Origin of the sequence: Actinoplanes sp. HUAS TT8, assembly GCF_051380535.1 — a bacterium.
Lineage (GTDB): Bacteria > Actinomycetota > Actinomycetes > Mycobacteriales > Micromonosporaceae > Actinoplanes.
On the sequence record NZ_CP195646.1, the window covers coordinates 11250050 to 11362428 of the forward strand.

At 71.5% G+C, this 112379-nt stretch carries 105 protein-coding genes and 3 pseudogenes (1 of these 108 cut by a window edge); 68 read left to right on the forward strand and 40 right to left on the reverse strand.

Annotation, left to right across the window (positions count from 1 at the left end; translation table 11 throughout):
* Together ACSHV8_RS50200 and ACSHV8_RS50205 are read left to right on the forward strand one after the other, a co-directional pair.
* Positions 1–326, forward strand: the 3' portion of a protein-coding gene (locus ACSHV8_RS50200; protein WP_436527568.1) for a hypothetical protein. The gene continues 370 nt to the left of window position 1, outside the view; 326 of the gene's 696 nt are visible here — the last part of the coding sequence; the start codon falls outside the window, past its left edge; the stop codon is at positions 324–326.
* A gap of 100 nt (positions 327–426) precedes the next feature.
* Positions 427–1476 (forward strand): App1 family protein, encoded by a 1050-nt coding sequence (locus ACSHV8_RS50205; protein WP_436527569.1) that lies wholly within the window; start codon positions 427–429, stop codon positions 1474–1476.
* Between the two features lie 4 nt (positions 1477–1480).
* On the opposite strand, the gene ACSHV8_RS50210 is transcribed toward ACSHV8_RS50205, so the two are convergent.
* Positions 1481–1642: a hypothetical protein gene (locus tag ACSHV8_RS50210; RefSeq protein ID WP_436527570.1), complete on the reverse strand. Its 162-nt coding sequence runs from the start codon at positions 1640–1642 to the stop codon at positions 1481–1483.
* A gap of 17 nt (positions 1643–1659) precedes the next feature.
* Here ACSHV8_RS50210 and ACSHV8_RS50215 point away from each other — a divergent pair, with 17 nt between their 5' ends.
* Positions 1660–2331, forward strand: a complete 672-nt coding sequence (locus ACSHV8_RS50215; protein ID WP_436527571.1) for a hypothetical protein — start codon at positions 1660–1662, stop codon at positions 2329–2331.
* Between the two features lie 289 nt (positions 2332–2620).
* On the opposite strand, the gene ACSHV8_RS50220 is transcribed toward ACSHV8_RS50215, so the two are convergent.
* The gene (locus tag ACSHV8_RS50220; protein ID WP_436527572.1) at positions 2621–4246 is read right to left on the reverse strand and encodes a DEAD/DEAH box helicase; all 1626 of its coding nucleotides are present in this window, start codon (positions 4244–4246) and stop codon (positions 2621–2623) included.
* Between the two features lie 158 nt (positions 4247–4404).
* On the opposite strand from ACSHV8_RS50220, the gene ACSHV8_RS50225 reads away from it, so the two are divergent.
* Positions 4405–5256, forward strand: coding sequence for a sigma-70 family RNA polymerase sigma factor (locus tag ACSHV8_RS50225; protein ID WP_436527573.1), 852 nt, complete (start codon positions 4405–4407; stop codon positions 5254–5256).
* Positions 5257–5345: 89 nt separating this feature from the next.
* On the opposite strand, the gene ACSHV8_RS50230 is transcribed toward ACSHV8_RS50225, so the two are convergent.
* The gene (locus ACSHV8_RS50230; protein ID WP_436527574.1) at positions 5346–5861 is read right to left on the reverse strand and encodes a hypothetical protein; all 516 of its coding nucleotides are present in this window, start codon (positions 5859–5861) and stop codon (positions 5346–5348) included.
* A 330-nt stretch (positions 5862–6191) separates the two neighbouring features.
* Here ACSHV8_RS50230 and ACSHV8_RS50235 point away from each other — a divergent pair, with 330 nt between their 5' ends.
* Entirely contained in the window at positions 6192–8492 is a 2301-nt protein-coding gene (locus ACSHV8_RS50235) for a HelD family protein (protein ID WP_436527575.1), read from the forward strand.
* Between the two features lie 34 nt (positions 8493–8526).
* Here ACSHV8_RS50235 and ACSHV8_RS50240 read toward each other — a convergent pair whose 3' ends face one another.
* From ACSHV8_RS50240 to ACSHV8_RS50250, 3 genes are all read right to left on the reverse strand, one after another.
* Entirely contained in the window at positions 8527–9234 is a 708-nt protein-coding gene (locus tag ACSHV8_RS50240) for a class I SAM-dependent DNA methyltransferase (RefSeq protein WP_436527576.1), read from the reverse strand.
* A gap of 13 nt (positions 9235–9247) precedes the next feature.
* Positions 9248–10102, reverse strand: coding sequence for a GNAT family N-acetyltransferase (locus tag ACSHV8_RS50245; RefSeq protein ID WP_436527577.1), 855 nt, complete (start codon positions 10100–10102; stop codon positions 9248–9250).
* Between the two features lie 77 nt (positions 10103–10179).
* The gene (locus tag ACSHV8_RS50250) at positions 10180–11097 is read right to left on the reverse strand and encodes a sigma-70 family RNA polymerase sigma factor (RefSeq protein ID WP_436527578.1); all 918 of its coding nucleotides are present in this window, start codon (positions 11095–11097) and stop codon (positions 10180–10182) included.
* Between the two features lie 205 nt (positions 11098–11302).
* Between ACSHV8_RS50250 and ACSHV8_RS50255 the strand changes: the two genes are divergently transcribed.
* Complete coding sequence (locus ACSHV8_RS50255; RefSeq protein ID WP_436527579.1) at positions 11303–11803, forward strand: DUF456 domain-containing protein; 501 nt, start codon at positions 11303–11305, stop codon at positions 11801–11803.
* A gap of 626 nt (positions 11804–12429) precedes the next feature.
* Here the strand turns inward: ACSHV8_RS50255 and ACSHV8_RS50260 are convergent.
* Together ACSHV8_RS50260 and ACSHV8_RS50265 are read right to left on the reverse strand one after the other, a co-directional pair.
* Positions 12430–13614: a D-alanyl-D-alanine carboxypeptidase family protein gene (locus ACSHV8_RS50260; RefSeq protein WP_436537334.1), complete on the reverse strand. Its 1185-nt coding sequence runs from the start codon at positions 13612–13614 to the stop codon at positions 12430–12432.
* A gap of 149 nt (positions 13615–13763) precedes the next feature.
* A complete protein-coding gene (locus ACSHV8_RS50265; protein ID WP_436527580.1) occupies positions 13764–14195 on the reverse strand; it encodes a hypothetical protein in 432 nt (143 codons plus the stop codon).
* Between the two features lie 200 nt (positions 14196–14395).
* Here ACSHV8_RS50265 and ACSHV8_RS50270 point away from each other — a divergent pair, with 200 nt between their 5' ends.
* Positions 14396–14746 (forward strand): histone-like nucleoid-structuring protein Lsr2, encoded by a 351-nt coding sequence (locus tag ACSHV8_RS50270; protein ID WP_436527581.1) that lies wholly within the window; start codon positions 14396–14398, stop codon positions 14744–14746.
* A gap of 66 nt (positions 14747–14812) precedes the next feature.
* Here the strand turns inward: ACSHV8_RS50270 and ACSHV8_RS50275 are convergent, their stop codons facing one another.
* From ACSHV8_RS50275 to ACSHV8_RS50290, 4 genes are all read right to left on the reverse strand, one after another.
* Positions 14813–15694, reverse strand: a complete 882-nt coding sequence (locus ACSHV8_RS50275) for an LLM class flavin-dependent oxidoreductase (protein WP_436527582.1) — start codon at positions 15692–15694, stop codon at positions 14813–14815.
* Between the two features lie 9 nt (positions 15695–15703).
* Positions 15704–16171: a MarR family transcriptional regulator gene (locus tag ACSHV8_RS50280; protein ID WP_436527583.1), complete on the reverse strand. Its 468-nt coding sequence runs from the start codon at positions 16169–16171 to the stop codon at positions 15704–15706.
* Positions 16172–16248: 77 nt separating this feature from the next.
* Complete coding sequence (locus ACSHV8_RS50285; protein ID WP_436527584.1) at positions 16249–17391, reverse strand: PP2C family protein-serine/threonine phosphatase; 1143 nt, start codon at positions 17389–17391, stop codon at positions 16249–16251.
* Positions 17392–17477: 86 nt separating this feature from the next.
* The gene (locus tag ACSHV8_RS50290) at positions 17478–17870 is read right to left on the reverse strand and encodes an ATP-binding protein (RefSeq protein ID WP_436527585.1); all 393 of its coding nucleotides are present in this window, start codon (positions 17868–17870) and stop codon (positions 17478–17480) included.
* Between the two features lie 130 nt (positions 17871–18000).
* On the opposite strand from ACSHV8_RS50290, the gene ACSHV8_RS50295 reads away from it, so the two are divergent.
* Both ACSHV8_RS50295 and fgd read left to right on the forward strand, forming a co-directional pair.
* Positions 18001–19821, forward strand: a complete 1821-nt coding sequence (locus tag ACSHV8_RS50295) for a sigma-70 family RNA polymerase sigma factor (protein WP_436527587.1) — start codon at positions 18001–18003, stop codon at positions 19819–19821.
* A 10-nt stretch (positions 19822–19831) separates the two neighbouring features.
* Positions 19832–20824, forward strand: coding sequence for a glucose-6-phosphate dehydrogenase (coenzyme-F420) (fgd, locus tag ACSHV8_RS50300; protein WP_436527589.1), 993 nt, complete (start codon positions 19832–19834; stop codon positions 20822–20824).
* 29 nt (positions 20825–20853) lie between these two features.
* Here fgd and ACSHV8_RS50305 read toward each other — a convergent pair whose 3' ends face one another.
* A complete protein-coding gene (locus ACSHV8_RS50305) occupies positions 20854–21900 on the reverse strand; it encodes a glycosyltransferase family 2 protein (RefSeq protein WP_436527591.1) in 1047 nt (348 codons plus the stop codon).
* A gap of 200 nt (positions 21901–22100) precedes the next feature.
* Between ACSHV8_RS50305 and ACSHV8_RS50310 the strand changes: the two genes are divergently transcribed.
* The 4 genes from ACSHV8_RS50310 (at position 22101) to ACSHV8_RS50325 (ending at position 24304) form a co-directional block, all read left to right on the forward strand.
* Positions 22101–22973, forward strand: a complete 873-nt coding sequence (locus ACSHV8_RS50310; protein WP_436537336.1) for an LLM class F420-dependent oxidoreductase — start codon at positions 22101–22103, stop codon at positions 22971–22973.
* Entirely contained in the window at positions 22970–23626 is a 657-nt protein-coding gene (locus ACSHV8_RS50315; RefSeq protein WP_436527593.1) for an HAD family hydrolase, read from the forward strand. Before ACSHV8_RS50310 ends, ACSHV8_RS50315 begins: the two co-directional genes overlap by 4 nt.
* 82 nt (positions 23627–23708) lie before the next feature.
* Positions 23709–23984, forward strand: coding sequence for a hypothetical protein (locus ACSHV8_RS50320; protein WP_436527595.1), 276 nt, complete (start codon positions 23709–23711; stop codon positions 23982–23984).
* The gene (locus ACSHV8_RS50325; protein WP_436527597.1) at positions 23981–24304 is read left to right on the forward strand and encodes a hypothetical protein; all 324 of its coding nucleotides are present in this window, start codon (positions 23981–23983) and stop codon (positions 24302–24304) included. Before ACSHV8_RS50320 ends, ACSHV8_RS50325 begins: the two co-directional genes overlap by 4 nt.
* Positions 24305–24388: 84 nt before the next feature.
* On the opposite strand, the gene ACSHV8_RS50330 is transcribed toward ACSHV8_RS50325, so the two are convergent.
* On the reverse strand, positions 24389–25426 hold the full coding sequence (locus tag ACSHV8_RS50330) for a class E sortase (protein ID WP_436527599.1): 1038 nt from the start codon (positions 25424–25426) through the stop codon (positions 24389–24391).
* Between the two features lie 271 nt (positions 25427–25697).
* The gene (locus ACSHV8_RS50335; protein ID WP_436527601.1) at positions 25698–26861 is read right to left on the reverse strand and encodes an FAD-dependent monooxygenase; all 1164 of its coding nucleotides are present in this window, start codon (positions 26859–26861) and stop codon (positions 25698–25700) included.
* A gap of 81 nt (positions 26862–26942) precedes the next feature.
* Here ACSHV8_RS50335 and ACSHV8_RS50340 point away from each other — a divergent pair, with 81 nt between their 5' ends.
* From ACSHV8_RS50340 to ACSHV8_RS50355, 4 genes are all read left to right on the forward strand, one after another.
* Positions 26943–27587: a TetR/AcrR family transcriptional regulator gene (locus ACSHV8_RS50340; RefSeq protein WP_436527603.1), complete on the forward strand. Its 645-nt coding sequence runs from the start codon at positions 26943–26945 to the stop codon at positions 27585–27587.
* Between the two features lie 48 nt (positions 27588–27635).
* Positions 27636–29291, forward strand: a complete 1656-nt coding sequence (locus ACSHV8_RS50345; protein WP_436527605.1) for a sodium:solute symporter family protein — start codon at positions 27636–27638, stop codon at positions 29289–29291.
* Positions 29292–29308: 17 nt separating this feature from the next.
* Positions 29309–29554 carry a hypothetical protein gene (locus ACSHV8_RS50350; RefSeq protein WP_436527607.1) on the forward strand — a complete coding sequence of 82 codons (246 nt, stop codon included), beginning with the start codon at positions 29309–29311 and terminating at the stop codon, positions 29552–29554.
* Positions 29555–29643: 89 nt separating this feature from the next.
* Positions 29644–29901: a hypothetical protein gene (locus ACSHV8_RS50355; protein ID WP_436527609.1), complete on the forward strand. Its 258-nt coding sequence runs from the start codon at positions 29644–29646 to the stop codon at positions 29899–29901.
* A 3-nt stretch (positions 29902–29904) separates the two neighbouring features.
* Here ACSHV8_RS50355 and ACSHV8_RS50360 read toward each other — a convergent pair whose 3' ends face one another.
* Entirely contained in the window at positions 29905–31005 is a 1101-nt protein-coding gene (locus tag ACSHV8_RS50360; RefSeq protein WP_436527611.1) for a PQQ-dependent sugar dehydrogenase, read from the reverse strand.
* A gap of 141 nt (positions 31006–31146) precedes the next feature.
* On the opposite strand from ACSHV8_RS50360, the gene ACSHV8_RS50365 reads away from it, so the two are divergent.
* The 5 genes from ACSHV8_RS50365 to ACSHV8_RS50385 all read left to right on the forward strand — a co-directional run bounded on the left by ACSHV8_RS50365 (position 31147) and on the right by ACSHV8_RS50385 (position 38856).
* A complete protein-coding gene (locus ACSHV8_RS50365) occupies positions 31147–32601 on the forward strand; it encodes an alpha/beta hydrolase (protein WP_436527613.1) in 1455 nt (484 codons plus the stop codon).
* 78 nt (positions 32602–32679) lie between these two features.
* Complete coding sequence (gene ggt / locus ACSHV8_RS50370) at positions 32680–34452, forward strand: gamma-glutamyltransferase (RefSeq protein WP_436527615.1); 1773 nt, start codon at positions 32680–32682, stop codon at positions 34450–34452.
* A 79-nt stretch (positions 34453–34531) separates the two neighbouring features.
* Positions 34532–35452 carry a hypothetical protein gene (locus tag ACSHV8_RS50375; protein ID WP_436527617.1) on the forward strand — a complete coding sequence of 307 codons (921 nt, stop codon included), beginning with the start codon at positions 34532–34534 and terminating at the stop codon, positions 35450–35452.
* Between the two features lie 42 nt (positions 35453–35494).
* The gene (trmB, locus tag ACSHV8_RS50380; RefSeq protein ID WP_436527619.1) at positions 35495–36190 is read left to right on the forward strand and encodes a tRNA (guanosine(46)-N7)-methyltransferase TrmB; all 696 of its coding nucleotides are present in this window, start codon (positions 35495–35497) and stop codon (positions 36188–36190) included.
* 332 nt (positions 36191–36522) lie between these two features.
* Positions 36523–38856 (forward strand): ATP-binding protein, encoded by a 2334-nt coding sequence (locus ACSHV8_RS50385; RefSeq protein WP_436527621.1) that lies wholly within the window; start codon positions 36523–36525, stop codon positions 38854–38856.
* On the opposite strand, the gene ACSHV8_RS50390 is transcribed toward ACSHV8_RS50385, so the two are convergent.
* Positions 38842–39780, reverse strand: a complete 939-nt coding sequence (locus ACSHV8_RS50390; RefSeq protein ID WP_436527623.1) for a DMT family transporter — start codon at positions 39778–39780, stop codon at positions 38842–38844. The genes ACSHV8_RS50385 and ACSHV8_RS50390 overlap by 15 nt on opposite strands.
* Before the next feature lie 356 nt (positions 39781–40136).
* A complete protein-coding gene (locus ACSHV8_RS50395; protein WP_436537338.1) occupies positions 40137–40742 on the reverse strand; it encodes a hypothetical protein in 606 nt (201 codons plus the stop codon).
* A gap of 377 nt (positions 40743–41119) precedes the next feature.
* Between ACSHV8_RS50395 and ACSHV8_RS50400 the strand changes: the two genes are divergently transcribed.
* Together ACSHV8_RS50400 and ACSHV8_RS50405 are read left to right on the forward strand one after the other, a co-directional pair.
* Complete coding sequence (locus ACSHV8_RS50400) at positions 41120–41665, forward strand: pyridoxamine 5'-phosphate oxidase family protein (RefSeq protein WP_436527625.1); 546 nt, start codon at positions 41120–41122, stop codon at positions 41663–41665.
* 167 nt (positions 41666–41832) lie between these two features.
* A complete protein-coding gene (locus tag ACSHV8_RS50405) occupies positions 41833–42579 on the forward strand; it encodes an alpha/beta hydrolase (RefSeq protein ID WP_436527627.1) in 747 nt (248 codons plus the stop codon).
* Here the strand turns inward: ACSHV8_RS50405 and ACSHV8_RS50410 are convergent.
* Positions 42576–43481 carry a proteasome assembly chaperone family protein gene (locus ACSHV8_RS50410; protein ID WP_436527629.1) on the reverse strand — a complete coding sequence of 302 codons (906 nt, stop codon included), beginning with the start codon at positions 43479–43481 and terminating at the stop codon, positions 42576–42578. The genes ACSHV8_RS50405 and ACSHV8_RS50410 overlap by 4 nt on opposite strands.
* Before the next feature lie 217 nt (positions 43482–43698).
* On the opposite strand from ACSHV8_RS50410, the gene ACSHV8_RS50415 reads away from it, so the two are divergent.
* Genes ACSHV8_RS50415 through ACSHV8_RS50435 form a run of 5 tightly spaced genes read left to right on the forward strand, consistent with a single transcriptional unit; the run spans position 43699 to position 47683 of the window.
* A complete protein-coding gene (locus ACSHV8_RS50415) occupies positions 43699–44292 on the forward strand; it encodes an EcsC family protein (protein ID WP_436537340.1) in 594 nt (197 codons plus the stop codon).
* 32 nt (positions 44293–44324) lie between these two features.
* Entirely contained in the window at positions 44325–44915 is a 591-nt protein-coding gene (locus ACSHV8_RS50420) for a fibronectin type III domain-containing protein (RefSeq protein WP_436527631.1), read from the forward strand.
* A gap of 16 nt (positions 44916–44931) precedes the next feature.
* The gene (locus ACSHV8_RS50425; protein WP_436527633.1) at positions 44932–46506 is read left to right on the forward strand and encodes a Na+/H+ antiporter; all 1575 of its coding nucleotides are present in this window, start codon (positions 44932–44934) and stop codon (positions 46504–46506) included.
* The gene (locus ACSHV8_RS50430; RefSeq protein WP_436527635.1) at positions 46503–46766 is read left to right on the forward strand and encodes a UBP-type zinc finger domain-containing protein; all 264 of its coding nucleotides are present in this window, start codon (positions 46503–46505) and stop codon (positions 46764–46766) included. Before ACSHV8_RS50425 ends, ACSHV8_RS50430 begins: the two co-directional genes overlap by 4 nt.
* Positions 46763–47683, forward strand: a complete 921-nt coding sequence (locus ACSHV8_RS50435) for a ketopantoate reductase family protein (RefSeq protein ID WP_436527637.1) — start codon at positions 46763–46765, stop codon at positions 47681–47683. The genes ACSHV8_RS50430 and ACSHV8_RS50435 overlap by 4 nt, the downstream gene beginning before the upstream one ends.
* Positions 47684–47705: 22 nt before the next feature.
* On the opposite strand, the gene ACSHV8_RS50440 is transcribed toward ACSHV8_RS50435, so the two are convergent.
* Both ACSHV8_RS50440 and ACSHV8_RS50445 read right to left on the reverse strand, forming a co-directional pair.
* A complete protein-coding gene (locus ACSHV8_RS50440; protein ID WP_436537342.1) occupies positions 47706–48905 on the reverse strand; it encodes a glycosyltransferase family 4 protein in 1200 nt (399 codons plus the stop codon).
* An 11-nt stretch (positions 48906–48916) separates the two neighbouring features.
* A complete protein-coding gene (locus tag ACSHV8_RS50445; RefSeq protein ID WP_436527638.1) occupies positions 48917–50719 on the reverse strand; it encodes a glycogen debranching enzyme N-terminal domain-containing protein in 1803 nt (600 codons plus the stop codon).
* Between the two features lie 200 nt (positions 50720–50919).
* Between ACSHV8_RS50445 and glgX the strand changes: the two genes are divergently transcribed.
* From glgX to ACSHV8_RS50485, 8 genes are all read left to right on the forward strand, one after another.
* A complete protein-coding gene (gene glgX / locus ACSHV8_RS50450; RefSeq protein ID WP_436527640.1) occupies positions 50920–53031 on the forward strand; it encodes a glycogen debranching protein GlgX in 2112 nt (703 codons plus the stop codon).
* A complete protein-coding gene (treY, locus tag ACSHV8_RS50455) occupies positions 53031–55343 on the forward strand; it encodes a malto-oligosyltrehalose synthase (RefSeq protein ID WP_436527642.1) in 2313 nt (770 codons plus the stop codon). The genes glgX and treY overlap by 1 nt, the downstream gene beginning before the upstream one ends.
* Positions 55340–57073, forward strand: a complete 1734-nt coding sequence (gene treZ / locus ACSHV8_RS50460; protein WP_436527644.1) for a malto-oligosyltrehalose trehalohydrolase — start codon at positions 55340–55342, stop codon at positions 57071–57073. Before treY ends, treZ begins: the two co-directional genes overlap by 4 nt.
* Before the next feature lie 501 nt (positions 57074–57574).
* Positions 57575–57742, forward strand: coding sequence for a membrane protein insertion efficiency factor YidD (gene yidD / locus ACSHV8_RS50465; RefSeq protein WP_436537344.1), 168 nt, complete (start codon positions 57575–57577; stop codon positions 57740–57742).
* A 45-nt stretch (positions 57743–57787) separates the two neighbouring features.
* A complete protein-coding gene (locus ACSHV8_RS50470; RefSeq protein WP_436527646.1) occupies positions 57788–59026 on the forward strand; it encodes a transporter substrate-binding domain-containing protein in 1239 nt (412 codons plus the stop codon).
* Positions 59019–60047 carry a hypothetical protein gene (locus ACSHV8_RS50475; protein WP_436527648.1) on the forward strand — a complete coding sequence of 343 codons (1029 nt, stop codon included), beginning with the start codon at positions 59019–59021 and terminating at the stop codon, positions 60045–60047. The genes ACSHV8_RS50470 and ACSHV8_RS50475 overlap by 8 nt, the downstream gene beginning before the upstream one ends.
* Before the next feature lie 81 nt (positions 60048–60128).
* Positions 60129–60851 (forward strand): PP2C family protein-serine/threonine phosphatase, encoded by a 723-nt coding sequence (locus ACSHV8_RS50480; RefSeq protein WP_436527649.1) that lies wholly within the window; start codon positions 60129–60131, stop codon positions 60849–60851.
* 69 nt (positions 60852–60920) lie between these two features.
* Positions 60921–63569, forward strand: coding sequence for a putative bifunctional diguanylate cyclase/phosphodiesterase (locus ACSHV8_RS50485; RefSeq protein WP_436527651.1), 2649 nt, complete (start codon positions 60921–60923; stop codon positions 63567–63569).
* A gap of 130 nt (positions 63570–63699) precedes the next feature.
* Here the strand turns inward: ACSHV8_RS50485 and ACSHV8_RS50490 are convergent, their stop codons facing one another.
* Together ACSHV8_RS50490 and hrpB are read right to left on the reverse strand one after the other, a co-directional pair.
* Complete coding sequence (locus tag ACSHV8_RS50490) at positions 63700–64473, reverse strand: methyltransferase domain-containing protein (RefSeq protein WP_436527652.1); 774 nt, start codon at positions 64471–64473, stop codon at positions 63700–63702.
* An 11-nt stretch (positions 64474–64484) separates the two neighbouring features.
* The gene (hrpB, locus tag ACSHV8_RS50495) at positions 64485–67103 is read right to left on the reverse strand and encodes an ATP-dependent helicase HrpB (RefSeq protein WP_436527653.1); all 2619 of its coding nucleotides are present in this window, start codon (positions 67101–67103) and stop codon (positions 64485–64487) included.
* A 184-nt stretch (positions 67104–67287) separates the two neighbouring features.
* Here hrpB and uraD point away from each other — a divergent pair, with 184 nt between their 5' ends.
* The 6 genes and pseudogenes from uraD to ACSHV8_RS50525 all read left to right on the forward strand — a co-directional run bounded on the left by uraD (position 67288) and on the right by ACSHV8_RS50525 (position 73207).
* Positions 67288–67794, forward strand: coding sequence for a 2-oxo-4-hydroxy-4-carboxy-5-ureidoimidazoline decarboxylase (gene uraD, locus ACSHV8_RS50500; RefSeq protein WP_436527655.1), 507 nt, complete (start codon positions 67288–67290; stop codon positions 67792–67794).
* Positions 67784–68146: a hydroxyisourate hydrolase gene (gene uraH / locus ACSHV8_RS50505; RefSeq protein WP_436527657.1), complete on the forward strand. Its 363-nt coding sequence runs from the start codon at positions 67784–67786 to the stop codon at positions 68144–68146. The genes uraD and uraH overlap by 11 nt, the downstream gene beginning before the upstream one ends.
* Positions 68147–68161: 15 nt before the next feature.
* A complete protein-coding gene (gene pucL / locus ACSHV8_RS50510; protein WP_436537346.1) occupies positions 68162–69013 on the forward strand; it encodes a factor-independent urate hydroxylase in 852 nt (283 codons plus the stop codon).
* Entirely contained in the window at positions 69010–70356 is a 1347-nt protein-coding gene (locus tag ACSHV8_RS50515) for an 8-oxoguanine deaminase (protein ID WP_436527659.1), read from the forward strand. Before pucL ends, ACSHV8_RS50515 begins: the two co-directional genes overlap by 4 nt.
* Before the next feature lie 164 nt (positions 70357–70520).
* A pseudogene (gene aceB, locus ACSHV8_RS50520) lies at positions 70521–72059 on the forward strand (malate synthase A); the annotation flags it as partial.
* A gap of 11 nt (positions 72060–72070) precedes the next feature.
* Entirely contained in the window at positions 72071–73207 is a 1137-nt protein-coding gene (locus ACSHV8_RS50525; protein WP_436527661.1) for a DUF6986 family protein, read from the forward strand.
* Here ACSHV8_RS50525 and ACSHV8_RS50530 read toward each other — a convergent pair whose 3' ends face one another.
* Positions 73208–73621 carry a hypothetical protein gene (locus ACSHV8_RS50530; RefSeq protein ID WP_436527663.1) on the reverse strand — a complete coding sequence of 138 codons (414 nt, stop codon included), beginning with the start codon at positions 73619–73621 and terminating at the stop codon, positions 73208–73210.
* A gap of 87 nt (positions 73622–73708) precedes the next feature.
* Here ACSHV8_RS50530 and ACSHV8_RS50535 point away from each other — a divergent pair, with 87 nt between their 5' ends.
* Complete coding sequence (locus ACSHV8_RS50535; protein WP_436527665.1) at positions 73709–74137, forward strand: hypothetical protein; 429 nt, start codon at positions 73709–73711, stop codon at positions 74135–74137.
* A gap of 10 nt (positions 74138–74147) precedes the next feature.
* Here ACSHV8_RS50535 and ACSHV8_RS50540 read toward each other — a convergent pair whose 3' ends face one another.
* Positions 74148–74570, reverse strand: coding sequence for a glutaredoxin domain-containing protein (locus ACSHV8_RS50540; RefSeq protein ID WP_436527667.1), 423 nt, complete (start codon positions 74568–74570; stop codon positions 74148–74150).
* Positions 74571–74629: 59 nt separating this feature from the next.
* Between ACSHV8_RS50540 and allB the strand changes: the two genes are divergently transcribed.
* From allB to ACSHV8_RS50560, 4 genes are all read left to right on the forward strand, one after another.
* Entirely contained in the window at positions 74630–75940 is a 1311-nt protein-coding gene (gene allB, locus ACSHV8_RS50545; RefSeq protein ID WP_436527669.1) for an allantoinase AllB, read from the forward strand.
* A complete protein-coding gene (gene alc / locus ACSHV8_RS50550) occupies positions 75940–76926 on the forward strand; it encodes an allantoicase (RefSeq protein ID WP_436527671.1) in 987 nt (328 codons plus the stop codon). The genes allB and alc overlap by 1 nt, the downstream gene beginning before the upstream one ends.
* Positions 76911–78062, forward strand: a complete 1152-nt coding sequence (locus ACSHV8_RS50555) for a phosphotransferase family protein (protein ID WP_436527673.1) — start codon at positions 76911–76913, stop codon at positions 78060–78062. Before alc ends, ACSHV8_RS50555 begins: the two co-directional genes overlap by 16 nt.
* Before the next feature lie 164 nt (positions 78063–78226).
* Positions 78227–79471, forward strand: a complete 1245-nt coding sequence (locus ACSHV8_RS50560) for a protein-L-isoaspartate O-methyltransferase family protein (RefSeq protein WP_436527675.1) — start codon at positions 78227–78229, stop codon at positions 79469–79471.
* A 7-nt stretch (positions 79472–79478) separates the two neighbouring features.
* Here the strand turns inward: ACSHV8_RS50560 and ACSHV8_RS50565 are convergent, their stop codons facing one another.
* The 3 genes from ACSHV8_RS50565 to ACSHV8_RS50575 all read right to left on the reverse strand — a co-directional run bounded on the left by ACSHV8_RS50565 (position 79479) and on the right by ACSHV8_RS50575 (position 83045).
* On the reverse strand, positions 79479–80126 hold the full coding sequence (locus tag ACSHV8_RS50565; RefSeq protein ID WP_436527677.1) for a response regulator: 648 nt from the start codon (positions 80124–80126) through the stop codon (positions 79479–79481).
* Complete coding sequence (locus ACSHV8_RS50570; protein WP_436527679.1) at positions 80111–81391, reverse strand: sensor domain-containing protein; 1281 nt, start codon at positions 81389–81391, stop codon at positions 80111–80113. The genes ACSHV8_RS50565 and ACSHV8_RS50570 overlap by 16 nt, the downstream gene beginning before the upstream one ends.
* A 76-nt stretch (positions 81392–81467) precedes the next feature.
* Positions 81468–83045 carry a phospholipase D family protein gene (locus ACSHV8_RS50575; protein ID WP_436527680.1) on the reverse strand — a complete coding sequence of 526 codons (1578 nt, stop codon included), beginning with the start codon at positions 83043–83045 and terminating at the stop codon, positions 81468–81470.
* Positions 83046–83177: 132 nt separating this feature from the next.
* On the opposite strand from ACSHV8_RS50575, the gene ACSHV8_RS50580 reads away from it, so the two are divergent.
* On the forward strand, positions 83178–83303 hold the full coding sequence (locus tag ACSHV8_RS50580; protein ID WP_436527682.1) for a hypothetical protein: 126 nt from the start codon (positions 83178–83180) through the stop codon (positions 83301–83303).
* 48 nt (positions 83304–83351) lie between these two features.
* Here ACSHV8_RS50580 and ACSHV8_RS50585 read toward each other — a convergent pair whose 3' ends face one another.
* Positions 83352–84551, reverse strand: a complete 1200-nt coding sequence (locus tag ACSHV8_RS50585; RefSeq protein WP_436527684.1) for an aminopeptidase — start codon at positions 84549–84551, stop codon at positions 83352–83354.
* A gap of 70 nt (positions 84552–84621) precedes the next feature.
* On the opposite strand from ACSHV8_RS50585, the gene ACSHV8_RS50590 reads away from it, so the two are divergent.
* From ACSHV8_RS50590 to ACSHV8_RS50600, 3 genes and pseudogenes are all read left to right on the forward strand, one after another.
* The gene (locus ACSHV8_RS50590) at positions 84622–84858 is read left to right on the forward strand and encodes a helix-turn-helix domain-containing protein (protein WP_436527685.1); all 237 of its coding nucleotides are present in this window, start codon (positions 84622–84624) and stop codon (positions 84856–84858) included.
* Position 84859: 1 nt separating this feature from the next.
* Positions 84860–85036, forward strand: a pseudogene (locus ACSHV8_RS50595) (Clp protease N-terminal domain-containing protein); the annotation flags it as partial.
* A gap of 207 nt (positions 85037–85243) precedes the next feature.
* A pseudogene (locus ACSHV8_RS50600) lies at positions 85244–85465 on the forward strand (Clp protease N-terminal domain-containing protein); the annotation flags it as partial.
* A 200-nt stretch (positions 85466–85665) separates the two neighbouring features.
* Here the strand turns inward: ACSHV8_RS50600 and ACSHV8_RS50605 are convergent.
* A complete protein-coding gene (locus tag ACSHV8_RS50605) occupies positions 85666–86616 on the reverse strand; it encodes a pirin family protein (RefSeq protein ID WP_436527687.1) in 951 nt (316 codons plus the stop codon).
* Between the two features lie 454 nt (positions 86617–87070).
* Between ACSHV8_RS50605 and ACSHV8_RS50610 the strand changes: the two genes are divergently transcribed.
* Complete coding sequence (locus ACSHV8_RS50610; RefSeq protein ID WP_436527689.1) at positions 87071–87721, forward strand: calcium-binding protein; 651 nt, start codon at positions 87071–87073, stop codon at positions 87719–87721.
* A 9-nt stretch (positions 87722–87730) separates the two neighbouring features.
* Here the strand turns inward: ACSHV8_RS50610 and ACSHV8_RS50615 are convergent, their stop codons facing one another.
* From ACSHV8_RS50615 to ACSHV8_RS50625, 3 genes are all read right to left on the reverse strand, one after another.
* Positions 87731–88171, reverse strand: a complete 441-nt coding sequence (locus ACSHV8_RS50615; RefSeq protein WP_436527691.1) for a MarR family winged helix-turn-helix transcriptional regulator — start codon at positions 88169–88171, stop codon at positions 87731–87733.
* Between the two features lie 256 nt (positions 88172–88427).
* Positions 88428–89198, reverse strand: coding sequence for a VOC family protein (locus ACSHV8_RS50620; protein WP_436527693.1), 771 nt, complete (start codon positions 89196–89198; stop codon positions 88428–88430).
* Positions 89199–89417: 219 nt separating this feature from the next.
* Complete coding sequence (locus ACSHV8_RS50625; RefSeq protein WP_436527695.1) at positions 89418–91541, reverse strand: SpoIIE family protein phosphatase; 2124 nt, start codon at positions 91539–91541, stop codon at positions 89418–89420.
* 158 nt (positions 91542–91699) lie between these two features.
* On the opposite strand from ACSHV8_RS50625, the gene ACSHV8_RS50630 reads away from it, so the two are divergent.
* The gene (locus ACSHV8_RS50630) at positions 91700–92647 is read left to right on the forward strand and encodes a cellulose binding domain-containing protein (protein WP_436537348.1); all 948 of its coding nucleotides are present in this window, start codon (positions 91700–91702) and stop codon (positions 92645–92647) included.
* Positions 92648–92862: 215 nt separating this feature from the next.
* Positions 92863–94785, forward strand: coding sequence for a mechanosensitive ion channel family protein (locus ACSHV8_RS50635; protein WP_436527697.1), 1923 nt, complete (start codon positions 92863–92865; stop codon positions 94783–94785).
* A gap of 136 nt (positions 94786–94921) precedes the next feature.
* Here ACSHV8_RS50635 and ACSHV8_RS50640 read toward each other — a convergent pair whose 3' ends face one another.
* Both ACSHV8_RS50640 and ACSHV8_RS50645 read right to left on the reverse strand, forming a co-directional pair.
* Positions 94922–95278 (reverse strand): DUF6401 family natural product biosynthesis protein, encoded by a 357-nt coding sequence (locus tag ACSHV8_RS50640; RefSeq protein ID WP_436527699.1) that lies wholly within the window; start codon positions 95276–95278, stop codon positions 94922–94924.
* A gap of 284 nt (positions 95279–95562) precedes the next feature.
* Positions 95563–95724, reverse strand: coding sequence for a hypothetical protein (locus tag ACSHV8_RS50645; RefSeq protein WP_436527700.1), 162 nt, complete (start codon positions 95722–95724; stop codon positions 95563–95565).
* Positions 95725–95914: 190 nt separating this feature from the next.
* On the opposite strand from ACSHV8_RS50645, the gene ACSHV8_RS50650 reads away from it, so the two are divergent.
* Positions 95915–96655, forward strand: a complete 741-nt coding sequence (locus ACSHV8_RS50650; protein ID WP_436527702.1) for a hypothetical protein — start codon at positions 95915–95917, stop codon at positions 96653–96655.
* Positions 96656–96875: 220 nt separating this feature from the next.
* On the opposite strand, the gene ACSHV8_RS50655 is transcribed toward ACSHV8_RS50650, so the two are convergent.
* Positions 96876–97340 (reverse strand): SRPBCC family protein, encoded by a 465-nt coding sequence (locus ACSHV8_RS50655; protein WP_436527704.1) that lies wholly within the window; start codon positions 97338–97340, stop codon positions 96876–96878.
* A 98-nt stretch (positions 97341–97438) separates the two neighbouring features.
* Here ACSHV8_RS50655 and ACSHV8_RS50660 point away from each other — a divergent pair, with 98 nt between their 5' ends.
* A complete protein-coding gene (locus ACSHV8_RS50660; protein ID WP_436527706.1) occupies positions 97439–99028 on the forward strand; it encodes a phytoene desaturase family protein in 1590 nt (529 codons plus the stop codon).
* Positions 99029–99079: 51 nt separating this feature from the next.
* Here ACSHV8_RS50660 and ACSHV8_RS50665 read toward each other — a convergent pair whose 3' ends face one another.
* A complete protein-coding gene (locus tag ACSHV8_RS50665) occupies positions 99080–99505 on the reverse strand; it encodes an SRPBCC family protein (RefSeq protein ID WP_436527707.1) in 426 nt (141 codons plus the stop codon).
* Between the two features lie 170 nt (positions 99506–99675).
* Here ACSHV8_RS50665 and ACSHV8_RS50670 point away from each other — a divergent pair, with 170 nt between their 5' ends.
* The 7 genes from ACSHV8_RS50670 (at position 99676) to ACSHV8_RS50700 (ending at position 105839) form a co-directional block, all read left to right on the forward strand.
* A complete protein-coding gene (locus ACSHV8_RS50670) occupies positions 99676–100869 on the forward strand; it encodes a glycosyltransferase (protein WP_436527709.1) in 1194 nt (397 codons plus the stop codon).
* A gap of 85 nt (positions 100870–100954) precedes the next feature.
* Positions 100955–101857 carry an ABC transporter ATP-binding protein gene (locus tag ACSHV8_RS50675; protein ID WP_436527711.1) on the forward strand — a complete coding sequence of 301 codons (903 nt, stop codon included), beginning with the start codon at positions 100955–100957 and terminating at the stop codon, positions 101855–101857.
* A 2-nt stretch (positions 101858–101859) separates the two neighbouring features.
* Positions 101860–102600, forward strand: coding sequence for an ABC transporter permease (locus ACSHV8_RS50680; RefSeq protein WP_436527713.1), 741 nt, complete (start codon positions 101860–101862; stop codon positions 102598–102600).
* Between the two features lie 30 nt (positions 102601–102630).
* Positions 102631–103878, forward strand: a complete 1248-nt coding sequence (locus tag ACSHV8_RS50685) for a sensor histidine kinase (RefSeq protein ID WP_436527715.1) — start codon at positions 102631–102633, stop codon at positions 103876–103878.
* Positions 103875–104507 (forward strand): response regulator, encoded by a 633-nt coding sequence (locus ACSHV8_RS50690; RefSeq protein WP_436527717.1) that lies wholly within the window; start codon positions 103875–103877, stop codon positions 104505–104507. Before ACSHV8_RS50685 ends, ACSHV8_RS50690 begins: the two co-directional genes overlap by 4 nt.
* Positions 104508–104584: 77 nt before the next feature.
* Positions 104585–105436 (forward strand): helix-turn-helix domain-containing protein, encoded by an 852-nt coding sequence (locus ACSHV8_RS50695; protein WP_436527719.1) that lies wholly within the window; start codon positions 104585–104587, stop codon positions 105434–105436.
* Positions 105429–105839, forward strand: coding sequence for a VOC family protein (locus ACSHV8_RS50700; protein ID WP_436527721.1), 411 nt, complete (start codon positions 105429–105431; stop codon positions 105837–105839). The genes ACSHV8_RS50695 and ACSHV8_RS50700 overlap by 8 nt, the downstream gene beginning before the upstream one ends.
* Before the next feature lie 126 nt (positions 105840–105965).
* On the opposite strand, the gene ACSHV8_RS50705 is transcribed toward ACSHV8_RS50700, so the two are convergent.
* Positions 105966–106469: a hypothetical protein gene (locus ACSHV8_RS50705; RefSeq protein WP_436527723.1), complete on the reverse strand. Its 504-nt coding sequence runs from the start codon at positions 106467–106469 to the stop codon at positions 105966–105968.
* Between the two features lie 402 nt (positions 106470–106871).
* Between ACSHV8_RS50705 and ACSHV8_RS50710 the strand changes: the two genes are divergently transcribed.
* The 3 genes from ACSHV8_RS50710 to ACSHV8_RS50720 are packed head-to-tail and all read left to right on the forward strand — an operon-like array spanning position 106872 to position 108469.
* Complete coding sequence (locus tag ACSHV8_RS50710; protein ID WP_436527725.1) at positions 106872–107612, forward strand: ATP-binding protein; 741 nt, start codon at positions 106872–106874, stop codon at positions 107610–107612.
* Between the two features lie 56 nt (positions 107613–107668).
* The gene (locus ACSHV8_RS50715; RefSeq protein ID WP_436537350.1) at positions 107669–107788 is read left to right on the forward strand and encodes a LuxR C-terminal-related transcriptional regulator; all 120 of its coding nucleotides are present in this window, start codon (positions 107669–107671) and stop codon (positions 107786–107788) included.
* 12 nt (positions 107789–107800) lie between these two features.
* Positions 107801–108469: an MBL fold metallo-hydrolase gene (locus tag ACSHV8_RS50720; protein ID WP_436527727.1), complete on the forward strand. Its 669-nt coding sequence runs from the start codon at positions 107801–107803 to the stop codon at positions 108467–108469.
* Here the strand turns inward: ACSHV8_RS50720 and ACSHV8_RS50725 are convergent.
* Both ACSHV8_RS50725 and ACSHV8_RS50730 read right to left on the reverse strand, forming a co-directional pair.
* Positions 108456–110156, reverse strand: coding sequence for a RecQ family ATP-dependent DNA helicase (locus tag ACSHV8_RS50725; protein WP_436527728.1), 1701 nt, complete (start codon positions 110154–110156; stop codon positions 108456–108458). The two genes, ACSHV8_RS50720 and ACSHV8_RS50725, sit on opposite strands and share 14 nt — an antisense overlap.
* Before the next feature lie 18 nt (positions 110157–110174).
* Positions 110175–110303: a hypothetical protein gene (locus ACSHV8_RS50730; RefSeq protein ID WP_436527730.1), complete on the reverse strand. Its 129-nt coding sequence runs from the start codon at positions 110301–110303 to the stop codon at positions 110175–110177.
* Positions 110304–110444: 141 nt separating this feature from the next.
* Here ACSHV8_RS50730 and ACSHV8_RS50735 point away from each other — a divergent pair, with 141 nt between their 5' ends.
* Positions 110445–111974 (forward strand): glycoside hydrolase family 3 protein, encoded by a 1530-nt coding sequence (locus ACSHV8_RS50735; RefSeq protein WP_436527732.1) that lies wholly within the window; start codon positions 110445–110447, stop codon positions 111972–111974.
* Positions 111975–112379 lie beyond the last annotated feature (405 nt).

Consider the following 112379-nt stretch of genomic DNA (forward strand, 5'->3'; position numbering starts at 1 on the left):
CCAGCGAACTGTGCCGCTCCCAGGACCTCTCCATCGACATGCTCAACGACGTCTTCGCGCACCGCGGCTGGAATCCGCGGCTGCACCCGGTCCAGCAGGAGGCCGTGCTCGCCCAGGCCGCCCGCGCACACCGGATGGCCGTCTGGCGCGACGCCGTCGACCGGGAGCGGGCGGCCTGGCGCGGCATGGAGGCGGCCGGCGAGACCCTGGCCGGTCTGCGGGCCGAGGCGATGGCCGCGCCGCTGCGGGTGGACGTGCCCGAACAGGCCGACCAGCAGTGGTGGGCCGATCAATGGACGACGGCCGAATTCCCGGCTGCGGCGTGATGTCCATCCTGGACCCGGCTCACGTTCGTGAGCGGCTTGTCGTACCGGCCCGGTAACGTTTGGCGCGGCGGGGCGGCGGGACCGGAACGGCGAGGAGGAGATGGTGGCGGTAACACCGGCGGAGACGTCCAAGGCCATGACCCGGATGCATCGGGCGGCCCTGGTCGAGGACGCCGTTCACCAGGTCATCGAGCGCAACCTGCGCAACCGGGGCTGGAAGCCGTACATCACGGCCTATACCGGCTACGGCGCGCCCGGCTGGGCCCGGGTGATGGCCCGGGTGCTGCTCTCCCGTCCACGACTGGTCCGCCGCAAGCGGGAGAAACTGCGCGGCTGGCGCAGCTTCACCACCACCCCGGTCAGCAACGCGGTCGTGCGCATCGAGGTCGGCGGCAGCGTCACCGAGACGAGGACCGACCGCAGCGGGTACGTGGACTGTCGCGTCAAGGGCGATCTGGAGCCCGGCTGGGCCAGCGTCCGGCTGCACTGCGAGGGCGCCGCCCCGGTCGACGCGCCGATCCGGGTGATCGACCCGGCCGTCAAGTTCGGCCTGATCTCCGACATCGACGACACCGTGATGGTCACCGCGCTGCCCCGGCCGCTGCTCGCCGCGTGGAACACGTTCGTTCTCGACGAGCACGCGCGCATGGCCGTGCCCGGCATGGCGGTGCTCTACGAGCGGCTGATCAACGCCAACCCGGGCACCCCGGTGATCTATCTCTCCACCGGGGCGTGGAACGTCGCGCCCACCCTGACCCGGTTCCTCAGCCGGCACCTCTACCCGGCCGGCCCGATCCTGCTCACCGACTGGGGTCCCACGCCGGACCGGTGGTTCCGCAGCGGCCAGGAACACAAGCGCAACTCGCTGCGCCGCCTGGCCCAGGAGTTCCCGGAGATCAAATGGCTGCTGGTCGGCGACGACGGCCAGCACGACCAGGAGATCTACTCCGAGTTCGCCCGCGAGCACCCGGAGAACGTGGCCGCCGTCGCCATCCGCCGGCTCTCGCCCACCCAGGCGGTGCTGGCCGGCGCCGTGCCCGGCCCGACCGAGACACCCGAGGCCGTGCCGTCCGGCGGCAAGACGTGGTTCGCCGCGCCGGACGGCGCCGGCCTGTGGTCTCTCCTGCGAGACACGGATCTCGCCGAATGAGAGGCTATTCGGGCGGGTTGGCCGCCTCGGCCACCCGGTTGTGCAACCTGTCCCGGATCTCGTCCGGGGTGTATGCCCGGCGCTTGCGTTCGGCGCGCGCGATCACCACCCCGGTCGCCGCGACTCCCGCCAGCCCCGCCAGTCCCGCTACCTTCCACCACCGCATCTGCTGAGAATAGACACGTGGTTGCCGACATCAGCCTCGACGAGGCCATCGAACTGACCCGTACGGGTGACATCTGGATCTTCCGCGGTCGTTCCGGCCCGGACCGTGCCATTCAGACCCTCACCAACAGCCCGGTGAACCATGTCGGGATGTCCCTGGTGATCGAGGACATGCCACCCCTCATGTGGCACGCCGAACTGGGCCGGTCCCTGCCCGACATGTGGTCCGGCACGTTCCAGCGCGGCGTCCAGCTGCACGACCTGCGCGACGCGGTCACCGTCTGGGCCCGGCGCTACGGCCAGCGCGGCTGGCTGCGCCAGCTGGAACCGGGTGCGACCCGCGCCATGGAGGACAAAGCGCTCAAAACGGTCGCCCGTCTCGACGGCACCCCGTTCCCGTCCACCTCCCAGCTCGCGTGGCGCTGGGCCCGCGGCCGGGTCCCGCAGATCCGGCCGCCGTGGAAGCCGTCCGAGGCGTCCGACGTGACCCTGGAGAAGGCGTACTGCGCGGAGGTGGTCGCGGTCACGTATGAGGACATGGGGCTGCTGCCGCACAACCGGAAAGCCAACTGGTACGACCCGGGCCGCTTCTGGTCGGGCGACGAACTGGAGCTCAACGCCGGCTTCCTCCTGGGCGACGAGATCTCGGTCCGCGTCCCCGAGGCCGACACCGCCCGCCCCGCCCGCTGACCCCGCCCCGGCCGGCCCGTGGCTGACCCGCCGACCGCGGCCCGCCTCGCCGCCGGGCACGGTCGCCCGCCGGGTGCGGGTCCCGGCTGGTGCTGAGGGTTGTGTCGAGGGCCGTGAGACAGCCCTGAACGCCGGCTGACGTCCCGGCGTCATCTCGGGAGGGGCGTCAAGGGGTCTGAGCCGGCCTCTGCGGGACGCGGACGCGGAATCGGCACCCCAGGGTGCTCGCGGTCCTGAAAAGCGAGGAGCGCCCCCGGGAAACCCGGGAGCGCTCCTCGGAAATCGTGGATCAGCGACCGGACCGGCGCCCGCCGGCCCGAGCCGAGAACGCGGCCGCGCCGCCCCCGCCACCGGCGGGACGAGGCTGCGGCGTCCCGGACCGGGACTGCCCCGATCGGGGCGTGCCGCCACCGTTGCGCGGAGCCGGCGAGGCCGTCCGCGCCGAGCCACTGCCGTCCGCGGCGGGACGGCGACGACCGGACGAGGCCGGTTTGTCAGCCTTGGGCCGACCACCCCCGGCGGCCGCGGCCCCCCGGGAAGCCCCGGCGCCCCGGCTTCCACCAGCGGCTCCGGCACCCCGGGTCCCACCAGCGGCCCCAGCGGTGCGGGTCCCACCAGCGGCCCCGCCACCACGGGTTCCCCCGGCGGCCGGCTCGGCCCCGCCGCCACCGCCGCGACGGCGGCGCGAGGTGGATCGGCCCGTACCGTCCCCGGACGACTCGGGCGCCGCCACGACCGGTGACGGCGCGACGAACGTCCGCTCCCCGGGCGCGAGTTCCGCCAGCAGCGCGTCCCCGGGCCGGGCCCGCCGCGTCATCGGCCGGATCCCGGCCTTGCGCGTCAGATCCCGTACGTCAGCCTGTTGATCGTCGGTCATCAGGGTGATGACGGTGCCTCGCGCACCCGCCCGAGCTGTCCGCCCGGACCGGTGCAGGTAGGCCTTGTGCTCCACGGGCGGGTCGGCGTGCACCACGAGGGTGACGTCGTCCACGTGGATGCCGCGGGCCGCGATGTCGGTCGCGACGAGCGTTTCCGCGGTGCCGTCGGAGAAGGCCGACAGGTTCCGGTTCCGCGCGTTCTGCGCCAGGTTGCCGTGCAGTTCGACGGCGGGCACCCCGGCCTGGATCAGCTGCCGGGTGAGTACCTTGGCCCGCCGCTTGGTCCGGGTGAACACGACCGAGCGCCCGGGCGCGGCGAGCAGTTCCACCAGGACCGGGAACCGGTCGTCGTGCTGTACGTGCAGCACGTGGTGATCCATCTCGATGGGCGCCTGCGCGGCCGAGTCCACGTGGTGCGTGACCGGTTTGCGCAGGAACTGCCGGACCAGGACGTCGATCCCGTTGTCCAGGGTGGCCGAGAAGAGCAGGCGCTGGCCACCGGCCGGGGTCTGCCCCAGGAGCCGCTTGACGACCGGCAGGAAGCCCAGGTCGGCCATGTGGTCGGCCTCGTCGAGCACGGTGATCTCGACGGCGTCGAGCGACGCGTGGTTGTTGCGGATGTGATCGTCGAGCCGGCCCGGGCAGGCGACGAGGATGTCGACACCCTTGCGCAGTGCGGCGATCTGCGGGTTGGCCCCGACGCCACCGAAGACGGTCAGGGTGTTGAGCCCCATCGCCTCGGCGAGCGGGCGCAGGGCGGCCTCGATCTGGGTGGCCAGTTCCCGCGTCGGCGCGAGGATGAGGGCACGTGGACGGCCGGCGCGGCGCGGCTTCCGGCTGACAGCCAGACGCGCGACGACGGGCAGCACGAACGCGTACGTCTTCCCGGATCCGGTCCGCCCACGCCCGAGCAGATCGCGCCCGGCGAGCGAGTCCGGCAGCGTGGCCGCCTGGATCGGGAACGGTGTGGTGATGCCGAGTTCGGCGAGGGCGCCGGTCAGAACGGCCGGGACGCCTAGCTCGATGAACGAAGTCAAAGGGGGTAACTCTCCGTAGGTCAGTTGGAGATCATCCTACCGGTCACCCATGGCAACCACTCTGCACCCGGTATGGAACCAGGTAGCACTCAGCCTCGCAGATCTTTTTCCTCAGCGCCGGACGCCCCCACTCCGGCCAGGTACTGAGGAGACCCCTGATGAACGGTGAGGCACCCGCCGTCGATCGGCGTCGTGAGGACATCGTGCGAGCGAACATGCCGCTCGTCGGGCATCTGGTCCGCGAGATGCTGGCCCGGGTCCCCGCCCACGTCAACCGCGACGACCTGCTGTCCGCCGGCTATGCCGCCCTGGTCGCCGCCGCGCGCGGTTTCGACGCGGAGCGGGGCGTCCCGTTCCCCCGGTTCGCCGCCGCCCGGGTGCGTGGCGCCCTGCTGGACGAGTTGCGCGGGCTGGACTGGGCGAGCCGGTCGGTGCGCCAGCGGGCCCGGCGCACCGATGCGGCCCGGGAGGAGCTGACCGCCGAGCTCGGCCGCACCCCCAGCGTGCAGGAGATCGCCGAGCGGCTCGGTTGCACGGTCGAGGACATCGAGCACGCCGAGGACGACGTGCATCGCGCCACGGTGTTCAGCCTGCAGGGTTTCGCGACGGCCACGGCCGACGACATCGTCACCGAGCCGGGTGCCGGGCCGGAGGAGATGCTGATCCGCCGGGAGCGGGTCGGCTACCTGCGGCACGCCGTGGACGCGTTGCCGGAGCGGTTGCGGGTGGTGGTCCAGGGCTATTTCTTCGACGAGCGGCCGATGGCCGAGATCGCCGCCGATCTGGGTGTCAGCGAGTCCCGGGTGTCGCAGTTGCGCGCCGAGGCGCTGGTGCTGCTGCGGGACGGGCTGAACACCCACCTGGATCCGGCGCTGGCCGCCGAGAACCCGCCCAAGGAGGGCTGTGTGGCCCGGCGCCGCGCCGCCTACTACGACCGGATCGCCAGCCGCGGCACGCTGCGCACCCGGCTGGAGCTCACCGGCCCGGACGGTCTCCCGGTCGCGGCCTGAGGGCTTCGCAGGATTGCTGGGGCCCGTCGCGGTTCGCGGCGGGCCCCAAAAACCATTAAAAGCCCGATTTGGTACGGCCGGTGCACCGCTCAGTTGTTGGCGCAGGTGCCGGCCTTCTTCTGGGCCGTGATCGCCTTGACCGCCCCCATCTTGTAGAGCGCGAGCCCCTCGGCCGCCGGCTCCAGCTTCCACGCGTCCTTCTCGTACATCATCGTGTACGACTGGGCGGCCACCAGCTGCTTCGCGATCACGATGGCCTTGTCCGTGCCCTCCATGCGGGCGCTGGTCAGCTGGATGGCCAGCCCCTTGCGCGAGCACGCCTGGTTCAGCTTGACGTAGTCGTCCTTGCTGATCGCCTGCTTGCCGGCCGAGGTGTACATCTCCCAGGCGCCGGCGAAGTCGCCCCCGCTGAACCGATCGAAAACGGTCTGCGCGGCGTTCTTCGCACCGTCGATGGTCTTCGGCTCGGGGCCACCGGCGGCGGCCGCGGCGGCGTTGCCGGCCGGGGCGTCGTCGTCGGACGAACAGGCGGAGGTGACTCCGAGGGTGGAGACGGCGGCCAGGGCGAGGACGGCGATACGTCGGTACGGGGTGTTGATGTCCATGGCCTGGTTAATGCGGCCACGGGGTCACGCGTAACGGCTCCGGCGTGTCCTGACGGCTTCCTGACACTGTCCCGCGAGCCCGTAACCCGGCTGGGTCGGGCTCGTGACCCCCGCGGGGCTGCGGCGTGGCCCAGGCGGCGCCTGACGGCGCCCGCGGAGCGGCCACATACAACCCCGGTATGCGACCGCTCCGCGGTCGACGTCAGCCACCACCTGGACCTCGCCTCGCTCCCACGGGAGTCACGAGCCCGACCCAGGGCGGTCAGCTATTCTGGTCGTTTGCCGTAAACAGAAAAGGCAACCAATGAGAATTGGTTGCCAGCGGCCGGAATGATAGCACGAAAAGGGGCGATTTTGTCAAGCTCGAACGCCGACATCGATTCCGAGCAGGCGTACTTGACCGCGCTCTACCAGCGGCTGGATCAGTTGCGTGACCAGGCCGACAGTCGGCTCAAGGCGATCCTGCTGGAGGCCGGCGGCACCCCGCAGGGCCGCGCCCAGCGTGAGGCCACCCGCGCCCACTACGCGGAGCAGCTCGCCCAGATGAATTCCGTCGAGAACGGTCTCTGTTTCGGCCGTCTCGACTACACCACCGGGTCGAATCAGTACATCGGCCGGATCGGGCTCTTCGCCGAGGACCGCGACCAGGATCCACTTCTGGTCGACTGGCGGGCCCCGGCCGCCCGGCCGTTCTACCTGGCCACCGCGGTCAACCCGGAGGGGGTCACCCGGCGGCGCCACCTGCGCACCCGGGGCCGGACCCTGACCGGCGTCGACGACGAGGTGCTGGACCTGGAGGCCGGCGACGGCACCGGGCGTGAGGACGTGACCGGCGAGGCGGCGCTGCTCTCGGCGCTGACCGCGAACCGGACCGGCCGGATGCGCGACATCGTCGAGACCATCCAGGCCGAGCAGGACGAGGTGATCCGTTCCGGTCTGGCCGGGGCGCTGGTCGTGCAGGGCGGGCCGGGCACCGGCAAGACCGCGGTCGCGCTGCACCGCGCGGCCTACCTGCTCTACACCTACCGCCAGCAGCTCACCCGTTCCGGCGTGCTGATCCTGGGCCCGAACCTCACGTTCCTGCGCTACATCTCCCAGGTCCTCCCGTCGCTCGCCGAGACCGGTGTCCTGCTGGCCACCCTGGGCGACATGTTCCCGGGTGTGCGCGCCCGCGGCCACGAGCCGGACGACGTGGCCGCGTTCAAGGGCGACGTCGACCTGATGATCCCGGCCCTGGAGAACGCGGTGGCCGACCGGCAGACCGTGCCGGCGGCGTTCGCCGAGGTCGACCACGACGGCTATCCGCTGCGGATCGAGCGTTCGCTGATCGAGGACGCGCGGGCCGTCGCCCGCCGGTCGGGCCGCCCGCACAACGTGGCCCGGGCGGTCTTCGTGACCGAGGCGATCCACGCGCTGTCGCTGCAGATCGCCGAGCGCATCGGCGCCGATCCGCTCGGCGGGGAGAACCTGCTGTCCGAGGCCGACCTCGCGGAAACCCGTCGTGAGCTGCGGGAGGACATCGACGTACAGCAAATGCTCTTTGATTTTTGGCCGGTTCTGACGCCTCGGCAGGTGCTGCGTGACCTGCTCACCGACGCCGACCGGCTGGAGTCGGCCGGTCTGCCGCCGGCGCTGCTGCGCGACCGGGACGCCCGCTGGACCCCGGCCGACGTGCCGCTGCTGGACGAGTTGGCCGAACTGCTCGGCATCGACGACACGTTGAAGAAGCGCGAGGCGGCCCGGGAGCGCGAGGCCGCGATCGACTACGCCGAGGGCGTCCTGGAGATCGTCGAGGGTTCCCGTTCGCTCGACTTCGAGGACCAGGAGGAGGAGATCCTCTCGGCGATCGACGTGGTCGACGCGAGCGCGTTCGTCGAGCGGCACGAGGTGATCGACACCCGGACCGCGGCCGAGCGCGCCGCCGCCGACCGGACCTGGATGTTCGGGCACGTGATCGTCGACGAGGCGCAGGAGCTGTCCCCGATGGCCTGGCGGCTGCTGATGCGCCGCTGCCCGAGCCGGTCGATGACCGTGGTCGGCGACGTCGCGCAGACGTCCGAGCCGGCCGGCAGTACGAGCTGGGAACAGGTCTTCGAGCCGTACGTGGGTCAGCGCTGGCGCCTGGTCGAGCTGAGCGTCAACTACCGCACGCCGGCCGAGGTGATGGCCGTCGCCGCGGACGTGCTGGCCGAGGTCGGCCCGGCCCTGAAACCGCCGCGCTCGGTCCGCTCGGCCGGGGTCACCCCGTGGGCCCGGTCCGTGCCGGTCGACGGGCTGGCCGAGGAGCTGATCGCCGACGTCCGCAAGGAGTCGGCGGCCGTCGAGTCCGGCCGGGTCGGCGTCCTGGTCCCGGCCCGGCTGCAGGAGACGCTCGGTGCCGCCCTGGTCGCGGCCGTCCCCGGCGCGGCCGTGGGGGAGCAGCCCGACCTGCTCAACCACGTGGTGCTGATGACCGTGCGGCAGGCCAAGGGGCTGGAGTTCGACTCGGTCCTGGTCATCTGCCCGGACGAGATCATCGCGGAGAGCCCGCGGGGGCTGTCCGATCTGTACGTGGCGGTCACCCGGGCCACCCAGCGCCTCGGGGTGCTGCACACCGCCCCGCTGCCGGGAGTCCTGTCCTCGTTGGCCTGACCAGAAGCCGAGCCGGCCTGAGATGTCGCCCTGGTCAGGGGAGCGTCGTCGCGATGAAGACGTTCTCCCGGCCGGGGCGGTCCGGCGCGTCGCGAACCTCGAGAACCTCGAATCCCGCCGTACGCAATGATTCCTCGATCTCTTCCCGGGACCGGAATCGCAGCGTCGACTCGGACGTCAGCGTCGCCCCATCGGCGTCGAAGTGGTATTCGTAGCGAAATGACACAAGTGGCAGATCGACCGCCCCGAGCGTGAACCGCCGCTCGACGCCCGATTCTTCATCAAAAATCGGTTCATGGGCCCACTCCTCCCAGCCCCGGAACTCCGGCCGCCGAGCCTCGAACACCAGATGCCCGCCGTCGCGCAGCGCGCCCCGAATCCCCCTGAGCGCCCCCGCCCACTCCTCGTCGGTGACGAACACCTGAGCCACGTTCCCGGTCATCAAGGCCAGGTCGGCCCCGACCTCCGGCAGTTCGTCCGCCCCGGCGTGAACCCAGGTCACCGCCGCCGACTTCCCCCGGGCGACGTCGAGTGACGCCCCCGCCGGATCCGCCCCGACCACCGTGTACCCGCGCTCGGCCAGCAGCGCCGCGAAGGTCCCGGTCCCGCAGCCCACGTCGATGATCCGTTCCGGTCGCAGCGATTCCACGATCGCCAGATAGGCCGGAAGGTCCCCCCGATCACTGTCGAAGACGTCGTAGAGCGCCGCGAGTCGCGGATCGGAGAACAGGGCGTCCGGCATGCCGGGAAACTACTCAGCCCAGTTCCAGGCTGGCCACCGAATAAATTCCCCCGACGTCGATCGCCGGGCGCGGGCCGGTGTACATCCGCGCGGTCTCCGACACCGGCGTCAGCCCGGCCCGTCCGGCCAGCGCGATCCCGTCCGGGTTCACGTCGGGCACGTCCAGCACGACCTCGGTCGCCCGGCCGTCCAGGTCATCCGTGACCAGGGCGTCCAGCAGGAACGCGGCGGTCTCGGGCGAGTCCGCGTGCAGCGGCCCGATCCGGACGGCGTCGGCGGCCGGCCGCCGTACCCCGAAGCCGGCCAGTGTCCCGTCGCGCAGCGCGGCCAGGGCGTGCCGTCGCGGCGCGGAGATCCACAACGCCAGGAACGTGTCCCGGTCGGACGGGAAGAATCGCTGGTCGTAAAGCGTCAGCGCACCGAACCCGAGCTGCCGCGCGTCGACCAGCGTCAGGTCGGACGCGGTCACGTCGACCCGGGCGACGCCGCGGAACCGCACGTTGGTCCAGGCCGGCCGGAATCCGGACTTCCGGTAGTTCTCCTGCTGGGCGACCACGCCGTCGAGCCCGATGTCCCGGTTGACCAGCCGTTCCATGCCGGCCTGCCAGGTGCGCAGACCGTAGCCGTGCCCGCGGAGCCCGGGAACGGTCAGGTAGTAGCCGATGAAGCCGTGACCGACCCCGTAGCGGACCGCCGAGATCGACGTCACCGGCCGGCCGTCGAGCCGGCCCACCAGGAAGCCGCGGGGGTCGACCGGGAAGAACAGCCGTTCGTCGCCCAGCCCCGGTGTCCACCCCTCGGCGGTGGCCCACTCGGCGAGCAGGCCCATGTCGTCGAGGCTGGCCGGCGTTATGGAGAATTCGCCCATAACGTGACAATAATGTCCGTACGGGAAAAAGGCCCGGCGTCCGCAGACGCCGAGCCCTCCCGCATGGTTTTGATCCGTCAGGCGGCCTGACGCGCCCCGCGGCCGATCGCGGTGTGCCCCTGGCTGTTGGTCATCGCCAGCCGGCTGTGCATCGTCGTGTTGCTGGCGATGCTCGCGTAGTACGACGCCCGCCGGCGGGCCGTGATGCTGTCCGGGTTCTCCGGGGTCGGCGCCATCTCGGGGTCGAGGTGCGTGTTCAGGCCGTCGCGCAGCAGCGACAGCGCCTCGGCCCGCAGCTGCGACACGCGCGACTCGGTCACGCCGAGGTCCTTGGCGATGTCGGCCATCGGGCGCTCCTGCAGGAAGTACTCGGTGACCACGGTCTGCAGCCGGTCCGGCAGCGAGCCGATCGCGTGGTGCAGGTAGCCGATCTGCTCCCGGCGCAGCAGCATCTCCTCCGGGCCGGGGGTGCGCTCGGTGACCAGGTCGTCGGCGCTGCTGGTGGTGAAGCCCTGCAGCGACAGCACGGTCGCCCGCTGCACGTCGGTGTCGGTCTGGTGCAGGTCCGTGGTGGTGGTGCCGAGCGCCTGGGCCAGCTCCTCCGGCGTCGGCGTGCGGCCGAGGCTGGTGGTCAGGCTCTGCCGGGTGGTGTCGGTGCTGCGGGCCTTCGACCGCACCGAGCGGGTCGCCCAGTCCAGCGAGCGCAGCTCGTCGAGCAGGGCGCCGCGGATCCGGGTGCCGGCGAAGCGGTGGAACGGCACGCCGCGCTCCGGGTCCCAGCCGCGGGCGGCGGTGACCAGCGCGTGCAGCCCGGCGCTGGTCAGGTCGTCGCGGTGGATGTGGTTGGGGATGCGGCTGAGCATGTCCCGCACCAGGTGGCCGACGAGCGGCATGTGGGTGCGGATCAGTTCTTCCTGCTCCGCACCGGAGAGAACCGGCGTCGCGGGAGCGGTGTCGGCGGCGAGGTCGGCAGCGGTCGTCACGGTGCTGGTCATGTCGTTTCCCCCGGTTGTTGTCGGCGCCCTTGGCTGGGTGGCACCGGCTGACAGGGAGAAACTTTGAAGCTCGGAAGGTGCGGGAAAAGGTCACGGACAGTTGCTTGCCGGTTGCTCCGAAACCGGTGCCCGGTGATGCCCGTGTCGATCGGCGGGGCCGGCCTCCGCTTGAGAGTTTCCGCGGCCGTACGGCAGGGTGAGCCGCATGGATCTGAGCGACGGCGGCACAGCCGTCAACGTCATCGCCGGTGTACTGATCGTCGCCGGGGTGATCGGGGTGATCCTGCCGATCATTCCGGGACTGCTGCTGAGCTGGGCCGGAGTGCTGGTCTGGGCCCTGCTCGCGGACACCGGCGGCACGGTCAAATGGGTGATCCTGGGCGTCGCCACGGTGATCGCCGCACTCGGCCTGGTGATCAAGTTCCTGTGGCCGGGCCGCAAGCTCAAGGACTCCGGAGTGCCCCTGCCGAGCCTGCTCGTCGGCGGGATCCTCGGCCTGATCGGCTTCTTCGTGGTCCCGATCGTCGGCCTGCTCCTCGGCTTCCTGCTCGGCATCTACGCCATGGAGGCCGCGCGCCTCGGCGTCGACCAGGCCTGGCCCTCGACCCGCCGCGCCCTCGCCGCCGTCGGCCTGTCCCTGCTCGTCGAGTTCGCCGCCGCCCTCGCCATCGCCGTCGTCTGGATCTTCGGCCTGATCATCACCTAACCCAAGATCAAATTCTTTATTGCCTCGGTCCGCCGGGGTACAGACCGTCGCTCCCGCGGGGACCCTTCCGACCCTCGCAGGCCGCTGGCGCGGCCAAAACGCGAGGCCCGAAAGGGCGACGTGGTCTTCGGGTTGCGCTCAAACCAACAAACCCACCCACCCCGCGACGCCCAGCCCCACGCCCCCACGCCCAGCCCCCACGCAACCCCACAGCCCACACACCGCCCAGCCGCACCCCCTGCCCCCGGCTGGTGCTGAGGGCTGTATCCAGGCCCCCGACACAGCCCTCAGCACCAGCCGAGACCGTGACCCACGCGGTGTCCGGGCTCGGCGCGCGGGCGGCGGGGCCCAGCTGGTGCTCAGGGCTGTGTTGAGGGCCTGAGGGCAGCCGTCAGCGCCAGCTGGGATCGGGACCCGCGCGGTGGTCGGGCTCGGCGCGCGGGTGCGGGGGGCCGGCTGGTGCTGAGGGTTGTGTCGAGGGCCCGAAGGCAGCCGTCAGCGCCAGCTGAGACCGTGACCCGCGCGGTGTCCGGGCTCGGCGCGCGGGCGGCGAGGGCCAGGCTGGTGCTCAGGGCTGTGTTGAGGGTCCGAAGACAGCCGTCAGCGCCAGCTGGGGTCGGGGCTTGCTAGTCGCGGGCGAGGCGACGGCGGCGGCGCTGGACGAGGAGGAGGGAGAGGGGCATGGCGGCCAAGACCACGGCTACCGTGCCCGCGGCCAGGACGGACAGGCCACCGGACTTGGCGGCCGGCTTCGCGGCGACTCCGGCCAGGCCACCGGTGGTCGCCTTCTCCGGGGTCGCGGCCGTGGCCTGGGCCGACGCCTGCACCTCGGCCGGGGTGACCAGGTGGCCCACCGAGGAGCCCGCCGGCTGGGCGAAACCCCAGTCCAGCAGCGCCGCCCCCTGCTGCCATCCGCGGATCGGCCGGGCCTCGGCGCCGAGCAGGGTGACGACCAGGCGTCGCCCGTTGCGCTGGGCCGCGCCCACGTAGCTGTGCCGGGCGACCGTGGTGAATCCGGTCTTGCCGCCCATCGCCCCCGGGTAGTTGTAGATCAGCTTGTTCTCGTTCTGGAACTGGAAACCGCCGACCTTGGGCGATTTCTGGGCCGGCATCTGCGCGCTCTTGGTGAGCACGTATTTGCGGAAGTCTGCGTTGGCGAAGTCCACCCGGGCGATCAGCGCCAGGTCGTACGCGCTGGTGAACTGGCCCTTGCCGTCCAGGCCGGACGGTGTCACGGCGTGGGTCTGGAACGCGCCGAGCTCGGCCGCCTTCGCGTTCATCGCGGCGACCGTCTTGGCGACCCCGTCGGCGCCGCCCCCGCCGGCCATCCGGGCCAGCGCGTTGGCCGCGTCGTTGCCGGAGTTCAGCAGCAGCCCGAGCCAGAGGGTGGAGACCGGGTAGGTGCCGCCGACCACGATCCCGACGGCCGAACTGTTCTCCTCGATGTCCAGGTCGCTCTGCACGACCTTGACGTTCTGCTTCGGGTTGAGCTTGTCGATCGCGGTGGCCGCCAGCAGGGTTTTCTGCACGCTGGCGGGGGTCTGGTAGACGTGCGGGCCGCAGGCGCCGAGGACCTCGCCGCTGTCCAGGTCGGCGACGATCCACGTGGTCGCGGTGACGGCCGGCGGCTGTTTCGCCCCGGCCGGGACGATCAGCCCGTGGGTGGCCAGGTCGCCGCCGCCGACCTTCATCGCCTCGGGGTCGTCGGCCGGCGGGACCGGGCGCGGCGGGGCGCTCGGCTTGACGATCTTCGGCCGCGGGCAGGGAACCTCGGCGGCGGCCGCGTTACCGGCCCGGACCGCACCGGTCAGCCCGGAGGGAAGGCCCGCACCCGTCAGCCGCGAGGAAGAGGAAAGCCGAGAGGAAGAGGGGAGAGCCGCGCTCGCCGGCCCGGGCGGAAGGACCGCTGACGCGGAGACGAGCAGGATCGCGGCGAGGGCGGCGGCGGGGCGGGCGATCGTCACGGCCAGCGGGCTCCTGCCTCGAGTCGGCGCTCCAGCAGATGTTCCAGCGGCACGGTCTCGCCGTCGCCGCCACCGGCCCCGACGATCAGGCGCGGCATGCTCGGCGACAGGTCGGCGCCGGTGAATCGGGAACGCAGCGACGCCGGGACGGTGAGCACGTAGTACTCCCCGTCCTCGCCGACCGCGACGGACCGGTTGGACTTCAGGTACCACCCGCGTACGTGAGTCTTGTAGGTCCATCGGCCGTCGTAGGTGGTCGCGCTCAGCGGGTGGGGGGCGAGCCCGCGCTCGCCGGCCCGGCGGACGAAATCCTCGAGCAGGGTGGCCGCGTGCCGGGCCTCGGCGTTGCGCCCGGCGTCCAGCGCGGCGGCGCGACCGGCGACGGCCTGCCGGTGATGCGCCAGCCAGTCGGCGTGCTCCTCCTGCATGGCGCCGACCCTAACGTGAGGGCCGGGCCGGAGGCCAACCGGGTTTTCTCTTCGATTCGGCGCGAATGTTCTCAGCACATTCTGATAAGGGTTCCTGGCAACGGGAGCGAAGAATTGCCGGATCGTGCCGGGGAGTTGCGCCGCATGCCGTTCGGGGGCCAGACTGTCCGCGGGCGAATTGATTTCTCTCGGGAGTCGTTATGGCGCGGCAGGTAATCACCACCCTGATCGACGATCTGGACGGCAAGAAGGCGGATCGCACCGTCGAGTTCAGTCTCGACGGAGTCAGCTACACGATCGACCTTTCCGAGTCCAATGCCGGAAAGCTGCGCAAGGCACTGGATCCGTACATCAACGCGGGAACGCGCCTGGGCCGGACCGCCGCCGGTCGCATCCCGGCGCGCGGCGCGGCCCCGGCCCGGACGGCCGGCTCCCGTGACGAGAACCGGCTGATCCGCGAGTGGGCCATCAGCAACGGGCGCAAAATCTCCGAGCGGGGCCGCATTCCGCAGGAGGTCAGCAACGCCTATCGGGCCGCGCACGCCCGCTGACCCCGGGTTCCTTCCGTCCGGCGGAACCCGACGGCGGAATTGCACTTCCGTCCGAATTGGATGGTTTCAAATAGTCGCGCGCAGGCGCGGCAGCTCGGCGGCCACCGCTTCCAGTACCTTCTCGTCGCCCGCATACCAACTGGACTGGCGCGGCCAATGCGTGATCACGTCGGTGAATCCCAGAGCGGCCGCCCGGCCGGCCGCTTCCTGGAACGCGTCCACACTGCTCATCGAGAACACCGGTGACGAGTCGAGATTGAGGTATCGGTCGACCGTTTCCGGGGCCCGCCCGGCCGCGACAAGGGCGGCTTCGAAACGGTCGCGGCTCTCGGCGACCGCCCGCCACCATTCCTCGGTGGTCTCGGCCTGGGGGCCGGTGGTGACCCAGCCGTCGCCGTGCCGTGCGGCCAGTCGCAGTGCGCGCGGCCCGTTGGCGGCGATCACGAACGGTGGCCGGGGCTGCTGCACCGGCCCCGGGATGCTGCGCGCGTTCACGGCCGAGTAGTACGACCCGGACCACGTGGTCGTCGGCTGCCCCAGGATGGTGCCGAACAGTTCCAGGAACTCGGCGAACCGGTCGACCCGTTCGCGCGGGCTCAGTTCGTCCCCGCCGAGCACCGCCGAGTCGAATCCGATCCCGCCCGCGCCGAGCCCGAGGATCAGCCGGCCGCCGGAGATGTCGTCCAGCGCGGTGGCTTCCCGCGCGAAGTGCACCGGGTGCCGGAAGTTCGGGGTGGCCACGTACGTGCCGAGTTTGATCCGATCGGTGACCATGGCCGCCGCCGTGAGGGTCGGCACCGCGTCGAACCATGGGCCGTCGATCAGGTCACGCCAGCCCAGGTGGTCGTAGGTCCAGGCGTGGTCGAAGCCGAACTCCTCGGCCAGGCGCCACCGCTTGGCCGACTCGGACCAGCGCTGATCAGGAAGAATCACGATGCCGAAACGCATCCGGCCAGCCTAGGCGGTGCGGAGATCGTCTCCGGCGGAGGTGTCGGCCGGGTCGGCCGCGGCCGCCTCGAACGCCCGCAACGCCCGGACCAGGTCCTGGCGGGCGGTGACCGGCATCCGCTCCAGGACGTCGGTGAGCGCGGCCCGCCGGCGCTCCCGCAGGTCGGCCAGCAGGCGCCGGGACGCGGTGGTCAGCAGCAGGCGCACCTCGCGCCGGTCCCGCGGGTCGGCGACCCGGCGCAGCAGGCCGGTCGCCTCCAGGCGGTCGCAGAGCCGGCTGGCCGACGAGGGCACCACGTCCAGGGCTTCGGCCAGGCGGCTCATGTTGGTGTGCCGGTTCTCGGCGACGATGGTCAGCACCCGCAGCTGGGCGGGCGGGATGACCGGGGTCTGGGCCAGTCTCGCCCGTTCCAGGACAGCGGCCAGCGACTCCACCGACGACTCGATTGCCGCGGCGACATCGGTGGCGTGCTCCATGGCGTTCCCCGTCGCGAGGTCGCGGATCCCGTACAAAGAACTGCGTATTACCCCACCAGAGGTCTTACCAAACCTTGTCATCGGCGCCAATCCAGACACACGGTCACGGCGTCATCCTCCGGCTCGGTGCCTTTGTGAAACTCACGCAGGCCCCGCATCACCGTACCGACCGCCTCCCCGGCGGGCTGCAACCTAGTCCGGCGCAACGCCGTGAGCAGGGCGGATTCCCCGAATGTGGTCCCCCCTCCGGGTGCTGCCGCGTGCACCCCGTCGCTGACGACGAGCAGCCGGTCGCCCGGTTCGAGCCGGAATCGCTCGATCTCGTAGCGCGCCTCGCCGAACATGCCGAGCGGCAGCTGCTGTTCCAGCCGGACCTGTTCGACCTCGCCGCCCCGGCCGACCAGGCAGTGCGGGGATCCCGCGTCGACGGCGTCGACCCAGCCGCTGACCAGGTCGATCTCGAGCAGCAGGGTGGCCGCGTGCAGGCTGCCGCCGTAGCGGGCGTGCAGCGCGTCGGAGGCCAGTTCGGCCTGCTCGACGATGTCCGAGCCGCAGCGCCGGGCGTTGCGCATCGCGTTCACCGCGGCGGCCGTCAGCAAGGCCGCTTCCAGACCGTCGCCTGCGCCGTTGAGCACGGTGATGGTGAGTCGATCGCCGCCGAGCGCCCAGTCGAAATGGTCGCCGCGCACGTCGTACGCCGGTTCGAGCTGCCCGGCCAGCTGGAACCGGTCGTCGGTGAACGAGCGTCCGGGCAGCAGGTCCCACTGCATCTCGGCGGCCATGGTGAGCCGTTCCAGGCATTGGGCCCGGCGGTACCGGTCGGTCATCCGGTCGGCCGCGCGCAGCGCCACCGCCAGTTCGTCGGCGATGGCCCGGAGCTGGTCGGCCTGTTCCGGCTCGGGCCGCCCGGGCAGGTCGACCCGCAGCACGCCGAGCCGCTCACCCCAGCAGGAGAGCGGCAGGTGCAGGCGGGCCCGGCCGTTGATGTCGGTCTCGGTGCCCGGTCGCTGGCTGCCCAGGCAGCGCAGCGCGCCCGGGTCGCTGTCCGGCCCGGGCGGGCCGAGCAGCGGCGCGAGTCTTCGTAACGTGAGATCAGTGACCAGCACCTCGACGCGCTCGGCCGCGAAGTGCCGGCGCAGGTGGTCGGCGGTCACCTCCGGCAGACGGTCGGGCGCCGCGGCGCGCAGCAGCGCGCCGACGGGGACCGGTCGGTCGGACACCTGGACTCCTCTCGGGAACAATATTTGTTATACGGCAAATAATTGACCCATGGGCAGACCGCCATGCCGTGGGGCGGCATGAACCGTCAGGCGAAGGACTTCTCGAAGTGGATCAGCGAGCCGGTGCGCGGGCTGGACTGCATCCGCACGTTCTCGGCCAGGGCCCGGATCAGGAACAGGCCGCGGCCGTGCTCGCTGGAGTCGGCGGGCTCGGCGGCCGTGTCCGGCTCGAAGCCGTCACCGTCGTCGACGACGTCGATCGAGCAGCGGTCCTGACCGACGTCGAGGTGAACCTCGTAGCCCTGGGCGCCGGTGGCGTGCTTGACCACGTTGGCGCAGGCCTCGGTCAGGGCGATCTCCAGGTCGGAGCCGGCCTCACCGTCGATCTCGAGGGTGCTCAGCGCGCAGCGCAGGAGTCGGCGCACGGCGGGAACGCTGTCCACCTCGCGGGGAAGGTTGAGCCGAACCGACATACGCATGCCATTTTCTGTGCCCGATCGCCGCAGGGGCTAACCGTGTGGAGGGACACCGCGTCCCCGATTCGTGTTATCCATGTTCCTCGCGCCCGTCTCCCTTCCTGGCGCCCGGCGCCGGAGGAAAGGGCAGAAGATGGCGAACCAACCCGACACCGCTACGGTGGTGGCCGCGCGAGCCGGCGATCCGGTCGCGATCGACCGGCTCGTGGCCGGTTACCTCCCGCTCGTCTACACCATCGTGGGCCGGGCACTGGAGGGGCACGCCGACGTCGACGACGTCGTGCAGGAGACCATGATCCGCGTCCTGCGCAACCTCGGTGAGCTGCGCGAGCCCGAGGCGTTCCGCTCCTGGCTGGTGGCGATCACGGTGCGCCAGGTGCGCGACCGGTTCCGCCTGCGCAACGCCGCGGCCGACACCCCGCTCGACCCCGACCTGCGGGACCCGGGGGCCGACTTCACCGACCTGGCGATCACCCGCCTGGAGTTGTCCGGCCAGCGCCGGGAGACCGCCGAGGCGACCCGCTGGCTCGACGAGGAGAACCGGGAACTGCTCTCGCTGTGGTGGCTGGAGGCCTCGGGCGAGCTGACCCGCGACGAGATCGTGGACGGCACCGGGCTGAACCGGCAGCACGCCGCGGTCCGCATCCAGCGGATGAAGGGCCAGCTGGAGACCGCCCGGGCGGTGGTCCGGGCGCTGCATCGGCACCCGATCTGCCCCGAGCTGGCGGTGGTGATCGAGCCGTGGGACCACCGGCCCAACGCGCTGTGGCGCAAGCGGATCGCGCGGCACACCCGCGAGTGCCGGCTCTGTGCCCCGGCCTGGCAGGACCTGGTCGCGGCCGAGCGGCTGCTGGCCGGCCTGGCGCTGCTGGTGCCGTCGTCGACGATCACCGCCGGGCTGACCTCGGGCACGGCCGCCTCCTCGTACTCGTACGCGACCGGCAAGGCGATGGCCGGGAAACTGGCCGTCAAGGCCGGGGCCGGGGTCGCGCAGAAGGTGCTGGTCACCGCGCTTGCGGTGAGCGTGGTGGGCGGGGGCGGCGCGGCGGCGGTCTACGCGCTGAGCGCCGATAACGAGCCGGCCACGGCCGCCCCGCAGGTCATCGCCGCGCCGTCGCCGTCGGCGCTCGTGCTGCCGCCGTCACCGGCCCCGACCAGCAAGTCGCCGGCTCCCCGCCGTACGTCATCGTCGGCGAAGCCTGTGGTCCCGGTCACCGAGATCTCGGCGAAGAAGGGCGTCGGGGTCTGGAAGTTCACCGGGTCGAAGGCCGCGCTGAAGGACGTGGGCGCCGGCTGGTACTACGACTGGGCGTCGCAGAACAACGACATCCCCGGCCCGACCGGCGTCGAGTTCGTCCCGATGATCTGGGGCAAGCAGAACGTCACCAGCGCCACCCTGAAGGAGGCCAAGTCCGAGGGGAAGGTGCTGCTCGGCTTCAACGAGCCGGACATGGGCGGGCAGGCCAACATGAGCGTCGAGGACGCCCTGGCCGCCTGGCCGCAGCTCGAAGCGACCGGGATGCGCCTGGTCAGCCCGGCGGTGGCCTACGGCGGCGACACCGCCGGGGGCTGGCTCGACCGGTTCATGACCGGCGCCAAGAGCAAGGGTTACCGGGTCGACGCGATCGCCCTGCACTGGTACGGCTCGGACTTCAGTGCCGCCTCGGTCAACCAGTTCCTCGGGTACGTCGACGCGGTGCACAAGCGCTACGGCAAGCCGATCTGGATCACCGAGTTCGGCCTGATGAACTTCTCCGGCACGCCAAAGTACCCGACCGACGCGCAGAAGGTCACGTTTATCAAGGGCACCACCGCCGGCCTGGAGAAACGGTCGTTCGTCGAGCGCTACGCCTGGTTCGGTCTGCCCGCGGTCGGCGACAGCGTGGACTTCGGTCTCTACAAAGACGGCGACAGCCCCACGGAGGCGGGTAAGGCGTACCGCGCGGCGGGTTAGTCTCGGATTCATGATTCGGTTCGGGTACAAGGCGTCGGCGGAGCAGTTCGCGCCGGCTGAACTGCTCAAGTACGGGATTCTGGCCGAGGAGCTCGGCTTCGACTCGGTCTTCGTCAGCGATCACCTGCAACCGTGGCGGCACGACGGCGGCCACGCCCCGGCCGCGCTCCCGTGGCTCGGGGCGCTGGCCGCGCGGACCGAGCGGATCCTCGTCGGCACCAGCGTGCTCACGCCGACGTTCCGCTACCACCCGGCCGTGGTCGCGCAGGCGTTCGCCACCCTCGGCTGCCTGGCGCCGGGCCGCGCGATCCTCGGTGTCGGCTCCGGCGAGTCGCTCAACGAGGTGCCGCTGGGCACCGCGTGGCCGGACGGCAAGGAGCGGTTCGCCCGGCTCAAGGAGGCGGTCCTGCTGATCCAGAAGCTCTGGACCGAGGACCGGGTGACCTACGAGGGCCAGTTCTACCGGACCGAGAACGCGACGATCTACGACAAGCCCGAGACCCAGGTGCCGATCTACATCGGCGCGTCCGGGCCGGCCGCGACCCGGCTGGCCGGTCGGATCGCCGACGGGTTCATCACCACCAGCGGCAAGGGCCACGCGCTCTACACCGACACGCTGCTGCCCGCGGTCAAGGAGGGTGCGGAGAAGGGCGGCAAGAAGATCGACGACCTGGATCTGATGATCGAGGTCAAGGTCTCCTTCGACGACGACCTCGACCGCGCCCGCAACGACACCCACTACTGGGGTGCGCTGGCCCTCTCGCCCGAGGAGAAGACCGGCGTCGAGGACCCGGTCGAGATGCAGCGCCTGGCCGACGCCCTGCCGGTCGAGCGCACCGCGACCCGGTGGATCGTCTCGTCCGACCCGCGGGAGCACGCCGCCAAGGTCAAGGAATACCTGGACATGGGCTTCAACCACCTGGTCTTCCACGCGCCCGGGCCGGACCAGGAGCGCTTCCTGCGCCTCTACTCGACCGAGATCCTGCCCCGCCTGCGGGGCTGAGCGGCCTTCCGGCCGCCCGGCGATCCTGCTTATTGCTCCAGGTCGCTGGGCGGCACGGCCCGCAATTTTCCGGTACGGGATCCGCCGCCCCCTTCCCCGTTGATGACCCGCAGGTTGGGTCGCCCCTGCACGCGCCGCAGCCCCGCCCCGACGTCGCCCACCGGGTTGTCCCGCCACTGCCGGCGAACCGTGGTGGTCTCGCCGAGCGTGCGGCCCTCGCCCGCGAACCGTCGCGGCCCGAGTCGCCGCTCCCCACCGGCGGGGGCGAGCGGGACGGTCGCCGCGCCGGGCGCGACCGGAATGTGCTGCCGCCGGACCCCCGGGTTGATCATGCTCGCGTCGGTGCCGGTCCGCCGCAGCTCGTCGGCCGGGTGGCGCCCGGTCATCACCACGATGCTGTCGGCCGTCGACTCCCGGGCCGCCCGGCGCCGGTCGAAGTACTCGCCGAGCAGAGCGCGCCCGGCCTCCAGCAGCCCGGCCCGTGACGCCGGCGCGGTCCGCGGCCGGGCCACACCCGGCACCTCGGCCACGGTCAGCCCGTTCAGGGCCGCCCGCACGGTCAGCAGAGGTTCAATGTCAACACCATCTCCGCGTACGGCCTCGACGCCGGACACCCGGGGGAGCCCGGCCACCCCGGCCACGTCCCGCCAGAACGCCCGGAATCCGAAGCCGGGGTCGGTGCGCCGGACCCCGAAGAGCACCGCCATCAGCCACAGCACGATCCGCACGCCGGTCCGGGACGTGCCGGCCAGGTCCCGCCCGTCGCCGCGGAACCGGGTGCCCTGAGCCACGTCGGCGCCGTCCAGCAGCGCCCGCACGTAGCGGGGCAGCTCGGCCGGGTCGCACCCGCCGTCGCCCGGGACGGTGACCACGATGTCGCCCGTGCTCGCGGCCACCCCGCAGGCCAGCGCGTTGCCGACGCCGGTCCGGGTCTGCCGGATCACCCGGGCCGCCCGGGGCGTGGCTCTGGTGGTGTCGTCGTCCCGCCCGACCACCACGATGACCTCGTCGACCGCGGGCAGGGCAGCGAGCAGGACCGGCAGGGCAGCGGTCCCGGCCGGGATGATCACGCTCACGGACGGTGACGAGCGACGGAGTGGTGGAACGGGCATGAGGTGCGGCTCCCCAGGTCGGGTGCGGTGCTAGGGCACGAAGCTACCGGCTCGCAACCTGCTGGCAACTCATCAGTTCGGTGGATCACGATCATCTTCGCGGCCCGGTTCGGGTCGTCGGGTGCGGTCACCGTCCGTACGAAAGAGATAGGGTTTTGTCCGTGATGAAGCTTGGGCTCCACATTTCGAACTTCACCTGGCCGGACGGCCCCGCCAAGCTCGCGCCGACGCTCGCCGAGATCGCGTCGGCGGCCGACGAGGCGGGTTTCGAACGGATCAGCGTGATGGATCACGTCTGGCAGATCGGGGTCAACGGCCCGCCCGAGCTGGAGATGCTGGAGGCCTACACGGCTCTCGGTTTCCTGGCCGCGCACACCCGCCGGGCCAAGCTGCTGACCCTGGTCACCGGCGTCACCTACCGTGACCCCGGTCTGCTGGCCAAGGCGGTCACCACGCTCGACGTGCTCTCCGGGGGCCGGGCCATCCTGGGCATCGGCGCCGCGTGGAACGAGGAGGAGTCGCGCGGCCTGGGCCTGTCGTTCCCGTCGACCAAGGAGCGGTTCGAGCGGCTGGAGGAGGCGCTCAAGATCTGCCGGCAGATGTTCGACGGCGACGAAACCCCCTTCGAGGGTACGCATTACCGCCTCTCCCGCCTGCTGAACTCGCCGCTCCCGCTGGCCGCTCCGCGGGTGCCGATCCTGATCGGTGGCGCCGGCGAGAAGAAGACGCTGCTGCTGGTCGCCAAGTATGCGGACGCCTGCAACCTGTTCCCCGGCCCGGAGCTGCAGCACAAGCTGGACGTGCTGAAACGGCACTGCGACACGGTCGGGCGGGACTACGACGAGATCCAGAAGACCGTGATCTACCGGTTCGCGATCGGCGAGCGCGGGGAGAAGGTGGGCGAGGTGATCGACGACATGCGCCGGTTCGCCGCGATGGGCTTCGCGGTCACGCACGGCGGGGTCCCCGAGGCCTGGGACACCAAGAAGTTCGAGATCTTCCGGGACGAGATCATCCCGGCGGCGGAGGCCCTGTGAGCATCACGGCGATCGTCTTCGACCTGGACGGCGTGATCATCGACTCCGAGGAGGTCTGGGAGGAGGTGCGGCGCGGGTTCGTCGCCGAGCACGGCCGCGAGTTCCTCCCGGACACGCAGGACCGGATGATGGGCATGAACACCGCCGAGTGGTCGGCCCACCTGGCCGACGAGGTCGGCGTGCCGCTCCCGGCGACCGAGGTCGCGGCCGCGGTGCTGGGCCGGATGGCGGCGCGCTACGAGGAGTCGCTGCCCCTGATCCCGGGCGCGGTCGAGGCGGTCCGGGCGCTCGGGAAGCACTACCGGCTCGCGCTGGCCAGCTCGTCGGCCCGGATCCTGATCGACAAGGTGCTGGAGAAGGCCGGGATCACCGCGGAGTTCGAGGTCACGCTCTCGACCGAGGAGGTGCCGCGGGGCAAGCCGGCGCCCGACGTCTACCTGACCGCGGTCGAGCGGCTGGGTCTGACGCCCGCGGTCTGCGCGGCGATCGAGGACTCCAGCAACGGTCTGCGTTCGGCCGGCGCGGCCGGTCTGGCCGTGATCGCGGTCCCGCACGGTGTCTACCCGCCCGCCGAGGACGCGCTGGCCCAGGCCTCGCTGGTGGTCAAGTCGGTCACCGAGGTCACCCCGGAGGCGGTCGCCGCCCTTCGGTGATGCTCAGCCCGGCTGAGCATCGTGGTGGAGACGGCACGCTCGGAGGCTTCCCGGCGTATTACGCGCGTAATACGCTGGGGCCGTGGGATACGAATGGCTCGAAGTGGCCCTGCAGGCGCTGCGAGGCATCGATCCCGCCGAGGTGACACAGGTGCTCGGTGCCAGGCGACGCCGCCCGGTGCCGGCCGAGGCCGCCGGAGTGCTGCTTCTCACCGTCTGGGGGCGGACCCTGATGGGCCGGCCCCTGATCGTGGTGATTCGCCAGGTCGGCGACTTCGACTATGTCATCGTCGGAGCTCGCGAGATGGACGAGAAGCAGCTCGTGCGGTTCGAGCAGTGGGAGGCCGGTCAGTCATGAAGTCATATGCCGAGAAGGACCTGGCCGCGGCCGTGGACGCCGTGGCCAACGGTGAGATCACATTCGTGGACGGCGGCCCCACCGAGCTGCCCCCGCCGCCGGACACCGAACCCAAGGTGGTCTGCTCGTTCCGCCTCCCCGTGGAGGCGTACCAGCAGCTGCGCCAGGTCGCCACCGAGCGCGGCCTCAAACCGACCGCCCTGATGCGGGACTGGGTGCTGGCCGGGCTGGCCTCGGCCGACCGGGACCGCACGATCTCGGTCGCCGACCTGCTCCGGGTCGTCGCCGCCCTGCCCGACGCCCACCCGGACGCGGCGTAGCCCGAGCACGACCGATGTCCCCGGCCGCGCCCCGGCCCGGCGTGACCGGGCGCGACCGGTGTCCCGGCCGCGCCCGGACGCCGCCTAACCCAGCACGGCCGGAATTCCGGCTCCGGGCCGGGACTCGTCGCGGGGGGTCTTCGCGACGAGTTCGGCGTGGATGATGAGCCGCTTGGCGTGACTGCCCTTGGGCGTGCACGTCGTCAGGGTGAGCAGCGCTTTCGTCGGCGTGACGCCGGGCCGGTCGGGGACCGGGGCGACGACCTCGACCGCGCTCGGCTTGACCGTCTCGTCGCCGTAGACCTGGTACACGTACCAGAAATTCTGGGTCTCGACGCCGATCACGTCACCGGTGTTCAGCTCGTCGATCCGCCAGAACGTCTTGGGGATCCGGTGCCCGGCCACCGAGAAGTTCCCGATCTGCCCGGGCATCGCGGAACCCGGGTAGTGCCCGGGGCCGAACTTGATGTCGATGTCCCGGACGCCGTCGACGACGACCCACTCCTTGTCGAGCTTCGGGATGTAGAGCCGCCCGATCAGACTGCTTCCCGGCGCGGCCGGGCCCTTCGGCGTGGTGGCGAGCGCCGGGTTGTCCCACTGCTGGTCCAGCTCGCTCGACAGGGTGTCCTGGTGGGCCTGCACCTCGGCGCCGTTGCCCCAGATCTCGTACGCCGCGAACAGCATCACGACCAGGCCGAACGTGATCGCCAGCTCGCCCGAGACCCGGATGCCGCCCCGGATGCGCGAGGTGAGCGTCGGCCGGGTCAGCTCCGAGTAGACGCTCTGATAGCCGTCCTCGGTCTGCTTCGCCCGCAGCTTGACCACCCGCTCGCCACGTTTCGGCGCCTCGTCCGCCTCGTCCGGCTCGTCGGTCGGTGTGGTGGGGATGACGATCGCGGCGCCCAGTGCGGCGTCGGGCTCGGCGCCGGCCTTCGCGGCTTGCGCCGCCCGGCCGGGCACCGCGGACAGCAGGGCGGTGGGTTGCCGTAGCGCCTCCGGCTTCAGCGCCGCGAATTTTCCGGTCGGTGCCTGAGAGGTACGGATGACGACCGTCTCGCCGGTCAGAGCGCCGGACGCCCGGTGCCGTCCGTTCCCGGCCGGCTCTTCCTCACGCTGTTCCACGGCGACTCAGACGCCGCTCGCCCCCTTTTCGTGCACCACCCCACCCAACTTGTGATCAAAAACGCCGGCCCCGCCCCGGTCCGCGCAACCGCCCGCCTCGGCCCGCGCAACCGCCCGCCCCGGTCCGCGCAACCGCTTGCGCGAGGTCCGCGCGGTGCCGGCCCGCGGCGCGGCTCGGGGGCTCGGCTGGTGCTGAGGGCTGTCATGACGTACGGGAAAGAGCCCTCAGTGCCAGCCGGGAACCGGAAGGCGCGCAGCGGTCTTGAGCGCATCAGAGGGGGTAGGCCGGGAGCGCCAGGTTGGTGCTGCGGTCCGCCGCGAGCTTGAAGGTCAGGTTCAGGATCCACTCCTGGTTGTTCATCCAGTTGCGCATCCGGATGCCGCGCTCGGTGCGCGGGGCCAGGAACCGGCCGGTCGTGTCGCCGCCTTTCTGGGTGCCGCGGGCGAACTTGCGGATCCGCTCGGCGTAGCGCGGGAACGCGATCCGGTGGTCGCCGCCGGCCAGGGCGAGCTCGCCGGCCAGGACGTAGGCGGCGACGACGGCCGTCCCGTTGCCCTGGCCGCCGATCGTGGCACCGCAGGCGGCGTCCCCGAGCAGGGCGACGCGGCCGCGGGTCCACTCCGGGGCGTCGACCCGGCAGATCTGGTCGAAGTAGAGGTCGTCGACGCGGTCGAGCTCGTCCAGCAGGCGCGGGGCGAGCCAGCCCAGGCCGCCGAAGCGGTCGCGCAGGATCGCTTTCTGCTGGTCCGGGTCGCGGCGGTCGTAGCGCAGCTCGGGTGAGGCGAAGGCGGCGAAGACGCCGGCCCGGGACGGGTCCTGGTGGTCGCCGCCGACGCTGATCATCACGCCGGGCGCGTTGTGCAGCAGCGAGGTGCGGTCCAGGCCCCACTCGTTGGCGACGGGCCAGGTGGCGACGTAGTAACCGAGGTGCTTGACGAACTGCTCCTCACGCCCGAACGTCAGCCGGCGCACCCCGGAGTGCACCCCGTCGGCCCCGACGACCAGGTCGTACGTGCGCTCCCGGCCGGAGGCGAAGGTGACGTCGACGCCCGCCGGCGTCTCGGTCATCGCGGTGATCCGGTCGCCGAACAGGTATTCCGTCTCCTTGCCGGCGTCGCAGAGGATCCGGGCCAGGTCGCCGCGGAGCACCTCCAGATCACCACCGGCCAGCCCGGCCGGCCACTCCATCAGCCGTGCCCCGTGCTCGTCGACGAAGCGCATCGCGGTGCCGTGGGTCTCGACCGCGCGCAGCTCGCCGACGACCCCCATCTTCTCCAGGATGCCCATGTGCAGCGGGCCGCGGAAGTCGACGGCCTGGCCGCCGGTCCGCAGCTGGGGGGCGATCTCGACGATCGTCGCCCGGTGGCCGTAGCGGCCCAGCCAGTAGGCGAGGGCGGGGCCGGCGATGCTCGCGCCCGAGATCAGGACGTCCATGTCTCCTCCAACGCTTGAAACTGTGTCCATCGGACTCAGTTATTTCTGTGTACGGTAGACGCAGTTTCGGTGGAGGGCAACATGGATTTCCTGTGGCAGGAGAACTCGGGCGGCCGGCGTGGGCCGAAAAAGGCGCTGACCTTGGACGCGATCGCGGATGCGGCGATCGCGGTGGCCGACGCGGAAGGACTGGCCGCGGTCTCGATGCAGCGGGTCGCTCTTGATGTCGGCTACACCAAGATGGCGCTGTATCGGTATTTGCCGGGTAAGGCCGAATTGGTGGCCGTGATGTTGGAGCGCGGAATGGGTAGCCCGCCCGTCTTGTCCGCGGGGGACTGGCGCGCGGCACTGACCACGTGGTCCGAATCGCTCATATCCGTTTTTGTCGCTCACCCGTGGGCCATCGAAGCCTCCGCGGGCAGTCGTCCGGTCGGGCCGAATGAACTGGGCTGGATGGAAGCGGCCCTGGCCGTCCTACCCGAGGGGCTGACCGGCGCGGAGCGGATGGACACCGTCGCGGTCATCGCCGGCCAGGTCCGGGCGCTGGTCGTCCAACCCTCGGAGGGCGGCCTGATCAAGGCCATCACCGAGCACGCGGCCCGTTTCCCGGCGATCTCCGCGGCGCTGGCCGACATGGCCGTCCAGGGTGGCCACGACCAGGCGTTCCGATTCGGACTGGAGCGCATTCTGGACGGACTGGAGACGTTGATCACGCAACGCGTGTGAAACATCTTCGATTCGGGTAGGTCCGGGCCGAACCTGGGAGGTGGGCCCGTGAGCGGACTCCGGCTCGACGTCGATTTCGTCGACTATCTGATCCTCGCGATCTATTTCATCACTGTTCTGGGTGTGGGCTTCATGGCCCGGCGGGCCATCAAGAACAGCTCCGACTTCTTCCTCTCCGGCCGGTCGATGCCGGCCTGGGTGACCGGTCTGGCCTTCGTCTCGGCCAACCTGGGCGCCCTCGAGATCATCGGCATGGCCGCCAACGGCGCCCAGTACGGCATGATGACCCTGCACTACTATTGGGTCGGGGCCGTACCGGCGATGGTCTTCCTCGGCATCGTGATGATGCCGTTCTACTACGGATCCAAGGTCCGCAGCGTTCCCGAGTTCCTCCGGCGACGGTTCAACCGGCCGACCCACCTGTTCAACGCGGTCAGCTTCGCGATTGCCCAGGTGTTGATCGCGGGGGTCAACCTTTACGCTCTGGCGCTCATCCTGCAGGCGCTGCTCGGCTGGCCGCTCTGGCTGTCCATCGTGATCGGCGCGGCGATCGTGCTGTCGTACATCACGCTCGGCGGTCTCTCCTCGGCCATCTACAACGAGGTGCTGCAGTTCTTCGTGATCCTGGCCGGTCTCATCCCGATCACCATCATCGGCCTGGTCAAGGTCGGTGGCTGGCACGGCCTGGTCGAGAAGGTGCAGGCCAGCCCGATCGGCGACTCGGCCTTGCACACCTTCAGCAACACGGCGAGCAGCGACAACCCGCTCGGGGCGAACTGGATCGGGATCATCTTCGGTCTCGGTTTCGTGCTCTCCTTCGGCTACTGGACGACGAACTTCGCCGAGGTGCAGCGCGCGCTGAGCGCCAAGGACATGAGCGCGGCCCGGCGGACCCCGATCATCGGCGCGTTCCCGAAGCTGCTGATCCCCGCGGTCACCGTCATCCCCGGCCTGATCGCCCTGGTCACCGTGCAGGGGCTCGGGGCCAAGGAGGGGGACCTGACCTACAACAACGCGATCCCGCTGCTGATGCGCGACCTGCTGCCGAACGGCGTGCTCGGTGTCGCCGTCACCGGCCTGGTGGCGTCGTTCATGGCCGGCATGGCGGCCAACGTGAGCGGATTCAACACCGTCTTCACGTACGACATCTGGCAGTCCTACATCCGCAAGGACCGTCCCGACGGCTACTACCTGCGGGTGGGCCGGATCGCCACGATCGTCGGCGTGATCATCGGGATCGGGACCGCGTTCATCGCGGCCGGTTTCGACAACATCATGAACTACATCCAGGCGCTGTTCTCGCTGTTCAACGCGCCCCTGTTCGCCACGTTCATCGTCGGCATGTTCTGGAAGCGGATGTCCGCGTGGGCCGGTTTCTACTCGCTCGTGCTCGGCTTCCTCGCCTCGCTGACGCTCTACCTGGGCTACCTCGGTGACGTCTTCACGTTCAACTCCGACCTGGAGGAGAGCTTCTGGGGCGCCGGCGCCGCGTTCGTCACCGCAGTGGTGGTCGCGATCGTGGTCACCCTGTTCACCCCGCCCAAGCCCGAGGAGGAGCTGCACGGCCTGGTCTACGGCCTGGCCGGTCCGAGCACCGGCGCCGACGTGATCATCGCGGCCGACAAGGTCTGGTGGCGCAACCCGGTGCTGCTCGGCACGATCGCGGTGGTCCTGGCCGTCGTTCTCTACATCCCGTTCTGGTGAGTGAGGGTGAGCTTGGCATGAATCGACTCTTCGACCTACGCGCCGTCATCGGCGGCATGTTCACCCTGTACGGCGTGATCGTCACGATCATCGGCCTCTTCGACAGCCCGTCGGAGATCGACAAGGCCCAGGGCGTGCGGATCAACCTGTGGATGGGGCTGGCCATGCTCGCGCTCGGCCTGCTCATGCTGCTCTGGCTGCGGCTCAACCCGCCGAAGCCGGTGGCCGAGGAGCCCGAGGAGGCGCCGGACCAGGCGGAATGATGTCCGGTCCGGTGTGCCCTGGTTGTCATCGCGTTGCACAGGGTCCTCATATCTTCAAGAGGTACCCACCGGCGACCGATCACCTGGGCATGGAACCCCTCGCCTCTATCAGCAGCCTCGCCTCAGCCGGCGGCCAGCGCTCAGCTGGCTGGCAGGCGCAACTACGAGTTGACTACGTCGTCAACCGGGTGGCCCAGACCCATCGCGGCCAAGCCGAAGACCAGGTGAAACAGGCGCTAGCCGACCAGCTCCGGGTCTACGGCGTGGTCCCCAACGTCAAGCAGATGGCGATTTACGCACAAGCCATCTCCGCCCTGCCCGAGATCCCGCCCAACACCCACCGGTAAGCGTCATCGGGCCGGGAAGCGAAGGATCCGGTCGTCGCCGTCGCGCGGATCGCCGCGGCCGTCGGTGTTCGAGGTGGTCAGCCACAGCGAACCGTCGGGGGCCACGGCGACCGTGCGAAGACGCCCGTACTTCCGGTCCAGTTCCGCCTTGGCCGTCCCGCCGTCGAGCGGGACGGCCCACAACCGTTCGCCCTTGAGGGCGGCCACGTACAGCGTGTCGCCGGCGACCGCGGCCCCGCTCGGGGACGCGTCGTCGGTGCGCCACTGCACGATCGGGTCGGTGTACCGGGGGTCGCCGGCCTTGCCCTCGACCTCGGGCCACCCGTAGTTCTTGCCGGGCTGGATGATGTTCACCTCGTCCCAGGTGTCCTGACCGAACTCGATCCCGTACATCCGCCCCTGCGCGTCCCAGGCCAGGCCCTGCACGTTGCGGTGGCCCATGCTCCAGACCGGTGAGCCCGGCCACGGGTTGCCCGGCGCCGGTTTACCGTCGGGGGTGATCCGCAGGATCTTGCCGTTCGGATCGTCGCGGTTCTGCGACTGCGGCTCGTCGCCGGCGTCCCCGGTGCCGACGTAGAGCATGCCGTCCGGCCCGAACGCGAGCCGCCCGCCGTTGTGCCGGGATCCTCGGTCCAGCCCCTTGAAGATCACCACCGGGTCGCCGCCGCTCAGCGCGAAGCGGACGATCCGGTTGTCGTCGTCACCGGTGAAATACGCGAACACGTCACCCTTGAGATACGCCAGCCCGAGCAGGCCGCCCTCACCGCCGGCCCGCACCCCGGGCACGGTGTAGACCTTCTTCCTGGCCGCACCCGGTCGGACTTGATAGATGTCGCCGGTCTGCCGCTCGGCGACGAGCGCGCTGCCGTCGGGCAGGAAGGCCAGCCCCCACGGGACCTTGATCCCGGTCGCGATCGTCTCCGGCTCGGCGCTCAGATCCGGTGTCCGGGCCGCCGGTCTCGGCGCGGACGAGGCCGGGGACGAGGCCGCGGAGATCGCGGGCACCGGTTCGACCGTCGGGGCGGCCGTGGGCTCGTCGTGTGAGCAGGCGGTCAGCAGCGCGGCGCCGGCTGCCGCGAGGGCGAGTCGTGTGACGGTCGGCATCATTCCACCCTGCCATGTCCATCGACGTAGGAATGCCCCATATGATGCAAAATCGGGCATTCTCCGGAATCGTTGCGCAACCGCGGCCCAAGATGAGGGCCGCGCGGCCGACTCCCGCCGCGCAGGGCGGAGAGTTGGGTTTTGCGAGCTTTGCGGTGGCCGGCCACGGCCGCGATCCTCGTCCTGGCCACCCTGACCGGGTTCGCCCGGCCGGCCCGGGCCGACCCGGCGGTGACCTGGGCCGTCTGTCCCGAGGACGCCCGGGTCGAGTGCGGGCGGATGCGGGTCCCGGCCGACTGGGCCAGCCCCTACGGTCCGACGATCGAGCTGCAGATGGCCCGGCGGAAGGCGACCGACCCGGCTCACCGGCTCGGCGTCCTGATCGTCAACCCGGGCGGCCCCGGCGGCTCGGCCGTCAACATGGCCCTGGACGGCGACTTCTTCAGCGCCGACCTGCGGAAACGGTTCGACATCATCGGGCTCGACCCGCGCGGGGTCGGCCGCAGCGCCCCGGTGCTGTGCTCCCAGGCGCTGGTCGACGCGAAACCGTCGCCGCTGGTCGGCAGCGAGGCCGGGTTCCGGGCGCTGGCCGACTACAACCGGCGACTGGCCGCGGACTGCACCGCGCGCAGCGGGCCGGTGGTCCAGCATGCCGACACCGGCAGCGTGGTCCGCGACGTCGAGGCGCTGCGGGTCGCGCTCGGCGAGCCGAAGGTCAGCATCTTCGGCGCGTCCTACGGCTCGATGATCGGCGAGCTCTACGGCGACACGTACCCGGGAACGCTGCGCGCGGCCGTGCTGGACAGCGTGATGGACCACAGCGCGGACGTGGACGCGTTCCTGTCCCAGGAGACGGCGTCGGTGCAGGACTCGTTCGACGAGTTCGTGAAGTGGTGCGCCCGGGACGCCCGGTGCGTGCTGCGCGGCCAGGACATCCCGGCGCTGTGGGCGACGCTCATGCAGCGGGCGGCGGCCGGGACGCTGGAGGACCCGTACGACCCGCCGGCCAAACTCGGCGTCTGGGAGCTGATCTCGGCCGCGTTCAGTGCGTTCTACGACCCGCAGTGGTTCTCGTTCGCCCACTACCTGCAGGACGCGGCCGAACCCGGGCAGGCGGCCGGGCGCATCGCGGTCCCGCCGATCGACCTGACGCCCAACAGCTTCCCGGCGGTGTTCTGCGGGGACTGGTCGCTGCCGGTGGGCGACTTCACCGCGTACCGAAGAAGAATTGATGCTTTGGCCAGGATCGCCCCGCAGGTCCGGGCCTCGCCGATCGCGCTCTCGGCGGCCGCCGGCTGTGTCGGGTGGCCGCACCCGCCGGCCAGCCCGCAGCACCGGCTGGCCCCCGCCCGGATGCCGATGCTGCTGGTCAACGCGCTGCACGACCCGGCCACCGGGCACGCCTGGGCGCAGCAGGTGGCCGTCCAGCTCGGGCCGTCGGCGCGACTGCTGACCTATCAGGGGTGGGGGCACGTCGCGTACTCGCACAGCCCCTGCGTGAAAGCGGCGGTCGAGCGTTACCTGATCGACCTGACCCTGCCCCCGGTCGGGACGACGTGCCCGGCCGTCGAACCCGAGCCGTTCGGTATCGGGTAGCCGTGGTAACGGTTGTGCCCGGCCGGGTTCAGCGGTAGGCAGGGATCGACAACCGACACTGTCCTGTCTGGAGGGCCGATGCGGTTCATTACAGCGCTGGCCGCGCTTTCGTTGACCACTCTCGGGCTCGCTACGCCGGCATCCGCGGCGGTGCCCGCCAAGAGCTCGACCGCCGAAGGGTACGGCGGCGCGATCGCCACCGTCGATGCCACGGCCACCGCCGCCGGCCTGGAGGTGCTGCGCCGCGGCGGCAACGCGGTGGACGCCGCGGTGGCGGCCGCGGCGACGCTCGGCGTGACCGAGCCGTTCGCCTCAGGGATCGGGGGCGGGGGATTCTTCGTGTACTACGACGCCCGTACGCGCAAGGTCTTCACCATCGACGGCCGGGAGGCCGGACCGGCGTCGATGACTCCGGCGTATTTCGTGAACCCGGCGACCGGGCAGCCCTACGCGTTCGACGAGGCGCGAGTCAGCGGCCTGTCCGTCGGGGTGCCCGGCACGCTCGCGACCTGGAAATCCGCCGCCGAGCAGTGGGGGACGCGGTCGCTGTCGAGCGCGCTCACCGAGGCGGCCAAGGTCGCCGATCGAGGGTACGTCGTGGATGGGGAGTTCCGGCGTCAGGTGACCGAGAACGCGGGCGCCTTCGGGCAGTTCGACGCGACCAAGGCGCTGTATCTGCCCGGTGGGCTGCCGCCGGCCGTGGGCACCACGATCCGCAACCCTGATCTGGCCGCCACCTATCGCGAGATCGCGCGCAAGGGGACCGGCGCGTTCTACCGCGGCTCCATCGGTGCCGACCTTCTGAAGACCGTGAAAAATCCCGCCATCTCCGACAGTCCCAGCTCACCGTGGGCCTACCCGATCCGGCCCGGTGTGCTGACCGCTTCTGATCTGGCGAGATATCAGGTTCGGCACCCGGCCCCGACCAGGGCCGACTACCAGGGCCTGACCGTCTACGGCATGTCCACCCCGTCCAGTGGCGGCACCACGGTCGGCGAGGCGCTGAACATCCTGGAGGCGTCGCCGCTCGACTCCGCCTCCACGGTGGAGAAGCTGCACTACTACCTTGAGGCGTCCGCGCTGGCCTTCGCCGACCGGGGACGCTACATCGGCGCCGACACCCCGCAGTCCACGCTGCGCGAACTGCTCTCGGACCGGTGGGCGAAGCAGCGGGCCTGCCAGATCTCCCCGGACCGGGCCCTGACCAAGCCGGTCGCACCCGGCCCGTCGGGCTGCACCCCGTCGGTCACCGCGGCCACCCCGGACACCGGGATGAGCACCACCAACCTGACCGTCGCCGACCGGTGGGGCAACGTCGTCGAGTACACGCTCACCCTCGAACAGTTCGGCGGCAACGGCATGGTCGTGCCCGGGCGCGGCTTCATGCTCAACAACGAGCTGACCGATTTCAACTTCACCGGGACGCAGGGCACGTTCGCCGACCCGAACCTGCCCGGGCCCGGCAAGCGGCCGCGCAGCTCGATGTCGCCGACGATCGTGCTCCGGGACGGCAAGCCGTTCCTGGCCGTGGGCGCCCCCGGCGGGTCGACGATCATCACGACCGTTCTGCAGATCATCTACGGTCGCCTCGGGCTGGGACTGACCCTGCCGCAGGCGCTCGCCGCGCCGCGGGCGGCCCAGCGCAACACCGCGGGGATCCAGGCCGAGCCGGCCTTCCACACCACGTACGGGCCGGCGCTGACCAGTCTCGGACACGTCTTCGGGCCGGACGCGCCGGAGATCGGGGCCGCGACCGCCATCGAGTTCACCCGGCACGGCGGCCAGCTGGCCGTCGCCGAACCGGTCCGCCGGGGCGGTGGCGCCGCCGCGGTGGTCCGTCCACGCGGTTGAGAACGGCTTAGGTGCGGGCCGGTAGCGACGATGGTGCAGGACGTAAGCGCGGGCAGGAATCATCGGAAGGCGGTCGGTCATGATCGGGACGACGGCGGTTCTGGCCGCTCTCATGCTCATCCCGGCGCCGGTCGTTTCCATGACCAACCCGATCGCGTACGTCCGTAGCGGCGACCTCTACGTCAGCACCGGCTCCACCGAGAAGCGGCTCACCACCGGGGGCGGGTACGCCCGTCCCCGGTTCGCCCCCGGCGGCAGGCAACTGGCCGCGATCAGGAACGGTCAGTTGTGGACCATGAAGGCGGACGGGACCGGCCCGCGCCGGATCACCACCCGTCCGGCCGCCGGGCCGTCCTGGTCCCCGGACGGCAGATGGCTGGCGTTCGCGTCGCTGTCCTGCACCGGCGGCCCCGGGGTCTACCGCGTCGCCGCCACCGGCGGAAAACCCCAGGTGCTGTTCCCGCGGGACTGCCGCGGGGAGGACCTGCCGGCCGAGACCGCCCCGGAACCGGTGACCGGGACGCTGACCGACCGTCTCCGGGTCGACGACGCGGTGGCCTGGTCGCCGGACGGCAAACAGATCGCCTTCCGCGGCGGTGAGTGCGACTCGGTCTACGACGCCTGCCTGACCGTCGGCACGATCGCGACCGGAGCCGAACGCATGATCGCGGCCTACGGCGGCGGCAGCTTGCAGAACCGCGGCTTCGCCGTGATCCCGGCCTGGCGCCCGGACGGGACGAAGCTCGCCTACACCGCCTACCAGGAGGGCGAGACCGCGGCCGGGAACCAGCCGGTCCACGTCGTCGAGCTCGACCTTCGCACCGGGGCGAAACGCACGATCGGCGCGCCGATGGACCGCGAGCCGACCTACCTCGACGCGAACCGGGCGCTGGTCACCTCCCGGTCCAGGTCCGGTTCGGGCGTCACCCTGATCGACCTCCGGACCGGCGCCCGCACGCTGCTGCGCCCCGGCTCCCAGCCCTCGGCCGCCCGGCGTTGAGATTGGCCGCCTCCGGCAACCGCCCGTATCGTGGTCGCCGCCATGACTGAGACCGCTCCTGAACTTCACTCCGTCGCCGAGAGTCGCCCGATCCGGACATTCCACCCGCGCCGGGGGCGGATGAGCCTGCGTCACGCCGACGCCCACGACGCCCTGTGGCCGCACTACGGCCTCACCGTCCTCGACGGCGACCGCACCCGGCTCGACCTGCCGGAACTCTTCGGCCGCGACGCACCCACGGTCCTGGAGATCGGCTTCGGCATGGGCGACGCCACCGCCGAGATGGCCGCCGCCGACCCCGCCCGGAACTACCTGGCGATCGAGGTGCACACCCCCGGCATCGGCAACCTGCTGGCCCTGGTCGGTGAATTGAACCTGACCAACGTCCGGGTTGCCCTCGGCGACGCCATGCAGCTCGTCCACCGCCTCGCCCCGGACTCGCTGGACGCCGTCCACGTCTTCTTCCCGGACCCCTGGCCCAAGGCCCGCCACCACAAGCGCCGCCTGATCCAGCCGGCCAACGTCGCCCTGCTCCGCGACCGCCTCCACCCCGGCGGCGTCCTGCACTGCGCCACCGACTGGCCCGAATACGCGCAGGCCATGGCCGAGACGCTCACCGCCGACCCGGCCCTGCGCCGGCTCCCGGACACACCCCACGCCCGCCCCGAGACCAAGTTCGAGCGTCGCGGCACCGCCGCCGGTCGCCCCATCAGCGACCTCCGCTTCACCAAGATCTAAAACCTTGCGCGTACGGCCGTAGCCCCGCCCCCGGTCCACCCCTCCGCGACCTCCGCCCACCTCCGGCCCGCTGCGCGCCTCCCGCTTCGGGCTGGTGCTGACGGCTGTCCCAAGGGCGTTGAGACAGCCCTCAGCACCAGCCCGAGGCGGGAGGCGCGAGTCGGCCTGGAGCTGGACGGAGCTTGCGGGCGGGGTGCGGCGGGGCGGGTCGGAGAGGTGGGGCGGGGCTGCGGCCGTACGGGAAAAAAGGGGTGGGAAGAAAGGTCGCCTGGCCGAGGGATTTGCCGGTTTTAGGGTTTTCGCGCCTCTAGGCTGAACCGTGGAGGTCGGCCATGCGGCGAGAAGACGGCGGCAGTGGCGCCGGACGGCCCGGAAGGGCTCGGGCGGCGGATGCCGCGGCCATCGCACGCCCGGCCGATCTTTACGGGGGGACGGCCGTCGACGAGCATCCAAGCTCGGCGGCGGCCGCCATCGGCCCCCGCCCGAATCCACCGTCCGCCGCAGTCGAACCGCGCCCGAACATGCCGGGAGGTGCCGGTGATCCGCGGGCGGGTCGGCCGGGGCCGGCCGTCGAGACGCGGGCGGGTCTACCAGGGGCGGCCGTCGAGACGCGGGCGGGTTCGGGAGCGGATCCGCGGCGCGGGGCCCGGGTCGGCGGGGAGTCGCCGGCCGAGGCGTTGCGGGACGTGCTCGGGGGTGCGGTTCTGCATCGGGGGGTGCTGACCAGCGGAACCGCGGATCAGCTGGCCGCCCTGACCGCGCGCGGGGCGCAGACGCCGAGTGCGTGCATCCAGTTCGTGGAGGGCGAAAGGCTTCGGCTGTACGGCAGCTGGGGCGTCACCGCCGACTGGGACGCGATCGCCGACACCGCTCTGGACGGGTCCCTCGGCGGGCTGGTGGTCCGCGGCGCCGGGGCGGTGATCGTGGACGACGCGACGATGGACGAACGGGTGCCGCCCGGAGTGGTCCGCAAACACGGCGGCGCCTACCTGGGGTATCCGGTGCACGATCGGCTCGGGCGGGTGCTCGGGGTATGCTGCGCCTACGACCTGCGGCCGCGCGAATGGACACCGGATCAGATGTCCGCGGTGGCCGAGGCGGCCGAGGTGGCCACGCTGCTGATCGGCGAGCAGCTGGCCCGGCACGAGCTGGAACAGCAGCACCGCTTCCTGGACGCGGTGCTGGAGAGCCTGCACGACGGGGTGACCGCGTGCGACGCCGACGGGCACGTGGTCTTCGCGAACGAGCGGATGCGGCGCCTCTGGACCGACGACGCCGACAGGGCCGAGGAGCCGGGACTGTTCCGGGCCCTGCGCGGGGAACGGCTGCGGGACGAGCCGGTCGCGCGACCCGGCCGGACCAAACGGACCCGGCACTACCTGATGGATGCGCAACCCATCCTCGGGCCGGACGCCCGGGTGGTCGGCGCGGTCCAGGCCATGCAGGACGTCACCCGGCAGCGGCGGGCCGAACGGTTCCGCTCGTGCGAACTGGCCGTGACCACCGCGCTGGCCGAGGCGCCGAGCATCGAGGCGGCCGGGCCCCGGGTCCTGGAAGCGGTCGTCGCGACCCTGGACTGGGTGCACGCCGAGCTGTGGATGGTCGACGCGGCGGCCGGCGCGATCCGGGCCGCGGCCCGCTGGAGCACGCCCGGCTGGGCGACCGGGATCCCGGTGCCGGACGAACTCTCCTACGGGCAGGGGCTGGCCGGCCGGGCCTGGCAGGTCGACAAGCCGCTGTGGATCCGGGACGTGGGCCGGCCGCAGAGCCTGATCTCCCCGGACACCACGCGGGAACGGCTGCACACCGCGCTGGCGATCCCGGTGCACGACGGGACCGGGACGATCGGGGTGCTCACCGTCTTCGCCGACGCGGTCGAGGACCCCGAGGACGAACTGGTCGCGCTGATGTCCGGGATCGCCGCGCACCTGGGACAGTTCGTGGAACGGCAGCGGGTCGAGGACCTGCAACGCCAGCTGGTACGCAGCAAGAACGAGTACCTGGCGCTGATCGGGCACGAGCTCCGCACGCCGTTGACGTCGATAAGCGCGTACACCGAGCTGCTTCGCGAGGCGGACGAGGCCACCCTCGTACGGGAAGGTCCGCGTTTGATCGCCGTGGTCGAACGCAATGCGCTGCAGCTCCGGGAGATCATCAACGAGCTGCTGGAACTCTCCGCGCTGGACGCCGGGCACGCCGACGTCCGGCGCACGCCGATGGACCTGGCCGAGGTGGTGCGCGACGTCGTCGACCGCACCCGGACGGCGATCGGCGCCGCCCCGGTGGTGATCGACACCGACCTGCCGGTCGAACTGATCGTGCCCGGCGACCGGGACCGGCTGCGGCAGATCGTGGAGAACCTGCTGGGCAGCGCCATCCGCTACAGCCCGGACGGCGGGCACGTCGAAGTGAGCCTGCGCCGCGCCGGCCGGGCCGCCGAACTGGCCGTCTCGGACGCCGCGGCGGACGTGCCCCGGGCCGAACGGGAACAGCTGTTCACCGGGCACTACCGGACCAGCCGAGGCCACGATCGGACCCTGCCGGGGAGTGGACTCGGGCTGACACTGAGCCGGGCCGTGGTCGAGCGTCATCACGGCAGCATCGAGCTGACCGGTGACGACGCCGGGACCACGGTCCTGGTCCGGTTGCCGCTAGACGTCCGCTGACCGAAGCGGCTGTTCCACGGCCGGCCGGGCGCCCAGATACAGCGTGGTCACCGCGCCGAGCAGCAACAACCCGCCGACGACGGTCGACCGGGCCAGCGGCTCGCCGATGAGCACGACCGCGAGCAGCGCCGCGGTCAACGGCTCCAGCAGGGTGACGACCACGGCGACACTGCCCGTGGTGTGCCGCAACCCCGTGTAGAAGCAGGCATAGGCGAGCGCCGTCGTGATCGCGCCCAGATAGGCGAGCAACGCGATCGGCTTCAACTCCGGGGTGAACACCACACCCTGCGCCACCGCGATCGGGGCGAGACTGATCGCGCCGATCGTGCAGGACACCGTGGTCAGGATCATCGGCGGCACGCCCTGGGTGGTCCGCCGGCTGAGCGCGGTCGACGCGGCATACACCGTGCCGGAGCCGACCGCCGCGAGCAGGCCGAGCCCGGTCGCGGTCGCGCCGCCCCCGGTGACCGTCGAGATCAGCACCAGGCCGGCGATCGCCGCGGCCGAGGCGGCCAGCTCGGCGTTGCCCGGCCGCTGCCGGGTGCGAATCGTCTCCCAGACACTGAGCAGCACCGGGGCGAGCCCGAGGCTGACCACGGTGGCGATGCTGACGCCGGTCAGGCGCACGGCGACAAAATACAGCGCCTGGTACGCGGCCAGGCCCACCCCGGCGGCGACGACCGCGGCCGGGGCCGACCGCACGGCCGCCCAGATCTGCCGGCGCGCCGGGAACCCGATGATCAGCATGGTGGCGGCCGCGAAGAGCAGCCGGTAGAAACCGATCGCCACGGCCCCCAGGCCGGTGCGGCCGGCGACGACCTGGACGACGACACCGGCGGTACCCCACAGGATGCCGGCGACGGACAGTTGAAGAAGGCTCAGCCGGGCCCCGGCCGGGGCGCTGGGCGAGAGAAACGAGAACATGCACGCTCCGCGTGAGTGAGTCGGTCCGGTGGGATCGGCGGCGGAGCGCAGCACGGAATCACCGGCCGAGCGTCAGGCTCGGACGGTGTGGCTCACACCCCGCTCAGACGCGGGGCGGCGGAAGAACGCCGGGGAACGGACTCACGCGGCCACCCTAACCGACCGGCGGCGGGGCTCCGATCCGCTCCCGACCAGCGAGAACGAGCAGGCGCGTCGGCGGGCGGCGCGTCGGTGAGCGGCGCGCGGCACGCAGGGCGCCGTGGAAGGGCGGCGGGCAGGCGGAGGAGGGCCGTTCCCCGGCGCGGGGCAGCGCGCCGGGGAACGGGCTCAGAGGTGAGGGCCGACCGTGACCGAGGTCAGGCCGCGGTGGCCGACCACATCGCCGTGAACGCGGCCGCCTCCCCGGCCAGCCAGCTCTCGACATCCCCCGGCCGGGTCGACGGGTTGAGGCGGTGGGTGACGCCGCGCCGCAGGTCGACCAGGACCGGATCGGCGTCGGGCAGGATCTGGTCCATGTGCCGGGCCATCAGGTGGAGCATGGCGGTGACCAGCTCCGGGCTCGGCGGCTCCTCGTCGAAGTGGATCCGGACGGCCTCGCGATGCCCGTCCTCGAAGCGCAGCCCGAAGTGCGGGTTGATCTTCACGGCGAGCGGGCCGACGCTGGCCAGGGCGTCCCGCGTCTGGATCAGGGTGATCCGCTCGGGGTCGCCGAGCGAGGCCAGATAGGTCCGGGCGCCGGCGCGCAGCGACTCGTAGAGCGGCTTCCACCGGTCCTTCACGAGGTCGACGACGCCGGTCAGATAGCTCCCGCCGGTGCGGAACGCGATGTCCGCCTTCAAGGCCTTGACCAGCTGGCCGTGCGGGTTGAAGCCGCTGCGCCGCTCGCGCTGCTTGCGGAGCCCGCCGACGAACGTCGCCTTCGCGGGGCCGGTGCGGGAGACATACCGGGTGAAGCCCAGCATCGTCGCGTACGGCGGGATGACGGGCACGGGGTTGGTCGAGATCGTGGACAGGGTGGACGTGGTCACGTCGGTCTCCTCACTCGCGCCGCCGGGCCTCGAACAGGTGTTCTAAACTGTTCGAAGATCAGCAGCTCAGGGCCCCTCTTTCGTACATACATTCTAATCGACGGGTACGACATTCCCAACCGCCGGAGCATCGACGAAGTTGCCCCGGCCGTCCCACCCCTCGACGTCCGCGCACCGGACATCCGCAGCCGCTCGCTGATGCCTCCAAGCTGTCCCCGGCCGCGCTTCTCGGACTCGCGCTGCCAGCCGGCGTCCGACCAAATGTCATCCTCAGACACTGAACAAGGTCACTACGTGAGGACGAAGCTCGAATGCCGTTGACGAATCTGTGGCTCTCGGATCCCATGCCGGCTCACCAACTGCCTCGGCCGCGACTTGAAGAGCGAATCCTCAACCTGCTGTCCTCGCAGAACATGTGCGTGCTCGCCACGGCCGGACCGGAAGGGCCCCTGGCCACGCCGGTGCGCTACTACTCCCTCGACTTCGCGGTCATGTTCACTGCCGCGCCCCGGTCACCAAAAATGCGCAACATGGCCGCTGACCCTCGAGCATCCGTCGGCATCTTCGCGCCGCTGGTCGGGCTGGCCAGCAGCCGGGGCGCACAGCTGTTCGGCGAAGCCCGGGTGCTACCTCCCGGAGATCCCGACCATGGTCACTACTGGGACGCGTTCCGCTGGGAGAACGAGCACGCCGAACGAGGCCGCTCGGTTGCTGAACCGCCGAGCGACACACTCGTCGTGATCGAGCCGAACCGGATCGTCTATACCGAGCACTGGCTTCGCCGTGAAGGGTTCGCGGCGCGGCAGTTCTGGAAGCGGCTTCCGGCGGGAAAGCCGAGCCAGGAAACGGCCGACTAGATCCGGACGGACGAACCGCAGTCGTCCGCGCGCAACGGTCTCGCACCTGGCCGGCGCCGCGGCCGATGGCCGGCTGTCCGCGGATCGGACACACGAAGTGCCCAGCGGGCGCCACGAGGTGGGACGGCAGAGTGGCTCGGTGTGCCGGATGCCACAGAATGAGCGGCGTGGCCCTGATCCGGTGTGACTTCGACTCCGAGGCGTTGGAACTGCGCACCTCGATGACCGTGATACTTCCCGACCGCGACGGGGACGCACCGCCGCCGGTGCTCTACCTGCTGCACGGGCTGACCGACGACCACTCCGCGTGGAGCCGCTTCACCTCGGTCGAGCGGTACGCGGCCGAGTACGGGCTCGCCGTGATCATGCCGCAGGTGCACCGGAGCTTCTACGCCAACGAGGCGTACGGGATGCGCTTCTGGGATTTCCTCTCGGCCGAGCTGCCGGAGAAGGCGAAGCAGTTCTTCCGGATCTCCGGGCGGCGCGAGGACACGTACGTCGCAGGCCTGTCCATGGGTGGTTACGGGGCCATGAAGTGGGCTCTGCGCGAACCGGAGCGCTTCGCGGCGGCGGCGACGCTGTCCGGGGCGCTCGACCTCGCGTACATCCAGGAACATGATCTGAGGCCGCACATGCGCGCCCTGGTCGGCCGGGTGTTCGCCGACCGGGTCGTGGCCGGGAGCGACGAGGATCTGCTGCACCTGCTGCGGGTCGGCGACCCGCATCGGATGCCGCGGCTGATGCTGCGCTGCGGCACCGAGGATCACCTGCTGGCGCAGAACCGTCGCTTCACCGCGGCCTGCCGGGCCAACGGCGTGGAGCTGAACTCCGTCTTCGGGCCGGGCGAACACGCCTGGCCCTACTGGGACGCCCAGCTCCCCGTCGTCCTCGACTGGATGCTCGGGAAGAACTAACCCTCGTCGCGGGTCTGCTCGGCGAGGAAGCGCTCCAGCTCCGCGCCGAGCTCCTCGGCCGTCGGCAGCGCCGTGTCCTCGTCGACCAGCAGGCTGTTGGCCCGGCCGCGCAGGAACGCGTCGTACTGCGCCTCGAGCGAGGTGACCAGCCGCCCGGCCTGCTCGTCGTCGGCGATCTGCTTGTCCACCTCCTCGCGGACCAGCTTGGCCGCCTCGCGCAGCTTGCCGGTCGGCAGCGCCAGCCCGGTGTTGCCGGAGACCGAGTCGAGCAGCAGCTCGGACGCGGCCGGATAGCCGGTCTGGGCCAGGTAGTGCGGGACGTGAGCGGCATAACCGAGCGCGTCGTGCCCGTTCTGCCCGAGGCGGAACTCCAGCAGATTGCCGACGCTGGCCGGCACCTGCACCCGCTGCAGCCACGGCTCGTGGTCGCCGAGCAGGCTCTTGTCGGTGGCGTGGGCGGTCATCCCGGCCGGCCGGGTGTGCGGCACGGCCATCGGGATGGCGTTGAGGCCGATGGTGACCTTGACGCCCAGCCGCTCGATCAGCTCGGTCACGGCGGCGATGAAACGCTCCCACTGAAGGTCCGGCTCGGGGCCGGTGAGCAGCAGGAACGGGGTGCCCAGCTGGTCGCGGACCAGGTGCAGGGCGAGGACCGGCTCCTCGTAGCTCTCGAAGTGGTCGGCCACGAAGATCATCGGGGGGCGACGGGAGCGGTAGTCGAGCAGCTGGTCCATGTCGAAGGTCGCGACGACCTCGCTGTCCAGGTTCTCCAGCAGGTTCTCCCGGGCGAGCTGGATCGCGCTGCCCGCGTCGACGAACCCGGTGAGCGCCTGGATGAGCACCGGCTCGTCCAGAGTCGGCAGCTCCCCGGTCACCTCGTACAGCCCGTGTGGGTCGAGCACGCTGCAGTCCTCCTCGAGACAAGGGCTTTCCGGCCGTAACAGCGAGTATCCGGAGTTCATTCCGGGCCGCCAGTGACAGTCAACACGAAAATCTCACACACCCGGGCAACCGAAGTGCGCGGCCACGCCACTATGTGGGTAGACCCCCCTGGGAGAGATCTTGAATCAGCATCTCGACATCGACGCCTCCGCCCCGCCGGGATCACTCTGGGCCCGGATGAAGGCCGACCCGCAGTACGCCCCCGAGCACCTCGCCCTGGAAGCCGTCCGCCGCCTCGGGCCGGAGGCCGCCGAGTGGGCCGCCCGGATCCGCGAGGAGCGCCCCGATCTCACCCCGGACGAGCTGGCCGCGCTCGCCGTCAAGCACTTCACCACCCTGGCCCGGCTCTCCGGCGCGCTGTCGGGCGTGACCGGCCTGCCCGGCGCGGTCGTCGACGTCGGCGTCCTGGCCTGGACCCAGGCGCGGATGGTGCTGCACATCGCCGCCGCCCACGGCGCCGACCCGGCCGCCTCGGAACGCGCCACCGACCTGCTCGTGCTGCAGCGGGTGCACAAGGTCGCCGAGACCGCCCGGACGGCGCTGGGCGTGGCCGCCGGCCGCGAGCGGGCCAGCCGGTTCTTCGCCGGGCCCGAGGGCGGCACGCTGATCAAGCTGAGCCTGCGACTGGCCCGGATGGCCGGGGTGCGCGCCGCCCGGAAGGTGTTCGCCAAGGTGGTGCCCGGCGCCGGGGTGATCCTCGGCACGTGGGTCAACTCGGCCGCCACCAAGGACCTGGCCCGGCGATCCCAGGAGCACTATCGGAACGGCTAAGCCGCACGCGGGTCCGCCCGAACCTGAAGGACGTGCTGGGGATCCGGAAAGCTACCGCCGTCGTCCTGCCCGTGCTCGCGGGCTCGCTGCTGCTGGCCGCGTGCGCCTCGTCCACCACCGCCACCGCGACACCGACGCCGACCGGTACGAACTGGCTGATGATGACCGCCGGCAGCGTCCCGCCGTCGCCCACGGCCAGCTTCTCGCCGCGGGCGACGTTCGCCGCGGCCACGCTCTCGCCGACCCCCTCGACGTCACCGACCCCGACGCCGAGCGGCAGCGCCTGCGGGACCACCGGGTTCCGGGGCGGCGACATCAACGGGGCCGACGTGACCGCGAGCAGCACCAGCGCGGTCGTGAAATGGTTCAACCCGGGCAACCCGGAGCTGGTCGACTACCACATCCTGGCGGTGAGTCAGAAGCTCGTGTACGGCGCCCAGCCGGAGGTGCCGGGCTGGGTCACGGTCACGCCGACCGGCTGCGGCTGGATGACCGGCACGGTGACCGGGCTGACGCCGGGGACGCCGTACGTCTTCTCGGTCGACGGCATGTGGAAACGGGAGGGCGTCGACGGCACCTACACCCGCACGGTGGCGCGCTCCGGCGTGGTGACCACGGCCTGACATAAGCTTTCCGGCCATGGAGAGCATCGTCGACACGGTCGTGCTCGTGGCGATATCGGTTGTCGGCGCGGCACTCGCCCGCCGGCTCGGGTTCGTGGCGCCGTTGGTACTGCTGGTGGCCGGTCTCGGGTTGTCGTACGTGCCGGGTTTCCCGGAGGCCGACCTCAAGCCGGAGCTGGTGCTGATCGGCATCCTGCCGCCGCTGCTCTACGTGGCCGCGCTGCAGACCTCGGTGCCCGCGTTCCGCAACGCGCTGCGCCCGATCCTGTTCCTGGCCGTCGGGTTGGTGCTGCTCAGCGCGTTCGTGATCGGGTTCGCGGTGCACTGGATGCTGCCGCAGGCGCCGCTCTCGGCCTGCGTGGCGCTGGGCGCGATCGTAGCCCCGCCGGACGCGGTGTCGGCCACCGCGATCGCCCGCCGGGTCGGTCTGCCGCGCCACGTGGTCACCATCCTGGAGGGCGAGAGCCTGCTCAACGACGCGACCGCGCTGGTGCTGGTCCGGGTGGCCGGAAGTGCGCTGGCCGGGGCCACGGTCGGGTTCTGGGACATCACCCGCGAGGTCGGGCTGAAGGCCGGCGGCGGCATCGTGCTCGGCATGATCTTCGCGATCGGGGCGGCCAAGCTGCACAAGTGGATCGAGGACCCGCTCCTCGACGACGCTGTGTCGCTGCTCACGCCGTTCGTCGTGGTGATCGTCGCCGAGGAACTGGGCGCGTCCAGCGTGGTGGCCGTCGTGATCGCCGGGCTCTACCTCGGGCACCGGATTCCCTACCTGCTCTCGGCCACCTCCCGCCTGCAGATGGACGCGGTGTGGAAGCTCACCACGTTCCTCCTCGAAGGTGTGGTGTTCCTGCTCGTCGGCCTGCAGTTGCGGACCGTCGTGGAGCACATCGAGACCAGCATGGCCACCACGATCAGCGTCACCTCGCTGGTCTTCGGCCTGCTGGTGGCCGTCCGCTTCCTGTGGATGTACCCGGCCTCCTACCTGGGCCGGCTCTTCCCCCGGGTCCGGGCCAAGGGCCCGCGCGTGCCGATCAGCGTGCCGACCGTGGTCGCCTGGGCCGGGATGCGCGGCGTGGTCACCCTGGCCGCCGCGCAGACCCTGCGGCTGCCCGGCGAGGACAACGTCCCCGACTACCCGCGTGACCTGTTCATCTTCATCGCGTTCGCGATCATCGTGCTCACCCTGCTGATCCAGGGCACCACGCTGCCCACGCTGGCCGTCCGGCTGGGTGTGCGCGAGGACACCAGTGCCGAGGACGCCCTGGCCGAGGCCGGGGTTCAGCACGCGGCCGGCCGGGCCGCGCTGGCCGCGCTGGAGGAGAACGCCGACGGCGCGCCCGCCTCGGTGGTCGACCGGCTGCGCGGGCTGGTCGAGAGCCGGTCCAACAACGCCTGGGAACGTCTGGGCAGCCAGCAGCAGGAAACCCCCTCGGCCGCGTACGGACGCCTGCGACGCGAGATGATCAGAGCCGAACGGCACGTCTTCAAGATCGCCCGGAACGAGGGCCGGATCGCCGAGGAGGTGCTGGTCCGCGCCCAGCGCGAGCTCGACCTGGAAGAATCCCAGCTGCACCGGAGTGAAGAGTGATCTGCGAGCATCTCAAGGAATCCGGCGAGCCGGCACCCCTGAGCGCGTACGAGGACGGTTGCCCGCAGTGCGTGGCCGACGGTCACAGCGACTGGGTCCACCTGCGCGTCTGCCTCACCTGCGGCCTGGTCGCCTGCTGCGACTCGTCGCCGCGCCGGCACATGTCGGCCCACCACGCCGAGTCCGGGCACCCGGTCATGCGCTCGTTCGAGCCCGGCGAGTCGTGGCGCTGGTGCTTCGACGACGAAAGGCTCGGATGAGAATCCTGGTCGTCGGGGCCGGGGCCACCGGGGGTTACTTCGGCGGACGGCTGGCCGAGGCCGGGCGGGACGTGACGTTCCTGGTCCGGCCGGGCCGGGCGGCGCAACTGGCCGAGCGCGGCCTGCGGATCCGCACGCCGACCGGCGAGACACGGCTGACGCCGAAAATCATCAAGACCATCGATCGTACGTACGATGTGGTGCTCCTCGCCGTCAAAAGTCACGCGCTCGACGCCGTGACCCCCGCGCTGCGCGCCACCACCGGCGACCGCACGGTGGTGATCCCACTGCTCAACGGCCTGCGCCACCTCGACGTCCTGACCGGCGCTCTCGGCGCCGGGCATGTCTGGGGCGGCCTCTGCATGATCCACGGGACGCTCGACGAGCACGGCGACGTCGTCCAGATGACCGGCCTGGCCCGGCTGGTGTTCGGCCCACTCGACGGCGGCCCGGACGACCGGCTCGACGCGGTCACGGCCGCGCTCGGCGATGCCGGCTTCGACTCCCGCCCGTCCCGGCACATCCTCGCGGAGATGTGGGAGAAATGGGTGCTGCTGTCCACGCTCGGGGCGGCGACCACGCTGATGCGCGGCCCGATCGGCGCCATCAACGCCGCACCGGGCGGCCCGGAATTCCTCCGCGCGCTGGCCGACGAGGTGGTCGCGGTCGCCACCGCGGCCGGCCATCCACCCCGGCCGCGGGCCCGCGAACTCCTCGACGCGACGATCGGCAGCACCGAGCCGACGACGTCGTCGATGTACCGCGACCTGATCGCCGGACTCCCGGTCGAGGCCGACGCCATCGTCGGCGACCTGGTCACCGAGGCCACCCGGCACGGCGTCCCGGTGCCGTTGCTCGGCGCGGCCCGCACCAACCTGGGCGTCTACACCGCCGGCCGAGCTCTCCCCGGCGCCTGAAGCACCGGCTGGGCCGCCCCGGTCAGCCGACCGGGACACGAGGTGTGGCGACGATCACGCGGTCGGTCGCCGGGCGTACCTGGTGGTAGACGGCCGCCGTTTGGTCGGCGATCGACGGCCAGTTGTAGTCGTCGATCACCCGTGATCGGGCCTGCTGGGCCAGGTGACGGGCGTGGTCGCGGTCGCCGAGCACCCCGGACACCGCGTCGGTCAGGGCGGCCGGGTCGTTCGGCGGGAAGTGGACGCCGGTGACGCCGGGTTCGACGATTTCGGCCAGCCCGCCGGTGGCCGCGACCGCGACGGGGGTGCCGGCGGCGGCCGCTTCCAGGGCGACCATGCCGAACGGTTCGTAGATGCTCGGCACCACGTAGCAGTCCGAGGCGGCCATCAGCGCGGTCAGGTCGTGGCCGGTCAGGAATCCGGCGAAGGTCACCCAGGGTTCGGCGAGAAGTTCCAGTTCTTTCCGGTACGGGCCGTCGCCGGCGATGACCAGGCGAAGCCCCGGGAAGCGGGCGCGGAGGGCGGGCGCGGCGGCGAGCAGATGTTGCACGCCTTTCTCGTAGACGAGCCGCCCGGCGAAGCTGACCAGGGGACCGTCGTCGCCGGCGTAGTGGTGGCGGGCCGCCGCGACGGCCCGGGGCCGGGCCCGCCAGCGCAGCGCGTCGACGCCGTTGCGGACCACTTCGGTGCGCGCGGCCGGGATCGCGAACAGCCGGGTGACCTCGGCGCGCATGTATTCCGAGCAGACGATCACCCGGGCCGCTTCGGTGCAGAGCCAGCGTTCGACGTCGTCGATGGTGCGGTTGTGCGCGGCCGGGAGCCAGCCCTGGTGCCGGCCGGACTCGGTGGCGTGGACCGTGGCGACCAGGGGGACGCCGAGGTGGTCGCGCAGGGTGGTGGCGGTGTGGGCGACCAGCCAGTCGTGGGCGTGGACGACGTCGAAGCGGTGGGCGCGGGCGGCGCGCAGGGCGGCCCGGGTCAGCGCGTGGTTGAACGCGGTCGCCCAGGGGAGCAGGTTGCCGCCGGCCGAGTCGAAACGGGGTGGGTCGTCGGGGGCGCGGATCACCCGTACCCCCTCGGTGTGTTCTTCGAAAAGCGCACCGGGAGCATGCCGGGTGACCACGGTCACGTCGTGCCCGGCGTGGGCCAGGGCGCCGGTGAGTGCGTGGACGTGCCGCCCCAGACCGCCGACGAGCAGCGGCGGGTACTCCCACGAGAGCATCAGGATCCGGCTCACGGGAAATACCTCGTCTCGACTCGCAGCGTCTCAGCGACGGCCAGGGCGTCGAAGGGGCGGCCGAGGGCCGGGTGCGGGGCGTCGCCGTGGGCGGCCTCACCGACCGAGCCGACGCCCCATTCGCCGAGGTGGGCGGCCAGGCCGTCGAGCAGGCCGTCGACCGGGCGGCCGGTGGCCGCGCAGGCATCCGCGCACGCGCCGATCAGCCACGGACGCACGAGACCCTGGTCGGGGCCGGTGCCGTCGTAGCCGTACTCGTCCGGCGCGAGCGTCCGCAACCCGAGCGGGGTGAGCAGGGCCTCGCCGCAGGCCCGGACGGCCGCGCCGGGGTCGCCGCGCATCGGGCCGTGCGGCAGGGACCAGGCGAGCAGCTGGTACGGCCGCAGCGTCGGATCGTCGTGCGACGTCCCCGCCCCGAGCGGGTAGGGCGCGGCCGGCCCCTCCACGACGTCGTGCAGCCAGCCTTCGGGGGCCGGGAAGCGCCGCAGGAACGACTCCCGTGCCCGCGTGTGCCGCTCCCGGGGTTCGGTGTCGTCGCGCCCGCCCTCGGCCAGCAGGTCGGCCAGGGCGGCCAGGGCGTTCACCCACAGCGCGTTGATCTCCACCAGCTTCCCGACCCGCGCCGCGGGAGTGTCGCCGGCCGCGAGGGTGAGCAGGCCGTCGGCCGGGTCCAGGGTGAGCGGGCCGCCGTCGTTCAGGGACTGCCGCAGCAGGCGCCCGAGCGGGACGGCCAGCCGCCGGGCCAGGTCGCTGTCGCCGGTGCGGGTGACGTGCCGGTCGACCGCGTGGATCAGCCACAGCGGAGTGCCGGACGGCCGCTCGACCAGGGCTTTCAGCAGTTCGCGGCCTTCGTCGGCGCGTCCGGTGTCGAGCATCAGGCCCTCGTACGCGGCCAGCGGCGCGGCCCGCCCGGACCAGGGGTAGCCGTCGGCGAGCGCGGGCCCGTCGGCGGCCTGGATCACGAAGGTGTCGGCGGCCAGGGCGAGCGTCGCGGCGTACCCCTCCGCCTTGGCCGTCGTGACCAGCCGGTGAGCGCGCTCCCGCGCGGCGGCCAGGACCACCGGCGGCGCCGGCGGCCGTTCGGCCAGGTTCCCGGCCCAGGCCGAGACGGCCAGGGTCTCGCCCGGACCGGCCTGAGCGCCGAACGTGCCGGCGTGCCAGAGGTCCTCGGCCCGGTCGCCGGCGTGGGCGCCCACGTGCCACCGGCCGGCCGGCTGCCAGCCGGGTCCGGCCAGCCGGTACGCGCCGTCGACGATCACGCCGTCGGCCACCGGTTCGATCCGCAGCCCGGGTCCGTCGGCGCGGCGGGTGCCGTCGGCGACCCGCCAGGTGCACATCGCGGCGACGGTCAGGCCGACCGGGCCGGGGGCGCTGAGCACCCGGTGGACCACGGCCAGCGCGGACGTCCGGAAGCCGAAGGCCAGCTCGCGTTCGATCACCACGTCGCCGATCCGCCAGCGCCAGCGGGGTAGGCCGTCGGCGAGCGTGAACGTCTCCAGCAGGCGGTGGCCGTGCGGGTCGAGCCGGCCGGACTGCCACGCATGGGTGTACAGCGGAACTTTGGTCCCTGTGTGAAGCGTCACGGTGAGATCGAGTGCGGCCAAGGCCACATGTGGGGTCCGGCCGGGCCCGGCGACGGTCAGCAGGGCGTGCTCGGGGCGGGTCCGCAGGCCACTCACGGTGCCGCTCGCCCAGCCGCCCAAACCGTCGGTGACCAGCCATTCCCGGCCCGCGCCGGCGTCGGTCGCGGGGACGCCGCAGAGCTGCGGCCCGAGAATCAGTGGGTCAATCCGCGGCACGTCGTCCCTATGCTCGATCCTGAACATGCTAAACCCCCGTAAGGGGATAAATCAGCGCCTAATCGGACAGTCGCGCCGACGGTATCAGCCCCTCCCGGGAGAATGGCTGATGACGCGGCCGGACAGGATTAACGCATCCCGCGGAGGGGCATGAACCGCGGGCCGGTCGTGACGACCGAAGGCCGAGGGGAGCGCAACAGATGCAGGTCTGGCCTGGTCACCGGTACCCGCTGGGAGCTACCTACGACGGGACGGGCACCAACTTCGCGATCTTCTCCGAGGTGGCCGAGGCGGTGGAGCTCTGCCTCTTCGACGCCTCCGGGAACGAGCGCAAGGTCCTGCTGCACGAGCAGGACGCGTTCGTCTGGCACGCGTACCTACCGGGAGTCGAGCCGGGGCAGCGCTACGGCTACCGGGTGTACGGGCCGTACGAGCCGCACCGCGGGCTGCGCTGCAACCCGCACAAGCTGCTGCTCGACCCGTACGCGCGGGCCATCGACTCGGATATCGACTGGCACCCGTCGATGTACGCGTACGACTTCGACAACCCCGATCAGATGTCGGATCTGGACTCGGCGCCGTACATGCCCAAGGGCGTGGTGGTGAACCCGTACTTCGACTGGGGCAACGACCGCCGGCCGGACATTCCGTACCATCACTCGGTCATCTACGAGACCCACGTGAAGGGGCTCACCCAGCGGCACCCGGAGATTCCCCGGGACATGCGCGGGACGTATTCGGCGATCGGTCACCCGGCGACCATCGAGCACCTCAAGAGCCTGGGCGTGACCGCGGTCGAGTTGATGCCGGTGCACCAGTTCGTTCACGACAATCGCCTGCACGACCTGGGCCTGCGCAACTACTGGGGCTACAACACGCTGGGCTTCTTCGCGCCGTACCACGGGTATTCGTCGACCGGCACGCTCGGCCAGCAGACCCAGGAGTTCCGGGGCATGGTCAAGGCGCTGCACGCGGCCGGGATGGAGGTCATCCTGGACGTGGTCTACAACCACACCGCCGAGGGCAACCATCTCGGGCCGACGCTGTCGCTCAAGGGCATCGACAACCGGACGTACTACCGGCTCGTCGAGGACCAGCCGCAGTTCTACATGGACTACACCGGCACCGGGAACAGCCTGAACGTGCGCAGCCCGCAGAGCCTGCAGCTGATCATGGACTCGCTGCGCTACTGGGTGACCGAGATGCACGTGGACGGCTTCCGCTTCGACCTCGCCTCCACGCTGGCCCGCGAGTTCTACGACGTCGACCGGCTCTCCACGTTCTTCGAGGTGGTCCAGCAGGACCCGATCGTCGGCCAGGTCAAGCTGATCGCCGAGCCGTGGGACGTCGGCCCGGGCGGCTACCAGGTCGGCAACTTCCCGCCGAACTGGACCGAGTGGAACGGGAAGTACCGGGACACGGTCCGCGACTTCTGGCGCGGCGAGCCGGCCACGCTGGCCGAGTTCGCGTCCCGGATCACCGGGTCGGCCGACCTCTACCAGGACGACGGGCGCAAGCCGTTCCACTCGATCAACTTCGTCACCGCGCACGACGGGTTCACGCTCAACGACCTGGTGTCGTACAACGACAAGCACAACGAGGCCAACGGTGAGGAGAACCGGGACGGCGAGAGCCATAACCGGTCCTGGAACTGCGGCATCGAAGGCCCGACGGACGACCCGAAGGTGCTGGAGCTGCGGGCCAAGCAGCGCCGCAACTTCCTGGCCACGCTGATGCTCAGCCAGGGCGTGCCGATGATCTCGCACGGCGACGAGCTCGGGCGCACCCAGCAGGGCAACAACAACGCGTACTGCCAGGACGACGAGATCAGCTGGATCGACTGGGAGAACGCGGACGAGCATCTGCTGGAGTTCGCCCGCAAGCTGACCGCGTTCCGCCACCGCCACCAGGTGTTCCAGCGCCGCCGCTTCTTCACCGGGCTGCCGGTGACCGCCCGCGGCGGCGGCGACCCGCTGCCCGACCTGGAGTGGTTCACGCCGGACGGGCGGCAGATGGCCGGCGACGACTGGGGCAACGACTTCGGCCGGGCGGTCGCGCTCTTCGTCAACGGTGAGGGCATCCGCGAGCGCGGGCAGTACGGCCAGCGCCACGTCGACAGCTCGTTCCTGCTCTGCTTCAACGCGCACGACGCGCCCATCGAGTTCGCCACGCCTCCCGCGGAGTACGGGGAGAAGTGGGAGAAGGTCATCGAAACCGCCGAGCCGTCCCCAGATAGCCCGTCGGTCGTGGAGGCCGGCCACAAGATCTGGGTGCCGGACCGGTCCCTCATCGTGCTGGACAGGACTGTGTGATGCCCACATCCGACCACCCCACCACCGCCCTAAAACGGAATAAAAGCCGTCCTTCCAGTACTTACCGAGTTCAGGTCCGTCCCGACTTCCCGCTGAAGGCCACCGCCGAGCTCGCCGACTACCTGGCCGATCTCGGCGTCAGCCACCTCTACTCGGCGCCGCTGCTCACCGCGACGCCCGGTTCGCAGCACGGTTACGACGTCGTCGACCACACCCAGGTCAACCCCGAGCTCGGGGGTGCGGAGGGGCTGCGGGCCCTGTCCGAGGCGCTGAAGAACGCCGGGCTCGGCCTGGTCGTCGACATCGTGCCCAACCACGCCGGGGTCGCCGTCGCCAAGGCGAACCCCACGTGGTGGGACGTACTCAAGAACGGCGACAAGTCGGAGTACGCGAAGTTCTACGACATCGACTGGTCGCGCGGGAAACTGCTGCTCCCGGTGCTGGCCGACGACCCCGACGCGCTCGACGAGCTGACCGTCGAGGGCGACGAACTCGTCTACTTCGACAAGCGGTACCCGATCGCCGACGGCACCGGCGAGGGCTCGGCCCGCGAGGTGCACGACCGCCAGCACTACGAGCTGGCCAACTGGACCCGCGGCGACTCCGAGATCAACTACCGGCGGTTCTTCGCCATCACCGACCTGGCCGGGCTGCGCGTCGAGGACCCGGAGGTCTTCGACGCCACCCACGCCGAGATCCTGCGCTGGATCCGTGAGGGCCTGGCCGACGGCATCCGGGTCGACCACCCGGACGGGCTGCGCGACCCGGCGGCGTACCTGCAGCGCCTGCGCGACGCCGCCCCGGACGCCTGGCTGGTGATCGAGAAGATCCTGGAGCCGGGCGAGCACCTGCCCCGCTGGCCGGTCGCCGGCACCACCGGCTACGAGGCGATGGCCGAGGTCAACGGGGTCTTCGTGGACCCCGGCACGGAACCGTTCTTCGACACCCTCGACCACTACCTGACCGGCGGCACGACCTCGTACCAGAACCTGGTCCACGACACGAAGCACGACGTCGCCACCCGGATGCTCGCCGCCGAGCTGGGCCGGCTGGCCCGCCTGGTCCCGGAGATCGAGGCCGCGCCCCGGGCCCTGGCCGAGCTGGCCGCCTGCTTTCCGGTCTACCGCTCCTACCTGCCGGTCGGCGGTCGCCACCTGGCCCAGGCCCGCTCCGAGGCCGGGCGCCGGCGTCCGCAACTGATCAGCGTGTTCGATCAGCTCCTCGGCCGGCTGCGCAACCCGGAGGACGAACTGGCGATCCGCTTCCAGCAGTTCACCGGCGCGGTGATGGCCAAGGGCGTCGAGGACACCGCGTTCTACCGCTGGACCCGCTTCGCCGCCCGCAACGAGGTCGGCAACGAGCCGACCAAGTTCGGCGTCAGCGCCGACGAGTTCCACGAGTGCGCGCAGGCCCGCCGGCAGGACTGGCCGGACACCATGACGTCGCTGAGCACCCACGACACCAAGCGCGGCGAGGACGTCCGGGCCCGCCTGGCCGTCCTGTCCGAGGTGCCGGGCGACTGGACCGAGGTCGTCCGCCGCTGGGTCCGGATCGCTCCGCTACCGGACCCCTCCCTGGCCCATCTGATCTGGCAGGTCGCGGTGGGTGCGTGGCCGATCGAGAAAGAACGATTGCTGGCGTACGGGGTGAAAGCCGCCCGCGAGGCCGGGGTCGCCACCACGTGGCAGCACCCCGACGAGTCCTTCGAGAACGCGTTGCGCGCGATGATCGACAAGATCTACGACGACCCGGCGCTGCATCGCGAGGTGTCCGACTTCGCCGCCTCGATCACGCCGCCCGGCTGGTCCAACTCGCTCGGCCAGAAGCTCGTGCAGCTGGCCATGCCCGGTGTGCCCGACGTCTACCAGGGCACCGAGCTGTGGGACCGGTCCCTGGTCGACCCGGACAACCGCCGGCCCGTCGACTTCGGTGCCCGCCGCGAGCTGCTGGCCCGCCTCGACGACGGCTGGCTGCCCCCGGTCGACGAGACCGGCGCGGCCAAGCTGCTGGTGATCAGCCGCACGCTGCGGTTGCTGCGCCAGCGTCCGGAACTGTTCACGTCGTACCGTCCGGTCTTCGCCGAAGGCCGCGTCGGCGAGCACGTCCTGGCCTTCGACCGGGGCGGCGTGGTGGCGGTCGCCACCCGGCTCCCGGTCGGATTGTCACGCCACGGCGGATGGCACGACACCACGCTGTCACTCGACGGCCACAGTTGGACGGAAGTGTTCACGAACGCCAGCTACGGTGGCAATCGTCTGGCCGTCGCCGATCTTCTGCAGACCTATCCCGTCGCTTTGTTGGTGAAGGAATGACGACTTTCGAGGTATGGGCGCCGGAGAAGTCGCCCAAGCTGCGCCTGGGGGACCGGGAGCACGAGATGGAGCCGGGCGACGGCGGGTGGTGGCACCTGGACGTGCCCGACGCCGGTCCCGGCACCGACTATGCGTATGTGTTGAAGGACGTCGAGAACCCGGTTCCCGACCCGCGGTCGGCCTGGCAGCCGCAGGGCGTGCACGGGCCCAGCCGGCTCTACGACCACGACGCGTTCACCTGGAGCGACCGGTCGTGGAGCGGGCGGCAGGTGCCCGGCTCGGTGCTCTACGAGATGCACATCGGGACGTTCACGCCGGAGGGCACGTTCGACTCGGCCGTCGAGCGGCTCGACCACCTGGTGGAACTCGGGGTCGACCTGGTCGAGCTGCTGCCGGTCAACGCGTTCAACGGCGAGTACAACTGGGGTTACGACGGGGTCTGCTGGTTCGCGCCGCACGAGCGCTACGGCGGGCCGGACGGGTTGAAGCGCTTCGTCGACGCCGCCCACGGCAAGGGCCTGGGCGTGGTGCTCGACGTGGTCTACAACCACTTCGGGCCCTCCGGGGCGTACGCGCCGATGTTCGCCCCCTACCTCAGCACCGGCTCCAACACCTGGGGCAGCTCGCTCAACCTGGACGGTCCCGAGTCCGGTGAGGTGCGGCGCTACATCGCCGACAGCGTGCTGATGTGGCTGCGCGACTACCACGTGGACGGGCTGCGGCTGGACGCTGTGCACGCGCTGCACGACGAGGGCGCGGTGCACCTGCTGGAGCAGCTCGCGGTCGAGGTGGAGTCGCTGTCGACGGCGCTGCGGAGGCCGCTGTCGCTGATCGCCGAGTCCGACCTCAACGACCCCAAGCTGATCACCCCGCGCGAGGCCGGGGGGTACGGTCTGGGCGCCCAGTGGGACGACGACGTCCACCACGCGCTGCACGCCCTGCTCACCGGCGAGCGGCAGGGGTACTACGAGGACTTCGGGTCGCTGGACTGCCTGCGGACGGTTCTCGAGGGCGCGTTCTTCCACGCCGGGACCTGGTCGTCGTTCCGGGGCCGGCGTCACGGTCGCCCGGTCGACCGGCAGCGCACCGCCGGGCACCGGTTCGTCGCGTTCCTGCAGAACCACGACCAGATCGGCAACCGCGCGATCGGGGACCGGCTGACCGCGACGCTCTCGCCCGGGCTTCTCCGGGTCGGCGCGACGCTGCTGCTCACGTCGCCGTTCACGCCGATGCTGTTCATGGGCGAGGAGTGGGCGGCGACCAGCCCGTGGCAGTTCTTCACCAGCCACCCCGAGCCCGAGCTGGCCGCCGCGGTGCAGAACGGGCGGCGCCGCGAGTTCGCCCGGCACGGCTGGGCCGAGACCGAGGTGCCCGACCCGCAGGACCCGGCGACGTTCGAGCGTTCCAAGCTGGACTGGTCGGAGCTGGGCAAGGCCGGGCACGCGGAGATGCTGGCGCTCTACAAGAAGCTGATCCGGCTGCGCCGTGAGATGCCCGACCTGACCGATCCGTGGCTGTCCGACGTCGAGGTGTGGCACGGGGACCGGTTCGTGGTGATCCGTCGCGGGCGGCACGCGGTCGCGGCCAACCTGGCCGAGACGCCGCAGACGGTCAGCCTGCGGGCCGTGCCGTCGGCGGTGCTGCTGGCCACGGCCGAGGGCGTGGTCCTCGAACGCGACCGGGTCCTGCTCCCGCCGGAGAGTGCTGTGGTGGTCCGCACGTCCCGCTGACCGGTTTCCGCTCCGAACCCGTCCATGTCGCCGTGGGCGGGTTTGTTGCTCTGACCGCAACCACCCGACCACGTCGCCCTTTCGGGCCTCGCGTTCTGGGCGCGCCAGCGCCCTGCGAGGGTCGGAAGGGTCCCCGCGGGAGCGGCGGTCTTGACCACAGCGGAGATAGGACATGAAAGATCTTGAAGTTGATCTTTTCGGGGGAGAGCCCGGGTTGAGGGCGTCCGGCACTATGGGCCGGTGGAAAACGTGCCTGGGGATCTGTTGGGACAGCCTCCGGAGGATCCGGAGCAGAAGAAAGACCCCTGGTACAACAACTGCGACTGCAATCCCGGTTGTGATCTGCCGGATTGCGATGTTCCGGGTTGTGACTGCGATGTTCCCGGGTGCGATTTCTTCCGGTTGAGCTCGCTGCTGACCGTTGTCGCGCTGCTCGGGCATCGGTCCACCGCGCGGCCCGCGGAACGGGCGGTCGTCGCCGCTATTCGGGGATATCGGAAAGTGTCGCCACGCCTTCCCACGCGGTGCCGATTCCGGCCGACGTGCAGTGCTTATGCCTTGGAGGCCATTCAGAGGTACGGACTCGGCCGGGGCCTGCGGATGGCCGCCGCGCGTCTTCGCCGGTGTGGTCCGCGGGTTCCACTCGGGACGGGGGATCCCGTGCCGTGACCCGGATGGTGCACGATGGCCCGATCGCAACGTTGGGGAGGGCCGATGGGGGAGCCTGTGGACGGGACCTCGCGCGGGTCTGATTCGAGCCCTTTGCCGCCCTCTTCTCCGGCGGCGCCGGCGGCCGATCCGGGGCGCGAGGGTGTCCGGGCCGGCGCGTCGTTCGGGGCCGGTATCCCGCCGCAGCTGCGCCGGGTGTGGAAGTTGCGGAAACGCACGCTGGAGGACATCGCCGCGCGGGACATCGCGGTGCACGAGGCGGTCGACGAGGGGCGGCTGCCGCTGCCGCCCGAGCCGGAGACGCTACGCGAGCCGGAGGCGCTGCCGGAGCCGCCCGAGCGGTTCAACCTGGCCGCGTTGCGGCTGGCCGGGCTCGGGCTGGCGCTGGTGCTGGCGATGGGGCTGACGCTGGTGCGGCTGCTGGTCGGCGGGCCGCCGTCGATCGACGAGCTGCGCGCGCAGGCCGGGGTCGACAGCTGGCCGGTGCTCGACATCGGCGTGAAGGACGATCAGTACGGGACGGCGTACTACGACCGGGAGAAGAAGATCTGGTCGGGGTTCGACATCGACATCGCGTACATGATCGCCGAGGATCTCGGTTTCCGGCGCGACCAGGTCCGGTTCTACGGCATGGAGTCCGAGGACCGGGCACGGATGCAGGCCAACGACGTCGACGGCAAACGCGTGCCGGTCAAGATGGTGATCGCCAGTTACAGCATCACCGCCGACCGGAAGGCCGCCGGGGTTACGTTCTCGCAGGAATACCTCGACACCGAGCAGTCGGTGATAACACTCAAGGGCCATTCCTCGGTCTCCGCGCTGCAGGATCTGACCGGTCAACGCGTCTGCACGCTCTCCACCTCGACGAGTGAGAGCGCACTGGACAAGGCGAACGCCAAGACCTTCCGGAAGAACCGGGTCTCGGAATGCTTCACGATGCTGGACAACCATGAGGTGGACGCGGTCAGCACGGACGCCGCGATCCTGGCCGGGTGGAAAGCGAAATTCCCCGAGAAGTACGAACATTGGGACCTCGGCCTCGACGCGATCGAGCGCTGGGGCGTCAACGTGGGGAACAATCCCGCGCTGAAGGAATTGGTCGACATCACGCTCTACCGGTCCTATGCCGACCCGCACGACGAGCGGTGGGAGAAGGCTTACCAGGACAATCTGCAGGTCGAGACCGCGCAGAACGGGAAAATTCCGATAGCGGTCGCCGAACAGCCGCGAGTGACCCGGCCGAACGTGCGGGAGCTGCCGTGGGAAAGCCTGCTCAATGAGTAGCGACATCTTCGCCAAAGGGCCGGTGATCGCGCCGCGGCGCCGGCGGTCGCAGCTGAACTGGCTGTTCACCGTGCTGCCGGCGTTCCCGCTGATGCTGCTCGTGCTGCGGCTGTGGTACTTGAGCCGGCAGGACCTGCCGACGATGCTGCTGCTGGTGCAGTACATCAGCCCGCTCGGCATGATCAGTGCGCTCTTCATCACGCTGAGCTGGGCGATCCCGGCGGTGATCCTGACCCTGCGGGTGCTCGGCGGCATCCTGCTGGTCAGCAAACCGGACGACGCCGGGCGCTCGCCGATCGCGGTCGCCGCGCTGCGGATGCCCGACTGGGTGGTGCTGATCGCCATCCTGATCGCCGGTTTCACCTGGCAGCTGCGTCTGCTCCCGACACTGCAGATGCTGATCGTGGCGGTGCTCGGGCTGACCGCGGTGCAGCGGCTGCGGGCCGGGCCGTGGGTGATGGCCTGGATCACGCTCTGGGTGCCGATCCTCATCGGCGCGCTCACCTGGGTCTTCGTCTGGCCGGGGGTGGTCGCCGCGATCCACGAGGGCGAGTTCGGCACGGCCATCCTGCTCGGGGTGCCGCCACTGCTCGGACCGTTGCTGACCGGGCCGGTCCCGGCCGGCTGGGCGCGACTGGTCACGCACTGGCCGGCCACCGCGGCCGCGCTGGCGCTGCCGATCGTGGTCGGCGTCGTCTTCCTGCGCGCGCCGGTGCTGCCCAGCAGCGCCATCGAGGTCGGCCCCGAGGGCGGCCCGATCCAGGAGGTGATCGTCGGGCAGATGATCGCCGTCGACGACACCTCGACGACGATGCTGCTGGCCACCGGCGAGGTCAAGTTCGTGTCGAACGGCGAGGTACGGTCGAAGACCCTCTGCCCCGAACCGGTGCGGCCACCGGAGAGCGCCGTGGCCGTCCGCGGCTGGGCGGTGGAGACGACCGTACTCGAATGGATCGCACCGACACGGAAGGTGACCGAAATCGATTCAAGGTGTCTGGGGCGGCCCAATGTGCCGGGCTGAGGGTATTTTCGGCGACGACATGTGCGACATGCCGCCCACCACGTGCAGACAGCCAGCCATCGACCTGGCAGGCTGCACGCCATGACCTTGCACCTTCGTTGGGCGGCCGTCACCGACCAAGGACACGTCCGGAGCAACAACGAGGACGGTCACTACGCCGGTGACCAGCTCCTCCTCGTTGCCGACGGCATGGGCGGCATGGCCGCCGGCGATCTGGCCAGCCGGATCACCGTGGAGTCCATGGTCTCGCTCGACGCGCCGATCGACACCGAACATCAGATGGACGCGCTGCACAAAGGGCTCGAGCTGGCCAACCGGCGGATCGCCGAGACCGTGGCCGCCGACCCCTCGCTCCAGGGGATGGGCACGACGCTGACGGCGGTGCTCTTCAACGGCGAGCGGGCGGCCATGGCCCACGTCGGCGACTCCCGGGCCTACCTGCTGCGCGACGGCCGGCTGAACCAGCTGACCAAGGACGACACGTACGTCCAGATGCTCGTCGACCAGGGCCTGATCAAGCCCGAGGAGGCGGCCGGGCATCCGCGTCGTGCGGTGGTGACGCGGGTGCTCCAGGGCGAGCCGGTGAGCCCGGCCTACGTGATCGTCGAGCCACAGGCCGGCGACCGCTGGCTGCTGTGCAGCGACGGACTGACGGGCGTCGTGAACGATGCGACCATCGAAGAAGAGATGCGGATCGTTCCCGATCCCAAGGCGTGCGCGGAGAGGCTTGTCGATCTCGCGTTGCGCGGCGGGGGGCCGGACAACGTCACGGTGGTCATCGCCGACGTGACCGACGGGGACTGAGCCGGTATTTTCATCCGGCCGTGGATCATGCCCGCGGCCCGGACACTGGTGGTGATCACGACGGCGCGCTTGATCGGGACTGTGGCGCTCGCCCTCGCGGTGGTCGCGGTCGGTGAGCTCGTGGGTGCGCCCCGGCTCTACACCGACACCGCGCAACTCGCCGCGGGAGCGATCGCGGCCTGGGCGTGCCTGGTCGCGGCCCGCCGCCGGGCCGGCATCCCCCGCAACTGGCGGTTCCTGGCCGCGGGCGGGCTCGTCGCCTGGTCGGCGGTCCGCGTCCGGTGGGTGATCCAGGACCTGAGCGGGCACGACCGGCTGGCCGACCCGTCGGTCTTCGACATCGGCTTCGTGGTGCTGCCCGTCTGCATGCTGCTCGGCCTGCTCGGCGTCACCCGGACGCGACCGCGGCCGGTGCCCACCTCACCCCGTCGCGACCAGATCGCGCTGGTCATCGACAGCGTGCTGATCACCGGCTCGGTGCTGGCGCTGTGCTGGACGTCGTCGTGCCTGAACGCGGTCGCCGACTGGGACTCGCTGGCCTGGTGGGTGGCCGCATACCCGATCGCCGACCTGATCCTGTTCACCATGGTGGTGCTGCTGCTCACCACCCGGCCCGACTCGCCCGCCGGGCGGCGGCCGCTGATGCTGATCGGGGCGGCACTGCTGGCGCTCGGCACGGCCGACACCGTACGGCTGCTCGGGATCGGGCCGTCGTGGCTGCAGGTCAGCGGTCACCTGCTCGGGCCCGCGTTCATCGCGCTGGCCGCGCTCAGCCCGGCCCGGCCGTCGCCGCTGCCCCGGGACGTGAGCGCGTTGCAGCGGGACTGGTTCCACCTGCTGCTGCCGTACGTGCCGGTGCTGGTCACCGGGGTGCTGCTGCTCGTCCGCACGGCGACCGGGAATCCGCTGACCCCCTTCCAGGCGTACCTGGGGTGGCTCGGGCTCGGACTCGTGGTGACCCGGCAGATGATCACGATCCTGGACAACACCGTGCTGCTCGGGCGGGTTGCGGAAACCCAGCGGCGGCTGCACCACCAGGCGTACCACGACCCGCTGACCGGGCTGGCCAACCGCGCACTGTTCCGGGAACGGCTCGTGCTGGCCCTCGACGCCAACCAGCATCGGGGTACGCCGGTGGCGGTGCTCTTCGCCGACCTGGACGACTTCAAACTGATCAACGATACGTACGGGCATGCGCTGGGCGATCGGGTTCTGCACGCGATCGGGGAACGGTTGCGGGCCTCCGTGCGGCCGCAGGACCTGGTCTCCCGACTCGGCGGGGACGAGTTCGCCGTCGTGCTCGACCAGAGCGATGTGGTGGCGCCGACGCCGGCCGCACCCGAGTCGATGCTGCGGCGGGTGGTGGGGCGGCAGCGGCGGTATGTGCTGTCGGCGGCCGGGATCAAGGTGTCCCGTGGGGGAGGGGCGGGGCGTTGGCCGGGTGGGGCTCGGCCGCCTGCTCGTCGCCGGACCGATTTGCTCGCGCCTCCCGCGCCCGCGCCTGCCGCGCCTGTACCTTCCGCGCCGGTAGCCTCCGGGCCCGTGTCTTCCGGGTCCGCGTCCAACGGGGTCGTTCTGAACGGGCGGGTGTCCGGGGTTTCGGCACCCTCGCCTCGGTCCTCCTTTTCGGCGGCCTCCCGGCCCGCCGGATCGGTGGAGACTCCGGAATTCGACGCGGCGTCGGCCGAGGATCGGGCCTGGGTCGAAGAAGCGGAAGGGATCGGGGAACGGGTGCTCGCCGCGCTCCGCGAGCCGTACCTGATCGACGGCCGCGCGGTCAGCGTCGGCGCCAGCATCGGCCTGGTCGTGGCCGAACCCGGCGACCGGCTCTCGGCCGACCTGCTCCTGCGCCGCGCCGACGCCGCCATGTACGCGGTCAAGCGCCGCGGCAAAGGCGCACTGATCCGCTACACCGGACCGGTCCACGGCCCGAACGCCGACCTGCCGCAGCTGCTGGCCGGCGCGCTCAGCGGAGGCAGCCCCGCGGCGGCCGGGTTCGAAGTCTTCTACCAGCCGATAGTCCGCCTCAGCGACCACGCGACGGTGGCCGTCGAAGCACTGGCCCGCTGGACCGACCCGATCGCCGGACCGGTCCACCCCGACGTCTTCGTCACCATGGCCGAACGCACCGGCCTGGTCTCGGCCATCGACGACTTCGTGCTCAACCAGGCCTGCGCCGACGCCCAGGCCCTGGCCGACCGCTTCGGCCGCCCGATCGGCGTGCACGTCAACGTCTCGGCCGGCCGGCTCGGCCAGCAGAGCCTGGAGGACGCGGTCGAAGCGGCCCTGGCCCGGCACGCCATGCCCCCGGACCGGCTGATCGTCGAGATCACCGAAACCCTCCGCATCCCCGACCTGCCCCGCGCCGCCGCCATGGTCGAACGCCTCCGCGCCCGCGGCGTGCGCGTGGCCCTGGACGACTTCGGCAGCGGGTACAACGCGCTTGCCCAACTCCACGGCATGCCGGTGGACACGGTGAAACTCGACTCGACCCTGACCGACGTGGACACCGCCCCGGACCGGGCCGGCGCCCTCTGCCGCTCGGTACTCGCGATCTGCGCCGACCTCGGCATCACCGTGGTCGCCGAAGGGATCGAGACCCCTGAACGGGCGGCCGCGCTGTCGGAGCTCGGGTGCCCGCTCGGCCAGGGCTACCTGTTCGGGCCGCCGGCGCGGCTGGCCGACCTCGGCCGTCCCGCCCCGAAACCCAACCCCTGACCCCGCTCAGCCGCCGGCCGCGCCGCCCAGCTGTCGGCCGCGGCGGTCGGTGGGTCGCTGGCCGTGCGGTTTCTGGCCGCCTCCGGGCGGCCTGGTCGGAGCCTCCTTCCTTCTGCCGGCGGGTCTGCGATCAGGGGCGACGGGCGAAGACGTGGGTCAGGGCGGCGACGCCCCGATACGGATCGGTGGATCCGGCCCGGGTCTCGGCGGCCAGGATCCGGGTCAGCTCCTCGGTGCCGGGCAGGGGAGCGTCGTCGGGGACGGTGTCGGTGAGGACGCGGACGCCGTACCAGGTGAAGACCTCCAGCCCGCGGCCGCTCAAGGCCGCGGTCAGGTCGGACAGCCGGTCGGCGCGGGCCGGGATGCCCAGGCGATTGCCGTAGGCCGGATCGTCGAACGCCTTCAGCGCCTCGGACCAGTCCCCGAGCAGGCCGGGCCGCATGGCCAAGCCGTCGGCGTTGCGGACCAGCAGCGACAGGACGCCGCCGGGAGCCATCATCCGGGCCAGGTCGGTGAGGATCGGGCCGGGGTCGGCGAAGTACATCAGCAGCCCGTGGCAGAGCACGGCGTCGAAGCAGCCCGGCGAGAAAGTCCCGCCCAGCCGCGTCGCGTCGGCCCGGACGATCTGGACCCGGTCACGGACCTCGGCCGGCTCCTCGGCGAGCGAGCGCCGCAACGACTCCAGCATCTGTTCCGACGAGTCGAGCGCGGTCACGTCGTAGCCGAGCCGGGCCAGCCGCAACGCCTGCGTACCCTGCCCGCAGCCGACGTCGAGGACCCGCGGGGCGTCGGGTTTCAGGTGCTCGGCCAGTTGGGCGGCCACCACCTCCTGACGCACCACCTGGCGCAGCGTGCCCATGCGGGCCAGCCAGGTCTTCTCGGCCGGGACGAACGTGGTCGACATGGTGATCTCCTTCATCGGGAACGGGGGTTGGCCCGCCGCGTCGGCGGCGCGCTCATCGGGTCCTCGGGCCACGGGTGGCGCGGATAGCGGCCGCGCATCTCGGCGCGGACCTGCGGATATCCCTGCACCCAGAACGAGGCCAGGTCGCGGGTGACCGCCACCGGCCGGCCCGCGGGGGAGAGCAGGTGCAGCAGGACCGGGACCCGCCCGTCGGCCAGGCGGGGCGCGTCCCGCCAGCCGAACGCCTCCTGCACCTTGACCGCGAGCACCGGCGCGGCCGGATCGGAGTAGTCCACCCGGATCTGCGAGCCGCTCGGCACCGGTAGTCGTTCCGGGGCGACCTCGTCCAGCCGCCCGGCCACCGACCACGGCAGGAGCCGTCGCAGGGCGGACGCCACGTCGAGTTTCGCCAGGTCGGACCGGCGGCGGGCCTTTCCGGTCTCCAGCCACTGCTCGGCGTGCTCCAGCAGGGCGGTGTCGGAGACGTCGGGCCAGGGATCACCGAGCGCGGCGTGCGCGAACGCCAGCCGGGCGCGCAGCTCCTCGGCCGTGCGGCTCCAGGTCAGCAGGCTCAGGCCGGTCGCGCGCAGCCCGGCCAGCAGGGCCTCGCGCAGCGCGGCGGGCTCCGGATCGGTCAGCCGGACGCTGGCCAGGGTGATCGCGCCGAGCCGGCGGACCCGCCGGGCGACCACGTCGTCGTCGATCCAGCCGACCTCGGTCTCCTCGCTGAGCAGCGCACTCGCGACCTCGCGGGCGGTGGCCTCGTCGAGCGGAGCGGCACTGCGGATCCGGGCCGTCCGCGCGCCGGCGGCCCGGTCGGCGGCGGCCACGGCCAGCCACGGCGTGCCGGCCAGCGCACTTCCCGGTGGCAGGTCGGCCGCGGTGCCGCCGGCCATCAGGTAGGCCCGGCCGCCGGGCTCGCGGGCCAGCGCCACCCGCTCCGGAAAGGCCAGCCCCACCACCAGCCCGGTGGCCAGGTCATCAGGTACCCGATCCCGCGCCCCCCGGACACCGCCCGACCCGGACGCGGCCACGACGGACGGCTCGGCGGAGGCGGCGGGCCGTGCGGTGGCGGAGGCGGTCGGTGCGGTGGACGCGGCGGGCGTGTCGGAGGCATCCGCGGCGGGCGGTTCGGTGGAGGCGGCCGCGGTCAGACGACGTACCTCGGAATGGAAAGCGGAACCACCGGCGGCCCGAGCCCGCCGAACGGCCGCGACCAGGTCGTCGGTCGCGTTTCCGGGGTCGTCGAGGACCGCGATGATCTCCGCGGCCCGCCGGGCGCCGACCAGCCCGGCGCCGTCGAGCAGTGCGCGGGCCAGGCGCGGATGCAGGCCCGCACCGGCCAGGGCGCGTCCGCGCGGGGTCACCCGGCCCGCGTCGTCGACCGCGCCGAGATCGTGCAGCGTCGAGGTGGCCGCGCGCAGGGCGCCGGCGGGCGGCTGGTCGGGCAGGGCGAGGCCGCTGCCGGTGGGATCGCCCCAGAGCGCCAGGTCGAGGGCGAAACCGGTCAGGTCGGCCGCTGCGATCTCCGGCTCGGGCTGCGCCGGGAGACGGTCGTGCTGGGCCTCTGACCAGCACCGATAGGCTCGCCCGGGGGCCTCGCGACCGGCCCGGCCGGCGCGCTGCACGGCCGAGGATCGGGACACCGGAACGGTCACCAGTGCGCCCAGGCCACGCGAGTGATCCATCCGGGGCACCCGGCTCAAACCGCAGTCGACCACTGCCCGCACCCCGGGCACGGTCAGGCTGCTCTCCGCGACCGCGGTGGCCAGGACGACGCGGCGGCGCGGGCCGGGCCGCAGCGCGGCATCCTGCGCCGCGCCGGACTGGCGGCCGTGCAGCGGCACCACGTCGGCGTCCAGGCCGCGCAGCCGGGTGGCGACCGTCTCGATCTCGCGGGCGCCGGGCAGGAAGACCAGCACGTCACCGTCGCCGTCGGCGAGCGCGCGACGGGTGGTCGCGGCGACGTGGTCGAGCAGTTTCGGATCGACGCGCAGGCCGAGCGGCGGGGCGATCGGGCCGGTGGGCGGTGACCAGATCACCTCGATCGGATGAGTTCGCGCGTACGCGGTCAGGACCGGCCCGCCCAGCACCTGCGCCAACCGGTCCGAGTCGGCCGTCGCCGACGTCGCCAGCAGGCGCAACTCGGGCCGGAGCACGCTGCGCACGTCGATCAGGAAGGCGAGGGCGAGATCGGAGTCGAGGTGCCGCTCGTGGCACTCGTCGAGGATCACCGCCGTGGCGCCGCCCAGCTCCGGATCGCGCTGCAGACGGCGGACGAGCAGGCCGGTGGTGACCACCTCGACGACGGTGCGCCGGGAGACCCGGCGGTCGCCGCGCACCGCATAACCCACGCGCTCGCCGACCGGCTCGCCCAGCAGCGCGGCCATCCGGTGGGCGGCGGCCCGGGCCGCGACCCGCCGCGGCTCGGCGACCAGCACCCGGCCGCCACCGGTGAGAGCGGCCGACGCCCAGCCCGCACCGGCCAGCGCGAGCGGCACGAGGGTGGTCTTGCCGGTGCCGGGCGGAGCGACCAGGACCGCCGCGCCGGCCTCGGCCAGCGTGGTGGTCAACTCCGGCAGCAGGTCGCGGACCGGAAGATCGGGCAGGTTCTCGGCGGGGATCAGCACGCGCCAAGTCTTGCCGATCCCACCGACAACTTTTTCGGGCCTGTGGACAACCGCGGCGTTGTCCACAGGCCCATGTTTCGGCCGGAGGATCGTGGCAAGGTGGCCGTGTTAATTCTTCGCTCCGCCGGTGCCCGCGGCGGAGCGGGCCTGCTTGACTGATCAACACGGAAGAGGGGGTGAGGCGATGAGTGCGGTGCAGTCGTTCAACGCGCTGCCGGCCGAGCGCCTGACGGAGCAGCTGCTGGCCTGCCTGGCCACGCCGTCCTGGGGCGACAGGATCGCCGCGGGCCGGCCGTTCGCCGACCGGGACGCGATCGTCGTCGCGGCCGATGCCGCCGCCCGGGGCCTGACCTGGGACGAGGTTCTGCAGGGCCTGTCCGCGCATCCCCGCATCGGCGAGCGTGCGGCCGGTGACTCCCGCGAGGCGGCCTGGTCCCGCGCCGAGCAGTCGGCCGCGGCGCGCAGTGCCGACGACGAGACGAAAGAGGCGTTGATCGCCGCGAATCGGGAGTACGAGGAGCGGTTCGGCCACGTCTTCCTGATCTTCGCGAGCGGTCGCAGCCAGGCCGAGATCCTGGCCGCGGCCCGCGAGCGGCTGGGCAACGACGAGGCGACCGAGCGGGCGATCGTCGCCGAGGAGCTTCGCAAGATCGCCGGGCTGCGGCTGGAGCGGGTGCTCGATGCCCTCTGACGACGGCACCGCAGCCGAGTTCCACGCCCGGATCTCGACCCACATCCTGGACACCGTCACCGGCGACCCGGCCGGGAATGTCTACGTGCGGCTGGAGCGTCGCGACGCGGACGGCTGGCGGACCCTCGACGAGGGGCGCACCGACGCCGACGGCCGGTTGCGCTATCGCGTGCCGGTCCGCGACTGGCAGGCCGGGGGTTACCGATTGCTCTTCTACGTGGAGCCGTATCTCGGCAAGGAGGCCTTCTTCCCGGAGATCACGATCGCCTTCCACGTGCACGACCCGGAACGCCATTACCACGTGCCGCTGCTGCTCAGCCGGTACGGCTACACCACCTATCGAGGGAGCTGAACCCCGTTGGCGATCGTGCTCGGACCGAACCGTTACGGCAAGGCGGAGACCAGGCTGGTCCGCGTCCACCGTGACGGTGACACGCACGGCCTGGTGGACCTCAACGTCGGCGTCGCCCTCTCCGGCGACCTGACGGCGACCCACCTGACCGGCGACAACTCGGGCGTGCTGCCGACCGACACGATGAAGAACACCGTGTACGCGTTCGCCAAGCAGCACGGCGTCGGCGAGCCGGAGGCGTTCGCGCTGCTCCTGGCCCGCCACTTCGTGACGACGCAGGGCCAGGTCGACTCGGCGCGGGTGAGCATCGAGTCGTTCGCGTGGGACCGGCTCGGCCCGCACTCGTTCCAGAAGCGGGGCGATTACACGCGCACCACCACGGTCACCGTGACCGGGGAGGATGTTCAGGTCGTCTCCGGCCTCAGCGGCCTGGTGCTGATGAACACCACGGCGTCGGAGTTCGGCGGTTTCGTGAAGGATCGGTACACCACGCTGCCGGAGACCACCGACCGGATCCTGGCCACGGCGGTCGACGCGAAGTGGCGCCACCTGAGCGACGAGGCGGACTGGGGCAAGTCGTTCCAGGGTGCCGTCGACGCGATGACCGGCGCGTTCGTGAACACGTACAGTCTCTCGCTTCAGCAGACGTTGATGTCGATGGGCACGACGGTGCTGTCGAGCCGCCCGGAGCTGGCCGAGATCCGGCTGACCCTGCCGAACAAGCATCACTACCTGGTCGATCTCTCGGTGTTCGACCTGGAGAATCCGAACGAGGTGTTCATCGCCGGCGACCGGCCGTACGGATTGATCGAAGGCACCGTGACCCGCGACGACGTGCCGCCGGCGACCTCGGAGTGGTACCTGTGATCGTCATCGAGAACGCCACGATCGCGACTGTCGACGCGGCCGGCACGGAATTCACCGACGGTCACGTCGTGGTGGGCGACGACGGCCTGATCAAGGCCGTCGGATCCGGTAGATCGGACCTGCCGGGAAAGCGGATCGACGCGGGTGGCAACCTCGTCACTCCGGGGCTGGTCAACACCCACCACCACCTGTATCAGTGGGCGACCAGGGGCCTCGCCCTCGACGAGACCCTGTTCGGCTGGCTGACCACGCTCTACCCGATCTGGGGCCGCCTCGACGCCGAGGTCGTCGGCGCGGCCGCCGGCGCCGGCCTCGGCTGGCTGGCCCTGTCCGGCTGCACCACGAGCATGGACCACCACTACGTCTTCCCCCGTGACGGCGGCGACGTCCTCGGAGCCGAGATCGAGGCGGCCCGGAAGATCGGCGTCCGGTTCCATCCGACCCGGGGTTCGATGGACCTGAGCCAGAAGGACGGCGGCCTCCCGCCGGACAACGTGGTCGAGGACACCGACGAGGCCCTGGCCGCCACCGAGGCGGCGATCGACCGCTGGCACGACCCGTCAGCGGACGCGATGCTGCAGATCGCGGTCGCCCCCTGTTCGCCGTTCTCGGTCACCACCCGGCTGATGGAGGAGGCCGCGGTGCTGGCCCGGCGCAAGGGCGTCCGCCTGCACACGCACCTCGCCGAGACCGACGACGAGGAGGAGTTCTGCCTCAAGCAGTTCGGCTGCACCCCGGTGGAGTATGCGGAGCGGGTCGGCTGGCTCGGCGACGACGTGTGGCTCGCGCACGGCGTGCACCTGGACGACTCGGCCATCGCCAAGCTGGGCGCGACCGGCACGGGTGTGGCGCACTGCCCGAGTTCGAACGCGCGGCTCGGCGCGGGCATGGCCCGGGTGCGCGAGCTGGTCGACAACGGTGTGCCGGTCGGCCTCGGTGTGGACGGCGCGGCGTCGCAGGAGGTCTCGCACCTGGGTGCGGAGCTGCGGCAGGCGCTCTACACCGCCCGGCAGCGGGGTGGGCCGCGGGCGATGGATGCCCGGGAGGCGCTGCGGCTCGGCACGATCGGCGGCGCGCGCTGCCTGGGCCGGCAGGACCATCTGGGTTCGATCGAGGTCGGCAAGCTCGGTGACCTGGTGATGTGGAAGCTCGACGGGCTCGGCCACGACGGGATCGACGACAAGGTGGCGGCGCTGGTCTTCGGCCCGCCCGCCCGGGTCGAGCTGGCGCTGGTCGGCGGCCGTCCGGTGGTCGAACGGGGCGAACTGGTCAACGCGGACGAGGAGACCCTGACGAGGGAGGCCCGGAAGGCGCACCGGCGTCTGCTGAACGCGGACCGTTGACGGCGGCCCAGGCCGGAAGCGCACCGTCGCGTGCCGAATGCGGAACGTTAGGAATAGATGACGGTCATGTGCCAAGTGTGATCTTCTTGGCTCTCATGGCCGCTGACGTGGGGCGGCACCGCCATTACGCTACGCGGGAGTAACCACACCGAGAGGAGCCGTCAACGATGACTGAGATCCTGTCCGACGAGGCTGTGGCGTTCGTCGCCGACCTGAATCGTCGGTTCCGGCCGCGCCGCAACGAGCTCCTCCGGGCGCGGGCCGCCCGGCGGGCCGAGATCGCCGCCGGGGCCAGCCTCGGCTTCCTGGCCGAGACCGCCGACATCCGCGCCGCCGAGTGGTCGGCCCCGCCGGCCCCGGCCGACCTGCGGGACCGGCGTGTCGAGATCACCGGGCCGACCGAGCGCAAGATGACCATCAACGCCCTGAACTCGGGGGCCAAGGTGTGGCTGGCCGACCTGGAGGACGCCAACACCCCGCACTGGTCCAACGTGGTCGACGGCCAGCAGAACCTCTTCGACGCGATCCGGCGCACGATCAGCCTGGAGACCGAGAAGAAGACGTACGAGCTGAACGGTGGCCCCTACCCGACCATCGTGATGCGCCCGCGCGGCTGGCACCTCGACGAGCGGCACCTGCCGGTCGACGGTGAGCCGGCCGTCGGTGCGCTCGTCGACTTCGGCCTGTACTTCTTCCACAACGCCAAGGAGCTGCTCGAACGCGGCAGCGGGCCGTATTTCTACCTGCCGAAGATGGAGTCCCACAAGGAAGCCGCCCTGTGGAACGACGTTTTCACGTACGCGCAGGAAGCTCTTGATGTTCCGGTCGGCACGATCCGCGCCACCGTGCTGATCGAGACGATCCCGGCCGCGTTCGAGATGGAGGAGATCCTCCACGCGCTGCGCCCGCACATCTCGGGCCTGAACGCCGGCCGCTGGGACTACCTGTTCAGCATCATCAAGTATTTCCGCGACAACCCGCGGATGATCCTGCCGGACCGGGCCGCGGTGACGATGACCGCGCCGTTCATGCGCGCCTACAGCGAGCTGCTGGTCTCGACCTGCCACAAGCGGGGTGCGTTCGCGATGGGCGGCATGGCGGCGTTCATCCCGAGCCGTCGCGACCCGCAGGTCAACGAGGTCGCGCTGGCCAAGGTCAACGAGGACAAGGAACGCGAGGCCGGCGACGGTTTCGACGGTTCCTGGGTGGCCCACCCCGACCTGGTGCCGGTCTGCCAGGCGATCTTCGACCGGGTGCTCGGCGACAAGCCGAACCAGCTCGACCGGCAGCGCCCGGACGTCGCGGTCGACGCCCGTGACCTGCTCGACGTCGCCTCGCTGGACGCCCGGGTGACCGAGGCCGGCCTGCGCAACAACGTCAACGTCGCCCTGCAGTACCTGGAGGCGTGGCTGCGCGGCAACGGGGCGGTGGCGATCCACAACCTGATGGAGGACGCCGCCACCGCGGAGATCTCCCGCTCGCAGATCTGGCAGTGGATCCACAACGGCGTGAAGCTGCCGGACGGCACGCCGATCACCGCCGAGCTGGTCGCCCGGATCGAGGACGAGGAACTCGCCAAGATCAAGGAGACCGCGGGTGAGGGCGGTCGCTTCGACGACGCCCGCAAGCTCTTCGAGCGGGTCGCCCTGGCCGACGACTTCGCCGACTTCCTCACCACCGCCGCCTACGACTCGATCGACTGAGAGAGGGTTCCATGCGCCTGTCCGATCATGATTACTCCGAGATCGACGGGCGCCTGTCCGCTCACGACGCGTTCCTCCGGGCCCGATACCCGGGGGAACGCGCCGGTCGGCAACCCGTGCACACGGTCTACGTCCCGGCCGACAAACTGGACGGGTTCCGCGACTGGGGCACGATCGCGCTGTCCACGATGGATCAGCACGACTTCCCGTGGTCCGATCCGGCGGTCCGCGACAAGCTGGCCCGCGAGCCGATCGAGGACCTGCGTGTCGACTTCGAGGACGGATACGGTGTCCGCGACGACGACCAGGAGGACGCCGCCGTCCGCAAGGCCGCCGCGATCCTGCGCGACGGCCCCCGGCCACCGTTCCTCGGCCTGCGGATCAAGTCGTTCGAGGCGGCGACGCGACACCGGGCGCTGCGCACGCTCGACCTGTTCCTCGACTCCTACCAGGAGATCGTCAACATCACGCTGCCCAAGGTCAGCGGTCCGGTCCAGGTCGAGACGATGGTCACCCTCTGCGAGAAGCTGGAGAGCGCGTACGGCCTCATCGGCGGTTCCCTGACCTTCGAGATCCAGGTCGAGCTGCCCTCGGCGGTGCTCGCGGCCGACGGCACGGCCACCGTCGCGCGGCTGATCACGGCCGCCGGTGGGCGCTGCACGGGTCTGCACTACGGGACGTACGACTACAGTGCCGCCGCGGGTGTGGCCGCCGCCTACCAGTCGATGGAGCACCCGGCGGCCGATTACGCCAAGGCGGTCATGCAGGCGGCCGCGGCCCAGACCGGCGTGCGTCTCTCCGACGGCTCGACCAACGTCCTCCCGGTCGGTGGCCGCGACGACGTCCACGCCGCCTGGCAGCTGCACCACCGCCTGGTCCGGCGTTCCCTGGAACGCGGCTACTACCAGGGCTGGGACCTGCATCCGGCCCAGTTGCCGAGCCGGTACGCGGCGACCTACGCGTTCTTCCGCGACGGCCGGGACACCGCGGTCGACCGGCTGCGCCGATACCTGGACCGGCAGGACAGCGGCATCATGGACGAGCCGGCCACCGCCCGCGCGCTCGCCGGATATCTGCTGCGCGGCCTGGACTGCGGCGCCCTGACCGACGCCGGTTTCCCCCGCGAGCAGCTGACCGCGCTGATCTGATCAGCCGCCGGGCCGAGGGGCGGGCGGCGTGTGGTCGGCGTCGCAGCCCTCCGACCCGCCGACGAAGACCACGCAGCCCCGATCCGGCTTCGTCGAGTCGTGCTGGAAGCGGCCGGCCAGGGAGACGGCGGTCAGGAGACCGGCCGCGACGGTCAGCGAGATCAGGACACCGGACGCCCGCCCGCGCCCCTGGCGTCGGCTGATCACCGCGAGCACGAGCAGGACGACGACCACCAGACCACCGGCGAGCACCGTGGTGGACCGGCCGCCGCCGGTGAGCGCGTCCGGGAGGAGGCTGATCCCGGAGGCCGGACTGACCACGAACAGGACCACCAGGCCCACCGCGGCCAGGACCAGGCCGATCAGGACGGCGGTGAGCACGGTCAGCGGGCTCGTCCGGGAGCGTTCGTTCATAAGGTGACACATTAGCGTTCGTCGAATTGCCGATGACCTCGAACTACGCGCCGCCGGATACGTACAACACCACATAGCCGGGAGGCGATGACGGTGCGACACGAACCGGTACGGACCTGGTATCAGCCATGGAGACAACGATGCTCGTGCGGGTGCGCCTGGTACCCGTGCCCGGACGCGGCGACGATCCCGCCGCCCGCGGTCACCCGCAGCCTGCACCTGGACGACGATCACGACGAGACGCACGACGGCACGGCCGAGCACCTTTGGGAGCGCCCGTCCTGGGAGTGCCGCTCCTGCGGCCGGCCGTGGCCCTGCGAGCCGGCCCGGGTGATCCTGGCCGCCGAGTCGGACCGCATCTCGCTCGCCCTCTACATGTCCGGCCACCTCGAACAGGCCGTCGCTGACCTGCCGAAACGGCCGCCGCACGAGATGTTCGACCGGTTCCTGCGCTGGATCCACGCCCGCCCGTCGACCCGCCGGTCGTCGCGCGAACTGGCCGCGCTGGGCGCGTGACCTCGTACCCCTAAGCGGTTTGCAGTTTTTCCCGGACCCATTGCGGATCGGGATTGACGAATCCCTCGCCGCCGATGACGACCGTCGGCACGGTCTCGTTGCCGTCGGCGAAACTGCGGACGATCGCCGCCGCCTCGGGGTCCTTCCAGATGTCGACCCACTGCAGGCGGTCCGCCTCCGGGCCGAGCCGGGCCCGCAACCTCAGACAATAGGGACAGCCGGGACGCCAGTAGACGATCGGGAGATTCCCGGCGACGGCCTCGGCCGCGAGCACCCCGCGCGGGAAGACCAGCGGGGACGTCACCACGGCCAGGAACAGGAACAATGCCAGCAGGACGGCCGCGCCGACCGTCGAACCCTGGGAGAGTTTGAGGGCGGCGACGAGCACGCCACAGGCCGCACTGAGGAGGGCGAGTCCCCACCGTCGCATCATGCCGGAAGGCTACGCCGCGAAGGGCGTCCCGTGAAACAAACCGCGGTTAGGGTCTGACCATGTTTGATCTTGTGGTGCGATCCCGGAGGGTGATCCTGCCGGAGGGCGAGGTCCCGGCCGCGGTCGCGGTCAAGGACGGGAAGATCAAAGAAATTTTCCCGTACGAGGTGACAGTGCCCGCAAGCACGGACGTCGATCTCGTTGACACCTGGTTGCTACCGGGCCTCGTGGACACTCATGTGCATGTCAACGAACCAGGTCGGACCGCGTGGGAAGGCTTCGCCAGCGCGACGAGAGCGGCAGCCGCCGGTGGCGTCACCACGATCATCGACATGCCGCTCAACAGCCTCCCGCCCACCGTCGACGAGCCCGCCCTGGCCGCCAAGCAGGCGGCCGCCACCGGCCAGTGCCACGTCGACGTCGGCTTCTGGGGCGGCGCGATCCCGGGCAACGCCGCCGACCTGCCCGGGCTGCACGCCGCCGGTGTCTTCGGCTTCAAGGCGTTCCTGGCCGACTCCGGCGTCCCGGAGTTCCCGCCGGTCGACCGCGCCCAGCTCGCCGCCGCGATGGACGCCGCCGACGCACTCTTCGTCGTCCACGCCGAGGACCCGGAGCACCTGCGCGACGCCGAGAGCTCGGCCGCCTACGCCGACTTCCTCTCCTCGCGGCCGGCCGACGCCGAGCACGCCGCCGTCGCCACCGCGATCGAGGTGGCCCGCGCGGCCGGCCGGCGCGTGCACATCCTGCACCTGTCGGCCGCCTCCGCGCTGCCGCTGATCGCCCAGGCCAAGGCCGACGGCGTGCGGGTCACCGCCGAGACCTGCCCGCACTACCTGACGCTGGACGCGGCCGAGATCCCGGACGGCGCGACCGAGTTCAAGTGCTGCCCGCCGATCCGTGACTCGGCCAACGCCGACCGGCTGTGGGCGGCGCTGGCCGAGGGCCTGATCACGTGCGTGGTCAGCGACCACTCGCCGTGCACGCCGGAGCTGAAACGGCAGGACACCGGTGACTTCGCCGCGGCCTGGGGTGGCATCGCCTCAGTGCAGCTCGGCCTGCCGGTGATCTGGACGTCGGCCCGGGCCCGTGGGCATTCGCTCGCCGATGTGGTGAGCTGGATGGCGACCCGGCCGGCCGATCTGGTCGGGCTGGCACACAAGGGCCGGATCGCCGTCGGGGCGGACGCCGACCTGGTGGCGTTCGACCCGGACGCCGAGTTCGTGGTCGACGCGCACGCCCTGCACCACAAGAACCCCGTGACGCCGTACGCGGGAAAGGCCCTTCGGGGTGTTGTGCGCACCACCTGGTTGCGCGGTTCCCGGGTCACGGGCGCGGAACCAGCCGGTCGATTTCTGACGAGGGAGAGCTGATGGAGGACTTCACCGCACTGCCCGACCTCGCGTCGCGGGCTTTCGGCGGCGGCGTCGTGCACGCCAATGACGAGTTCTTCGCGGCCGCCGACCATCTCGTGCTGCCGTCCGCACCCGGGCACGCGCCGAAGACCTTCGACCACAAGGGCCAGGTGTACGACGGCTGGGAGACCCGCCGTCGCCGCACGCCCGGGTTCGACTTCGCGATCGTCCGGCTCGGCGCCCCCGGTGTGATCCACGGCGTCGACATCGACACCGCGTTCTTCACCGGCAACTTCCCGCCGTTCGCGTCGATCGAGGCCACCACTCGGCCCGGGTATCCGGGGCCGGACGAGCTGGCCGGGGCCGAGTGGGTCGAGATCCTCGCCCGCGAGGAACTCAAGGGCGACAGCAGCAACGTGTTCGCGATCAGCGACGGCCGGCGTTACACGCACGTGCGGCTGAACATCTTCCCGGACGGCGGGGTCGCCCGGCTCCGCGTCCACGGCGAGGTCGTGCCCGACCCGGACCTGCTGCCCAAGGTGTTCGACGTCGCCGCGGCGGAGTACGGCGGTCGCGTCGTCGACTGCAGCAACATGTTCTACGGCCGCCCGCAGCGGATGCTGATGCCCGGCCTCGCGCAGAACATGGGCGACGGCTGGGAGACGTCCCGCCGCCGCGACGACGCCAACGACTGGGTGCTGGTGCAGCTCGCCGCCCCGGCCAAACTGCGCTTCGCCGACCTGGACACCAGCCACTTCAAGGGCAACGCGCCCGGCTGGGCCCGGCTGACCGGCATCACCGCCGAGGGCGATCAGGTCGAACTGCTGCCGCGGATCGCCCTGCGCCCCGACACCCCGCACCGGTTCCCGCTGCTCAAGGGTCCGGAGGTGACCCACGCCCGGCTCGACATCTATCCGGACGGCGGGATGGCCCGGCTGCGTCTGCACGGACGCGCCGATCGCGATCACCTATGGGCGAGAATGAGGCAGTGTCTCGAACCGTGACCCTGGTACTCGTCGATCCGGCCGGTGAGCTGCTCGGTGCGCTGCCGCCGTTCCCGGTCGACAGCCCGTGGTGGCAGGACGTGACCGAGGTGGTCGCCCACGCCGGCACCGACGTCACCGTGCTGCGGCTGCTGCACGCGGACCGGGCGGCCCCGCCCGGCGGGCACGTCACCTATCTGGCCGAGACCCGGAAACGGCCGGACGGGCTGACCCCGCTCGGCGCCGACCTGGTGCCGCACGCGCTGCGCGCGCCGTGGGCCGAGCCGGGCGGGCCCGGCGCCACCCTGGCCTGGGCGTCCGGGGCGCTGGACCGGCTCGGCTTCCCCGGCGTGACCGCCCACCAGCGGCGCACCTGGAACCTGTCGGCGATCTGGCGGATGGACGGCCCGGCCGGCCCGATCGCCTGGCTCAAGCAGGTGCCCGGCTTCTTCGACCACGAGGCGACCGTCCTCGGGCTGGTCGCCGGTGTCGCGCCGGACCTGGTGCCGTACGTGATGGCGTCCGGCCGGGCCGGGCGGATGCTGCTCGCGCACGTCCCCGGCGACGACCGGTACGGCGCCGGGCCCGAGCTGTGCGCGACCGTCGCCGAGGCGTTCCACCCGGTCCAGGAGCACTTCGCCGGTCATCTCGACCAACTGGCCGCGATCCCGGACAAGCGTCTCGACGTGGACCGTTTCGTCAACGTGGCCGCGCCCTACCTGGGCGACATCCCCGGCCTGGCCGACCTCATCGACGGGCTGCCGACCCGGCTGGCCGCGGTCGCCGAGTGCGGTCTGCCGGACACCCTGATCCACGGCGACCTGCACCCGGGCAACGTACGCACCCACGGGTCGGGCCGGCCGGTGATCATCGACTGGGGCGACTCGGCGATCGGCCACCCGGCGTTCGACCTGCTGCGGCTCACCGAAGGCCTGGACTCGCCGGAGCCGCTGATCACGGACTGGGCGCGGCGCTGGCGCCGGACCGTTCCCGGCAGCGACCCGGAACGTGCGGTCGACCTGCTGCGGCCGGTCGCTTCGCTGCTGTCGGCGGCCACGTATGCCGGCTTCCTGTCCCGGATCGAGCAGTCCGAGTGGCCCTACCACGCGAACGACGTCCCCGACTGCCTCACCGCCGCCGCCTCCACCAAGCCCTGACCACCTGACTACCGCCCTCACGCACCTCGTGCCGCTCGACGGCCCCGCGGGCGGTCGCTTCGCAGCGCCCGGTCCGGGCCGGCTGGTGCGCACTGCTCATTTTCGGGCGCATCACGACCGTGCGGGCCGGCCAAGACATTCATAAAGGTGCGTACCGTGGTGGCATGGCGGATGCGCGGCGGCACTACCTCGACCTGATCCGGCTTGACGGCGTGCGGATGACGCCGGAGCTGGCCGCGGCCTTCGGGAGCGTGCCGCGGGAACTGTTCGTGCCGGAGGGGTTCCGCCGTCGTGACGGCGGCTGGGTGGCGCCGGGCGACCCGGATTTCCTGCCCACCGTGTACCGCAACGACGTCCTGGTCACCAAGCTGAACGGGGACCGGCCAGTCAGCTCGTCCAGCCAGCCGTCGCTGATGGCGATCATGCTGCGGGAGCTGGATGTCCGGCCCGGGATGCGGGTTCTCGAGATCGGCGCCGGGACCGGCTACAACGCCGCGCTGATGGCCACCCTCGGTGCGACGGTGACCAGTGTGGACGTTCAGGAGGACGTCGCCGACCGGGCGCGTTCGGCGCTGGTCCGGTCCGGCATCGCCGGTGTGCGCGTCGTCGCCGGGGACGGCTATCTCGGCGACCCCGGCGAACAGTACGACCGGGTCATCGTGACCGTCGGCGTCACCGGGCTCTCGCCGCACTGGTTCGAGCAGCTCACCCCGGACGGCCTGGTGGTCGCCCCGGTCGAGCACGCCGGCCACCACCCGGTCCTGGCCGCCCGCCCGGGCAACTCAGCGGCCGGCCCGGGCAATCGGGTGGCCGGTTCGGGTGGCCCGGGCAATCCGGAGGCCGGTTCGGGCGAGTCGGCGACTTCCACCGGACCGTCGACGCCGGTGCCAGGAACGGCGGCGGTGACCGCGCGGGTCGTCTGCTCGGCCGGCTTCATGGCCGCCGCCGGCCCCCTCGGCGTCCGCCATGCCGGGAGTCACCCACCGCCCGCACTCGGCGCCCGGCACACCGGCCACGATCCGGCCGGGGCCGCGGTGCCGGAGCTGGTCGAGACCGCGCCGGCCCGGTGGAAACCGTCGCTGGACCCGGCCGCGTACCGGGACCTCTGGTATGCCGCCGGTGCCTGGCATCGGCGCGCCACCCTCGCCAACCTGTCCGACTTCGAGCAGGCCCGGCTGGCTCTGCTCGACGAGAGCGACACCGGCGGAGCGATGATCCTGCCGGACGGTTCGGTGCTGGCCGGCGGCGACGAGGCGGACCGTTACGCGGAGATCGCCACCTCCGTGATCGACCGCTGGTGGGATCTGGGCCGCCCGCCGATGCGCGCCTGGCAGGTCGGCCTCGCCCTGGGCGGCGACCCGTCGGCTCCGATCTGGGCCCCGCGGACCTGGCAGGTCGTTCCCGGGTGAATCCAGGTCAGGGGCGGGCGCCCAGATAGGTCAGAACCGCCATCACCCGCCGGTTCGTGTCGTCGGTCGGGGGCAGGCCCAGCTTGGCCAGGATGTTGCCGACGTGCTTGCCCACCGCGGTCTCGCTGACGAACAGTGCGCCCGCGATGGACGAGTTCGACCGCCCCTCCGCGATCAGCCCCAGCACCTCGCGTTCCCGGGGTGACAGGCCGGCGAGCGGATCCCGTGGCCGGTGCAGCAGCCGCCGGACGACTTCCGGGTCGACCACGGTGCCGCCGGCCAGCACGGTCCGCAGGGCCGCCATGAAGTCCTCGATGTCGGCCACCCGGTCCTTGAGCAGGTAGCCCACCCCGTCGCCGGTGCCGATCAGGTCGGACGCGTACTCCTCCTGCACGTACTGACTCAGCACCACCACCGGCAACCCGGGCCGCTCCCGGCGCAGGCGCACCGCCGCGCGCAGCCCCTCGTCCCGGAAGTCGGGCGGCATCTTGATGTCGGTGATCACCAGGTCCGGGGTGTGCGTGCCGACCGCCTGGACGAGTTGCTCGGCGTCGCCCACCGCGTCCACCACGGTGAAGCCGAACCGCCCGAGCACCCCGATCAGGCCCTCACGCAGGAGCACACCGTCCTCGGCGAGGATCACCCGCGTGGACACGGCAGCTCCACCCGCAGCAGGGTCGGACCGCCGGCCGGGCTGGCCAGCAGCAACCGCCCGCCGGCGGCCCCGACCCGGTCGGCCAGGCCGGTCAGCCCGCTGCCCATCCGCGGGTCGGCCCCGCCGCGCCCGTTGTCCTCGATCTCCAGTTCGACGCGGGTGCCGTCGCCGGTCACCCGGACCCGGGCCGCGGTGGCGTGGGCATGCTTGGCGATGTTGGTCAGGGCCTCGGCGGCCACGAAATACGCCGTGGTCTCGATGCTTTCCGGTGGCCGGGCGGCGATCGTGGCCTCGACGGTCACCGGGACCGGTGAGCTCGCGGCCAGTTCGCGCAGGGCGGCCGGCAGCCCGAGGTCGGTGAGCACCTGCGGGCGGATGCCGTGGATCAGGTCGCGCAGCACCACCATCAGCTCTTTCGCCTGGGTGTGGGCCATCCCGAGCGGTTCGGCGGCGGGGGAGTCGGCCGGCAGGTCGAGCCGGGCCATGCCCAGGTGCAGGGTGAGGCTGGTGAGCCGGTGCTGAGCGCCGTCGTGCAGGTCCCGTTCGATGCGGCGGCGTTCCGCGTCGAACGCGTCGGCCAGCCGGGCCCGCGACTGGGACACCTCGGTGAGCTGGTCGCGCAGCGGATCGCCGGCGCCGAGCAGCCGCCGCGCGAGCAGGGCGTGCCCGGCCGACAGGGCCCCGGCCAGGTAGGGCCAGACCGGCAGCAGGATCAGGCCGACCAGCATGAGCGGAACGCTGCGCGTGCCGTTGTGCACCTCGTAGTCCCCGAACTGCCAGGTGCCGACGCCGAACGGGCTGGCGACCAGCAGGATCTGGGCGAGCAGCCCGATGAAGAGGGCGAAGAAGACCGGCGGGGCCAGCAGCGCGAGCAGCACCGCGTAGAGCACCGCGCGCCAGGTCGCCTCGTCCCGGTAGAGGGCGGTGAGATCCCCCAGTTTGCGGGTGCCGCGCAGCGGGCGCGGGTCGACCAGGCGCAGGCGGCGGCGTTCCAGGGCGGCGAGCGGCGCGGCGACCAGCGGGGCGCCGACGAACATCATCGCCATCGAGATCACGATCAGAACGACGACGGCCGGGCTGGGCAGGTTGCCGTGGACGATCCGCCGCCCGGCCACCAGCAGCGGCAGCAGCAGGATCCAGAGCCCGAAGGAGAGCGGGGCGGCGATCACGGCGGTGGTGGCCAGGAACGCGGCGGAGCGCCACGGCCAGGCGGTGAGCAGGTATCGGCGGTCGCGCAGGGCCGCCGTCAAGGTTGTGGTGGACACGGATTCACCGTAGGCAGCGGGGGCGTCACGGCCCACCCGGCTGTCCACCGGATCCAGGTATACCCAGGCATACCTTTCACCAGCGGCCGGCCCGGCGATCCCGCCACGGGCGGCCGTCCGGGTCGTAGATCAGCCGGTACGCCGGAGTCGCCCACAACCGCTGGAACCAGGGCAGATGCTTCGTCTCGTGCGGGATCAGCCGGCCCGGTGGGCGTGGGCCCCGGCGGCCGCCGTCATGCCAGTCACGGAGTGCCTCGGCGGCGGCGGTCATCGCCCGTACCATCGCCGTCGGGTTCAAAAGGTCTTGATCGTCGTGGCGATCGAGGTGCTCGCGCATCAACGCCAGCCGCAGCTCGCGGGGGAAACGCCGGGCCTGGTCGCCGAGCCCGGCCGGGTCCTGCGGCGAGCGTTCGTCGACCGTCGTGTCGAGGATCGCGCAGGACAGCTCGCTGTCGTGGGTCCACGATCGACGGTTGAAGTTGTCGCTGCCGACGCTGCACCACACGTCGTCGATCACACAGACCTTGGCGTGGACGTAGATCGGCGTGCCTTCATGGTTCTCCAGGTCGAAGATGTGCACGCGGTCCGGGGCGGCGTGTTTGCACAGCTCGATGGCCTGTTCCCGGCCGACCTGGTTGGGCGGCAGCGCGAACGCGCCGTCGACGTCCGGGTGCCGGGGCACGATCGCGATCAGGTGCAGGTCGGGGTTGGCCCGCAGCGCCGTGGCGAACAGCTGCGCGACCTCCTTGGACCACAGGTACTGATCCTCCAGGTAGATCAGCCGCCGCGCCCGCTTGATCGCCTTGGTGTAGCCGCGGGCCACGGTCTGCTCGCCGAGCGGCGCGAACGAATACTTCGGGCGCATCGCCGGATAGGTCCGCAGCACCTGCACGGTCAGCGGGCCGCACTCGGGCGGGTCCGGCGGCTGCGGCGGCAGGTGATCGGCGTGCAGGTCGGCGTGCTTGAGCTTGTCGGCCACGGTGGAGATCGGGCCGTGCTGGTCCAGCGGCGCCGGATCGCACCAGCGCTCGCGGAACGTCAGGTCGAGCGCGCCGACCACCGGCCCGCGCAGCTCCAGCTGGACGTCGTGCCAGGGCGGGGTCGGACCATAGGCCGCGGCCATCTGCACCGCCTGCGGATCGCCGTGATGATCGGCGTCGTCGCGGCGGCTGTGGCACAGGTCGATGCCGCCGGCGAACGCGACGTCGAGCTCGGGCCGGCCGGGGTGCCGCAGCACGACGAGCTTCTGATGGTGCGAGCCGCCGCGCCGGACCCGCTGGTCGAGCAGCACCTCGCCGCCGGCCTCGCGGATGTGGTCGCCGAGGTTGCGGTTCTCCTCCTCGCTGTACGCGAGTTTGTCCATATGGGACCGCCACAGCAGCCCCTTGACGATCACCCCGCGCCGGGCCGCCGCCGCGAACACGTCGGCGATGGTCGGGCCGCCGTCGACCGCGAGCTCGTCCGGGTCGCCCCGCCAGTCGGTGAAGAACAGATGATCACCGGCTTCGAGCTTCTCCACTTCCGTGGTAAGTCGGGAGAAGTACGTTTTTCCGTGAATAAGTGATTCAGCTGTGTTTCCACCGCACCAGTTGGGTAGATCTGTGTGTGGGTTGCCGCGTTCTGCGGCGGTCAGCAGCCAGTCCTCCGATGGCACAGGCAACCCCTCTGAGGTCGACGACGCCCTCACCGTAAGCCCCTGGACCGCCGCGCGCACTTCCAGGCGATCATCCCCCGATCGCCATCCCCTTCCCCGATCGTGCGTTTCACCCTGCGGAGGAGCACCGTCATGAGCAGCGAGCCGCTGACCACCACTCCCGTGCCGGAAACCACCGAGTCGGCCGAGGCCGGACTCCTCGTCACCATGCTGTTGCTGGTGCTGCTCGGAACCACCGCGATCCTGTTCATGTCCTGACTTTCCGGGCCCCGGACACCCCGCGACGGGTGTCCGGGATCGCCCCTCTTACTCCAGCACCCACTCGTCGTCACGGATGATGTCGACCGTCCCCTTCGGACCGGTGCCGGTCACGGTCATCCCCTCACCGCCGACCACGACATCGGTGTGCACGCCGGACGTGTTCAGCCCGAGCGCGGTCCGCTGCTCCTGACTCATCGCCACCCCGCCCGGGATCGCGAACGGGAAGCTCTGCCCCCAGGCGACGTGACAGGCCGCGTTCTCGTCGAAGAGCGTGTTGTGGAAGACGATCCCGGCCTTGGCGATCCGGCTGTCCCGGTCGACCAGCGAGACCTCACCCAGATAGCGCGCGCCCTCGTCGGTGGCCAGCTGTGCCTCGACGATCTCGGCGCCCTCGTCGGCGGCGACCGAGACGATCCGCCCGCCCTCGAACGTCAGCCGCAGACCGGTGACCAAGTGGCCGGCCAGCACGAGGGGTTTGGTCACCCGCAGCGTGCCCTCCGCCCGGTGACGGTCGGGGCTGGTGAACACCTCCTCGGTCGGAATGTTCGGCATGTAGGCGATGCCGGCGTCGTCGACCATCCCGCCACCGGTCCAGTGGCAGCCCGGGATCAGTCCGACGGTCAGGTCGGAGCCCTCGCCCCGATAGCGGACCTCGGTCAGGTCCAGCGCGTCCAGGGCCGCGCCGCGCTCGGCCAGCGTCGCCGCCCGCTGCTGCCAGGCCGCGACCGGATCGGCCTGGTCGAGCCGCATCGCGGTGCCGACCGCCAGCCACAGCCGCTCCAGGTCGGGCTCGCCGAAGACCTGCGCCGCCCAGCCCGGATTGGGGGCGCCGACCGCCGTCCAGCGCAACTTGCCCATCACCGCGTCACGCCGGACCGACGACTCCTCGACCCGGCGGGCGGACGCCTTCGCCGGGTCGGCGCCGTCGAGCACGTGCGGGTCGGCGTCGCCGACCAGGGTGATCCAGGCCGCGCCCTGCTCGCCCCACTCACGGGTCCGGGCCAGCGCCCACGGCCGGCTGGCGCGCAGCTGCTCCAGGCTCGCGTGGTCGACCTCGGAGCGGCGCATCGGGCCGTCGGACCAGATCGGCTCGACCCAGGCGGCGCCGGCCGCATAGGCGGCCTCGACCACCGCGCGGGCGATCTCCAGATGGGCGGTGTCGGTGTTGAGGACGACTCCCTGCCCGGGCTGCACGTTGACCCCGGCCCGGACGACGACGTCGGCGAAGCGCTCGATCCAATCCATGCGGCCAGCCTAGAACGCCGATCCGTCAACCGGGGTTGACATGTGGATACTGTCAACGTAGGTTGACGTCATGACCGAGGCAACCGACCTCGCGGCTGCCGCCGGCAGCGCCGACCCCCGGGTCGGCCTGCGCGCGGTGGTCGCGCTGCGCCGCCTGCTCGAGGGCCTTGAGCACCTCCAGGTGGCCAACGCCCGCACCAAAGGCTGGTCCTGGCAGGAGATCGCCGACGCGCTCGAGGTGACCCGCCAGGGCGTACACAAGAAACATGCCCGCCTGATGCCGATGACCGACCCGCGGGAGGGTTGAGATGTTCGAGAGATTCACCCAGAGCGCCCGGGCCGTCGTGACCGGCGCCCGGGAGCAGGCCCGTGACCTGGGCCATCCCGTGATCGGCACCGAGCATGTGCTGCTCGCACTGCTCACCACCGAAAGCGGCGCCGCCGTCGTGCTGCGGGACGCCGGCGTCGACCGCGAGTCGGTGAGGGCGGCCATAATCGGACACGTCGGTGACCGCGGCGACGAGGCGGTCGCCGCCGACCGGGACGCCGAGGACGCCGCCGCGCTGAAAGCGATCGGCATCGACCTGGACGCGGTGCGCGCCGCCATCGAGGAGAATTTCGGCGCCGGCGCACTGCACCTGCCGCACCCCGCGCCGAAGCGGCGGGGAATCTTCGGCAAGCTCTACTCCGACGGGCACAGCCCGTTCTCCAAGCGGAACAAGAAAGTGCTGGAACTGTCCCTGCGCGAGGCGCTGCGGCTGAACCACAAATTCATCGCGCCCGAACACATCCTGCTCGGCGTGATCCGCGAGGGAAACGGCCTGGCCATGCGCATTCTCGCCGACCGTGAGGTCGATTTCGACCGCCTCCGCGCCGACCTGACCCGCTCGCTGGAAGCCGGCGCGATCACCTGAGTTCGACCAGGTGGTCCCGGTCCGCGCATTTCTTGCGGTCCGCCGTGCTCCGGCATTTCCCGATTTGCGCGTACGGCGGGAGCCGGCCCCGGGTCCACCGCAACGGCGCGATCCGCCCGGCGCCGCCGAGCGGCCCGGACGGATCGCCGACCTCGCGACCGCCGGGCCGCGGGGGCCGTGCTCCCGACGTACCGAATCAATTAATCGGTGTGGGGAAGTCGGCCCGCCGGAATCGTGCCCAGCCGGCCCTTCTGGAAGTCCTCGAACGCCTGCTTCAGCTCGGCCTGCGTGTTCATCACGAACGGTCCGTAATGCGCCACCGGCTCGCGGATCGGCTGCCCGCCCATGATGAACAGGTCGAGCTCGGTCTTCGCCTCGACCCGGACCGCGTCACCGGCCCCGAACGTGGCCAGCTGACCGAGTCTGATCGGCCGCATGTCGGTGCCGACGAACCCCTCGCCGGAGAGCGCGTAGACCAGCGCGTTGTACGACGGCTGCCACGGCAGGTCGAGCCGCGCGCCCGGCTGCATCGTCACGTGCGCCAGGTTGATCGGCGTGAACGTCGACCCCGGCCCCGCGTGCCCGGCGATCTCACCGGCGATGATGCGGATCAGCGCACCGCCGTCCGGCGTCGTGAGCAGCGCCGACTCCTTGCCGCGGATGTCCTGGTACTTCGGGTCGATCATCTTGGCGACGCGCGGCAGGTTGACCCAGAGCTGCAGGCCGTGGAACAGGCCGCCGCTGGTGACCAGATGCTCCGGCGGCGCCTCGATGTGCAGAATGCCGGAACCGGCGGTCATCCACTGCGTGTCGCTGTTGGCGATCGAGCCGCCGCTGCCCAGCGAATCCTGGTGGTCCATGATCCCGTCGATCATGTAGGTGACCGTTTCGAATCCTCGGTGCGGGTGCCACGGGGTGCCCTTCGGCTCGCCCGGCGCGTAGTCGACCTCACCCATCTGGTCCAGGTGGATGAAGGGATCAAGTTCGGACAGGGGCACGCCGGCGAACGCCCGGCGGACCGGGAAGCCCTCACCCTCGTAGCCACTCGGTGCGGTCGTCAGGCGGCGAACCGGCCGAAAATCCGTCGCGACCGGGTCCAGCTTCGGCAGACGGGGCAGAACAAGGACGTCATCGACGGTGATAGCAGGCATTTCAAGCCCTCCTGACTTCGAGGTCTTCAGAGTAGCTCTTTCAAATCTGAAATACCAGTGGTTCGCTTCAAATCTGAAGAACCAGTGACCCACGTCATCCCGCTGATGCGCGTTGACCGGGCTGCTTCGCCCAGGGCTGTCGCGAAGGAAGTGGCCGACCGCGTCGGCGAAGCTCACGCCATCCCGGCGACGACCGGCGACGACGGCAACGGTCACCGGCAGGGCTTTCGTCAAGGCGGCTCGCGTCGAAGAACGTCGCGAGGGCCCAGCCGGAATCGTCGGTCTGGATGCACGATCTCGCGGATCGACCCGTCCGTCGATCTATCGACCCGCGTCAGAGATCGACGGGCGGGCGGCACGAAAACGGGAGATGCGCCCCAGTCGCCTCTACATAGGATTCCGGCACAGGCAGTGAGCAACACACTGCGATCAGCTGACAACGGGGGAAGTTCTCATGGACGTGCGCAATCGCCGACTGCTGGCCGGAATCGGTCTGCTCGCCACGACGGCGGCCTCGGTCGCCCTGTTCGCCGCGCCGGCGCAGGCCGCCACCTCGGCTCGGGCCGAGTTGATCGGTACGGCTCGGAGCGGCGTCTTCTTCAAGGCCGGCGCGGGTCAGGTGAACTCGCTGGTCATCACCGTCTCCGGCCGCACGGTCACGTTCGACGACAAGGTCGCGATCAAGGCCGGCAAGGGCTGTGTGGCGGTCCGCGGCGACCGGACCAAGGTGCGGTGCGTGACCGCCCGGAAGCCGACCGCGGTCGAGGTCTATCTCGGTGACCGGAGTGACTCGGTGACGAACCGGACCTCGATCCCGATGTATGCCGAGGGTGCTTCCGGCAATGACACCCTGATCGGTGGCGCGGGCGTCGACCGGCTGCTGGGCGGGACCGGCAACGACCGCATCTACGGCAACGGCGGTAACGACGCGCTGGCCGGTGACGAGGGCAACGACGTTCTTTACGGCGGTAACGGCAACGACTGGGTGGACGGCTACGCGGGTAACGACTACGTCCACGGCGGTAACGGCAACGACACCGTGATCGGTGGCCCGGGCCGGGACCGGGTCTACGGTGGCGCCGGTAAGGACAAGGTCACCGCGTGATCCGCGCGGTCACGCCTTCCTGATCTTGGCGAAGGCCTGACCGATCACGGCCAGTTCCTCGTCGTCCAGGTGGTCGATGAAGCTCTCGCGGACGGTTTCGAGGTGGGCCGGGGCGGCCTCGCGCAACGCGGTCAGGCCTTTTTCGGTCAGCACGGCCTCGAAGCCGCGCTTGTCGTCGGGGCAGCTCTCCTTCTCGACCAGGCCACGTTTGATCATGGAGCTGATCTGGTAGGTGACCCGGCTCGGCGAGAAGACCATGCGGCTGGCCAGCTCGCCCATCCGGATGCGCCGCCCGGGTGCTTCGGCGAGCGCGACCAGGACGTGGTAGTCGTTCATGCTCAGCCCGGTGGCGGCGCGCAATTCGTCTTCGAGTTTCGTGTGCAGGGCCCACGAGCTCTCGATGAACGTGCGCCAGTGCTGCAGCTGGGTCCCACTGAGCGGTTCGGCCATGCCCAGAAAGATACTCCTTCAAATCTGAAACTTAAAACCTTCAAGAACCCCTTGCGCGTACGTCGTGAGCACGGTCACGTGATCCGGGCCCGGCTGCGACCGGCGCCGGGGCGGTCGGCGGTGAGGTGCGGATGCGGTTGAGGGGGCGGGCCACCTCCGTACCGTCGCATCGGTGAGAAGGACCCGAAGCGGCCCGGACCTGGCCGCATGCGAAAGGCCGGCCCCGAAGGGCCGGCCTTTCCGCAGATCTCTGTCCTCAGAAGGACCCGAACCGCTCGAAAGCCGGCAGTGATCCCAGTGAAACCGTCAGCTCGACCGGGTGGTGCACCGGCGCGGCGACCGTGAAGCGGGCGCCGAACGGGTCGCGCAGCTCGGCGAATTCGGTCAGGCCGGCCTCGGCCGGCTCGGAGATGAGCGCGCCGCCCATCCGCTCGCAGCGGTCCGCCGTCTCGGCGATGTCCTCGACCTGGAAGGCCGACCGCCACCAGGCGCCCCGGTAGCCCGCGGCCAGGCCGGCGATGGCGTCGTGGGCCTGGTTGAGCCATTCGCCGACGCCGAAGTCGTGACGCAGGAGCCAGCCGAACGCGGAGCCGTAGAACAGGGCCGCGGCGTTCGGGTCGTCGGTGATCAGTTCCGGCCAGGACATGGTGCCCGGCTCGCCGCCCGCCTGCGCCCCCGCGAAGTCGGTCGGCTCCCAGAGGCCCAGCACCGCGCCGGCCGGGTCGGTGATGATGGCGCGACGGCCGCCGTGCGCCTCGGCCGGGTGGGTCAGGCAGGAGCCGCCGGCCAGGGCGACCTGCTCCAGGGTCTCGTCGAGGTCGGGCGTGCTGAGGTGGGTCAGCCACCCGTCGGGCCGATCGGCCTGGCTGCGGGTGAGGCCCGCGACGGCCCGTCCGCCGAGCTTGAAACGATCACCGGCTGACTCCCAGCCGAACAACTCTCCGTAGAACTGAGCCGCTCGCGCAGGGTCCGCGCTCGCCAGCTCCACCCAGTTGGGTGTCAGTGGTGCATAGCCTCTGATCCGCATGTGCCGCTCCAGTATGGACGTCCCCAGTTGCTTGAGCACTCTACGGCACTGATAACGCTTCGTCACCACCACACGGTTCATTGTCCGGTTTAGAGCAGAATTAAACTACCTACAGTAACTGGTCAAGTGAATCAGGTGATCCTCGTCGGCCGATATGCGCAGATGTGAAAGATCGTTCATGTTGGGCGCGCTCCCGGCTCGCATCGAGAGCACGCGTTGTCACTCTCTGTTGAGCAACATCTCGAACCAGACAGTGGAGCCACGGACCGTGGGGTCGGTGCCCCACGAGTCGCTGAGCTCTTCGATCAGACCCAGCCCGCGACCGCGGCTGGCCATCGCGTCGGCCCGGGCCCGGATCACACTGCCGCGGGTGCCGGTGTCGGCCACCGACACCAGCAGCCGCTCCGCGTTCAGGTCGATGTGCACCTGCGCCGGGGTGCCGGCGTGCAGCAGTGCGTTCGTGGTCAGCTCGCTGGTGCAGAGAATGGCCGCGCCGATCACCGGCTCGGGCACCTGCCACTCGCGCAGCCGCGTGCTCATCCACTGCCGGACCCGGCTCGGCCCGGTCGGCTCGGCCGCCACGTGCATGGTCGCCGAGCGACTCATCGCCACCGCGTGCTCGACCGCGAGCACCGCCACGTCGTCGTCGGTGGTGCCCTCGACCGCCGCGGTGGCCAGCGAGCACATGTTCCGCGGATCGCCACTGGCCGAACCGGCCGCGGCGGCGACCAGCGCGTCCAGCCCGGTGTTGAGCGGCTGACCGCGGCGCTCGACGACACCGTCGCTGTACATCAGGATCGTGTCGCCCGGCTCCAGCACCAGCGAACCGGTCTGCCAGCGGCCGCCCAGCCCGAGCGGGGCACCCGGCGGCACCTTCACCAGCTCGGCCGTGGCCGGCTCGCCCCGCAGCCCGGCGCGGCGCAGCACGGGCGGCGGATGACCGGCACTGGCCAGGGTGATCGACCCGTCGGACGGATCGAGCACGCCGTAGACCACGGTCACGAAGATCTCCTCGTTCCGCGACTCGGCCCCCAGCGAACCGACCAGCCGGTCCAGCCCGGCCAGCACGCCCGGCGGGGCCGGATCGGTCAGCGCCAGTGCCCGCAGCGCCGCCCGGACCTGACCCATCACCGCCGCCGCGCGCACGTCGTGCCCGGCCACGTCACCCAGCACCATGGCCAGCCGGCCGTCGGCCAGCCGGAACGCGTCGTAGAAGTCGCCGCCGGCCGCGTTGCCGTCGACGCCGACGTCGTAGCGAGCGGCGATGCGGAACGTGTCCAATTCGGGCAGATGCTCGGGAAGCATGCTGCGCTGCAGCAACTGGGCGGTGCCGTGCTGTGCCTCGAACCGGCGGGCCCGCTCGGCGGCCTGGGCGACCAGCTCGGCGGCGGCCCGCAGCAGGGCCCGCTCGGCCGGGAGCCAGACGTGGGCCCGGCGGAAACCCATGGTCAGGGCGCCGCGCACGGACGGGGTGCGCAGGGGGAGGGCGGCCAGGGACCGCACGCGCCGCTCGTGCCGGTCCTGAGCGACCGCGGCCAGCGGCTCGCCGTCGGCGACGAACGTCGCCCGGCCCGTCTCGGCCGCCGCCACCAGGGGCGCGGCCGGATCCGGACCGACCCGCCGCCAGACCGGGGGCAGGCGCTCATCCGCCTCGTCGAGCATCTCGCCGCGGATCCGGCGGACGAACCGGTAGGAACTGCTGTCGTCCACCGCGAGCACACAATGATCAAGATCAAAAGAGGCCATCGCGTACGTCAGGACGACGCGCGTGACATCGTCGATGGTCAGCGCCCCGGCCAGCCGCGCGGTCAGCTCACCCAGGCTCTGCAGCCGGTGCACGACCTGGGTCGTCTCGGCGGCCACGGTCAGCACCCCGGCGATCGCGCCCCGCGAGTCGCGCACCACCGAGAGCCCGCGCGTGTAGAACGCCGGCTCGGCACCGCCCGGTCGCAGCGTCACCTGGCTCTCCGGCTCCAGCACCGGCTGGCCGGTGCGGAACACGCGCCCGATCACGTCGCTCATCCCGGGCTGATCCCAGGCCTCGCCGAACGCCTCGACGGCCGGGCGGCCGAGCGCGGCCGGATGCCGGCCACCCAGCACCTCGGCGTAGGCGTCGTTGTAGAGGACCACGCACTCGGGGCCGGCCAGGACCATCATCGGCACCGGCGACTCCAGCAGGAGATCGACGGTCGCGCGCACGGCGGAATCCCAGCGATCGATGGACCCCAGTGACGTCCGCGACCAGTCGAGGGCCTGCACCATGGCGGCGCAGCCCTTCGCGCCCGCGGACTGCACAGGCAGCGTGGAGACCGCTGGCGGGCGTGCACCTCCCGAGCCGACCATGCGGAAAGCCTATCCCGAGTGGGCCGTTTGTACGATGCCGCACCGGCCGACCGTCCGATTCTTGACGGTGTGCGAGGTACCGCCCCCGCACTGCGTCACGGTATGTGATCATCGGTAGCCACCTGCGTATTTCTTGATCATTTATAGTCGCGGCCGTGATGCGCGAGAACAGCGAGCCGCTTCCGATCCGGGTGCCCGGGCAGGGCTCGGAAACGCCGGTCGAGGATGTGCTCGCGGAGCGGCGGTACGTGGAACTCGACGGGTGGTCGCAGTCCGCGGAGACGATCACGATGTCCGCGGTTCCGCCGGTGCCGGCCGCGCCACCGGCCGACCCCTATCCGGCGGCACCGCAGCGACGGCTGGTGGTCGCGCACTCGGAGATTTTGCCCGAGACGCCGTCATCCGCTTCACCAGAAGATTCAGACCTTTCGCGTACGGCGGCAGCCCGCCCCGCACGTCGCCGCGTCGCGCTCCTGGCCGGCGCCGGACTGGCCGTCATCCTGGTCGGCGGCGGCGCGTTCGCCCTGGCCGGCGGCACCGACAAGACGCCCGTGACCACCACCGCGGCCGCCGCCACCGGCCCCGTGGCCACAGCGCCCGAGCAGCACCCGGTGCAGAACGCCAAGCCGGTCGCGATCGCCACCACCGAGGTCTCCGTCTCGCCGACGCCGAGCCCGTCGGCCAGCTCGTCGGCCTCGCCCTCGGCGACCGTGCTGCCGCTGCTGACCATCGGGCACGGGCCGCGGACCGTCACACCCCACCCGGGCGGCGGCCGGACGACACCGGGCAGGACCTCGACGCCGGAACCGGAGCTGTCCGCTGTCTATCACTACGACGACACCCAGTTCAGCGGGTCGGTGCAGGTGGTCAACAGCGGGGACGGCGCGGCCCAGGACTGGACCGTGACCCTGAACGTGCCCGGCGGGGAGACGGTCTCGGTCAGCTCGGGGGCGGTGTCGGTGTCGCAGTCCGGGTCGTCGGTGACCTTCCGGCCCAGCGGGGGACCGGTGCCCCCCGGTGGGTCCGTGAGCTTCGGGTTCTCGCTGGCCACGGCGCCTTCCAGCGCGCCCGGAGGGTGTGCCGTCAACGGGGCCGCCTGCTCCTGATCGCCCGGGTGACCCCTTTCGGTCGCCGCCGGTCATCCGTTGTCGTGGGCCACCCTCTCGGCCGCGGCCGATCCTCCTCGGCCGGTGTCCGTTTGCCGCCGCGCCGGGATCTTCGTTCGTCGCCCGCCTTTCGTCGCCGCGATGTCTTGTCGGAGGCGGGTGGTACACCCGAGTCCTAAGGTTCGTGGGAGGGCGACGAGACCGGAGGGTGGCCGATGACCGGCGACGGACTGAACCGTGGGCTCAGCGACATGTGGCGATCCCTGGTGCTGAATGTGCCAGTCGCACTGGCGTTCCTCGCGGTGCTCCTGATCGGCTGGCTGCTGGCCCGCCTGGTCCGCACCATCACCGCGAAGGCGTTGCGGCGCGTCGGCCTGGACCGGGCCGTCGAGCGGGGCACGGCCGGCCGCCTGCTGCGCGGCACCGATCCGATCGCGCTCCTGGCCCGGCTGGCGTTCTGGGCGGTGATGCTCATCGCCCTGCAGCTGGCCTTCGGCCTCTGGGGTCCGAACCAGGTGAGCGCCCTGCTCAACGCCCTCATCGCCTGGCTCCCTCAGGCCTTCATCGCGATCGTGATCGTGGTGGTCGCCGTGGCCGTGGCCGGCGCCGCCCACGACCTGGTCGGCAACGCCCTGGGTGACCTCGGCTACGCCCGGCTGATCGCCAAGGTCGTCGCCGCCGTGATCGTGACCCTGGGCGTGATCGCCGGGCTGGATCAGGTCGGCATCGCCACCACCGTCACCCGTCCGCTTCTGATCACAGTCCTGGTCACCGTCGCCGGCGTGATCATCGTGGGCGTCGGCGGCGGCCTGATCCGCCCGATGCAGCAGCGCTGGGAGGGTTGGCTGGACCGCGCCGCGGTGGAGTCCGCGGTGATCCGCGAACAGGCCCGGGCGTACTCGGAGGAGCGCACCCGCCAGGCCGCCGCACGCGCCGAGGAGGAACGCCGCGCGGAAGAGGCCCGGCAGGCCCGCCTCGCCGAGGAAGCCCGCCAGGCCCGGCTCGCCGAGGAGGAACGGCAGGCCCGCCTCGCCGAAGAGCAGCGCCAGGCCCGGCTCGCCGAAGAACGCCGGGCCGAGGAAGCGCGCAAGGCCGAGGAGGAGCGCAAGGCCGCCGAAGCCCTCCAGGCCGAGGAACGCCGGGCCGCTGAGGCTCGCAAGGCCGAGGAACGCCGGGCGGCCGAGGCTCGCAAGGCCGAAGAACGCAAAGTCGCCGAGGCCCGACGGCTGGAAGAGGAACGCCGGGCCGAAGAAGCGCGGCGGGTGGAAGAGGAGCGCCGGTCCGAGGAGGCGCGGCGGGCCGAGATCGAACGTGCCGCCCGGGTCGCCGAGGAACGCCGGGTCGCCGAGGAGCGGCGGGTGGCCGCCGAGCGGTGGGCCGCCTCGCACCATCGGGCGACCGGACCTGCGGATCCCGGGGACGACGAGACCCAGGTGATCGCTGCGCCCGAGGATGACGCCCTGCACTTCATCCCCGGCTTCGGGCGGGACGGGTTCGGCGTGGGCCCGGACGACGAACCGACCGATCCGGGGCCGCGGTCGGCTCTCGGTTCGGCCCCGGCTTCGGCCCCGGGTTCCTCGTCGGGGGAGACCACGGTGTTGACGCCGGGGGTTCGGCCGGAGGGAGCCGGTCGTTCCGCGGAGGCTGCGGCCGACGACTCTCCGACGGACGAGTCGGTGATCATCCACGACGCGACCGAGTTGAGCGGGCCCGGTCGTGGTGGGCGGTCGTTGATCCGGGGCGGCTCGTCGGACTACGACACGACCGTGTTCGACGAGCCGACCGATTCCGCGAAGCCGGACACCGCAGGCGGCGAGGCCGCCGACACCGGTCCTGAAGAGCGCGGAGGCGCGGCCGCGGCGCCGGACGGGGGCGGGGAGGCCCGGCGGGGTGACGACGTTCCGGCCGAGGGCGCGGAGGTTCGGCGGGGTGACGGCGAGGAAGTGACGACGGTGATCACGCAGGGGTCGGGGGAGGAGACGACGACGGTCATCCCGTCGCCGGGCTCGGACCGGACGCTGGTGATCGACGGCAGCAAGGACGGGGATCGGACGCAGGTGGTTCCGCTTCCGGCCGCCGAACGGACGAAGCCGGCGTCCGCGTCTCAGGACGACGATCCGACCAGCCCGGGTCGCTGAACAAGCGGAGGGCCGGCACCGCGAAGCGATGCCGGCCCTGGAGATCGGCTGGACGGTGACTCGAAGGCTCAGCCGCGGATGGTCGGCGGCCGGGCTCGCTGAACGGTCTGGCGCAGTCGCGGGCGAGGGCGGGTCGTCAGCGGGGGGCGGGGAGGGTGCGGGCCAGTTCGCAGACGGCGAGGAGGCGGCGGAGTACCCAGTCGTTCTCGGTCCAGTCGATCTCGCCGTCCGGGGCGACCCAGCCGTGCTGGAAGGCGGCGTCGCGGACACCCTCGGCGTAGGCGGCGAGCAGGATCGGGGTCAGCGGGCGGGTGTCGGCGTTGAGGCTGTCGCGCACACCGGCGGCGTGCTGGTCGATCACCGACATCAGGCCGGGTGAGGACTGGGCGGCGGCGAGGCCGCTGACCCCGACGGCGGCGGTGAGGTCGGCGAGCGAGGCGTGCGCGGAGCGGAGGGCGGCGCGGGCGGCGGCGTTGCTGAACAGACCATTCATGAGGAGAAAAGTTAGAGACGCCAGGGTGACGAACGGTTTCTCGAACTGGTGCAGCTCGGTTGAAGCCGCGCCCGCCGAATCCCGCTTTCCGGTTCGCGCGAGGTCCGGGCTGGTCGTGGTCACTGACGCGGACATGGCGAGACCGTCGGAAGGGCGCTCCGGGCAGGGCGCGGCCAAGGTAGGACCGGCGGGGGCCACGCCGAGTGGGACCGGTGGAGGCCACGCCGGGTGGGACCGGTGCGGCCGCGCCGGTGGGGCGGTGAGCCGGGAGACCGGCTGAGGGACTACTCCGGGTAGTCGGCTGGCTCGGGGCGGCGACGCTGGGCGTCGTCGGCGATGATGACCGTCGCGACGACGAGAGCGACGACGACGGCGAAGAACCAGGAGGCGTCGTCGATGAGCTTGGCGGCCAGCGGGGCCTGGAAGGCGGCTAGGAAAAAGCCCACCCAAGCGAGGCGGCGCTGACGTTCAGACAGGAATCCGGCAGATCGCACCCGGAAATTCTGGCGCGATAAGTCCGGATCGCCGTCACCCGTTCGGCCGATTCTCCGTTGTCCGATGGTGCCCTCAGCCTTGCGTCCGAGCCGCTCAACAGCTGCCGTAATCGGCGCGTCTGCGCTGGTGGGAGCGGTTTTCATGGGTTTCCTGCGGCAATCCGCTCCGGTGACCGTGCCGGTACCGGCGGTGACCGAACAGGTTCAGTCCGGCGCGCTGCTGAAGCGGACCGGGGCCTGGCTCACCGTGACCGACCCGGCGAGCCGGGTCCAGGTGCGGACCGCGGCCCTGCCGGGGCTGCTCTACCGGGTGAGTTCGGCGTCCGACGCGGGGGTGGCGCCGGTGGTCACGCGGCGCGGCGGCCGGGTCGTGGTGCGCCTGCGGGCTACCGGGAGTGACGGTCTGGACGAGGTACGCATCGTGCTCAACCAGGACGTGCGCTGGGACATCCGGCTGCCCGCGGGGGCCGGCGAGCAGCAGCTGAACCTGCGGGGCGGGCGGGTCGGTCACGTCGAGCTGGGGACCTCGGGGCTGGCCGAGGTCTGGCTGCCGGAGCCGGCCGGCACCCTGCCGGTGACGTTCACCGGTGGGGTGGGCACCGCGATCCTGACCGCGGGCGGGGCTTCGGGCTGTGGCGGGATTCCGTGCCGGGCGCGACCGGCCGCCCCGTTCCGGCTGCGGCTGGATCGGGGTGCCGGGTCGGTGGTTACCCCGTGGACCATGAACAACGGGACGCCGGCGGGCGGGGTCCTCCAGGAGGACGGCTGGCGCCGGGCCGCCGATCGGTACGAGGTCCACGCGGCGGCCGGGATGGGAAGTGTGATCCTGCGCCGGAGCGGGCCGGTCCGGCCGCGAACACTGCTGCACTCAGCTCGGTCATGACGTTCGCGTACCCGTGTGGTGCCCGGCGAAACGGCCGGCGGCCCGCGCGAACGGGGTGAGCGGAAGAACCGGCGGGCGAACGGGGCGAGCGGAAGAACCGGCGCGCGAGCGGGTGAGGGGCGGGAACGGCGAGCGCGCCGCTCACGCCGTACGCGCAAATGGGGTTGATCGAAAAAAACGGCCGCCCCCGGAAGGGCGGCCGTCTCGACGGGGGCGGGGATCAGGCGCCGGGCCGGTCGACCTGGCCGCGCCAGCCGCCGGTGGTGATGCCGCCGCGGCTCTCGATGAACTCCTTGAAGCGGTGCAGGTCGCCCTTGACGCGGCGGTCGACCAGGCCGAGCTTGTCGCCGGCGGTCTCCATGAAGCCCTGCGGGTCGAAGTCGAGCTGGACGGTGACGCGGGTGTGCGTGTCGTCGAGGCGGTGGAAGGTGACCACACCGGCCTGCTTCTCGCCCTCGGTGGCGGTCCAGGCGACGCGCTCGTCCGGGAGCTGCTCGGTGATCTCGGCGTCGAACTCGCGCTCGATGCCGGCGATCCTGGTCTTCCAATGCGTATGGGTGTCGTCCAGCTGCTGGATCTCCTCCACGCCCTCCATGAAGCGCGGGAACTCCTCGAACTGGGTCCACTGGTCGTAGCAGGTACGGACCGGGACGTTGACGTCAACGAACTCGGTGACCGTGCTCACGCGGTTCCTCCTTCATCTGCGTACGGGAACGTCACTTCCCCTTCCATGATTAACTCGTGCCCTCGTCGTCGGCGGCCAAACGTGGCTAACGTGCGAATGTGGACACGGTTGATGCGGTGATCGTCGGTGCCGGGCACAACGGATTGGTCGCGGCGAATCTGCTGGCCGACGCCGGCTGGTCGGTGCGAGTGCTGGAGGCGACGGGCGATCCGGGCGGGGCGGTGCGCTCCGGCGAGATCACCGCGCCCGGATACCTGTCGGACCTGTTCAGCGCGTTCTACCCGCTCGGGTACGCCTCGCCGGTGCTGCGGGAGCTGGGGCTCGATCGGTTCGGGCTGACCTGGACCCACGCGCCGAACGTTTTCAGTCACCTGCTGCCGGACGGGCGGGCCGCGACGGTCAGCCGCGACCTGCAGCGAACGATGACGTCGATGGAGAGGTTCGCGCCCGGCGACGGGCAGCGATGGCTTTCCGCGTACGAGGACTGGGCCGCCGTCTCGGGCCGCATGCTGGAGACGATCCTGCGCCCGTTCCCGCCCGTCCGCGCCGGGCTGGGGCTGTTGCGGCAGCTCGGGACCGGTGAGGCGCTGCGGCTGGCGCGACGGCTGGTGCTCTCCGCGCGGGAGCTGGGGTCCGAGCTGTTCCAGGGCGAGGGGGCCCGGGCGCTGATCGCCGGATGTGCGCTGCACACCGACCTGTCGCCGGAGGAGGCGGGCGGCGGGGTGTACGGCTGGCTGCTGACCATGATCGGTCAGGAGCTCGGCTGGCCGGTGCCGGTCGGCGGGGCCGGGCAGCTCACCGCGGCGCTGGTGGAGCGACTCCGGGCGCGGGGCGGGGAGATCGTCTACCGGGCCCCGGTGAGCCGGATCCTGGTGGCTCGCGGCCGGGCGATGGGCGTGCGGACCGCGGACGGGCGCGACTGGCGGGCCCGGCGCGCGGTGATCGCCGACGTGCCCGCCCCCGCGCTGTTCCTGGACCTGGTGGCGCCGGGCTGGCTGCCCGGGCGGATGCTGGAGGACCTCGCGCACTTCCGCTGGGACGGGGCGACCGTGAAGGTGGACTGGGCCGTCGGCGGGCCCATCCCGTGGCGGAACGCCGAGGTCGGCACGGCCGGAACGGTGCACCTCGGCGCGGACATGAACGGGCTGACGCGGTACTCGGCGAAACTGGCCACCGGCGAGGTGCCGGAGGATCCGTTCCTGCTGCTCGGGCAGATGACGACGGCCGATCCGACCCGGTCGCCGGAGGGGACCGAGAGCGCCTGGGCGTACACGCATCTTCCGCACCGGCCGGACTGGGCCGCCGACGAGATCGCGGCCCACGTGGAGCGGATCGAGGCGGTCGTCGAGGAGCAGGCCCCCGGATTCCGCCGGCTGATCGTCGGCCGGAACGTGTTCGCGCCCGGTGACCTGCAGCGGGAGAACCCGTCCCTGGTCGGCGGCGCCGTCGGCGGGGGGACGTCGGCGGCGTTCCAGCAGCTGTTCTTCCGGCCGATCCCGGGGCTGGGGCGGGCCGACACCCCGGTCGACCGGTTGTATCTGGGCAGCTCGGCGGCGCATCCGGGCGGCGGGGTGCACGGGGCGCCGGGGGCGAATGCGGCACGGGCGGCGCTGGCCCGGGACCGTGGTCTGGTCGGCGGGGCGTATCGGCTGGCGGTGAGCGGGGCGCAGCGGGCCGTCTACCGGTGATCGGCTCACGACGTACCCCATCGGGGGTTTGATCTGCAGTGAATGCCGGCGTCAGCGGTGGCCCTCGGCGATGTCGGCCAGGCGGCGGAGGGCCTCGACGTTGCGCTGGTGCAGCACCAGGTCGTTGATCTTGTTGCGGGCCCACATCAGCGGGCCGGACTCGAAGTCCTCCCGCATGATCACCCGGGTGCCGCCGGCCTCGGGTTCCAGCCGGATGTCGACGATCGCCTCGCCCAGCGGCCACAACCCGGCCCTGATCTTGATTTCGCGGTCCTGGACGCACTCCAGCACGGTCGAGGAGTCGTGCAGCGAGAGCGGCCACGGGCCGGCCTTGTGATGCAGGCGCGAGCCCGGGCTCGGCCAGGACGCCTCGACGTCGCGGATGTGCGAGGTGCCGACCACCCAGTCGCTGTACGACCAGCCGTCGGAGAGGACGGCGAAGACACGTTCGGGCGGGGCCTGGACGGAGCGGGTCACGGTAGCCACACGATCGCAATACCCTGCGCTTTCGTGTCGTAACGGTTTGTCGCCGACGGCTGAGCGGTAACCAGGGGTGTCCGGCCTGCCACGATGTTTACGCTGGGGGCAGCCGGGCAACGAAACACGCCGTTGTCCCATTGTTCTTTCACATCGTCTGAGGAGACCCCGTGCGGATTGCGATGATCTCCGAGCACGCCAGCCCGCTCGGTGTGGGTGACCAGCACGCCCACGTCGCCGACCTGTCCAAGGCGCTCGCCGATCTCGGGCACGAGGTGCGGGTCTACACCCGCCGGACCGATCCCGGTCAGGCCGACGTGGTTCCCGTCGCGGACGGTGTGCGAGTCATTCACATCGCGGCCGGCCCGGCCCGCCCGGTGCCGCCCGAGGAGCTTCTGCCGCACATGGCGGAGTTCGCCCGTCTGCTCGGCGAGCTGTGGCAGCGCGACGGCTGGACACCGGACGTGGCGCACGCCCACTTCTGGACCAGCGGCCTGGCCGCGGTGACCGCCGCCAAGCAGATCGACATCCCGGTCGTGCAGTCCTTCCACGAGATCGGCACGCTCGGGCCGAGCACCGCCGGCCCGTCCCGCACCGGTTACGAGCGGGCGCTCGGCCGCGCCGTCGACCGGGTCGTCGCCCAGACCCAGGACGAGCTGCAGGGCCTGGTCCGGATCGGGGTGCCGCGGGCGCAGCTGACCGTCGTCCCGGCCGGCGTGGACAGCGAACGGTTCAGCCCGGAGGGCCCGATGGCCCCGCGCGACCCCGATCGCACGCGCATCCTCTCGGTCGGCAAACTCGTCGAGCACAAGGGGTACGGCGACGTCATCCAGGCCATGCGGTACGTGCCCGGCGCCGAGGTGGTCGTCGTCGGCGGCCCGCCGGCCGACCAGCTCCGGGCCGACCCGGGCGCCCGGTCGCTGCGCGCGCTGGCCGAGAAGTTCCAGGTCGCCGACCGGTTCCGGCTGATCGGCGCGGTGCCGCACCGGGACATGCCGAGCTGGTACCGCTCGGCCGACCTCCTGGTCGCCGCGCCCTGGGAGGAACAGTTCGAACGTTCCGCGCTGGAGGCGATGGCCTGCGGCGTGCCGGTGATCGGCACCGCGGTCGGCGGCCTGACCGAGACCGTGGTCGACGGCCTGACCGGTGACCTGGTGCCGGCCCGCGATCCCCGGGCGCTCGGCGGCGCGGTCCGCCGGCTGATCAACGACAAGGTGCGGCGGTTCACGTACGCGACGGCGGCGCTCGACCGGGCCCGCCAGGCGTACTCCTGGAAGCGGGTCGCCGCGCAGGTCGGCTCGGTCTACGCGGCGGTGACCGGTCTGCGCCGCCCGGCCGAGGCGGAACCGGAAGCGGTCGCGTAGTACTCCTCCATCCACCGACCGGTGGATGGAGGAGTTCGCTCGCCGGTCGATTCGGGCACCCCGGTCGATCCGTGACGCTGGGTGCATGGCAGTCATCGAAGTCAGCAACCTCAGCAAGCGCTACGGGGAGACCGTCGCCGTGCGCGACGTGTCGCTCGCCGTCGAGGCCGGCGAGATCTTCGGCATCCTGGGCCCCAACGGCGCCGGCAAGTCCACCACGGTCGAGTGCGTCGCGGGCCTGCGGACACCGGACGGCGGCGACATCACGGTCCTCGGCCGGCCGCCGCGGGACCCCTCGCTGCGCACCGAGGTCGGCGTGCAGCTCCAGGAGTCGCAGCTTCAGGAGAAGCTGACCGTCCGGGAGGCGCTCGACCTCTACAGCACCTTCTACCCGGACCCGGCCGACTGGCGGACGCTCGCCGGGGAGCTCGGGCTCGCCGAGAAGCTGCGGACCCCGTACGGGAAATTGTCCGGGGGTCAGAAACAGCGACTCTCGATCGCCCTGGCACTGATCGGGAACCCGCGCATCGCCGTCCTGGACGAGCTGACCACCGGGCTGGACCCGGCGGCCCGCCGCGACACCTGGGACCTGATCGAGTCGGTCCGGGACCGCGGGGTCACGGTCGTGCTGGTCACCCACTTCATGGAGGAGGCCGAGCGGCTCTGCGACCGGCTCGCGGTGATCGACAAGGGTTCCGTCGTCGCGCTGGACACGCCGGCCGGGCTGGTCGAGCGGGCCGCGGCCGAGCAGACGATCCGCTTCCGGCCGTCCCAGCCGCTGGACGACGCGCTGCTCACGGTGCTTCCCGAGGTGCGTGAGGTGCGCCGCACGGGCAGCCGCGTCGAGGTGGTCGGCACCGGCAACCTGCTGGCCGCGGTGAGCACGGTGCTGGCCGTCCACCAGATCGTCGCCAACGACCTGCGCCTGGAACAGGCCAGCCTCGACGACGCCTTCGTCCGCCTGACCGCCCACACCGACGGGGAGTGACCATGAACGTCTTCGCCAAGCTCACCCGTACCGAGATCAAGCTCTTCCTCCGGGAGCCGGTCGGCGCCTTCTTCTCCCTGCTCTTCCCGACGATCCTGGTCGTGATCCTGGGCAGCATCCCCATCTTCCGGGACCCGTCGCCGCAGCTGAACGGCCTGCGCACGATCGACGTCTACGTCGGCATCGCGGTCGCCCTGACCCTGGCCATGATCGGTCTGCAGGTGCTGCCGATGGTGATCGCCACCTATCGCGAACGGGGTGTGCTGCGGCGCATCGCCACCACGCCGGTCCGGCCGATCACCCTGCTCGCCGCCCAGATGACCGCCTCGATCCTGATCGCCGTGGTGTCCTCGGCGCTCTGCATCGCGGTCGGCTACCTCGCCTACGACGTGCGGCTCGCCGGCAACTTCCCCGGATTCGTCCTGGCCTTCCTGCTCTGCGCGCTCGGCGTGTTCGCGATCGGCCTGTTCGTCGCCGCCCTGGTCCCCACCGGCAAGGCCGGCAACGCCGTCGGGACCCTGCTGTTCTTCCCGTCGATGTTCTTCGCCGGGCTGTGGACGCCGCGCGAGTTCATGCCCGGCTGGGTGCAGCGGATCGGTGACTTCACGCCGATGGGCGCCGGGGAACGGGCCCTGCACGACGCGATGAGCGGGGCCTGGCCGAACGGGCTCTCCGCGGTCGTCCTGCTCGGCTACCTGGTCGTCTTCGGGCTCGGGGCCGCGCGTTTCTTCCGCTGGAGCTGACAGACTGGATCGGACGAAGGGGGAGCGTCGATGGAAGACAGCATCCGGACCGAGTGGAACACGCAGCGACTCACCTCGGTCTCGTTCGCCCTGCTGGCCGCCGCGACCCTGCTGGCCTGGATCGCCCAGGACTCCGGGCTGAACCAGGAAGCGATGCCGACCACCCTGATCGTGGCCGCGCTCAGCATGCTCTGGGTCCTGGCGTTCCGTCTCCTGCCGATCAGGTTCTACCAGCGGTGGCCGACGGCCGTGCTCTTCGCATTCCTGATCCTGCTGAGCGCGGCCCTGGTCTGGTGCAGCCCGCTCTACGGATTCTTCGTCTGGACCGGCTACCTCTACACGGTCTACGCGATGGCCGGCCGGTGGCAGGTGGTCGGCGCCGCGTTCGTCGCGGTGACCACCGCGGCCTCCCAGTCCGGCGGCTGGGTGATCCTGCAGAGCCGGGGCGGGATCATCCTGTTCGGTGTCCTGTTCCTGCTCAACGCCGGAATCTCGGCCACCATGACGGTGCTGGAGGGCCGCAAGATGCGCACCGCCGAACATCGCAACCAGACGATCGACGAACTCGCCCAGGCCAACGCGAAGCTGGAAGAAGCGCTCAAGGAGAACGCCGGCCTGCACGCCCAGCTCCTCGCCCAGGCCCACGAGGCCGGCGTGCTCGACGAACGGCAACGCATGGCCGGCGAGATCCACGACGTGCTCGCCCAGGGCCTGACCGGCATCGTCACCCAGCTCGAAGCCGCCGAAGGACACCCGGAAGAACGCGAACGGCACCTGACCACCGCGAAACGCCTGGCCCGGGAAAGCCTGGCCGAGGCCCGCCGGTCGGTCCAGGCGCTGCGCCCGCAACAGCTCGACGGCGCCGAACTGCCGGCCGCGCTGGGCGAGGTGGTCGAGACCTGGTCCGGTCGGCACGGGGTCCGGGCCGACCTGATCACCACCGGCACGGCGCTGCGACTGCTTCCCGAGATCGAGACCACCCTTTTGCGTACGGCCCAGGAAGCCCTGGCCAACGTGGCCCGGCACGCCAACGCGGGACGGGTCGGACTGACCCTCTCCTACATGGAGGACATGGTGACCCTGGACGTGCGCGACGACGGCGACGGCTTCGAACCCGAACAGCCCCGCGAGCTCACCGCCAGCGGCGGATTCGGGCTGAGCGCGATGCGGGAACGGCTGGCCCGGATCGCCGGAACTCTCGCCGTCGAGTCCGAACCGGGCGGCGGGACCGCGCTGTCGGCCTGCGTACCGGCCATCGTGATCGGCGGCGTGGCGTGATCGGGCTGCTCATCGTCGACGACCACCCCGTGGTGCGGGACGGGCTGCGGGGGATGTTCGCCGGGGACGAACGGTTCACCGTGCTCGGCGAGGCCGGCGACGGGCGGGAGGCGCTGGCCGTGGCCGCCGCGGTGAACCCCGACGTGATCCTGATGGACCTGCGGATGCCGGTGATGGACGGGGTCAGCACGATCCGGTCGCTCAAGGAGAGCGGATCGGCGGCCCGGGTGCTGGTGCTGACCACGTACGACACCGACAGCGACGTACTGCCGGCGATCCGGGCCGGAGCGACCGGATACCTGCTCAAGGACGCGCCGCGCGAGGAATTGTTCCGTGCCGTGGTGGCCGCCGACCGGGGCGAGTCCGTGCTGTCGCCGTCGGTGGCCGGGCGGCTGATGGGCCGGCTGCGGGCGCCGGCGCCGGACAAGGAACCGCTCAGCCAGCGCGAGCTGGAGGTGCTGACGTTGATCGCGCGGGGCTGCAGCAATCGCGAGACGGCCGGGAAGCTGTTCATCAGCGAAGCGACGGTGAAGACGCACCTTTTGCACGCTTACGCCAAATTGGGGGTACGGGATCGGGCCGCGGCCGTGGCAACGGCCTTCGAGCGAGGGTTGCTCGGCCGGGATTGAGCGCTCGGCGGGGCTTGACTCGGCCCCTGGGGCGGAGTGCAGCCTTGGTAGTGGACGGGCCGGAGGAGGCGATTCCCGTGGTGGTGAACGACTATGCGCAGGCCGGACCGGCTCCGGGGCTGCGCGGGCACGTCGCGTTCTACTCCGGATATCGGCAACACGGGCTGTCACCGGGGCGACATCGGGGGCTGCCCTCGCCGTACCTGACGTTGATCTTCACGATGGACGAGCCGCTGGTGATCACCGAGCATCCGGATCGGCGGCAGGCCCCCGGTTCGTACGATGCGCTGCTCGGCGGGCTGCACCGGCAGCCGGCGATGATCACGCACGACGGGAGCCAGTCGGGGGTGCAGGTGGCGCTGCATCCGCTGGGGTGCCGGGAACTGCTCGGGCTGCCCGCGGCCGAGCTGGCCGATCTCGACGTGGACCCGGCGGCGGTTCTCGGGGAGAGGCTCGTGGCCCAGATGCGGGAGAGATTGTGCGCGGCGCCGGACTGGCCGGCGCGGTTCGCGGTTCTGGACGAGGTGCTGGGCCGTCGGCTGTTCACAGCGGGCGACCGCGGCGGGGCGGGGCTGGAACGGATTGCTCACGTGTGGGGTGGGCTGCGCCGTGGGGACACGCCGGTTGCCGCACTGGCCGGGGAGGTCGGCTGGAGCGCGCGGCACCTCACCGACCGTTTCCGGGCCGAGGTGGGGCTCCGGCCGAAAGAAGCGGCGCGGATCGCCCGGTTCGACCGGGCCCGCCGGGCGCTGCGACCCGGAGTGCGGCTGGCCGACCTCGCCGCCGAGCAGGGCTACGCCGACCAGTCCCACCTGGTGCGGGACTTTCAGGCGTTCGCCGGGTGCGCGCCGTCCCGGTGGCTGGCCGACGAGTTCGGTTTCGTCCAAGCGGCCGCGGCGGCCCACGACGACGATGAGGTGCATGACTGATCAGAAGACACCACCGGCCCCGCAGGTGTGGCCCTCGCTGCGGGCCGACGACGCTCGCACGCTGATCCGCTTCCTGGTGGAGGCGTTCGGGTTCGAGGAGAGGGTCACCTACGGCGAGGGGGAGCGGGTTGACCACTGCGAGATGGCCTGGCCGCCGGGCGGCGGGATCATGCTCGGCTCGACCCGGGATCCGGCCGGCGATCCGTTCGCGCTGCCGCCGGGCACCTTCGGGGCGTACGTGGTGACCGACGAGATCGACAAGCTGTTCGAGCGGGCCCGGGCGGCCGGGGCGGAGGTGGTGAAGGAGCCGTTCGAGACGGATTACGGGTCGCGTGACTTCGCCGTTCGGGACCCGGAGGGGAACCTTTGGGCCTTCGGTACCTATCGCGGCGCCCCGCGCTGACCCTTGTCGTCGTGCTGCCGTGCTGCTGCGGTTTTCTGTGGGGTGGTCGGCTGGGGTGGGCCTGGGTCCGGGCTGGTGCCGGCGGCGGTAGCCCGGGGCCGTGGGGCCCCGGGCCGGGCCGTGTCGTCAGGCGGCCAGGGCGCTGGCCAGGTGGTCGCGGAACGAGCGTTCGTCCTCGGTGACGGCCTCGCCGCCGATGCCGAGGAGACCGCCGGTAGAGGCGGCGCCGACGACCGCGTCGGCGACCTCCAGCAGCCAGTGGCGGTAGGTCTCGGCGTCCGCGACCGAGGACTTGGACGACAGGAGGGTGGCGGCCTCGGCCGCACGACCCAGGACATCCTTGGCGTAGGCGGCGGGGTCGGCGGGTTCGATGACCGGCGGCTCCTCGCCCAGTTCGGGGTCGCCCGCCTCGGCCACCGCGGCCGTGGCCACAGCCGTGACCAGGGTGCTGGCCGAGGCGCGGGCGTCGGAGATGCGGCCCAGGCCGGCCGCGCTCTCGGCCCGGGTCTTGCGGGCGCTGTCATGGGTTGCGGCACTCGCCGCTGTGAGCACCGCGTGCGGAAGGCCGACCAGCAGCCCCCATTCGGCGTCGGTGAAGCCCAGCTGGGCGTAGAGCGGTTCGTCCGTCACTCGGGGTTTCCTTTCGCTTCCGTCGGCGGCCGACAGCGCATTCTTACGCACCACGGTGCCGGAGCCGTTCTCACCACCCCTCTACCCGATCATGTCGTTGCTCACCCCAGCCCCTGTGTTAAGTCGCTGTTGCCGTCCCGCCAACCCCGTGGCGACCCCGTGGCGATCCGCAAGCATGGCCCGATCGAGTGACGGACGCCGGCGCCCGACGCCGCCCGACGCCGCCCGCGCCGCGCCACGCGCCCTGCGCCGGGCCGCCCACGTCGCGGCGCCCACACCGGGCCGCCCACGCTGCGTCGCGCACGGCCCCCGCTTTGTGCACGAACTCCATCAGCCTGTTCTCATCCATGCATCCGTTCTACGGTCGGGCCGTTCCGGCCGAATCCGTGTCGGCTACCTACCTTGACGAGCGGATCCACCTACTTCCGCACCTGGACTCCGCGCATGGCGCTGCTGGAGCGCGACCACGAGCTCGCCGAGCTGGCCTCCGCGGCCCGCGCGGCACTGGCCGGGCGCGGCTCGGTCGTGCTGGTGACCGGCGAGGCCGGGATCGGCAAGTCCAGTGTGGTCGAGGCGGCCCGGTCGGTGCTGCCGGCCGAGGGGCGGCTGCTCACCGGCTGGTGTGACGATCTGGCCACGCCCCGGGTGCTGGGCCCGCTGCGCGATCTGACCGGCCGCGTCGGCACGGCGCTGACCGGGGCGCTGGCCGCCGGTGACCGGGGTGCGGTGCTGGAGGCGTTCCGGGCCGAGCTGGACCGGCTGGGTCACCCCACGGTCCTGGTGATCGAGGACGTGCACTGGGCCGACGAGGCCACACTCGACGTTCTGCTTTTTCTCGTACGGCGGATCGCCGCCCTCCCGGCCGTGCTCGTGCTGACGTACCGCGACGACGAGGTGGCTCGGCTTCCTGCGCTACCTGCACGTCGCCCGCGGACGCCTGCACCTGGCCCGCTCGGAGTGGGCCGACGCCGAGCGCGAGGCCGGTTGGGCGCTCGGCGCACCGCCCGACATGCGCTGCCCGGCCCTGGTCGTGCAGGGCCTGGCCCGGGTGCGGACCGGCCGGCCGGGCGGCGACGAACTGCTGGCCGAGGCCTGGGAGACCGCGCTGCGGATCGGCGAGGCGCGACAATCCGGCCGGGCTGACCGGTCGTCAGCTGGAGGTCCTGCGCCTGCTCGCCGCCGGCCGGAGCAACCCGCAGATCGCCGCCGAGCTGGTCCTGTCCGTCCGGACCGTGGACGCGCACGTCGCCGCGGTCCTGGCCAAGCTCGGCGTCCGCACCCGCCGGGACGCCGTCGCCCGGTACCGGGACGGGGCTTGAGAGGATGTCCGCGTGCAGGAAGTGGTCGACGGAGTCTTCGAGCTCCGCCTCGGAGTGGTAAACGTCCATCTGGTCGTCACCGACGACGGCGTGGTCCTGGTCGACACCGGCCTGCCCGGCCAGGCCGCGGTCATCGAGCGTTCGCTGCGCCCCCTCGGCCGGTTGCGGGCGATCCTGCTCAGCCACCACCACCCGGACCACGCCGGCAGCGCGGCCGCCCTGCGTGAACGCACCGGCGCCCGGCTGATCGCGCACGCCGCCGAGGCGCCGTACCTGACCGGTCACTTCGAGGCGGCCGAACCGGAGGGCCGCCTGCGCAAGTTCCTCTTCCGCCGGCTGGCCAAGGTCGAACCGACCAAGATCGACCAGCTGGCCGGGGACGGGGCCGAGCCGATCCCCGGGTTCACGGTCGTGCACACGCCGGGGCACACCCGCGGCCACCTGTCGTTCCTGCTCGACCGGGCCGGCGGTGTGTTGTTCACCGGGGACGCCGCCGCCACCGGCAAGGACGGCAGCCTGGCCGGGCTCGACCCGCGCACGATCGCCGACCCGGAGCGGGCCGCCGAGAGCCTGACCCGCCTGGCCGAACACGACTTCGACCACGCCGTCTTCGGCCACGGCCGGCCCATCTCCGGTGGCGCCGCCGCCCGTTTCCGCGAGGCGGCGATCACTCCGGAGTGATCGGCTTCCGGCCGTTCCTCGCCCAGCCGGCCCGCTTCGCCGGCGTCGGCTTCTCGATGGTCAGCAACTGCTGCTGGACCACCACGGGGACGGAGAGAGTCTTGTAACCGACCGTGTCGAAGAGCACGGTCATCTTCTCCTCCTCGTAGCCCATCACCATCCCGGTTCCCCACTCCCCGTGGACAACCTTGCTGTGGACGGCGAACGGGCCTTCCTCCTCGACCGCGTTGACCTCTTCCGCGCTCCCGTCGGCGCAGTTGTCGCAGTGCCCGCACATCCGCCGGATCTCCTCGCCGAAGTACGCGAGCAGCGTCTCCGTGCGGCACTGCCGGCTCTCGGCGAAGCCGCGCATCATGTCGGTGCGCGACTTGATCACGGCCTGCTGCCGTTCGAACTCGGCGACGGCGGCCTGGGCGGCGGCCGCCGGGAGCGGTGCGCCGGCCGGGACGACCAACTTACTGCCTTTTCCCGTACGGACGGCTCCGGCCTGTTCGAGCAGCGCCAGGTACTGCCCGATCCGGCGGGGCCCGACGCCCGTCTCCTTCTGCAGCGCGGTCTTGGTGGTCGGTCCCTTGTGCAGCGCCCCGGCGAGTTCCCGCAGTTCGTCCTCGTCCGGCCCGCCGCCGTTGAAGAAGCGCTGGATCGCCTCGTCCTCGGCCCGCCACAGCAGCAGCACGCGGCCGGGTGCGCCGTCCCGCCCGGCGCGGCCGATCTCCTGGAAGTAGCTGTCCGGCGAGTCGGGCAGCGCCATGTGGGCGACCCAGCGGATGTTCGCCTTGTCGATGCCCATGCCGAACGCCGACGTGGCCACCATGATGTCGACCTTGTCGGCGATGAAGTCCTCGTGCCGCTGCTCGCGCAGGCCGCCGGCCATCCCGCCGTGGTAGTACTCGGCCGGATATCCGGCGTCGGTCAGTTTGGAGGCCAGTTCCTCGGCCGCGCGCCGGGTCGCGACGTAGACGATGCCCGGCCGCTGCCCCTCGTCGAGCATCGTGGTCAGCCGTCGCCACCGGTACGCCTCGTCCGGGCAGTAGGTCACCTCGAGGAACAGGTTCTTGCGGTCCAGCCCGGACACGTGGATCTCGGGGTCGCGCAGCTGGAGCCGGTTGATGATGTCCTCGCGGACCGGCGGCGAGGCGGTCGCGGTCAGGGCCAGCACCGGCGGGCGGCCCAGCTGATTGATCATGTCGCCGAGGGCCAGGAAGTCCGGCCGGAAGTCCGGGCCCCAGGCCGAGATGCAGTGCGCCTCGTCGATCGCGACCAGGCCCGGCTTGAGCGCCTTGACCTCGGCCAGCCGTTCCGGGTTGGCCAGCTGCTCGGGGGTGATGAACAGGAACTCGGCCTTGCCCGCGCGCAGCTCGGCGATCGCCTCCTGCTGCTCGCGCGGGGTCTCGGCCGAGCTGACCCGGACCGCACGGATCTTCGGGTCGTCGCGCTCGTTGAGCGCGGCGATCTGGTCCTGTTGGAGGGCGAGGAGGGGGGAGACGACCACGGTCGGGCCGGGGAGCAGCACGGCCGGGATCTGATAGATGGCGGACTTGCCGGCGCCGGTCGGAAGCACGACGAGCGCGTCCTTGCGGCGCAGCACGGCGCGCATCGGTTTGAACTGGCCGGGGCGCAGGGACGGCCATCCGAAGTGGGTGCGGGCCACCTTGCGCAGGCGGGGGCCGTAGATCGGGAGTCTCATCGGGGCGCCTGGATACCCCTATTTCCCGCCGAACATGCGGCGGATCGCCCAGAGCAGGAAGAGAAGGCCGAGCGCGACGCCGAGCAGCTTGACGGCGTGGACCTCGGACCAGTCGACGGTGGCTTCCGCGAGGGGGGTGGGCGGCACGCCGCCACTCTATCGGGTATCGGCCACAGCTAATAGAAAGGTTTGTTGACTAATGACGGTGAGTGGTGTGACCATTGGTCCCCGAACGGGGAGAGAACGTTCACATAGACGTTCGTATATGCATTTGGGGGTACGGGGGCCATGACGAAGCACGGCGATCTGCCGGAACTTGCCAGCACGGTTCTCCAACCGGGATTCGTCGGAACCACCGCGCCCGACTGGATCCTCCGGCGCCTGGCCGAAGGCCTCGGCGGAGTCGCGCTCTTCGCCCGCAACGTCGAAACACCGGCCCAGGTCGCCGCGCTCACCGCCCAACTGCGGGCCGAACGCCCCGACGTGATCGTGGCCATCGACGAAGAAGCCGGCGACGTCACCCGCTTCGAGTCCCGGCTCGGCAGCTCCCGCCCCGGCAACCTGGCCCTCGGCGCCATCGACGACCCGCTGCTGACCGAAGCCGTCGCCCGCGACCTCGGCTGCGAACTGGCCGCGGCCGGCATCACCCTCGACTACGCCCCCGACGCCGACGTCAACAACAACCCCGACAACCCCGTCATCGGCGTACGGGCATTCGGCGCCGAACCGCTCCTCGTGGCGCGACACACCGCCGCGTTCGTGCGCGGCCTCCAGACGTTCGGCGTCGCCGCCTGCGCCAAACACTTCCCCGGCCACGGCGACACCGCGGTCGACTCCCACCACGACGTACCGCTGATCGACCGCACCGCCGACGAACTGGCCGCCAACGAACTGGTCCCGTTCCGCTCGGCCATCGCCGCCGGCGCCAAAGTCGTGATGACCGGCCACCTGCTCGTCCCCGCCTACGACGACGAACTCCCGGCCACCCTCAGCCGGCGCATCCTCACCGGACTGCTCCGCGAAGAACTCGGCTTCGACGGCCTGATCGTCACCGACGGCATCGAGATGCAGGGTGTACGCCGCCGCTACGGACTCGCCGGCGCCACCGTCCGCGCACTCGCCGCCGGCGTCGACGCGATCTGCGTCGGCGGCGACCACGCCGACGAGGAAACCGCGCTCCGGCTCCGCGACGCCATCGTCGCCGCCGTCCTCTCCGGCGAACTGCCCGAAGCCCGGCTGCGCGACGCCGTCGCGCGCGTGCGTGCGCTCGGGGCGTGGACCACCCGTACGCAAAAAGAAGCCGGAGTGATCCGCGGACCGCAACCCGCGTCGGAGATCGGCTTCACCGCCGCCCGGCGGGCCGTCCGCGTCACCCGCGCCGAGAACGGCCCGGAACTGCCGATCGCCGGTGTCCCGCACGTCGTCGAATTCGCCCCGCCGCGCAACATCGCCATCGGTGAGGAAACCCCGTGGGGAATCGGTGCGCCGCTCGCCTCCCTGCTGCCCGGCACCACCGCGATCCGCCTCACCGCCGACGACCTGTCCAACCTGGCCGACCCGGCAAGCCTCGTCCTGGCCGGTGCCGCCGGCCGCCCGCTGGTCCTGGTCGTCCGCGACGTGCACCGGCACCGCTGGATCGCCGACACCCTGGCCGGCGTCCTGGAAGCCCGCCCCGACGCGATCGTCGTCGAGATGGGCATCCCGGAGAAGATCCTCGGCGGCGTCCACATCGCCACGTTCGGCGCCACCCGCGCCTGCGGCCAGGCCGCCGCCGAACTCATCGCCGGCGCCAACATCCCCCAGCCAGTACCCGCCTGACCCACCCCGCCCGCCCACCTGCCGCACCCACCAGACGACAAGCCGCGCACCCCGCCGCACCCCGTCAGCCGCGCACCCCGCCGCACCCGTCAGCCGCGCGCTCGCCGCACCCGCCAGGCGTGTACCCGCAGCACCCGCCGGACCCGTCGGTCGCGAACTCGCCGGACCCGCCAGCCGCGGGTTCGCCTGTCCGGCTGCTCCGGCGCCGAACGCCGCACCCAGTCTCCGGATACAGCACTCAGCGCCAGCCGCATGCCTCCAGCTGGTGCTGAGTGCTGTATCCGGGGCCGTATGCGACCGTGAGCGCCAGCTGCACGCGTCCAGCTGGCGCTGAGTGCTGTGTTCGGGGCCGTATGCGACCGTGAGCGCCAGCTGCACGCGTCCAGCTGGCGCTGAGTGCTGTGT

What these genes read in the sequence shown, in the direction of transcription:
- ACSHV8_RS50350 (WP_436527607.1), top strand. Translation starts at nt 29,309, where the DNA reads ATGAATCGACTCTTCGACCTACGCGCCGTCATCGGCGGCATGTTCACC.
- ACSHV8_RS50680 (WP_436527713.1), top strand. Translation starts at nt 101,860, where the DNA reads ATGAACGTCTTCGCCAAGCTCACCCGTACCGAGATCAAGCTCTTCCTC.
- ACSHV8_RS50385 (WP_436527621.1), top strand. Translation starts at nt 36,523, where the DNA reads ATGCGGCGAGAAGACGGCGGCAGTGGCGCCGGACGGCCCGGAAGGGCT.
- uraH (WP_436527657.1), top strand. Translation starts at nt 67,784, where the DNA reads ATGCCCTCTGACGACGGCACCGCAGCCGAGTTCCACGCCCGGATCTCG.
- ACSHV8_RS50620 (WP_436527693.1), bottom strand. Translation starts at nt 89,198, where the DNA reads ATGCGGATCAGAGGCTATGCACCACTGACACCCAACTGGGTGGAGCTG.
- ACSHV8_RS50480 (WP_436527649.1), top strand. Translation starts at nt 60,129, where the DNA reads ATGACCTTGCACCTTCGTTGGGCGGCCGTCACCGACCAAGGACACGTC.
- glgX (WP_436527640.1), top strand. Translation starts at nt 50,920, where the DNA reads ATGCAGGTCTGGCCTGGTCACCGGTACCCGCTGGGAGCTACCTACGAC.
- ACSHV8_RS50735 (WP_436527732.1), top strand. Translation starts at nt 110,445, where the DNA reads ATGACGAAGCACGGCGATCTGCCGGAACTTGCCAGCACGGTTCTCCAA.
- ACSHV8_RS50275 (WP_436527582.1), bottom strand. Translation starts at nt 15,694, where the DNA reads ATGCGTTTCGGCATCGTGATTCTTCCTGATCAGCGCTGGTCCGAGTCG.
- ACSHV8_RS50635 (WP_436527697.1), top strand. Translation starts at nt 92,863, where the DNA reads ATGACCGGCGACGGACTGAACCGTGGGCTCAGCGACATGTGGCGATCC.
- ACSHV8_RS50295 (WP_436527587.1), top strand. Translation starts at nt 18,001, where the DNA reads ATGGCGAACCAACCCGACACCGCTACGGTGGTGGCCGCGCGAGCCGGC.
- ACSHV8_RS50400 (WP_436527625.1), top strand. Translation starts at nt 41,120, where the DNA reads ATGCCGTTGACGAATCTGTGGCTCTCGGATCCCATGCCGGCTCACCAA.
- fgd (WP_436527589.1), top strand. Translation starts at nt 19,832, where the DNA reads ATGATTCGGTTCGGGTACAAGGCGTCGGCGGAGCAGTTCGCGCCGGCT.
- ACSHV8_RS50535 (WP_436527665.1), top strand. Translation starts at nt 73,709, where the DNA reads ATGACGGTGCGACACGAACCGGTACGGACCTGGTATCAGCCATGGAGA.
- treY (WP_436527642.1), top strand. Translation starts at nt 53,031, where the DNA reads ATGCCCACATCCGACCACCCCACCACCGCCCTAAAACGGAATAAAAGC.
- ACSHV8_RS50605 (WP_436527687.1), bottom strand. Translation starts at nt 86,616, where the DNA reads ATGCCTGCTATCACCGTCGATGACGTCCTTGTTCTGCCCCGTCTGCCG.
- ACSHV8_RS50340 (WP_436527603.1), top strand. Translation starts at nt 26,943, where the DNA reads ATGGATTTCCTGTGGCAGGAGAACTCGGGCGGCCGGCGTGGGCCGAAA.
- ACSHV8_RS50395 (WP_436537338.1), bottom strand. Translation starts at nt 40,742, where the DNA reads ATGCTGGGCTTCACCCGGTATGTCTCCCGCACCGGCCCCGCGAAGGCG.
- ACSHV8_RS50585 (WP_436527684.1), bottom strand. Translation starts at nt 84,551, where the DNA reads ATGGATTGGATCGAGCGCTTCGCCGACGTCGTCGTCCGGGCCGGGGTC.
- ACSHV8_RS50205 (WP_436527569.1), top strand. Translation starts at nt 427, where the DNA reads ATGGTGGCGGTAACACCGGCGGAGACGTCCAAGGCCATGACCCGGATG.
- ACSHV8_RS50615 (WP_436527691.1), bottom strand. Translation starts at nt 88,171, where the DNA reads ATGGCCGAACCGCTCAGTGGGACCCAGCTGCAGCACTGGCGCACGTTC.
- ACSHV8_RS50250 (WP_436527578.1), bottom strand. Translation starts at nt 11,097, where the DNA reads ATGACCAGCACCGTGACGACCGCTGCCGACCTCGCCGCCGACACCGCT.
- ACSHV8_RS50625 (WP_436527695.1), bottom strand. Translation starts at nt 91,541, where the DNA reads ATGGTCGGCTCGGGAGGTGCACGCCCGCCAGCGGTCTCCACGCTGCCT.
- ACSHV8_RS50325 (WP_436527597.1), top strand. Translation starts at nt 23,981, where the DNA reads ATGAAGTCATATGCCGAGAAGGACCTGGCCGCGGCCGTGGACGCCGTG.
- ACSHV8_RS50440 (WP_436537342.1), bottom strand. Translation starts at nt 48,905, where the DNA reads ATGCTCTCGTGGGAGTACCCGCCGCTGCTCGTCGGCGGTCTGGGGCGG.
- ACSHV8_RS50425 (WP_436527633.1), top strand. Translation starts at nt 44,932, where the DNA reads ATGGAGAGCATCGTCGACACGGTCGTGCTCGTGGCGATATCGGTTGTC.
- ACSHV8_RS50210 (WP_436527570.1), bottom strand. Translation starts at nt 1,642, where the DNA reads ATGCGGTGGTGGAAGGTAGCGGGACTGGCGGGGCTGGCGGGAGTCGCG.
- ACSHV8_RS50415 (WP_436537340.1), top strand. Translation starts at nt 43,699, where the DNA reads ATGAAGGCCGACCCGCAGTACGCCCCCGAGCACCTCGCCCTGGAAGCC.
- ACSHV8_RS50685 (WP_436527715.1), top strand. Translation starts at nt 102,631, where the DNA reads ATGGAAGACAGCATCCGGACCGAGTGGAACACGCAGCGACTCACCTCG.
- ACSHV8_RS50280 (WP_436527583.1), bottom strand. Translation starts at nt 16,171, where the DNA reads ATGGAGCACGCCACCGATGTCGCCGCGGCAATCGAGTCGTCGGTGGAG.
- ACSHV8_RS50580 (WP_436527682.1), top strand. Translation starts at nt 83,178, where the DNA reads ATGAGCAGCGAGCCGCTGACCACCACTCCCGTGCCGGAAACCACCGAG.
- ACSHV8_RS50335 (WP_436527601.1), bottom strand. Translation starts at nt 26,861, where the DNA reads ATGGACGTCCTGATCTCGGGCGCGAGCATCGCCGGCCCCGCCCTCGCC.
- ACSHV8_RS50245 (WP_436527577.1), bottom strand. Translation starts at nt 10,102, where the DNA reads ATGGGCGAATTCTCCATAACGCCGGCCAGCCTCGACGACATGGGCCTG.
- treZ (WP_436527644.1), top strand. Translation starts at nt 55,340, where the DNA reads ATGACGACTTTCGAGGTATGGGCGCCGGAGAAGTCGCCCAAGCTGCGC.
- ACSHV8_RS50490 (WP_436527652.1), bottom strand. Translation starts at nt 64,473, where the DNA reads ATGTCGACCACGTTCGTCCCGGCCGAGAAGACCTGGCTGGCCCGCATG.
- ACSHV8_RS50270 (WP_436527581.1), top strand. Translation starts at nt 14,396, where the DNA reads ATGGCGCGGCAGGTAATCACCACCCTGATCGACGATCTGGACGGCAAG.
- ACSHV8_RS50390 (WP_436527623.1), bottom strand. Translation starts at nt 39,780, where the DNA reads ATGTTCTCGTTTCTCTCGCCCAGCGCCCCGGCCGGGGCCCGGCTGAGC.
- ACSHV8_RS50435 (WP_436527637.1), top strand. Translation starts at nt 46,763, where the DNA reads ATGAGAATCCTGGTCGTCGGGGCCGGGGCCACCGGGGGTTACTTCGGC.
- ACSHV8_RS50235 (WP_436527575.1), top strand. Translation starts at nt 6,192, where the DNA reads ATGATAGCACGAAAAGGGGCGATTTTGTCAAGCTCGAACGCCGACATC.
- ACSHV8_RS50725 (WP_436527728.1), bottom strand. Translation starts at nt 110,156, where the DNA reads ATGAGACTCCCGATCTACGGCCCCCGCCTGCGCAAGGTGGCCCGCACC.
- ACSHV8_RS50525 (WP_436527661.1), top strand. Translation starts at nt 72,071, where the DNA reads ATGCGCCTGTCCGATCATGATTACTCCGAGATCGACGGGCGCCTGTCC.
- ACSHV8_RS50650 (WP_436527702.1), top strand. Translation starts at nt 95,915, where the DNA reads ATGGGTTTCCTGCGGCAATCCGCTCCGGTGACCGTGCCGGTACCGGCG.
- ACSHV8_RS50475 (WP_436527648.1), top strand. Translation starts at nt 59,019, where the DNA reads ATGAGTAGCGACATCTTCGCCAAAGGGCCGGTGATCGCGCCGCGGCGC.
- ACSHV8_RS50355 (WP_436527609.1), top strand. Translation starts at nt 29,644, where the DNA reads ATGGAACCCCTCGCCTCTATCAGCAGCCTCGCCTCAGCCGGCGGCCAG.
- ACSHV8_RS50540 (WP_436527667.1), bottom strand. Translation starts at nt 74,570, where the DNA reads ATGATGCGACGGTGGGGACTCGCCCTCCTCAGTGCGGCCTGTGGCGTG.
- ACSHV8_RS50630 (WP_436537348.1), top strand. Translation starts at nt 91,700, where the DNA reads ATGCGCGAGAACAGCGAGCCGCTTCCGATCCGGGTGCCCGGGCAGGGC.
- ACSHV8_RS50640 (WP_436527699.1), bottom strand. Translation starts at nt 95,278, where the DNA reads ATGAATGGTCTGTTCAGCAACGCCGCCGCCCGCGCCGCCCTCCGCTCC.
- ACSHV8_RS50470 (WP_436527646.1), top strand. Translation starts at nt 57,788, where the DNA reads ATGGGGGAGCCTGTGGACGGGACCTCGCGCGGGTCTGATTCGAGCCCT.
- alc (WP_436527671.1), top strand. Translation starts at nt 75,940, where the DNA reads ATGGAGGACTTCACCGCACTGCCCGACCTCGCGTCGCGGGCTTTCGGC.
- ACSHV8_RS50610 (WP_436527689.1), top strand. Translation starts at nt 87,071, where the DNA reads ATGGACGTGCGCAATCGCCGACTGCTGGCCGGAATCGGTCTGCTCGCC.
- ACSHV8_RS50700 (WP_436527721.1), top strand. Translation starts at nt 105,429, where the DNA reads ATGACTGATCAGAAGACACCACCGGCCCCGCAGGTGTGGCCCTCGCTG.
- trmB (WP_436527619.1), top strand. Translation starts at nt 35,495, where the DNA reads ATGACTGAGACCGCTCCTGAACTTCACTCCGTCGCCGAGAGTCGCCCG.
- ACSHV8_RS50375 (WP_436527617.1), top strand. Translation starts at nt 34,532, where the DNA reads ATGATCGGGACGACGGCGGTTCTGGCCGCTCTCATGCTCATCCCGGCG.
- ACSHV8_RS50230 (WP_436527574.1), bottom strand. Translation starts at nt 5,861, where the DNA reads ATGGACATCAACACCCCGTACCGACGTATCGCCGTCCTCGCCCTGGCC.
- ACSHV8_RS50675 (WP_436527711.1), top strand. Translation starts at nt 100,955, where the DNA reads ATGGCAGTCATCGAAGTCAGCAACCTCAGCAAGCGCTACGGGGAGACC.
- ACSHV8_RS50560 (WP_436527675.1), top strand. Translation starts at nt 78,227, where the DNA reads ATGGCGGATGCGCGGCGGCACTACCTCGACCTGATCCGGCTTGACGGC.
- ACSHV8_RS50255 (WP_436527579.1), top strand. Translation starts at nt 11,303, where the DNA reads ATGGATCTGAGCGACGGCGGCACAGCCGTCAACGTCATCGCCGGTGTA.
- ACSHV8_RS50265 (WP_436527580.1), bottom strand. Translation starts at nt 14,195, where the DNA reads ATGCAGGAGGAGCACGCCGACTGGCTGGCGCATCACCGGCAGGCCGTC.
- ACSHV8_RS50530 (WP_436527663.1), bottom strand. Translation starts at nt 73,621, where the DNA reads ATGAACGAACGCTCCCGGACGAGCCCGCTGACCGTGCTCACCGCCGTC.
- ACSHV8_RS50240 (WP_436527576.1), bottom strand. Translation starts at nt 9,234, where the DNA reads ATGCCGGACGCCCTGTTCTCCGATCCGCGACTCGCGGCGCTCTACGAC.
- ACSHV8_RS50225 (WP_436527573.1), top strand. Translation starts at nt 4,405, where the DNA reads ATGAACGGTGAGGCACCCGCCGTCGATCGGCGTCGTGAGGACATCGTG.
- ACSHV8_RS50590 (WP_436527685.1), top strand. Translation starts at nt 84,622, where the DNA reads ATGACCGAGGCAACCGACCTCGCGGCTGCCGCCGGCAGCGCCGACCCC.
- ACSHV8_RS50310 (WP_436537336.1), top strand. Translation starts at nt 22,101, where the DNA reads ATGAAGCTTGGGCTCCACATTTCGAACTTCACCTGGCCGGACGGCCCC.
- uraD (WP_436527655.1), top strand. Translation starts at nt 67,288, where the DNA reads ATGAGTGCGGTGCAGTCGTTCAACGCGCTGCCGGCCGAGCGCCTGACG.
- ggt (WP_436527615.1), top strand. Translation starts at nt 32,680, where the DNA reads ATGCGGTTCATTACAGCGCTGGCCGCGCTTTCGTTGACCACTCTCGGG.
- ACSHV8_RS50290 (WP_436527585.1), bottom strand. Translation starts at nt 17,870, where the DNA reads ATGCGTATGTCGGTTCGGCTCAACCTTCCCCGCGAGGTGGACAGCGTT.
- ACSHV8_RS50360 (WP_436527611.1), bottom strand. Translation starts at nt 31,005, where the DNA reads ATGCCGACCGTCACACGACTCGCCCTCGCGGCAGCCGGCGCCGCGCTG.
- allB (WP_436527669.1), top strand. Translation starts at nt 74,630, where the DNA reads ATGTTTGATCTTGTGGTGCGATCCCGGAGGGTGATCCTGCCGGAGGGC.